This window comes from Citrobacter sp. BIDMC107, assembly GCF_001037575.1.
GTDB lineage: Bacteria > Pseudomonadota > Gammaproteobacteria > Enterobacterales > Enterobacteriaceae > Citrobacter > Citrobacter freundii.
Genome location: NZ_KQ089848.1, coordinates 2,017,621 through 2,132,963, shown reverse-complemented (window position 1 = coordinate 2,132,963; position 115,343 = coordinate 2,017,621). Strand labels below are relative to the sequence as shown.

The 115,343-nt window shown below is 51.5% G+C and carries 98 protein-coding genes and 3 pseudogenes (1 of these 101 running past the window's edge); 45 read left to right on the top strand and 56 right to left on the bottom strand.

Annotated elements, in window-relative coordinates:
• The 5 genes from dnaB to SK39_RS09840 all read left to right on the top strand — a co-directional run.
• Positions 1-254 carry the final stretch of a replicative DNA helicase gene (gene dnaB, locus SK39_RS09860; protein ID WP_003826610.1) on the top strand. It extends 1,162 nt beyond the left edge of the window, so only the last 254 of its 1,416 coding nucleotides appear in the window; its start codon lies beyond the left edge, outside the window; the stop codon is at positions 252-254.
• 16 nt (positions 255-270) lie between these two features.
• Positions 271-1,350, top strand: coding sequence for an alanine racemase (alr, locus tag SK39_RS09855; RefSeq protein WP_048216966.1), 1,080 nt, complete (start codon positions 271-273; stop codon positions 1,348-1,350).
• Positions 1,351-1,478: 128 nt separating this feature from the next.
• On the top strand, positions 1,479-2,672 hold the full coding sequence (tyrB, locus tag SK39_RS09850) for an aromatic amino acid transaminase (RefSeq protein ID WP_016149405.1): 1,194 nt from the start codon (positions 1,479-1,481) through the stop codon (positions 2,670-2,672).
• 247 nt (positions 2,673-2,919) lie between these two features.
• Positions 2,920-3,633: an acid phosphatase AphA gene (gene aphA / locus SK39_RS09845; protein WP_003826615.1), complete on the top strand. Its 714-nt coding sequence runs from the start codon at positions 2,920-2,922 to the stop codon at positions 3,631-3,633.
• A 127-nt stretch (positions 3,634-3,760) separates the two neighbouring features.
• On the top strand, positions 3,761-4,117 hold the full coding sequence (locus SK39_RS09840; protein WP_003031719.1) for an MmcQ/YjbR family DNA-binding protein: 357 nt from the start codon (positions 3,761-3,763) through the stop codon (positions 4,115-4,117).
• Between the two features lie 115 nt (positions 4,118-4,232).
• Here the strand turns inward: SK39_RS09840 and uvrA are convergent, their stop codons facing one another.
• A complete protein-coding gene (gene uvrA / locus SK39_RS09835; protein ID WP_003031720.1) occupies positions 4,233-7,055 on the bottom strand; it encodes an excinuclease ABC subunit UvrA in 2,823 nt (940 codons plus the stop codon).
• Positions 7,056-7,306: 251 nt separating this feature from the next.
• Between uvrA and ssb1 the strand changes: the two genes are divergently transcribed.
• From ssb1 to SK39_RS27385, 5 genes are all read left to right on the top strand, one after another.
• A complete protein-coding gene (gene ssb1 / locus SK39_RS09830) occupies positions 7,307-7,831 on the top strand; it encodes a single-stranded DNA-binding protein SSB1 (RefSeq protein ID WP_046671365.1) in 525 nt (174 codons plus the stop codon).
• Positions 7,832-7,989: 158 nt separating this feature from the next.
• A complete protein-coding gene (locus SK39_RS09825; RefSeq protein ID WP_048216965.1) occupies positions 7,990-9,237 on the top strand; it encodes a tyrosine-type recombinase/integrase in 1,248 nt (415 codons plus the stop codon).
• Positions 9,224-10,786, top strand: a complete 1,563-nt coding sequence (locus tag SK39_RS09820) for a site-specific integrase (protein ID WP_048216964.1) — start codon at positions 9,224-9,226, stop codon at positions 10,784-10,786. Before SK39_RS09825 ends, SK39_RS09820 begins: the two co-directional genes overlap by 14 nt.
• Positions 10,779-12,812, top strand: a complete 2,034-nt coding sequence (locus tag SK39_RS09815) for an integrase (protein ID WP_048216963.1) — start codon at positions 10,779-10,781, stop codon at positions 12,810-12,812. Before SK39_RS09820 ends, SK39_RS09815 begins: the two co-directional genes overlap by 8 nt.
• Positions 12,805-13,224, top strand: coding sequence for a hypothetical protein (locus tag SK39_RS27385; RefSeq protein WP_048216962.1), 420 nt, complete (start codon positions 12,805-12,807; stop codon positions 13,222-13,224). The genes SK39_RS09815 and SK39_RS27385 overlap by 8 nt, the downstream gene beginning before the upstream one ends.
• A 200-nt stretch (positions 13,225-13,424) precedes the next feature.
• Here the strand turns inward: SK39_RS27385 and SK39_RS09805 are convergent, their stop codons facing one another.
• A complete protein-coding gene (locus SK39_RS09805) occupies positions 13,425-15,116 on the bottom strand; it encodes a UvrD-helicase domain-containing protein (RefSeq protein ID WP_048216961.1) in 1,692 nt (563 codons plus the stop codon).
• Between the two features lie 2 nt (positions 15,117-15,118).
• The gene (locus tag SK39_RS27100) at positions 15,119-15,577 is read right to left on the bottom strand and encodes a hypothetical protein (RefSeq protein ID WP_048216960.1); all 459 of its coding nucleotides are present in this window, start codon (positions 15,575-15,577) and stop codon (positions 15,119-15,121) included.
• 53 nt (positions 15,578-15,630) lie between these two features.
• Between SK39_RS27100 and SK39_RS09795 the strand changes: the two genes are divergently transcribed.
• Positions 15,631-16,611: an IS5-like element ISKpn26 family transposase gene (locus tag SK39_RS09795; RefSeq protein ID WP_032637327.1), complete on the top strand. Its 981-nt coding sequence runs from the start codon at positions 15,631-15,633 to the stop codon at positions 16,609-16,611.
• Between the two features lie 100 nt (positions 16,612-16,711).
• On the opposite strand, the gene SK39_RS09790 is transcribed toward SK39_RS09795, so the two are convergent.
• On the bottom strand, positions 16,712-18,445 hold the full coding sequence (locus tag SK39_RS09790; RefSeq protein ID WP_082139105.1) for an ATP-dependent nuclease: 1,734 nt from the start codon (positions 18,443-18,445) through the stop codon (positions 16,712-16,714).
• 3 nt (positions 18,446-18,448) lie between these two features.
• A pseudogene (locus tag SK39_RS09785) lies at positions 18,449-18,914 on the bottom strand (tyrosine-type recombinase/integrase); the annotation flags it as partial.
• A 259-nt stretch (positions 18,915-19,173) separates the two neighbouring features.
• On the opposite strand from SK39_RS09785, the gene SK39_RS09780 reads away from it, so the two are divergent.
• Positions 19,174-19,416 carry an AbrB/MazE/SpoVT family DNA-binding domain-containing protein gene (locus SK39_RS09780; RefSeq protein WP_048216959.1) on the top strand — a complete coding sequence of 81 codons (243 nt, stop codon included), beginning with the start codon at positions 19,174-19,176 and terminating at the stop codon, positions 19,414-19,416.
• Positions 19,417-19,700: 284 nt separating this feature from the next.
• Here the strand turns inward: SK39_RS09780 and SK39_RS09775 are convergent, their stop codons facing one another.
• Entirely contained in the window at positions 19,701-20,306 is a 606-nt protein-coding gene (locus SK39_RS09775; RefSeq protein ID WP_048216958.1) for a hypothetical protein, read from the bottom strand.
• 359 nt (positions 20,307-20,665) lie between these two features.
• Here SK39_RS09775 and SK39_RS09770 point away from each other — a divergent pair, with 359 nt between their 5' ends.
• The 4 genes from SK39_RS09770 to SK39_RS25695 are packed head-to-tail and all read left to right on the top strand — an operon-like array spanning position 20,666 to position 23,490.
• Entirely contained in the window at positions 20,666-20,998 is a 333-nt protein-coding gene (locus SK39_RS09770; protein ID WP_048216957.1) for a hypothetical protein, read from the top strand.
• Positions 20,995-22,236 carry a PfkB family carbohydrate kinase gene (locus tag SK39_RS09765; protein ID WP_081051438.1) on the top strand — a complete coding sequence of 414 codons (1,242 nt, stop codon included), beginning with the start codon at positions 20,995-20,997 and terminating at the stop codon, positions 22,234-22,236. The genes SK39_RS09770 and SK39_RS09765 overlap by 4 nt, the downstream gene beginning before the upstream one ends.
• Positions 22,233-22,838, top strand: coding sequence for a 7-cyano-7-deazaguanine synthase (locus SK39_RS09760; RefSeq protein WP_048216956.1), 606 nt, complete (start codon positions 22,233-22,235; stop codon positions 22,836-22,838). The genes SK39_RS09765 and SK39_RS09760 overlap by 4 nt, the downstream gene beginning before the upstream one ends.
• Complete coding sequence (locus tag SK39_RS25695; RefSeq protein ID WP_223862018.1) at positions 22,816-23,490, top strand: nitroreductase family protein; 675 nt, start codon at positions 22,816-22,818, stop codon at positions 23,488-23,490. Before SK39_RS09760 ends, SK39_RS25695 begins: the two co-directional genes overlap by 23 nt.
• Here SK39_RS25695 and SK39_RS09755 read toward each other — a convergent pair.
• Together SK39_RS09755 and SK39_RS09750 are read right to left on the bottom strand one after the other, a co-directional pair.
• On the bottom strand, positions 23,434-24,279 hold the full coding sequence (locus tag SK39_RS09755) for an 8-oxoguanine DNA glycosylase (protein WP_048216955.1): 846 nt from the start codon (positions 24,277-24,279) through the stop codon (positions 23,434-23,436). The two genes, SK39_RS25695 and SK39_RS09755, sit on opposite strands and share 57 nt — an antisense overlap.
• Entirely contained in the window at positions 24,276-24,842 is a 567-nt protein-coding gene (locus SK39_RS09750; protein WP_081051437.1) for a DNA adenine methylase, read from the bottom strand. The genes SK39_RS09755 and SK39_RS09750 overlap by 4 nt, the downstream gene beginning before the upstream one ends.
• Positions 24,843-25,369: 527 nt before the next feature.
• Here SK39_RS09750 and SK39_RS09745 point away from each other — a divergent pair.
• The 3 genes from SK39_RS09745 to SK39_RS09735 all read left to right on the top strand — a co-directional run bounded on the left by SK39_RS09745 (position 25,370) and on the right by SK39_RS09735 (position 30,627).
• Complete coding sequence (locus SK39_RS09745) at positions 25,370-26,734, top strand: anti-phage deoxyguanosine triphosphatase (RefSeq protein ID WP_048216953.1); 1,365 nt, start codon at positions 25,370-25,372, stop codon at positions 26,732-26,734.
• A gap of 657 nt (positions 26,735-27,391) precedes the next feature.
• A complete protein-coding gene (locus SK39_RS09740) occupies positions 27,392-27,637 on the top strand; it encodes an AbrB/MazE/SpoVT family DNA-binding domain-containing protein (protein WP_048216952.1) in 246 nt (81 codons plus the stop codon).
• A gap of 680 nt (positions 27,638-28,317) precedes the next feature.
• Positions 28,318-30,627: an autotransporter family protein gene (locus SK39_RS09735; protein WP_048216951.1), complete on the top strand. Its 2,310-nt coding sequence runs from the start codon at positions 28,318-28,320 to the stop codon at positions 30,625-30,627.
• Between the two features lie 83 nt (positions 30,628-30,710).
• Here the strand turns inward: SK39_RS09735 and SK39_RS09730 are convergent, their stop codons facing one another.
• Positions 30,711-30,992 (bottom strand): YjcB family protein, encoded by a 282-nt coding sequence (locus SK39_RS09730; protein WP_048216950.1) that lies wholly within the window; start codon positions 30,990-30,992, stop codon positions 30,711-30,713.
• A gap of 553 nt (positions 30,993-31,545) precedes the next feature.
• On the opposite strand from SK39_RS09730, the gene SK39_RS09725 reads away from it, so the two are divergent.
• On the top strand, positions 31,546-33,132 hold the full coding sequence (locus tag SK39_RS09725; protein WP_003841054.1) for an EAL domain-containing protein: 1,587 nt from the start codon (positions 31,546-31,548) through the stop codon (positions 33,130-33,132).
• Positions 33,133-33,134: 2 nt separating this feature from the next.
• Here the strand turns inward: SK39_RS09725 and soxS are convergent, their stop codons facing one another.
• Positions 33,135-33,458 (bottom strand): superoxide response transcriptional regulator SoxS, encoded by a 324-nt coding sequence (gene soxS / locus SK39_RS09720; RefSeq protein WP_003031731.1) that lies wholly within the window; start codon positions 33,456-33,458, stop codon positions 33,135-33,137.
• Positions 33,459-33,544: 86 nt separating this feature from the next.
• Between soxS and soxR the strand changes: the two genes are divergently transcribed.
• From soxR to SK39_RS09700, 4 genes are all read left to right on the top strand, one after another.
• Positions 33,545-34,003, top strand: a complete 459-nt coding sequence (gene soxR, locus SK39_RS09715) for a redox-sensitive transcriptional activator SoxR (RefSeq protein ID WP_003031733.1) — start codon at positions 33,545-33,547, stop codon at positions 34,001-34,003.
• A 724-nt stretch (positions 34,004-34,727) separates the two neighbouring features.
• Positions 34,728-36,077, top strand: a complete 1,350-nt coding sequence (gene ghxP / locus SK39_RS09710) for a guanine/hypoxanthine transporter GhxP (RefSeq protein ID WP_048216949.1) — start codon at positions 34,728-34,730, stop codon at positions 36,075-36,077.
• A 157-nt stretch (positions 36,078-36,234) separates the two neighbouring features.
• Entirely contained in the window at positions 36,235-37,881 is a 1,647-nt protein-coding gene (locus SK39_RS09705; RefSeq protein WP_003031737.1) for a Na+/H+ antiporter, read from the top strand.
• 225 nt (positions 37,882-38,106) lie between these two features.
• Positions 38,107-38,598 (top strand): REP-associated tyrosine transposase, encoded by a 492-nt coding sequence (locus SK39_RS09700; RefSeq protein WP_048216948.1) that lies wholly within the window; start codon positions 38,107-38,109, stop codon positions 38,596-38,598.
• Positions 38,599-38,668: 70 nt separating this feature from the next.
• On the opposite strand, the gene SK39_RS09695 is transcribed toward SK39_RS09700, so the two are convergent.
• Positions 38,669-39,559: a LysR family transcriptional regulator gene (locus SK39_RS09695; RefSeq protein WP_003844732.1), complete on the bottom strand. Its 891-nt coding sequence runs from the start codon at positions 39,557-39,559 to the stop codon at positions 38,669-38,671.
• 101 nt (positions 39,560-39,660) lie between these two features.
• Here SK39_RS09695 and SK39_RS09690 point away from each other — a divergent pair, with 101 nt between their 5' ends.
• Positions 39,661-40,071 carry a CidA/LrgA family protein gene (locus tag SK39_RS09690; protein WP_003031742.1) on the top strand — a complete coding sequence of 137 codons (411 nt, stop codon included), beginning with the start codon at positions 39,661-39,663 and terminating at the stop codon, positions 40,069-40,071.
• Complete coding sequence (locus SK39_RS09685) at positions 40,064-40,753, top strand: LrgB family protein (RefSeq protein ID WP_003031745.1); 690 nt, start codon at positions 40,064-40,066, stop codon at positions 40,751-40,753. The genes SK39_RS09690 and SK39_RS09685 overlap by 8 nt, the downstream gene beginning before the upstream one ends.
• 45 nt (positions 40,754-40,798) lie before the next feature.
• Here the strand turns inward: SK39_RS09685 and actP are convergent, their stop codons facing one another.
• From actP to acs, 3 genes are all read right to left on the bottom strand, one after another.
• Complete coding sequence (actP, locus tag SK39_RS09680; RefSeq protein WP_003031747.1) at positions 40,799-42,448, bottom strand: cation/acetate symporter ActP; 1,650 nt, start codon at positions 42,446-42,448, stop codon at positions 40,799-40,801.
• Positions 42,445-42,759 (bottom strand): DUF485 domain-containing protein, encoded by a 315-nt coding sequence (locus tag SK39_RS09675; RefSeq protein ID WP_003031750.1) that lies wholly within the window; start codon positions 42,757-42,759, stop codon positions 42,445-42,447. Before SK39_RS09675 ends, actP begins: the two co-directional genes overlap by 4 nt.
• 236 nt (positions 42,760-42,995) lie before the next feature.
• Positions 42,996-44,954, bottom strand: coding sequence for an acetate--CoA ligase (acs, locus tag SK39_RS09670; RefSeq protein ID WP_003826645.1), 1,959 nt, complete (start codon positions 44,952-44,954; stop codon positions 42,996-42,998).
• Positions 44,955-45,387: 433 nt separating this feature from the next.
• Between acs and nrfA the strand changes: the two genes are divergently transcribed.
• The 9 genes and pseudogenes from nrfA (at position 45,388) to gltP (ending at position 54,887) form a co-directional block, all read left to right on the top strand.
• Positions 45,388-46,824 (top strand): ammonia-forming nitrite reductase cytochrome c552 subunit, encoded by a 1,437-nt coding sequence (gene nrfA, locus SK39_RS09665; protein WP_003841065.1) that lies wholly within the window; start codon positions 45,388-45,390, stop codon positions 46,822-46,824.
• Between the two features lie 44 nt (positions 46,825-46,868).
• On the top strand, positions 46,869-47,435 hold the full coding sequence (nrfB, locus tag SK39_RS09660; protein ID WP_003031758.1) for a cytochrome c nitrite reductase pentaheme subunit: 567 nt from the start codon (positions 46,869-46,871) through the stop codon (positions 47,433-47,435).
• Entirely contained in the window at positions 47,432-48,103 is a 672-nt protein-coding gene (nrfC, locus tag SK39_RS09655; RefSeq protein ID WP_048216947.1) for a cytochrome c nitrite reductase Fe-S protein, read from the top strand. The genes nrfB and nrfC overlap by 4 nt, the downstream gene beginning before the upstream one ends.
• Positions 48,100-49,056 (top strand): cytochrome c nitrite reductase subunit NrfD, encoded by a 957-nt coding sequence (nrfD, locus tag SK39_RS09650; protein ID WP_003031764.1) that lies wholly within the window; start codon positions 48,100-48,102, stop codon positions 49,054-49,056. Before nrfC ends, nrfD begins: the two co-directional genes overlap by 4 nt.
• A gap of 8 nt (positions 49,057-49,064) precedes the next feature.
• Positions 49,065-50,459: pseudogene (locus tag SK39_RS09645) on the top strand (heme lyase CcmF/NrfE family subunit); the annotation flags it as partial.
• 70 nt (positions 50,460-50,529) lie between these two features.
• Positions 50,530-51,534: an IS110-like element IS5075 family transposase gene (locus SK39_RS09640; RefSeq protein ID WP_000427614.1), complete on the top strand. Its 1,005-nt coding sequence runs from the start codon at positions 50,530-50,532 to the stop codon at positions 51,532-51,534.
• A 249-nt stretch (positions 51,535-51,783) separates the two neighbouring features.
• A pseudogene (nrfF, locus tag SK39_RS27565) lies at positions 51,784-52,618 on the top strand (heme lyase NrfEFG subunit NrfF); the annotation flags it as partial.
• Complete coding sequence (gene nrfG / locus SK39_RS09625) at positions 52,618-53,229, top strand: heme lyase NrfEFG subunit NrfG (RefSeq protein ID WP_016149410.1); 612 nt, start codon at positions 52,618-52,620, stop codon at positions 53,227-53,229. The pseudogene nrfF and the gene nrfG, both read left to right, overlap by 1 nt.
• Positions 53,230-53,573: 344 nt before the next feature.
• Positions 53,574-54,887, top strand: coding sequence for a glutamate/aspartate:proton symporter GltP (gene gltP / locus SK39_RS09620; protein ID WP_003031773.1), 1,314 nt, complete (start codon positions 53,574-53,576; stop codon positions 54,885-54,887).
• A gap of 104 nt (positions 54,888-54,991) precedes the next feature.
• Here gltP and yjcO read toward each other — a convergent pair whose 3' ends face one another.
• The 7 genes from yjcO to SK39_RS09580 form a co-directional block, all read right to left on the bottom strand.
• Positions 54,992-55,681 (bottom strand): Sel1 family TPR-like repeat protein YjcO, encoded by a 690-nt coding sequence (gene yjcO, locus SK39_RS09615; protein ID WP_003031775.1) that lies wholly within the window; start codon positions 55,679-55,681, stop codon positions 54,992-54,994.
• Positions 55,682-55,784: 103 nt separating this feature from the next.
• A complete protein-coding gene (fdhF, locus tag SK39_RS09610) occupies positions 55,785-57,932 on the bottom strand; it encodes a formate dehydrogenase subunit alpha (RefSeq protein WP_080602221.1) in 2,148 nt (715 codons plus the stop codon).
• Between the two features lie 205 nt (positions 57,933-58,137).
• A complete protein-coding gene (locus SK39_RS09600; RefSeq protein WP_048216945.1) occupies positions 58,138-59,598 on the bottom strand; it encodes an MdtP family multidrug efflux transporter outer membrane subunit in 1,461 nt (486 codons plus the stop codon).
• Positions 59,595-61,634: a multidrug efflux transporter permease subunit MdtO gene (mdtO, locus tag SK39_RS09595; RefSeq protein WP_048216944.1), complete on the bottom strand. Its 2,040-nt coding sequence runs from the start codon at positions 61,632-61,634 to the stop codon at positions 59,595-59,597. Before mdtO ends, SK39_RS09600 begins: the two co-directional genes overlap by 4 nt.
• A complete protein-coding gene (gene mdtN, locus SK39_RS09590) occupies positions 61,631-62,665 on the bottom strand; it encodes a multidrug transporter subunit MdtN (RefSeq protein ID WP_044714891.1) in 1,035 nt (344 codons plus the stop codon). The genes mdtO and mdtN overlap by 4 nt, the downstream gene beginning before the upstream one ends.
• Before the next feature lie 19 nt (positions 62,666-62,684).
• Positions 62,685-62,960 carry a YtcA family lipoprotein gene (locus SK39_RS09585; RefSeq protein ID WP_003844749.1) on the bottom strand — a complete coding sequence of 92 codons (276 nt, stop codon included), beginning with the start codon at positions 62,958-62,960 and terminating at the stop codon, positions 62,685-62,687.
• Positions 62,961-63,176: 216 nt separating this feature from the next.
• Complete coding sequence (locus tag SK39_RS09580) at positions 63,177-65,162, bottom strand: alkyl/aryl-sulfatase (protein WP_048216943.1); 1,986 nt, start codon at positions 65,160-65,162, stop codon at positions 63,177-63,179.
• A gap of 292 nt (positions 65,163-65,454) precedes the next feature.
• Here SK39_RS09580 and SK39_RS09575 point away from each other — a divergent pair, with 292 nt between their 5' ends.
• Positions 65,455-66,186, top strand: a complete 732-nt coding sequence (locus SK39_RS09575; RefSeq protein ID WP_003844752.1) for a response regulator — start codon at positions 65,455-65,457, stop codon at positions 66,184-66,186.
• 87 nt (positions 66,187-66,273) lie between these two features.
• On the opposite strand, the gene SK39_RS09570 is transcribed toward SK39_RS09575, so the two are convergent.
• From SK39_RS09570 to SK39_RS09545, 6 genes are all read right to left on the bottom strand, one after another.
• Positions 66,274-67,278, bottom strand: coding sequence for a carbohydrate kinase family protein (locus SK39_RS09570; protein WP_106107971.1), 1,005 nt, complete (start codon positions 67,276-67,278; stop codon positions 66,274-66,276).
• Entirely contained in the window at positions 67,275-68,135 is an 861-nt protein-coding gene (locus SK39_RS09565) for a ketose 1,6-bisphosphate aldolase (RefSeq protein WP_003031787.1), read from the bottom strand. Before SK39_RS09565 ends, SK39_RS09570 begins: the two co-directional genes overlap by 4 nt.
• A 14-nt stretch (positions 68,136-68,149) precedes the next feature.
• Complete coding sequence (locus SK39_RS09560) at positions 68,150-68,833, bottom strand: D-lyxose/D-mannose isomerase (protein ID WP_048216941.1); 684 nt, start codon at positions 68,831-68,833, stop codon at positions 68,150-68,152.
• 120 nt (positions 68,834-68,953) lie between these two features.
• Positions 68,954-69,895, bottom strand: a complete 942-nt coding sequence (locus tag SK39_RS09555; RefSeq protein ID WP_003826688.1) for an ABC transporter substrate-binding protein — start codon at positions 69,893-69,895, stop codon at positions 68,954-68,956.
• A gap of 88 nt (positions 69,896-69,983) precedes the next feature.
• Complete coding sequence (locus SK39_RS09550) at positions 69,984-70,979, bottom strand: ABC transporter permease subunit (protein WP_003031803.1); 996 nt, start codon at positions 70,977-70,979, stop codon at positions 69,984-69,986.
• Positions 70,972-72,495, bottom strand: a complete 1,524-nt coding sequence (locus SK39_RS09545) for a sugar ABC transporter ATP-binding protein (RefSeq protein WP_003844755.1) — start codon at positions 72,493-72,495, stop codon at positions 70,972-70,974. The genes SK39_RS09550 and SK39_RS09545 overlap by 8 nt, the downstream gene beginning before the upstream one ends.
• 114 nt (positions 72,496-72,609) lie before the next feature.
• Between SK39_RS09545 and SK39_RS09540 the strand changes: the two genes are divergently transcribed.
• Positions 72,610-74,874, top strand: a complete 2,265-nt coding sequence (locus tag SK39_RS09540) for a hybrid sensor histidine kinase/response regulator (protein ID WP_048216940.1) — start codon at positions 72,610-72,612, stop codon at positions 74,872-74,874.
• Positions 74,875-74,943: 69 nt separating this feature from the next.
• A complete protein-coding gene (yjdP, locus tag SK39_RS09535; RefSeq protein ID WP_003031807.1) occupies positions 74,944-75,273 on the top strand; it encodes a DDRRRQL repeat protein YjdP in 330 nt (109 codons plus the stop codon).
• 201 nt (positions 75,274-75,474) lie between these two features.
• Here yjdP and phnP read toward each other — a convergent pair whose 3' ends face one another.
• The 16 genes from phnP to SK39_RS09455 form a co-directional block, all read right to left on the bottom strand.
• On the bottom strand, positions 75,475-76,233 hold the full coding sequence (phnP, locus tag SK39_RS09530) for a phosphonate metabolism protein PhnP (RefSeq protein ID WP_048216939.1): 759 nt from the start codon (positions 76,231-76,233) through the stop codon (positions 75,475-75,477).
• 8 nt (positions 76,234-76,241) lie between these two features.
• Positions 76,242-76,676: an aminoalkylphosphonate N-acetyltransferase gene (phnO, locus tag SK39_RS09525; protein WP_032948341.1), complete on the bottom strand. Its 435-nt coding sequence runs from the start codon at positions 76,674-76,676 to the stop codon at positions 76,242-76,244.
• The gene (gene phnN, locus SK39_RS09520; RefSeq protein WP_003844764.1) at positions 76,663-77,217 is read right to left on the bottom strand and encodes a ribose 1,5-bisphosphokinase; all 555 of its coding nucleotides are present in this window, start codon (positions 77,215-77,217) and stop codon (positions 76,663-76,665) included. The genes phnO and phnN overlap by 14 nt, the downstream gene beginning before the upstream one ends.
• 2 nt (positions 77,218-77,219) lie before the next feature.
• The gene (gene phnM, locus SK39_RS09515) at positions 77,220-78,356 is read right to left on the bottom strand and encodes an alpha-D-ribose 1-methylphosphonate 5-triphosphate diphosphatase (RefSeq protein ID WP_003031811.1); all 1,137 of its coding nucleotides are present in this window, start codon (positions 78,354-78,356) and stop codon (positions 77,220-77,222) included.
• Positions 78,353-79,033: a phosphonate C-P lyase system protein PhnL gene (gene phnL / locus SK39_RS09510; protein ID WP_003841104.1), complete on the bottom strand. Its 681-nt coding sequence runs from the start codon at positions 79,031-79,033 to the stop codon at positions 78,353-78,355. Before phnL ends, phnM begins: the two co-directional genes overlap by 4 nt.
• A gap of 89 nt (positions 79,034-79,122) precedes the next feature.
• On the bottom strand, positions 79,123-79,881 hold the full coding sequence (gene phnK, locus SK39_RS09505; protein WP_003844769.1) for a phosphonate C-P lyase system protein PhnK: 759 nt from the start codon (positions 79,879-79,881) through the stop codon (positions 79,123-79,125).
• Complete coding sequence (gene phnJ, locus SK39_RS09500) at positions 79,878-80,669, bottom strand: alpha-D-ribose 1-methylphosphonate 5-phosphate C-P-lyase PhnJ (RefSeq protein WP_230472398.1); 792 nt, start codon at positions 80,667-80,669, stop codon at positions 79,878-79,880. Before phnJ ends, phnK begins: the two co-directional genes overlap by 4 nt.
• Positions 80,670-80,715: 46 nt before the next feature.
• Entirely contained in the window at positions 80,716-81,783 is a 1,068-nt protein-coding gene (locus tag SK39_RS09495; protein ID WP_044702163.1) for a carbon-phosphorus lyase complex subunit, read from the bottom strand.
• The gene (gene phnH / locus SK39_RS09490) at positions 81,783-82,367 is read right to left on the bottom strand and encodes a phosphonate C-P lyase system protein PhnH (protein WP_048216938.1); all 585 of its coding nucleotides are present in this window, start codon (positions 82,365-82,367) and stop codon (positions 81,783-81,785) included. Before phnH ends, SK39_RS09495 begins: the two co-directional genes overlap by 1 nt.
• On the bottom strand, positions 82,364-82,816 hold the full coding sequence (gene phnG, locus SK39_RS09485) for a phosphonate C-P lyase system protein PhnG (RefSeq protein WP_016149423.1): 453 nt from the start codon (positions 82,814-82,816) through the stop codon (positions 82,364-82,366). Before phnG ends, phnH begins: the two co-directional genes overlap by 4 nt.
• Complete coding sequence (gene phnF, locus SK39_RS09480) at positions 82,817-83,542, bottom strand: phosphonate metabolism transcriptional regulator PhnF (RefSeq protein ID WP_003031826.1); 726 nt, start codon at positions 83,540-83,542, stop codon at positions 82,817-82,819. It abuts the gene before it with no gap.
• 20 nt (positions 83,543-83,562) lie between these two features.
• Positions 83,563-84,342, bottom strand: a complete 780-nt coding sequence (gene phnE, locus SK39_RS09475) for a phosphonate ABC transporter, permease protein PhnE (protein ID WP_003841119.1) — start codon at positions 84,340-84,342, stop codon at positions 83,563-83,565.
• Between the two features lie 104 nt (positions 84,343-84,446).
• Positions 84,447-85,463, bottom strand: a complete 1,017-nt coding sequence (gene phnD, locus SK39_RS09470; RefSeq protein WP_003031828.1) for a phosphonate ABC transporter substrate-binding protein — start codon at positions 85,461-85,463, stop codon at positions 84,447-84,449.
• 155 nt (positions 85,464-85,618) lie between these two features.
• The gene (phnC, locus tag SK39_RS09465) at positions 85,619-86,407 is read right to left on the bottom strand and encodes a phosphonate ABC transporter ATP-binding protein (RefSeq protein ID WP_003841124.1); all 789 of its coding nucleotides are present in this window, start codon (positions 86,405-86,407) and stop codon (positions 85,619-85,621) included.
• 132 nt (positions 86,408-86,539) lie between these two features.
• Positions 86,540-86,989 carry a VOC family metalloprotein YjdN gene (gene yjdN, locus SK39_RS09460; protein ID WP_003031832.1) on the bottom strand — a complete coding sequence of 150 codons (450 nt, stop codon included), beginning with the start codon at positions 86,987-86,989 and terminating at the stop codon, positions 86,540-86,542.
• A 139-nt stretch (positions 86,990-87,128) separates the two neighbouring features.
• The gene (locus SK39_RS09455; RefSeq protein WP_003031835.1) at positions 87,129-87,464 is read right to left on the bottom strand and encodes a zinc ribbon domain-containing protein YjdM; all 336 of its coding nucleotides are present in this window, start codon (positions 87,462-87,464) and stop codon (positions 87,129-87,131) included.
• A gap of 539 nt (positions 87,465-88,003) precedes the next feature.
• Between SK39_RS09455 and crfC the strand changes: the two genes are divergently transcribed.
• Together crfC and SK39_RS09445 are read left to right on the top strand one after the other, a co-directional pair.
• Positions 88,004-90,361, top strand: a complete 2,358-nt coding sequence (gene crfC / locus SK39_RS09450) for a clamp-binding protein CrfC (RefSeq protein ID WP_032938139.1) — start codon at positions 88,004-88,006, stop codon at positions 90,359-90,361.
• On the top strand, positions 90,358-91,251 hold the full coding sequence (locus tag SK39_RS09445) for a diguanylate cyclase regulator RdcB family protein (RefSeq protein ID WP_048216937.1): 894 nt from the start codon (positions 90,358-90,360) through the stop codon (positions 91,249-91,251). Before crfC ends, SK39_RS09445 begins: the two co-directional genes overlap by 4 nt.
• Before the next feature lie 30 nt (positions 91,252-91,281).
• Here SK39_RS09445 and kdgT read toward each other — a convergent pair whose 3' ends face one another.
• Positions 91,282-92,280 (bottom strand): 2-keto-3-deoxygluconate transporter, encoded by a 999-nt coding sequence (gene kdgT, locus SK39_RS09440; RefSeq protein WP_003031841.1) that lies wholly within the window; start codon positions 92,278-92,280, stop codon positions 91,282-91,284.
• 699 nt (positions 92,281-92,979) lie between these two features.
• Here kdgT and proP point away from each other — a divergent pair.
• Positions 92,980-94,482 (top strand): glycine betaine/L-proline transporter ProP, encoded by a 1,503-nt coding sequence (gene proP / locus SK39_RS09435; protein WP_044702152.1) that lies wholly within the window; start codon positions 92,980-92,982, stop codon positions 94,480-94,482.
• Positions 94,483-94,639: 157 nt separating this feature from the next.
• Positions 94,640-94,729: an LpxT activity modulator PmrR gene (pmrR, locus tag SK39_RS09430; RefSeq protein ID WP_008321468.1), complete on the top strand. Its 90-nt coding sequence runs from the start codon at positions 94,640-94,642 to the stop codon at positions 94,727-94,729.
• Here the strand turns inward: pmrR and pmrB are convergent.
• The 7 genes from pmrB to melR form a co-directional block, all read right to left on the bottom strand.
• A complete protein-coding gene (pmrB, locus tag SK39_RS09425) occupies positions 94,723-95,805 on the bottom strand; it encodes a two-component system sensor histidine kinase PmrB (protein ID WP_003841135.1) in 1,083 nt (360 codons plus the stop codon). The genes pmrR and pmrB overlap by 7 nt on opposite strands.
• Positions 95,806-96,474: a two-component system response regulator PmrA gene (gene pmrA / locus SK39_RS09420; RefSeq protein ID WP_003031849.1), complete on the bottom strand. Its 669-nt coding sequence runs from the start codon at positions 96,472-96,474 to the stop codon at positions 95,806-95,808.
• 4 nt (positions 96,475-96,478) lie between these two features.
• Positions 96,479-98,116, bottom strand: a complete 1,638-nt coding sequence (gene eptA / locus SK39_RS09415; protein ID WP_048216936.1) for a phosphoethanolamine transferase EptA — start codon at positions 98,114-98,116, stop codon at positions 96,479-96,481.
• Between the two features lie 146 nt (positions 98,117-98,262).
• A complete protein-coding gene (adiC, locus tag SK39_RS09410) occupies positions 98,263-99,600 on the bottom strand; it encodes an arginine/agmatine antiporter (protein WP_003031853.1) in 1,338 nt (445 codons plus the stop codon).
• A gap of 127 nt (positions 99,601-99,727) precedes the next feature.
• Positions 99,728-100,489 (bottom strand): AraC family transcriptional regulator, encoded by a 762-nt coding sequence (locus tag SK39_RS09405; protein ID WP_003031855.1) that lies wholly within the window; start codon positions 100,487-100,489, stop codon positions 99,728-99,730.
• Between the two features lie 310 nt (positions 100,490-100,799).
• Positions 100,800-103,067: an arginine decarboxylase gene (gene adiA, locus SK39_RS09400; protein WP_008321469.1), complete on the bottom strand. Its 2,268-nt coding sequence runs from the start codon at positions 103,065-103,067 to the stop codon at positions 100,800-100,802.
• A gap of 237 nt (positions 103,068-103,304) precedes the next feature.
• Positions 103,305-104,237, bottom strand: coding sequence for a transcriptional regulator MelR (gene melR / locus SK39_RS09395; protein ID WP_003841146.1), 933 nt, complete (start codon positions 104,235-104,237; stop codon positions 103,305-103,307).
• Between the two features lie 269 nt (positions 104,238-104,506).
• On the opposite strand from melR, the gene melA reads away from it, so the two are divergent.
• The 3 genes from melA to SK39_RS09380 all read left to right on the top strand — a co-directional run bounded on the left by melA (position 104,507) and on the right by SK39_RS09380 (position 107,642).
• A complete protein-coding gene (gene melA, locus SK39_RS09390) occupies positions 104,507-105,862 on the top strand; it encodes an alpha-galactosidase (protein ID WP_129622421.1) in 1,356 nt (451 codons plus the stop codon).
• 92 nt (positions 105,863-105,954) lie between these two features.
• Positions 105,955-107,385 carry a melibiose:sodium transporter MelB gene (gene melB / locus SK39_RS09385; protein ID WP_046671383.1) on the top strand — a complete coding sequence of 477 codons (1,431 nt, stop codon included), beginning with the start codon at positions 105,955-105,957 and terminating at the stop codon, positions 107,383-107,385.
• A 2-nt stretch (positions 107,386-107,387) separates the two neighbouring features.
• Positions 107,388-107,642 carry a SemiSWEET transporter gene (locus tag SK39_RS09380; RefSeq protein WP_003031867.1) on the top strand — a complete coding sequence of 85 codons (255 nt, stop codon included), beginning with the start codon at positions 107,388-107,390 and terminating at the stop codon, positions 107,640-107,642.
• 20 nt (positions 107,643-107,662) lie between these two features.
• Here SK39_RS09380 and SK39_RS09375 read toward each other — a convergent pair whose 3' ends face one another.
• The 5 genes from SK39_RS09375 to SK39_RS09355 all read right to left on the bottom strand — a co-directional run bounded on the left by SK39_RS09375 (position 107,663) and on the right by SK39_RS09355 (position 114,581).
• A complete protein-coding gene (locus SK39_RS09375; protein ID WP_048216934.1) occupies positions 107,663-108,286 on the bottom strand; it encodes a DUF2238 domain-containing protein in 624 nt (207 codons plus the stop codon).
• Between the two features lie 147 nt (positions 108,287-108,433).
• A complete protein-coding gene (gene fumA / locus SK39_RS09370; RefSeq protein ID WP_003031871.1) occupies positions 108,434-110,080 on the bottom strand; it encodes a class I fumarate hydratase FumA in 1,647 nt (548 codons plus the stop codon).
• Between the two features lie 96 nt (positions 110,081-110,176).
• Positions 110,177-111,517, bottom strand: coding sequence for an anaerobic C4-dicarboxylate transporter DcuB (gene dcuB, locus SK39_RS09365; protein ID WP_003031873.1), 1,341 nt, complete (start codon positions 111,515-111,517; stop codon positions 110,177-110,179).
• Positions 111,518-112,233: 716 nt separating this feature from the next.
• A complete protein-coding gene (dcuR, locus tag SK39_RS09360; RefSeq protein WP_003031875.1) occupies positions 112,234-112,953 on the bottom strand; it encodes a two-component system response regulator DcuR in 720 nt (239 codons plus the stop codon).
• Entirely contained in the window at positions 112,950-114,581 is a 1,632-nt protein-coding gene (locus SK39_RS09355) for a sensor histidine kinase (protein ID WP_003031877.1), read from the bottom strand. The genes dcuR and SK39_RS09355 overlap by 4 nt, the downstream gene beginning before the upstream one ends.
• Positions 114,582-115,343: the final 762 nt, after the last annotated feature.

The window sequence follows — 115,343 nt, the reverse complement described above, 5'->3', positions numbered from 1 at the left end:
CTCTGGAACAACGCGCCGACAAGCGTCCGGTTAACTCGGATCTGCGTGAATCCGGCTCCATCGAACAGGATGCCGACTTAATCATGTTTATCTATCGTGATGAGGTTTATCACGAAAACAGTGACTTAAAAGGCATCGCCGAAATTATTATTGGTAAGCAGCGTAACGGTCCGATCGGTACGGTGCGCCTGACGTTTAACGGACAGTGGTCCCGCTTCGACAACTATGCCGGTCCTCAATATGATGATGAGTAATTTCTAAGGAATACAAATGCAAGCGGCAACTGTAGTCATTAACCGCCGCGCTCTGCGACACAACCTGCAACGTCTGCGTGAACTGGCCCCTGCCAGTAAACTGGTTGCGGTCGTGAAAGCGAACGCCTACGGCCATGGTCTGTTAGAGACCGCGCGAACGCTCCCCGATGCGGACGCTTTTGGTGTCGCTCGTCTTGAAGAAGCCCTGCGGTTGCGAGCGGGAGGGATCACGCAGCCCATCCTGCTGCTGGAGGGATTTTTTGATGCCTCCGATCTGCCGACTATTTCCGCGCAGCGTCTGCATACAGCCGTCCATAACCAGGAGCAGCTCGAAGCCCTGGAAGCAGCTAATCTGGTTGAACCCGTTACCGTCTGGATGAAGCTCGACACAGGTATGCACCGCCTGGGCGTACGCCCTGAGCAGGCCGAGGCGTTTTATCAGCGCCTAACGCAATGTGAAAATGTGCGCCAGCCGGTCAATATCGTCAGCCATTTTGCGCGCGCAGACGAACCTGAATGCGGCGCGACCGAAAAACAGCTCGATATCTTCAACAGCTTTTGCGAGGGCAAACCTGGGCAGCGTTCGATTGCCGCATCGGGCGGTATTCTGCTGTGGCCACAGTCTCACTTCGACTGGGCGCGTCCGGGACTGATTCTGTATGGTGTGTCGCCACTGGAAAACCACTCTATCGGTGCTGATTTTGGCTGCCAGTCGGTGATGTCGCTGACCTCCAGCCTGATTGCGGTGCGTGAGCACAAAGCGGGCGAGCCGGTTGGTTATGGTGGTACCTGGTTGAGCGAGCGCGACACGCGTCTGGGCGTGGTGGCAATGGGCTATGGTGATGGTTATCCGCGCGCGGCGCCGTCTGGGACGCCGGTACTGGTCAATGGCCGTGAAGTGCCGATCGTCGGTCGCGTTGCGATGGATATGATCTGCGTCGATTTAGGCCCCGAAGCGCAGGATAAAGCCGGCGATTCGGTGATTCTGTGGGGTGAGGGGCTGCCCGTTGAACGCATTGCTGAAATGACGAAAGTAAGTGCTTACGAACTTATTACGCGCCTGACCTCAAGGGTGGCGATGAAGTATATCGATTAGCAGAATGATGTGCTGGACAGGCGGTTACGCCGCCTTCCGGCAATATTACCCTCAACATCCTCTCGATCTTCTCCCGCTTCCGGTTTATTGTGTTCTTAACCCTTGCCTGTAAACCTGGAGAACCACACGTGTTTCAAAAAGTTGACGCCTACGCCGGCGACCCGATTTTATCGCTCATGGAGCGCTTCAAAGAAGATTCACGTAGCGACAAAGTGAACCTCAGCATCGGCCTGTATTACAACGAAGACGGAATTATTCCTCAGCTTAAAGCGGTGGCGGAAGCGGAAGCTCGACTTAATGCCAAACCGCATGGTGCTTCGCTGTATCTGCCGATGGAAGGTCTGAACACGTATCGTCATACTATTGCGCCGCTGCTGTTTGGCGCAGATCATCCGGTTCTCCAGCAGCAGCGCGTCGCAACTATTCAGACGCTGGGCGGCTCCGGTGCGTTAAAGGTTGGCGCAGACTTCCTGAAACGCTATTTCCCTGATTCTGGCGTATGGGTCAGCGATCCGACCTGGGAAAACCATATCGCGATTTTTGAGGGGGCTGGATTCGAAGTAAGCACTTACCCATGGTATGACGACACGACTAACGGCGTGCGTTTCAACGACCTGCTGGCAACGCTGAATACCTTACCGGCGCGCAGCATCGTGCTGCTGCATCCGTGCTGCCATAACCCGACGGGTGCGGATTTAACGCCTGCGCAGTGGGATAGCGTTATTGAGATCCTGAAAGCACGCGATTTGATTCCGTTCCTGGACATTGCTTACCAGGGTTTCGGTGGTGGAATAGAAGACGACGCCTATGCGATTCGCGCCATTGCCAGCGCCGGATTGCCCGCTCTGGTCAGTAACTCATTCTCGAAGATTTTCTCCTTGTACGGCGAGCGTGTCGGCGGACTGTCTGTAGTATGTGAAGATGGTGATACTGCCAGCCGCGTTCTGGGGCAGCTAAAAGCGACGGTGCGTCGTAACTACTCCAGCCCGCCAAACTTTGGTGCGCAGGTAGTTGCCGCGGTACTGGGTGATGACGCGCTGAAAGCCAGCTGGCTGGCAGAAGTCGAAGAGATGCGTACCCGCATTCTGGCGATGCGTCAGGAGCTGGTTAACGTATTGAATGCAGAGATCCCGGGCCGTAACTTTGACTACCTGTTGCAACAGCGCGGTATGTTCAGCTATACCGGGCTTAGCGCAGCCCAGGTTGATCGCCTGCGCGATGAGTTCGGTGTGTACCTGATCGCCAGCGGTCGCATGTGCGTAGCTGGGTTGAATCACGGTAACGTGCAGCGCGTGGCAAAGGCATTTGCCGCCGTCATGTAACCGGCTTTGAATGTTGCCGGATGGCGGCGAAATGCCTTATCCGGCCTACAAAGGTATATAGATTTTCGTTTGGAGGCCTGATAAGCGTCGTGCCATCAGGCACGTTTTCCTGTGTGATCGTGCTCCTTTTCCAGAGCAAAACCAGAGAAAATCCTTCCTTTCCCTCCCCCTAAGGGGTAAGGTCAGATAGTTTTTTGACCAGTTGTTAATAAAAAAATGATAACTAACTGACTACTTAGGGAAAAATATGCGCAAGTTTACGTTGGCACTGAGTGCCGTTTGTTTATTGTTCACGCTAAATCAGCCAGCCCAGGCACTCGTGTCTTCTCCCTCTCAGCTCAATCCAGGCACCAATGTTGCAAAGCTCGCTGAGCAGGCTCCCATTCACTGGGTCTCCGTGGCACAAATTGAAAACAGCCTGACCGGACGTCCGCCGATGGCGGTCGGGTTTGATATCGATGACACTGTCCTCTTTTCCAGCCCAGGCTTCTGGCGCGGTAAAAAAACGTATTCTCCGGACAGTGAGGATTACCTGAAGAATCCGGCCTTCTGGGAAAAAATGAATAACGGCTGGGACGAGTTCAGTATTCCAAAAGAAGTCGCGCGCCAGCTAATTGATATGCATGTGCGTCGTGGTGACAGCATCTTTTTCGTGACCGGGCGTAGCCAGACGAAGACTGAAACGGTGTCGAAAACGTTGTCTGATAACTTTCACATCCCGGCAGGCAATATGAATCCGGTCATTTTTGCCGGCGATAAGCCGGGCCAGAACACCAAAACGCAGTGGTTACAGGATAAAAATATCCGCATGTTTTACGGTGACTCCGATAATGACATCACTGCCGCTCGCGACGTGGGCATTCGTGGTATTCGCATTTTGCGCGCCTCTAACTCCACTTATAAGCCGCTGCCACAGGCCGGTGCGTTTGGTGAAGAGGTGATCGTCAACTCGGAATATTGAGGACACTGGCTGCGGGTTGCTGTTTTTTTAAACAAATTTACATTGCTGGCTTTTACCTTTTGCGGACTTGCTGCACACTGAATAAATGATGTTCTCATTAGGCAATATGCTGGTAAGGGGAATAAAGATGACGAATTCGGAGTTGCTGCAATACTGCATGGCAAAAATGGGCGCGGAGCAGAGCGTTCACAGTGACTGGAAGGCCACGCAAATCAAAGTCGAAGATGTGCTTTTTGCCATGGTAAAAGAGGTGGAAGAACGCCCGGCGGTGTCTCTGAAAACCAGCCCAGAACTGGCAGAGTTGTTGCGCCAGCAGCATAGCGATGTTCGGCCAAGCAGGCATCTCAATAAGGCGCACTGGAGTACGGTGTATCTGGACGGCTCGCTACCGGATTCACAGATTTATTATCTGGTTGACGCCTCTTATCAGCAGGCTGTGAACACGCTGCCTGCTGATAAACGGCGGATACTGACGCAGCCCTGAACGGTCTTGTTAAGCGTAGCGCCATCAGGTACAACCGTTGCCTGATGCGGCGCAAGCGCCTTATCAGGCCTACAAGCTTTACGCCTGTTCTGTGGGCCTGATAAGTGTTGCGTAATTACAACAGTGGTTTGAGGAAACGTGCCGTGTGTGAGGCTTCACACTCAGCGACTGTTTCTGGTGTGCCGGAGACAAGAATTTCGCCGCCGCCGCTGCCACCTTCCGGACCGAGATCGACAATCCAGTCAGCGGTCTTAATCACGTCCAGATTGTGCTCAATCACCACGATGGTGTTGCCCTGATCCCGGAGCTGATGCAGCACGTCCAACAGTTGCTGAATATCCGCAAAATGCAGACCGGTGGTCGGCTCATCGAGAATATACAGCGTTTGCCCGGTACCGCGTTTTGACAGTTCGCGCGCCAGCTTCACGCGCTGCGCCTCGCCGCCCGAGAGTGTGGTAGCGGACTGACCCAGTCGGATGTACGTCAGGCCAACGTCCATTAGTGTTTGCAGCTTACGCGCCAGCGCCGGAACGGCATCGAAGAACTCGCGTGCTTCTTCAATCGTCATATCCAACACTTCGTGGATAGTCTTGCCTTTGTACTTAATTTCCAGCGTTTCGCGGTTATAGCGTTTGCCTTTACATTGATCGCACGGCACGTAGATATCCGGCAGGAAGTGCATTTCGACTTTGATCACGCCGTCGCCCTGACAGGCTTCACAGCGTCCGCCGCGGACGTTAAAGCTGAAACGCCCCGGGGTGTAACCGCGTGCACGTGACTCCGGCACGCCGGCAAACAGTTCGCGCACTGGCGTAAACACGCCGGTGTAAGTTGCCGGGTTAGAACGCGGCGTACGGCCAATCGGGCTTTGGTCAATGTCGATCACTTTGTCGAAATGTTCCAGGCCCTGAACGTCGCGATACGGCGCAGGTTCAGCCAGCGTCGCACCGTTCAGCGCCGTCTGCGCAATCGGGAACAGCGTATCGTTAATCAGCGTCGATTTACCCGAACCGGAAACCCCGGTAATGCAGGTAAATAAACCTACCGGCAGCGTCAGGGTGACATCTTTCAGGTTGTTGCCGCGTGCGCCGGTGAGCTTCAGCACTTTCTCTGGGTCAGCCGCAACGCGCTGTTTAGGCACTTCAATCTTGCGCTTACCGCTCATGTACTGGCCGGTCAGCGACTCAGGCACTGCCATGATGTCGTCGAGCGTCCCTTCGGCGACGACCTGACCACCGTGAACACCCGCGCCGGGGCCGATATCGATAACGTGGTCAGCGGCGCGAATCGCATCTTCATCGTGCTCGACTACAATGACGGTATTACCCAGATTACGCAGGTGGATAAGCGTACCCAGCAGACGCTCGTTATCGCGCTGATGCAAACCGATAGACGGTTCATCCAGCACGTACATTACACCGACCAGACCCGCGCCGATCTGGCTTGCCAGACGAATACGCTGGGCCTCACCGCCGGATAGCGTTTCCGCCGACCGCGATAGCGTCAGGTAGTTGAGGCCGACGTTGACCAGGAACTTCAGACGATCGCCAATCTCTTTAAGAATTTTCTCGGCAATCTTCGCCCGCTGACCCGCAAGCTTCAGATTGTTGAAGAAATCCATTGCATGACCGATGCTCATGTCAGAAATTGCAGGCAGCGGCGTATTTTCAACAAATACGTGGCGGGCCTCGCGACGTAAACGCGTCCCTTCACAACTGGCGCACGGTCGGTTACTGATGAATTTGGCTAATTCTTCGCGTACCGCACTGGATTCCGTCTCTTTATAACGACGCTCCATATTGTGCAGCACACCTTCAAACGGGTGACGACGTACGGACGTATCGCCGCGATCGTTCATGTATTTGAATTCGATATTTTCTTTACCCGAACCGTACAGCACCACTTTATGCACGGTAGGGCTCAGGCTGGCCCATGGGGCTTCAACGTCGAATTTATAGTGTTCAGCCAGAGACTTAAGCATCTGGAAATAATAGAAGTTACGGCGATCCCAACCACGAATAGCACCACCGGCCAGCGACAGTTCCGGGTTTTGAATCACCCGGTCAGGATCGAAATACTGCTGTACGCCGAGACCGTCACAGGTTGGACACGCGCCCGCTGGGTTGTTAAACGAGAACAGCCGAGGTTCCAGTTCGCGCATGCTATAGCCGCAGATAGGGCAGGCGAAGTTAGCGGAGAACAGAAGCTCTTCCGCTTTCGGGTCGTCCATATCGGCGACCACCGCCGTACCACCGGACAGTTCCAGCGCGGTTTCAAAGGATTCAGCCAGTCGTTGGGTGAGATCGTCACGAACTTTAAAGCGGTCAATCACCACTTCAATAGTGTGTTTCTTTTGCAGCTCAAGCTTGGGCGGATCGGAAAGGTCACACACTTCGCCGTCGATACGGGCGCGGATATAGCCCTGGCCCGCCAGGTTTTCCAGCGTTTTGGTGTGCTCGCCTTTACGCTCCTTAATTACCGGTGCCAGCAGCATCAGACGTTTGCCTTCCGGCTGGGACAGGACGTTGTCCACCATCTGGCTAACGGTCTGCGCTGCCAGGGGAACGTCGTGATCCGGACAGCGCGGCTCGCCAACGCGGGCAAACAGCAGACGCAGATAGTCGTGAATTTCGGTAATTGTACCTACCGTGGATCGCGGGTTATGGGACGTCGATTTTTGTTCAATTGAGATGGCAGGAGAGAGCCCCTCAATGTGGTCGACGTCCGGTTTTTCCATCAGCGACAGAAATTGACGCGCGTACGCGGAAAGGGATTCAACGTAACGACGCTGCCCTTCGGCATATAAGGTGTCGAAAGCGAGCGAAGATTTGCCTGAGCCCGAAAGCCCGGTGACGACAATCAGCTTGTCGCGCGGGATGACGAGGTTGATGTTTTTGAGATTATGGGTGCGGGCGCCCCGAACTTCGATCTTATCCATTCATCTTTCCCGGATTAAACGCTTTTTTGCCTGGCTGCATGGTGCTACCGGCGATCACAAACGGTTAATTATGACACAACCTGACCTGAATGGATATACAGTATTGGAATGCAAAACGCATGTTCCTGTGCAACAATGTCTGGCGGGGGTTGTTTACTGGAATCAACTTCGCAACGTAGTAAAAGCGCTATTGGAAATGCTACAATCCCGCGCTTACACTTATTCAGTAACGTTTTTCAGGAGACACGATCATGGCCAGCAGAGGCGTAAACAAGGTGATTCTCGTCGGTAATCTGGGCCAGGACCCGGAAGTACGCTATATGCCGAATGGTGGCGCAGTTGCCAACATTACGCTGGCTACTTCCGAATCCTGGCGTGATAAAGCGACCGGTGAAATGAAAGAGCAGACTGAATGGCACCGCGTTGTGCTGTTTGGCAAACTGGCGGAAGTGGCCAGTGAATATCTGCGTAAAGGTTCCCAGGTCTATATCGAAGGTCAGCTGCGTACCCGCAAATGGACCGATCAGTCCGGCGTAGAAAAGTACACCACTGAAGTTGTTGTTAACGTTGGCGGCACCATGCAAATGCTGGGCGGTCGTCAGGGCGGTGGTGCTCCGGCAGGTGGTGGCCAGCAGCAGGGTGGTTGGGGTCAGCCTCAGCAGCCGCAGGGCGGCAATCAGTTCAGCGGCGGCGGGCAGTCTCGTCCGCAGCAGTCCGCTCCGGCAGCGCCGTCTAACGAACCGCCGATGGATTTCGACGACGATATTCCGTTCTAGAGTTGACCTGAGAGTTATTTGTAAAGAATAAATACACAGCCCCCTGTTAATTCAGGGGTTTTTTATTTATTGAGCTTGGAAAATCGTCAAGCATTAATTGACAATCTTTGGTGCATCGTTCACCTTGCAATTATGTAAAGTTTGTTGGTTGTGTGCGCATGAAGAAACTCTACGGGGTTACAAAATTTGTTATGGATAGTGGTGAGCGCTACTGCATGGTGGTGGATCGTTCTTCTGGCCTTCCCCTGTATTACCCCACTCTGTTTCTAACAACTCAAATCCGCAATAGAGGGGATGCTTTTTCAACGATGTTGGCGGCGGCTAGCAACCTTGTTATGTTGTTAAGCTTTGTAGAGAGTCGAGACATTGACCTTGAGCAGCGGTTTTTGACCAAGGACTTCTTCAGACCACATGAGCTGGACGATCTGCGAGATTTTGCTCAGTGCAAACAAGGAAAGAGGCCATTAATAGCGTCCTCTACCCCTTGGTTGGCAGATGTGATGACCGATACCGTTGATAACGGGACACAGCATTCCCGGCTGACAACGTTTGCCAACTATTTACACTGGTATGCGATGCATATCTTAAAGACGGCAGAACTGGAAGTTGTCGAACAGATCAATGCTATGGCGCAGCAAATAAAGACGCGCCGACCGTCTAAAAAGCACAGAAGCAGTGAGTTGCAAGACAGGTCATTGAGTGATGTTCAATTGGATTCGCTATTTGAAGTCATCCAGCCTGGATCGGAGTCAAATCCTTTCTCAATAGATGTGCAGCGCCGGAATCGGCTGATGATCTTGCTTCTGTTTTATCTTGGTATTCGAGGTGGTGAATTATTGAATATCAGAATACAGGATGTTGATTTTAGTACTAACAGGATCCGTATCGTTAGGCGAGCAGATGAGCGGGTTGACTCTAGAACCAATCAGCCTAATGCTAAAACCAGAGAACGGCTCTTACCGTTGGCTGAATCCTTAGTTCAAGAACTGCATAGTTATATCATTCAAGACCGCCGGAAAGTCCGAAATGCGAAGAAAAATGACTACCTGTTTGTGACTTACAAGCCAGGGCCAACTGTGGGAAATCCTATCTCCAAAGGGGGATACCACAAAATTTTTTCTGTGGTCAGGACTGTATCACCGCAGTTGTATGCAGCGACAGGGCACTCGCTCCGTCACACCTGGAATCGCAAGTTTTCAGAAAGAATGGATGCCATGGATGAGCAAGTCAGCGAGGAACGCCAAGAACAACTCCGTTCGTATTTAATGGGCTGGAGGGATGGCTCAGGAACCGCAGCGACTTACAACAAACGCTTCATTCGGCAAAAAGGTTTTGAGGCCGCTCTGGCATTACAAGAAGGTAGCGGCACCCGCTTGCCAGAGGACATGAAGAATGATGACGAATAACTCCTTATCTGCATTAGCATCCGAGCAAATCCGTGCTAGCGCCAATGGCTACTCTTTTCTGCTGTATGACACATCGTGGACATTGGATAGAAATATCACTATTAACCTTGCTGATATTCACTATTACTTGCCAGATGGGTCGCTAGATGGCTGCCTGCGGACACTGGCGTTTTATGCTTCCAATCGTTCTTCTTCTCATACAAAAAATATTTTTGAACGGTTTCAGCACATGCTGCGAAAGACTGGCGCGAGAGAAATTACTGATATTGTATTGATTAATTATCGGTCGATGCTGTCGCCTGCAACAGAATGGTATCTGGCAACTATCCGTGGCTTTCTTCGATCCTGGCACGAACTGGGCTATCCCGGCATCAGTAAGGAGGTGATCCGATTGCTAGATGGCTGGACGCTAAAGGGTAATCGTAAGGGGGATGCGGTTAAGCGCATGGATCCTCGAGAGGGGCCTCTGACGGATAATGAGCTGACAGCAGTTAATGAGGGGGCTATTCGGGCTTATGAAAAGAGCTTAATTACGATAGCTGAGTTGGCTATGACACTTTGTATCAGTCATACGGGACGTCGTCCCATCCAAATATCGTTACTTCGTGTGGTCGATGTCCTTTGTGGCAAAAATGGTAAAGGAGAACCCTTCTATGTGTTGAATGTGCCGCGAGCTAAACAGCGCAGCAGCACTTTCCGAACAAACTTCAAGCCCTTCGCGATATCACTTGAACTATGGGCTATCCTGAATGCTCAGGCAAGGAATGCAATTGCACTGGTTGAGAAGCGTCTGGGGTTTGAATTGCAGGAAGATGATCGGCAGCAAATTCCTCTGTTTCCGGATCTTAATGTGTTAGCTGCCGTCCAATCTCCTTATGAATTCCGCCAACTGCTTGCTACCGACAAACTCCACATCCCCGCAGCAGAGATAACTTACACACTTCAGTACATCGTAGAAAAGTCCGATATCCGGTCGGAACGAACCGGTGAGCTATTGCATATCAATGCTCGTCGTTTTCGTTATACCACGGGCACACGAGCTGCCCGGGAAGGCTTTGGCGAGTTGGTGATTGCGGAACTGCTTGACCATACGGACACCCAAAACGCAGGCGTTTACATTAAGAATATCCCCGAACATGTGAAAAAGCTTGATGAGGCGGTTGGCTTCCAGTTGGCACCATACGCTCAGGCCTTTGTCGGGGTACTTGTCGATTCAGAGAGGGACGCGCATCGAGGTAACGATCCTACCAGTCGTATTCGGACCGAGATGGGCCAGGGTGTTGGTACTTGTGGAGAACATGGCTTTTGTGGTGCCAATATTCCTATTCCTTGCTACACCTGCATGCATTTCCAGCCTTGGCTGGATGGCCCACATGAGGAGGTCTATGAGGGTCTGCTCAACGAGCGTGAACGGGTGAAAGAGATAACTGGCGACATACAGATTGCTGCCGTACTTGATCGCAGCATTATCGCTGTGGCAGATGTGATCATACGTTGTGTAAAACGTCGCGAAGAGCTTAGTCCACAGGGGGAAATAACCAATGGCTGAGCTTTTCCTGTTCAAGCCAAAGGCTACACTGGCAGCAGCAGAAAACCTTGAAGCATTCATATCCAAGTGCCGAGATCAATTGACTGTATTCGGTTCTGATCTAAATTGGGAAGATGCTGTTTGGCCAAACATAACTGTGTTTTCCAAGTTAGGTATTATTACGCGAAAGCCCATGCAGGGAGAGGTACAAAACCCTGAGTTCATTGATTTCGCCAAAGCCTATTTCCGTTACCAGCAGGGGCATCATCCCACGGGGACAAAGAATGAAAGTAAGGCTCTCCGTTCGGTCGAAGCGGCTTTGCTTCAAGTAAACGGGAACGCAAATATTGATGGCATATCGATTTCTGTCCTGGACGAAGCAGCTGAATTGGCAAGGCAGCACTACTCCGATGGTTCAGCATATCATTGCGGCCGTGAGATTGAGCGGCTGGCTAAGTTTTTAACTGAAAACCAGCTTGTATCAAGTGCTATGCAAAATTGGGTCAATCCAATTAAGCGTGTAGAGGACAAGAACAAAACAGGCCGAGAGGCGAAGAAAAATAGGGAAGAGAAACTTCCGAGTGATATTGCTCTTAATGCGTTGGCGGAAATTTTTGCCAATGACCCAATTCATGAGCGAGACATATTTACAACATCGGTTTTTGCCATGTTGATGTCAGCACCTTCACGCATTACTGAAGTGTTAGCTCTGCCTGTGGATTGCGAGGTGTGTGAAACGGATCGTGAAGGGATAGAACGCTATGGCTGGCGTTTTTTCTCAGGAAAAGGCTACGAGGGCGATATCAAATGGATACCAACGGTGATGGTCTCAGTTGCTAAAACAGCCATCGCCAGAGCGAAAAAGTTGTCAGAGGATGCCCGTCAGCTGGCCAAGTGGATTGAGAAACACCCGAATAAGTTTTACCGACATGCTAGCTGCCCCGATATCGCTGATGATGAGCCATTGACGATGGAGCAGGCTTGTATGGCGCTAGGTTTCGCACATGACTCAAAAAAGACGTGTAGGTCGTCTCTTGGTAATCGACGTTTAGCTAAAGAAGATTATGTACATACGTTAAACAGCCTGTGGCAGCATACTATGGCGCGTTTGCCTGTTGACTTTCCGTGGTTTGATAAAGACAAGGAAATTAAGTACAGCAATGCCTTGTTTGCACTAAATGCTAATCAGCTCCACGGAAACCGAGGATGCCTACCGGTTGAATTACATAAGCCAACCAATAACTTCTGCAACAATGATCTGGTGCCTCGTGAGGCTCTGGATGGAAAACATGCCAGCATCTTTGATCGCCATGGTTATCGTGCTGAAAACGGAGAACGGGTTAAAATGACCTCGCATCAGGCACGGCACCTGCTCAACACCATTGCCCAGCGCGGCGGACTGTCAAACCTGGAAATTGCCAAGTGGTCAGGGCGGGCCGATGTTAAGCAGAATCGAACTTACAACCACATGACCGAATACGAGCTGGTTGGTATGGCTGAACGCCTAGACCCCACAAAAGCGCTATTTGGGCCTGTCGGCGAGGTGGCAAAGCATTTGCCCGTGACTATGCAGGAATTCAATACATTAGAGCATTCCTCAGTCCATGTGACGGAGTATGGCTACTGTGTACATGACTACACCATGAGCCCCTGTGAGAAGTTCCGAGATTGCGTCAATTGTATTGAGCAGGTTTGTATCAAGGGCGATGATACAGAAAAATTAGATCGAATTAAAAGACGGCTGGTGAAGTCGGAACGATTGTTTTCGCTTGCCGAAACGGCTGTGGCAAGCGGCGAGATGGGGGCTGATCGCTGGTATCAGTACCACAAGAAAACCGTCACCAGACTTCGGGAGTTAGTCGCTATTTTAGAAGAGCCAGATATTGAAAATGGTGCGCAGATTAAGCTTCGGGGCAATGATTTCAGTCAGCTTCGGCGTGTTGCAGAAAAGAAGTCCATTGAGTCCATTGAGCAGAAAGGAAAAGCAAGCGAAGAAGCTGTGATGTTAGATGATTTGACAACTTTTCTAGGAGGTGGTTTTGGCTAAACATCTGAATAATAGAGATATTGATTCCATCGTGAACCTAATTCGAGGATGGCAAGAACCAAAATTGTCTTGGTTAGCAATCTGTGAGGCGGCAGAGCCATTGGTAGGAAAGTTACCATCAAGGCAATCCCTTAATGCACATGAGGCAATAGTGACTGCCTATCAAACAAAAAAAGAGGCGCTGAAAGGCAGGGGCCGCAAAAATCCGCGCCCAGCTAGTTTGAATATTGCAGCCGCCAGGATTGTGAATCTTGGAAGTGAAATCGAAGAGCTTAAAGAAGAAAACCGGAGGTACAAACAGCAGTTTGTAATCTGGCAATACAATGCATACAAACATGGAATGACAGAACATCAACTTAATGCATCGTTGACAAAGATTGACCGTGAGCGTACTGACGGAGAAAAAAGATAGTTATTGAGTTTGTAGTGGCCATAATTAGTTGACTACTACAACCGGACGATATTTAAAAGTGAGTCGTTCTATTTACAGTGCTATCTCTGGTACGGTCTGAGGTCGCTATTGCATCTGCATTAAAAGCGGCCCCTTTAGCGGGCAGAGCATTGCGCGCTGTGGTACATATGAAAAACAGAAGAACACTGTTTCTCTTCAAGTCAAGTATCAGCTATAAAATAAGGGCTAACAACTCTCCGGTCATCGATATATATATTCATGTGATTTTTAGCGCGCGAAAATGCAACGAACATTAATCTTTTTGCGATGCTTTCTGAGTATTCAGCACCCTTTTCAACCGCCGAAGAATGGGGAACAACTTGATCATGATATCCAATAGATATTACATAATCGTATTCTTCACCCTTACAACCATGTATTGTTGTCACTTTCACAACGTTAGCCTCTTTATTTATTATTTTTCGTATTGAAATTATGTCAGCCTTTACTGGAAAAGCTGAAAGATTGGACTGACAGATCAAATAATCAGAATTTATTTTTGGAGAATGAGGTAAAGCAGATAAAAGGAACTCATAAAAATCTTTTAACCAAAGAATAAAAACAGTTCGCTTTGTATTGAATTGCTTTACTGCTTTTTTCAAGTCACTACAAGATAAACCATCAAATTCAGGAAGTTTGTCTTTTATAGAAATGCATAACGCATGTCTGGCTCTGTAATTATTAACTGACACATCAAGCAACACAAGACGAACAAGATCATTATAAATGGTATCTTTCAATGTATACAAAGGATTGGTTGAAAAAAAATCAAATACAAACTCATTTGAACGTTCATAAATACTATTGATAAGATCATTTAAGTAATATCTATTCGGACCTATTATAGCCAAACTCTCAACACTACCTTTAGACTTATTATATGCCTCAATAAGATTCATCACCCTACCGGCCAAATCAGTTTGCAATGTGTGTCTAATAATAGGTGACTTACCTAAATCCTCACGGATAGATTCTATATTCGATTTCGAATAAGAATATTTTTTATAGTAATCTACTAATGATTTTGTAGATCTGTAACATCCCGTAAGTTGCCTTACCTCCAACTCATCGAGTTTGAGTATTTTCTTAATACTAACTTCATCTTTTATAGACACACCAAGATCTTGATATATAGCTTGATCATTATCACCCACAACAAGAACTATTGTTTTATTATATCTTGTAATAAATGAAAGAACTTCCAACTGGATATAACTAGTGTCCTGAGACTCATCCAAGTAAATATAACCTATAAGTTTCGATAAATACTCTGCGATCTTCTCGTTTTGAGTCAAAAATTCCAGGCTAAGAGTTAATATGTCGTTAAAATCTATGAGGCTTGCATCTATCTTATTTTTTTCATATTCCTCACACACTATTGCCTCGTTTTTTTGAGCATCAATTATTTTTTCAGGCTCATTTAATAAACAAAATGGCTCAACATGAGGATCACCATATTCATCCCATTTAAATTTTAATCTTGTACTGGGGAATTTTTCCTTCTCAATCTTACGTATTAAGTCACGATGTTCACGCTCAGATATTAACCTTACTCCATCTTTTGTTCTAGCCATTGCCCCCGCATATTTTCTTACCACCCACTCGAGTAAAAATGAATGTATTGTTCCACACCAAACTCTATCATTTAGAATGTTTTGGTTATCTAATCGTAAATTTATTTCATCGGCGGCAGCATTAGTATGTGTAAGAACTATATGCCACTTAAACCCTGAGTCACACCTAATATTATCGCCAAGCATACCCAAAAGAAACTTAGTTTTCCCTGCGCCTGGGCAAGCAGAGACAAAAAGATTTTTTTTGATCTTTAATAATTCTTTTTTTTCATCGTCCATTATTACGCCTCCATTAAAAGATGCACTAAAGGATCATTGCTATAGTGTCCTTTGAAAATATCCAAAACTGGTTCTATATTGTCAACAATATATTCAAGGCTATCATCTGAGAAAGCCACTTCGATTATATTATCACCTAAAGTTTTAGTGTAATAATCACACCTATATTTAATCACTCTTGCGAGAGTTAACTTATTAAAATCGCTGGTAAATCCAAGTGCTTTACACAAAGCCATAGGGATAGGGAAATTGTGGTCAAGTTTCTCAACAACTTTCATTGCAAACCAACCTTTCTTATGTTTATTTGCCAATTTTAAAGCAAAGGAACCAATTTTCGTATCGTCAGAAGATTGGAAAGCATCTAAGTAAGGAGTTAAATAAAAATCTTTTTCGAACGATTCTCGTGCTATTATCTCAAAATATTTTTTTGAACCGCTTAGAGCTAAGGAAGGTGCGAACAAGTTCCTGATATGAGATCATCATATTCATCCGGAGCGCATCCCAGAGGGACATCATGAGCCATCAACTCACCTTCGCCGATAGTGAATTCAGCACTAAGCGCCGTCAGACCCGAAAAGAGATTTTCCTCTCCCGCATGGAGCAGATTCTGCCATGGCAGAATATGACCGCTGTCATCGAGCCGTTTTATCCCAAGGCGGGCAATGGCCGACGGCCCTATCCGCTGGAGACCATGCTGCGTATTCACTGCATGCAGCATTGGTACAACCTGAGCGACGGTGCCATGGAAGATGCCCTGTACGAAATCGCCTCCATGCGCCTGTTTGCCCGATTATCCCTGGATAGCGCCCTGCCGGATCGCACCACCATCATGAATTTCCGCCACCTGCTCGAGCAGCATCAACTGGCCCGTCAATTGTTCAAGACCATCAATCGCTGGCTGGCCGAAGCAGGCGTCATGATGACCCAAGGCACTTTGGTGGATGCCACCATCATTGAGGCACCCAGCTCTACCAGGAACAAAGAGCAGCAACGCGATCCGGAGATGCATCAGACCAAGAAAGGCAATCAGTGGCACTTTGGCATGAAGGCCCACATTGGTGTCGATGCCAAAAGTGGCCTGACCCACAGCCTGGTCACCACCGCGGCCAACGAGCATGACCTCAATCAGCTGGGTAATCTGCTTCATGGAGAGGAGCAATTTGTCTCAGCCGATGCCGGCTACCAAGGAGCGCCACAGCGCGAGGAGCTGGCCGAGGTGGATGTGGACTGGCTGATCGCCGAGCGTCCCGGCAAGGTAAAAACCTTGAAGCAGCATCCGCGCAAGAACAAAACGGCCATCAACATCGAATACATGAAAGCCAGCATCCGTGCCAGGGTGGAGCACCCGTTTCGCATCATCAAGCGGCAGTTCGGCTTCGTGAAAGCCAGATACAAGGGGCTGCTGAAAAACGATAACCAACTGGCGATGTTATTCACCCTGGCCAACCTGTTTCGGGTGGACCAAATGATACGTCAGTGGGAGAGATCTCAGTAAAAACCGGAAATAACGCCAGAAATGGTGGAAAAAATAGCCTAAATAGGCTGATTCGATGTGTTTGCGGGAAAAAAATCGGCCCAGATCCGCGAAATTTTAATCAGCGAGTCAGCTTGGGAAGAAATGACCTGCTTATTCGCACCTTCCCTAAATCAATTTCAAAGGTATGTTTTGTAAAATATGCTTTGAGAAGATTATTATTTGCAGTTAATAACTTTAACGCCTCAACTCTCTCTTTCCCTGATTTTTCTGAGGAAATGGCATCATCATACATTACCTGAGTGATGTACTCCGGTTTATCTTCGTTATAGATATTAATATCATCATCCGTGAGTATTGCGCATTTTTTAGTTATTCTCGATGGATGAAAAAGCGATGAGAGTAATTCAAACCCGGTTCCTCTCACAGAAATAAGAGATACTCCTAACTCATCCAGTGTTACACCGAAAGAGTTTTTTACTAAATGAGGTATTAGAATTTCCTCTGCATCCCCCTCAATTAATATCACATTTTTAGCAAATAAAATATCTGTACGTATCGCATCAAGAAAACGCTCTATCTTATTGATCGTTGGTTCATCGAGGCCTGAGGAAGGAGAACAAGCTTGAGTGTATCCAAGTTTTTTCACCAAAACATTAGTTGATGATATATTAGAGACTGATGAGATGTGTGTTGAATGCGTGGAAATAAAAACTTGAGTTTTTTTGTTTTTTAAATTACTGAAAAGTGTTTTTTGAATATGAGTATGAATATGCGATTCAGGTTCTTCTATGATCAGGAAGTTTGACAATAGATTCTTACTCACCCCTTCTTCATACTCATACAATTTAAGAGCAAGATATATTAAATTAGCTCCACCCAAGCTCATTTCGGATAAATCAGCCGTGTACCCATCACTCAACGAATCTCCTGCTTTGAGCTGTAAAACCTTCACAAGATCTTTGACGTCACTAGGAAGTTCTGATGAAATATTTACTAAGGGGGAATAAGTAGAGCCGACAGCATTAGTAATGGATGTTAGAATACCTGTAGAAAGCTTTCTAACCTCTGATATTGTTGATATCTTATTATTTACGTCTATAATATTACTTGTGAGCTCTTCATCATTTGAAATATCTTTAGAGATGAAATCCAATAGTTTTTGGAATGGATTGAATCTATTATTTTTTAACTCACTAACAACATCCCTCAGCGCCCTTGCGTATGTGCAACTAATATGGTCTAGTAAATTATATCCACGCTGCCTATTTCCTAATAAATCTATATATTCTACAGAAGGATTTGGGAAAATGAAGTTTGAAAAATCACCAGCAATCCTGACATATTCATTTTCATCGGAGAAATCACAGGTTCCTTGATAAACAGTCCAGGCCTCGTAGGTCGTTTTATCAATAATATATTCCTTTAGCAACTTATCATATGCCTCTCTCCTTTTTTGCAAGTCTGCAATAGATGATAAATTAAAAAGTTTCTCTCTAATATGGAATTGAGGTCGATATATGTATGTTACTCGACCTGTACCACCCGCATCAACTGTCGTATTTAATTGACATAAAATTTCAGACTCCTCATCTCCAGAAATGTCACCTAACTCCAAACTGATTAATATCCATTGACCAAAAACCGGCAAACATCCTCTGTGAAAATCTCTTTCAGTAAGGAATCTTTTATAATATGGGAGAGAATCATCTAGTATTAATCTCATAGCCTCAAAAACATTTGTTTTACCTGATGAGTTCTCTCCAACTATCGTATTCACACATTCCTTCTTAAAGTTCAACTTCGTACTTTGAAAATTTCTAAAATTACGTATTGATAAGTTTTTAATATACATTTATTAATTCTTCTGGTTAATTTTATTCGAATGCCATTGCATTATATCTATTCGGCTTTCGATATAATTAGCATGGTTATATATTCTGCGGATACTATTTCTATCAACATGAGCAAACTGTAACTCTATCCAAATACGGTTGAACCCTGCTTCATGCAATACTGTTGAAAAAGTATGTCGAAACCCATGGCCGGTAGGTCGTCCACCATAACCTATTCGCTTGATTAGTTGATTAATGCTCGCTTCACTCATCGATTTGTTCGGATCATTCCGCCTCGGAAAAACATAACGATAGTTCCCTGCCATCATTTTGAGTTCATTGAGTAAATCTAACGCTTGAGTCGATAAAGGCACAAGGTGTAGCCTGCGCATTTTTATCCTTTCAGCAGGAAGCGTTACCTAGATCAAATTCCGACCATAATGCAGCACGTAATTCGATGGTTCTTACACCCGTAATCATCAGTAACCTTGGCTGTTCTGGCAACCATCTTTGACGCTTATTTTATACAAAGCTGACATCAATCAGACTGTAAGTACCCCGCTACAGCACATCAACGTCTGGTATTCAGTTTTAGTTAAAAATATATTTTAATCAATGATATGTGAGCATTATTGTACGGATGTGCTCAAGAGGGATCCTATATGACTTTTAGTCCAGTGATTCAGCTCACTGCTACACTTGCAGGATTATCGAAACTCTGTATGCGGATACCCATGAGGGGGCTATAATGGTTCTTATTATTGAAAAATGGAGGAGCAGCCCGATGGTTAGAGTCCCGGAGTTTGGTATGAAAAAATTTGGCTTAGGTGCAAATGATGTTATTGATATTAAAGACCAATATGGTTGCATCATCATTGGCCATACGGAACTGAAAATGTATTCCTTGGATACTCTCTTGGAAGGAATTTCCGCAGTTAATCTTCACCCAAAAATTGGCTTCGGTTTACCAACAGGTAAAGAGCAGCTCTGATTTTTTTTCACGCTGTTCCGAAAGGTTTTTATGTTCTTCCAACCTGCTGAAAATTTAGAAGGAGGGGCAGAGAATCCAGCGCTGAGTGTTGTCGGTGATTGTCATCATGCATTAATCATTTTATGTACAATAACATTGAACCGCGTTCATTCAGATATTCGTAGCGAAATCTTCGTTAAAGCTCTCAATATACATATTATGTGTTGGCTTACCGGGATGCTTATAATTTAATTAACTACTTTATCTGTAATGGTATTTTTCTCTCAAGACTCGATATTTTCCTTCTAATCTACAGCGGAAGTTTCTTGAAATACCTTGGTGTACGCTGGTTCATTCGAGACCCATTCTCGCTCACCTCGCGTAATGAAATCTGCGATAGCGGATTCAATGACGTCACGGCTCAAAACATCAACATCAACGATAATCTGCAAACCAATACCATTTGCATAGCCGGGTAGGATACGATAACCACTGTGAACTACTGGTGGGTTTTCTCGGGCTATTTCCTGTTCTCGCTTCTCAATATATTCCATCCATGTCAGCCCTGCGAATTCGGAGAGTGCTGGTTTATTGCACAAATCACAGAACCGTTCGCCATCATCCAGCATCGACCATGCTTCATTGAATGCGATTGATTCGACTCTATCACTAAATTCTACACTGGCCGTAATTATCTCCGCATTCCAGAAAACCGCAGAGTCTCTTCCCAAGAAAAGTATGTCGCTCCACTTCCAGTTTCCGCATGCAAATGCCTCATCTATATCGCACTCGTCATAGAATATACCACCACAGCGATGCCGTTCACGGTGGATAAGGTTTTTGATTTCTCGGGTTTTAGCGCGGCGTTTACGGCGCGAAAGGGAGGTGAATACTCTGTTTTTCCGCTTCATGTGTGCTAACTCCGCGTTTTTTCGCTGGAAAAAGCCCAGCCGGGTAGAATACATGTTTAATTAGGGCAACGGAAGTTTTATCCCGAAGAACGATTGCTTTATCTGTAAAAGGCAATTTATTCAATAAATTAATTGAGGCGGTGCTGTAATTATAGGCACTTTCTGTCCTCACGACGAGGTCTGCTCGAAGGGCCTTAGGCTGACACTACCGAGATGACTATCAAGACAAATCATGATTAATGTTAGTTAAAAAATAACACCTGATACCTGCACATAAAGCAAACAATTTTTCTATACACCGACAAATTTTATTGATATACAAATATCAAATATATTAATAATTGTAACGCGAGGTGTCTATGTCAGGCTCTGGTGGGGGTAGCTTTGGCGGCCAGTTCGGTCAGGATGATTTTGAAGTGACCTGTGAAAAACTTACGATTGATACTCAGCTAAGTTCGCCCGATCCGCAGGTCGTAGCGCAGCTGTCAGTCGGCGTGATTATGGGGATTATGCAAATCAATTCAAACGGAACTCTGCTAACGGTTGCTATGCACAACGGTTTGCAGGCTGGGGGTATCGCTTCTCCCTACATCCAGCGCCTCCGTGACTGTATGAGTAATGGTACAACCTACGTTGCCAAAGTAACCGCCATTAATGGTGGTCAGGTCAGGGTCAGTGTGTACGCGATATGAGCAACAGCAAAACGTTCAGTACGGAGATCATCACTATTGCAGGCGGTACATATCATGAAATTAGCCTTCATCCAGGAAATCACCAGGTTTACGGTTCAGCGGGAAGGGCGGCATCAGCACTGGCAACGCTCGGTGTAAACGTTGATTTGTACACCTACGCTGATGAAATAGTCAATTCGGTTCTTCGAGAACGCGCCTGTTTTGAAAACTTCACGCTTCATACGAATGAAGTACGTGAATCCGTCATATTCCATTATGAGCATGGGCTGGCGGAACCTCGAATTTTCAATTACCCGGACACCCCTTACCCGGTCATTACAGTGAAAGCGCCCTGTGTTCTACGCTATGGAATGCTGGAGGGATCCGCTGTAATAGACGCGGAATACGCAGTATATGACCCCCAGAATGTGACCAACCCGGAGCCATTCACAGCAAACGGATCCAGAGCAAAGCACCTCGCTTTGATCCTTAACCGCTATGAGGCGAAGTCCCTCAGTGGCCAGCGCGAATTATCCGACAGAGAGCATGCAGAGTTTCTTTACGAAAGCGGTCATGCCGAAGTCATCATTATCAAGCAGGGCCCAGCTGGTGCACTCATCTGCGATAAAGGTAACATATCCTATATCCCTGCCTATGAGACAAGTCGGGTCAACAAAATTGGCTCTGGTGACGCATTCGTAGCCTATTTTTCCCGTGAGTGGATGCTGAACAAAAAAACAGCCCACGATGCTGCGAATTACGCCTCACTTGCCACCGCATGTTACTGCGAAAGTGGGCTTTTTCCTTCAGCAGAAGGGCTGGCTGCTTTCAGTCCCAGCCCCATCAAGCTTTCTCAGGCGTTTATTGAGGGTGGCAACAGAAAAGTCTATCTGGCTGGCCCCTTCTTTACCTTGGCACAGCTCTGGCTTGTTGAGCAAGCGCGACGGAACCTGAGCGATCTTGGGCTGGACGTTTTTTCCCCCTATCACATGGTTGGACACGGACCCGCAGAAGAAGTAGTCGAAAAGGATCTTGATGCGATACGGCAGGCCGACATCGTTTTTGCAATAGGCGATGCGCTCGACTCCGGCACCATCTATGAAGTCGGTTACGCGCGGGCGCTAGGCACTCCGGTGGTGTTCTATGCCGAGAACGAATCGGAAGAGGATCAGAAAATGATGGAAGGATCAGGATGTATCTTGAGCAAAGATTACGTCACAGCAATTTATAAAACGCTCTGGGTGGCCGCTCAAAAATGAAAACCGCACTCTTACTTTCTGGCGGAATGGACTCCATTGCTATTGCCTGGTGGAAACGCCCGGATATAGCACTGACACTCGACTACGGTCAGCAAGCCGCCAATGCCGAAATTAAAGCTGCCACTGCCACCTGTGAGACCCTTGGAATTGAGCATCACATTATACGCATTGACTGCCGTTCGCTGGGATCAGGAGATATGGCTGGTACCGCTACGGATCCGAATGCACCATCGAGCGATTGGTGGCCGTATCGTAACCAGATGCTCATCTCTCTGGCGGCCATGAAGGCAATAACGCTTGGCGTCACGCACCTGTGGATCGGCACAGTGAAGTCAGATGAAACGCATCTAGATGGTACTATAGGCTTCATCAGCAGAATCAGTGAGCTTATGTCGTTTCAGGAAGGAGGCATGGTTGTCGAAGCTCCGGCAATTACGTTATCAACCTCTGAGCTGATCAGAATTTCAGATGTTACGCCAGGTGGCCTCGCTTGGGCCCATAGCTGCCATAAGGCAAACATCCCATGCGGCAACTGCCGGGGGTGCAATAAGTATTTTCAGGTTCTGGATGATGTCGGATATGACTTGGACCGTTCCCGCTAGTCCTGTTCCCCGTGAACAGCCACTCAGCTATCAACCCGTTAACTGGCCCGCCGGAGATCCGTTTTTTCTGCCGCCTCCTTCGGAGAATGCAGTGCTTCCCGGATTGAATGACGTGATCGAAACCCGTAGAACACAGCGAAACTTCAGCCACGTCAGTCAGGTCCAGCTATCTCACTGGCTATGGCTAACCGGCAGAGTGATGGCTGTGGGACATTCAGGCTATGGCTTTCCACTAACTCAACGCCCCGTGCCCTCCGCCGGGGCCATACATCCTATTCACATTGTTCTTTCCCTCCCTGAACGGGATGGGTGGCAGCTGTATCTGCCTGACATGCATGCGCTGGCACCGCTTCGGATCCCTGAGCAGACCCGATTCGAAATACGCGATGAGCTTTTGCCGGTAATTGATATCCAGAGCGGAATTATTGTCAGACTTATCGCTGAGCCAGGAAAAACGTCAGCAAAATATTCAGATGCTGATAGCCTTGTTTGGCGCGATTCCGGTGTTCTTGTAGGGCAGATGGCGCTTGTTGCCGAAGCGCTGGAATGCAATTTTTGCCCGCTGGGCATTACAGGCCATGACTGGTGCTCCGGATTAAAACTGGAAGGTCGTCTGGCTGGTACCGGACTGGCGGTTTTTGGCTCGCGATGAACGGGGGCGCAATTTCGCAAGAGGCTGGCCGCGCATGTTTTCGATAAGACTGAACACTGTACTGGAAGAGGCCTGCATTTCATACCAGATAAGCGCATCCAGCTCAGATGCTTTTACGCCCATAGCTTCACTGAACTTCAGAAAGATTTGTTCCAGCTTCAGGTAGTCACGTTCAACAGTAAGGTCTCCCGGGAAAAAACCTGCAAGTAGTCCCGCCCTCAGGATGTGAATGTCCAGAATAGCGACATCATCCGCACAGAGCCAGTTACGTGCTATCCATGATGCCGTTTTATGACCAATACCGGGAATGGAGGTCAGCCAGTCTCTGAGAGCACGGCCCGAATCCGTCGGCGGCATCTCTACATCCAGCCTGTTTAGCGCAACCGAGAGATAGCGCGATTTTTGCCGAGCGAAGCGGTAACGTACTGATTTTTTACCAGTTTTAATGGGCTCTGATAGCCATTCGTAAAGAGTGGCTTCAGATGGTGGCTGAGCATCAAACGCACCGCAATCCTTCAGCTTATTGAATGCGGCAAGGCCTATCGCAGCTGGTATGCCGTGTCCACCCAGCAGGCAGGCACCCACTTCCTCTTTGAGCGTTCGCCCAAGCTTGTAATTGACGGCGTTGACTTCCAGACGACGGGCGAGTATTTGATAGGCCCAGTACGCTGGCGATGGGAACGCCTCAATTCTTCCCCACTGAACACCCGGCAGGATATCCTGTTCCGGAGCCGGAAAGTCAAGATTGATAATTGTCGGTCCAATGAAGACCGCTCCGCGCTGTGTCATACAGCCTCCAGACCATAAGTTGCGTTCAGCCAGTTGATCAGTTCGTTGCGCTCTGCGGGTTCCATTCGTTCTATGCGGTCATAAAGCCGAGTGCGTCTGCGGGCCAGAGTCTGTCTTTCCCGATAACTGCTGCCCATGTATCGCGCGTCATGCAACCTGTCAGGAACATCAAAGTTCATCCATACGCATTCTTCACGCACGTTCGTATGAGTCTTGGCGTTAAATCGCTCGCAGCGCCATCCGCTGAGCATTTCGTCATAGATAGTATTTCCGTAACCGGATATCATGACCATGCAGGGCAACTTGGCAAGCACTTGCAGCAGCCGGCGATGATCGTCATCTGAATATTCATGACGATAGATTTTGCTACGTTTACGCGTGCTATGAACATAGGGTGGGTCGGCGTAAACTAGCTCACTACCCTGATACGGAAACGTACTGAGATACGCTATAGCGTCATCCTGAATGAGTTCGCAGGGAATATCCCCGCCGCGCCATACATCAATAACCTGTTGATCAATATCGATTCCAATATTACGGGCTGCGGGCCGTTTGTTGCGCATCACAGCTCCTCCACCAAGGTGGGTTTCAATATATGTCTCATGCACTGGCATCAGGTTGATGAGTCTCTGATAGCACTTGCCTTTACCACCGGGATATCTCATGCACTAATCATCGTCATTTCTGACGATGATGTCAATTTCAATCGATATTGGTGTTCGCGCTCCTTTACTACAAAGTACATAATCAATAACCTGATAGTTCGTTTTTTATAAACTCTATTGCAGAGCTGTTCACACTAACGCATAGCAACGTGATGATTTTAAAAAATAACTTTTCTCGTTACAGGAATAGATGTGATAGATAATTTATTCTGCTCAATGATGTATGCGACGGATGCATTTTCACTTCCAGAGTGCAGCACGGACGATCGCTCGCCCGGAACTCTTTAACGATGATAAAACCTGGGTAGTTTGCTGGCACAGAGGATTCATTCCGAATAACAGGGACGAAACTCAGCCCCGGGTTTACATTTCTCACGTCTGCACTTAAGCAGGCTGATTGCTATATCCTGCCCACAGGAGCCTGTATGACACACAGCAAAGAACAGATCTGGTCTGAACGCCAAGGGAGCAATACCCGTAGGCCAGATGAAATAAGGTCGGAATACGAACGCGATCTTTCCCGACTAATCCACTCTTCCGCGTTCAGGCGATTACAGTCGAAGACGCAGGTGCTGGGTCTGGGCGAGAGCGACTTCTACCGCACACGGCTGACTCACTCTATGGAGGTAGCGCAGATTGGCAGCGGCATCCTGTCGCAGCTGAATATACGCTATCCCGTTGGGATAGCGACTGAGGCGGAATTCCTGCCTCACCCAAGCCTTATGCAGGCTATCTGTCTTGCCCACGATATCGGCCATCCCCCCTTCGGTCATGGCGGTGAAGTTGCGCTTAACTACTGCATGAGAGCCTATGGAGGCTTTGAGGGTAACGGACAGACGCTGCGTATACTCACCCAACTGGATAAGTACACCGAGTCCAACGGGCTGGATCCCACGCGCAGGCTTATTCTAGGCGTGCTGAAATACCCGGCAAGCTACTCTGAGGTAGTCAACGAGAGCGCTTACGGCCAGCCACAGGCAGGAAGCCGTGAATGGCTGTTTAAATCCTCCGGCTTTAAGCCCCCGAAATGCTATCTGGACTCCGAAGCGGATACTGTCAGCTTCGCACTCCGACCTTTTGATGATGATGATGCGCTGTTATTCAGATCCGGAAGAAAGACCACCAAGCCGGTTGAGCACAGAAAAACGAAATATAAAGCGCTGGACACAACGATTATGGACTTAGCTGATGAGATTTCCTATTCACTCCATGATCTTGAGGACGCGATTTCGCTGAGAATGATCGACAAAAGCATGTGGATGGACTACTTCAGTGACAAGTCACACCTGTTTGAAGCATGCCAACGCAGCTCGTTTTACCTGACCGCTGAAGACGTAGCCGATAAGCTGTTCGGCAGAAGCTACCTTCGCAAGGAATGCATCGGAACGCTGGTCCACCTGATGATCACAAGCGTCACGCTTCAGGTGCAGCATCCTGATTTCAAGTGCGGAATGCTTCGCTATAAAGTGGCACTACCTGCCGAAGTCGAAGCCCTACGTGAGGCCATTTTCAGTCTGGTTGAGGACAAGGTGATCCGGCACGAAAACGTTCAGCTACTGGAGTTCAAAGGTCAGAAGCTGATTGTAGAACTGTTCAATGTGCTGGCAAGCGACCCCACACGTTTTCTCCCGGCTGAGACGTGCAAGAAGTATAGAGAAGCTGAAAAAGCTGACGATAAAAAAATGCGGGTCATCAGCGACTATGTTTCAGGTATGACGGACGAGTACGCGACTCGGCTGTATGAGAAAATCTTTGTTCCGCGCAAAGGATCAATCTTTGACAGACTCTGATGTTCCCTCTGCACATGGCAAACCGTGAGCACGATGAAATAGAAGTTGACCCTGGCCCTGTTTTCAGGGGGGCTCAATCCTTATCAGTATTGTCGGGTTTTATGGTTTTTTTGGATAGCATAAGCTCTATTGCTAACTCAGCATCCTGCGCGTCACTGGGCCGAAAGTCACGGTTACTGAATAAGTACCAGATACAAAAAAAGCGGGGGTAGCACCCCGCTTTGGTATTTTTGGTAAGTAGCAACCCGGAGGCGGGAAGCTTTGATTATCCTAACCTCAACTGCGCTATGTATACAAATTTTTGAGCCTGTCTGTAAGTTTGTGTAGATGTTCATTTGTTAAATGGTGATCGATCAGGAGGTTTCGGCACCGCAAGCCACTCCATTAAAAATCATTTTCCCACTACAGCACATCTGACTTTTTTCATCTGTTTTAACTTAAAATCATTTCTAATCAATTAGATACTATTTGGTTCGGACGATGTGCTGTAGCGGGATGTATCAATTATCTATTAATAAAAGATAGTTGAATTATTTTTACTAATACTGATTAGTGGAATGATGCGTACTAAATGGTTTGAAATCATGTGATATAAGTTGTTGATATATAAGTATAGTTATAGAAATGATGTGTGATGGTACTAGCGGGGGAGCTCCAATGATCCAGACAATTATTGAGAAATGCGGAGATAGCCCGGTATTCAAAATACCAGAAGCAATTATGGAAAAAGCTGGCTTCAGTATCGGCGATGCTATTGATATTGAAGTCAAAAATGGCTGTATCATTATTGGCCCAGCGGAACTGGTTAAATATTCCCTTGAAAATCTTATTGAGGGAATTTATGAGGTTAATCTTCACAACAGAGTTGACTTCAGGCTGCTAATAGGCAAAGAGTTGCTCTGATTCTCTTTTAGACTAATTCCAGAAAATTGGAATGATTGCGGTGAGCAACAGCCAAGAGAGGAAAGTAAAGTTTTTAGTCGTAATAAAGGCTATTTTTTACTAAAAACTTCACATAGTTAATAACTTATTATATAACAATATGAAATTATTATATTTTTTGTTTTATTTTCCACTATCAGGTAATTAGAACCTTTTTAAGATAGCTGAACGCATTAACGTTCTAATGTAAAAAAACCCCGTTGCGACGGGGTTTTTTTACATCTCTTATTCAGAATTAATTATTCGGTATTTTCTGGTTTATCATCGCAGCTTTATTATTCATTTAATACGAAATGATTTACGCTAATATTCGATAATATTTATTGATTGTTACAGGGAATGAAAATCAATGTAGGTATTACCGAATGATAACATTAAAAATGACGATAATAACTAATGGATTTATATTGCACTTTTGATTTTTTCAGTTTGAGATAGTTTTTGGAGAGCAATATTAAATTAATTTAAAGAAAAAAAATGTAATTTGCTGCGTGGTAAATATTGACAAATTAATGCATGGCTTTAAATAATGCTTTTAGCTTATCAATTCTTCATTGATGAAAATATATTTATTATTGGCTGCTTTTTATTGGTGGGGTGTTAATAAGTGCGTTGGTAAACTATTTGTTATGGAGCTTACTATGTATCACAGGAAGATAAACCCGAAAGCAATAATACCTTTTGCACTATCATTTACCGCAGCGCAGTTGGTTTGCGCCGGATTTGCGAGTGCAAAAAACTATGAACTAAATTATATAGATGTTAATGGTGGTCAGGAAGGGATCATCATTCAGGATACGATTGCAGATGATAAAAGCTATGATATCACGGTAAATATTGATAACCCTGTGCGAGGTGAAGGTAATGGCCTTGAGGTGAAGATTGGCAGTATCACCAAAGCCCAGGCGGGAGATTATCAAATTGGCAATTACAACGTGAATATTAGCGGAACTACGCAACAGGAACACCGCGCCGGTCTGGCCTTTTTTGGCTTATCCGCCGAAGGTCAGGACACCAACGTCACCGTCGATAACTTTAGCCTGAAAAACACTTTCTTAATTGGCTCTAAGTATACACATAACAATACTGCGTTGTATACGGGAAGCGGTGCGGATATCACTGTAAACGGTAATGTGTACATTCGTTCAGAGGTTGAACACAGCAACGAGGGGAAAGACGCCACGCTGGCAAATAATGGAGTCTATGCGCGCGGTGCAGGTTCAACTATTACAGCTAACGGTGGCGATGTTTACATTAATACATACGCCAGTAATTTCAAAGAACTGCTGGAGAACAATAGTGGTTATCCTGATGGCTCATCAAAAAGTGATGCAGTTAGTGCTAAAGATGGTGGTGTCGTAAATATTAATCAGTCAGGTGAGCACAAGGTTAATTTGTTAGGAAATATCGACTTCGGCGATAAAATATATGCTAATACCAGCCAGATGAATATTACTCTCAATGGTGCAGAGTCATTCTGGCATGGGCATGAAGCGAACTTCCTGGAAACTGCCAGCGGTAAATGGGCGGGAGATTTGAATCTGACGCTGATGAATAATGCTTACTGGATCCCGGATGGCAAAGACGCTCAGGTCAGCGCCATTACCTTGCAAGACGGCGGGACGATAAACCTGCATGGTTTTAACCTGCATACCAATCAGAGTATCAACGAAACCGTGAAGATTCACGATCTGAAAGGCAACAACGGTATTTTCCTGATTGATGTAAATACAAATAAAACCGATGAGCAGCGGCGTAATGGGAGCGACTTTATCGAGGTCGTTAAGAGTAGCACGGGGGGAACTCATGCCATTGAGGCGTTAAATATTAATAAGCTCAGCAATCTGCAAGAAGATATCTGGGTTGCCGATGCCGCCAGCAATGTGACGTTCGCAGCGTACGATAAAATCGATATCACTAACGAGTATGTATACGACTATAAACCGCTACTGCGTTCTGATATTCGGGAAGGCGATCCGGTAAGCCAGTATGGCACAAACTGGTATATCACGGGGGTTTCAACGAAAGCCAGTGCGGGTAGCAACACCGCAATTGCCAATACTGGGTTAAACTACGCGGCGGCCACCGCCCGTCTTGAAATCGACAGCCTGAATAAGCGTTTAGGGGAATTACGCCAGAACCAACAGCAAAATGGTCTGTGGATACGCTATAAAGGCGGCGAAATGGAAAGCGATAATGGCAGCTACTTCAAAAACCTGTACAGCTTCTGGCAACTTGGTTATGACAATAAAGAAGAAGGTGAACAATCAGTCTGGACGCGAGGCATTGCGGCGCATTACATGAGAGGTAACGCTGACTTTACTTATGGCACGGGTGATAACAAGAGCTACGGTGGTTCACTTTATGCTGCATGGAACCGTCCGGAGAAACAGGACTACCTGGATCTGGTGCTGAAATATAGCCGCCATGAGAGTGATTTTAACTACCGAAATGTGTACGGCAATATGGGGGTGGCGGATAGCAGTACGTGGTCAATTAGCGCCAGCGCAGAATACGGTCGTGAGTTTAGTCTGGGAGAATCCTCTTTCATCGAACCGCAAGCGCAGCTCGTGTATACCCGGTTGTATGAGGCTCGTTATACCACCAGCAGCGGACTACGGGTTCGTCAGAATGATATCGATAGCGTGATCGGTCGTGTCGGATTGCGAGGAGGTTATCGATTTGAAGAACGCCCGGACAGCGACATTTATGTGAAGCTGGATCTGCTGCATGAGTTTGCCGGCGATCGTGATGTCACTGTGTGGGGTAAAGACGCGTCCATGACGGTTCGCGAGGGAGGAAGTGACTCGTGGATTAACTACGGTATTGGTACCAATATCCACCTCACTCAGAACAATAACTCCCGACTGTATGTTGACCTGGAAAGATCGGCTGGAGGCGACATTGATATGAACTGGCAGGTGAACGCAGGGTTCCGTATGGAGTGGTAAACGGTTACCGGAACGTCAGTAGAATCGTTATTGCTTAAAACCGTGTCCGACCGGGTATATTCTGGTCGGACACACTGTTGTTATCAGTTCAACACCATCGGCCAGTCTGGCGGTGTGTGGCTCATCACATCAACCATCACGGTTTCAATGTTCTTCCAGATAGTAGACATATCCACCAGGGTTATGCCGAGCAATCCAGTCGCAAACCAGCAGGCAAAAACCAGCCCCAAACCGCTGCTAATGACGGCCAGGCCAATATAATCTGATTTACGAAAACGGATATTGAGCGTACTGGCTAAAAACATCAGCACTGAACTGAGTAATTGCCACCGCAGAAGAACCACGCCAGTTGTTATCGTTGCCATGAAAAACGTCCTCAGAAAGTCTGGATGCCCAGGACAGCGCGGGGGTGTTCACCGAGGGTGTAGTACTCTGGCTATCGACGGGCAATAACATGAATGAAACATTGTTTCTGTTACATGATTTTTGTGAACTATATCACAAGTGCTCGTTTGTTCACCAGTACTGGACGTTATTTTTACAGGATCATAACCACTCTTAATGTGTGGTTATATTCAAAAAGGCTTTTGACACTAAATAATCAATCTTAAAGGTGCATTTAGACCACCGGTTTAATTTATCCTAAATTTTGTGTTAAAAAAATTTAATGAATTTCTTAAATGCAACCAGGATAGTGCTCATAAAAAATTTACGTTTTAGGGATAATAACGTTGTGAAATAAGCGTAACTTTAAGTTTGCCTTACGGAAAAATAATATCATCATCAACTATTATCAGACTTTTACATAGAGACGTCTGTTGCTAATACTGATAGATTCATGCAAGTTAACTAGCTGGTGTTTATAGCATCCTGCCGTGACAGGTACTGGCATAGACAAAACAGGGACATAAGGCTGACATGAATCACAGTGCGCGACGCAAGCTGCTGAAGTTGCTGGGAACATTCATGGTGGTATTGCTCCCCGTGGTGCTGGCATTATGGTTTGCTCAAATTCGGGCTATGTCCGAAACCCGTAATCAACTTCGCTCATTTGCTCAACTGGTGTTAAATAAAACAGAATTGGTAATCCTGCAAGCCGATTTGGCGCGTGATATGGCCCAGTTGTATCAGGGTAAGATGTGTACCCCGGCACATCAGAAAAGTATGCTGAATATTATTCGCGGTCGTTTATATATCAGCGAGCTAATTTATGCGCAGGGCGATCATTTTTTGTGCTCTACGTCGATGGTGCCACCCGTTACCTATATTATGCCGACCGCAGACTATAAACGTACGCCGGATATCGCCATCTATTACTACCGCGATACCCCTTTTTTCGCTGGCTACAGAATGACGTACATGCAACGTGGGAACTACGTCGCAGTCATAAATCCATTATCCTACAGCGAAGTCATGTCAGATGATCCGGATCTGTCCTGGGGCGTATATGACACAGTAACAGATACGTTTTTCTCCGCCAGCGAAGCGGCAAATATTGCGCAATTCGCGCCTCTCGTACGCGGTGAAGCCTCGACCTTTCAACAAGACGATCGCTTTTACACCATCGTGCATTCAGAAAAACGCCCAATTGCGATCATTGTGTCGACCTCAGACAACCGCGTAAGTCAGATTTTTTATCACGAGGCGGCGTTAACCATTCCCTTCGGGATTATCTGCAGCATCCTGATACTGCTAATGTGGTGGCGCACGCGCCAGGAATACTTATCTCCCCGGCGCTTACTAAAACGCGCGATCAAAAAACGTCAGCTTTGCCTGCATTACCAGCCGATCATTGATATTAAGAATGGACAATGTGTTGGTGCTGAAGCTCTGCTGCGCTGGCCGGGTTGTAAAGGTGAGGTGATGAGCCCGACGGAGTTTATTCCGTTGGCTGAAAAAGAGGGAATGATTGAGCGGATCACGGATTATGTCGTTGAAGAGGTGTTCAACGATTTGGGGTATTTTCTTTCGGCGCATCCTCAGCTTTATATCTCGATTAACCTTTCCGCTTCTGACTTTCATTCATCCCGATTGATTGCTCTGATTAACGACAAAAATCGTGAGTACTCCGTGGCGGCCCAGCAAATTAAAGTCGAAGTGACGGAGCGGGGGTTCATAGATGTACATAAAATGACCCCAGTAATCCAGGCGTTCCGCAAGGCGGGTTATGAAGTGGCGTTTGATGATTTTGGCACGGGATATTCCAATCTGCATAATTTATCAGCGCTGAATGTCGATATCCTGAAGATCGACAAATCGTTTATTAGCACGTTGTCCACTAACAGCACCAGTCACTTGATTGCCGAACATATTATTGAGATGGCGCAAAGCTTACACCTGAAGACGATTGCGGAAGGGGTGGAAACGAAGGAACAAATCGAATGGCTGCTTGAACGCGGCGTACAGTATTGTCAGGGCTGGTATTTTGCGAAGGCGCTGCCGTCGCAGGAGTTCATGCACTGGATACAACGGTCGCCCGCCATACTGACGCAGAGCGGGCAATAAGCTTACAGGCGGTGGCGGTAATCGCTGGGGGTACGATCAAACTCGCGGCGAAACACGCGCGAAAAGGTTTGTTGCGATACATAACCAAGATCCATCGCGATATCGAAAATAGGTCGTTCAGTCGTCCTCAGTTCAACCGCCGCCAGCAGAAGTCGTCGCTGGCGGATGTAGTCACCCAGCGTCTGGCGCGTCACCGTGCGGAACATTCTCTGTAAATACCACTTCGAGTAACCTGATTTTTTCGCAACCGCCTCAATGTTCAGCGGCTGATCGATATGTTCATCAATCCATTCAATAAGGGTCTGAATAATCTGCTGATGGGACATAGGGCTGCCTCTTTCTCAGTATTCGATTCGTCGTTTTGTCTGTGGGCGAGTATAATTCCTCAAGTTAACTTGAGGTAAAGCGATTTATGGAAAAGAAATTACCCCGAATAAAAGCGCTGCTCACGCCAGGTGAAGTTGCAAAGCGTAGCGGCGTGGCAGTTTCGACCCTGCATTTCTATGAAAGCAAAGGGTTAATCAGCAGCATGCGCAACAGCGGTAATCAGCGTCGCTACAAACGTGATGTGTTGCGTTACGTGGCGATTATCAAGATTGCTCAACGTATTGGGATCCCGCTGGCAACGATTGGCGACGCGCTGGGCGTATTACCTGAAGGACATTCACTTAGCGCTAAAGAGTGGAAACAGCTCTCTTCGCAATGGCGTGAAGAGCTGGACCGACGCATTCATACTTTGGTGTCGCTACGCGATGAGCTGGATGGATGTATTGGTTGCGGCTGCTTGTCGCGCAGCGATTGCCCGTTGCGTAACCCAGGCGATCAGTTGGGCGAGCAAGGAACCGGGGCGCGTCTGCTGGAAGATGATTGATTGGTTTAAATATATGACGGATATATACCCTAAATAATTCGCGTTGTGGGAAGGCGGCAAGAGCACGAATCCCGATGAGCTTAGTAAACTAAGTGATTCGGGTGAGTAAACGCAGCCAACACACCTGCAACGTGAAGTATGACGGGTATAAAACTAAAGCGCCACAGAGGGCGCTTTAGTTTGGTTCCGGTCTTTGTCTTTCACTCTATCCCGCTGGTTCACGGGAGGGTTTCCCCCGACATCAACACCCCTCAGTCGAGCACATTAGGGGAGGTTCCGGCCTGTGTTGATAATGTAAGTGTAAGCTACCTCCCTCCATTTGCCAGTGAAACGATGATTTTTTAGCCAAAAAATTTACCGCATCTTCACCGGTTTTCTTGCGCGAGTTTGCGCGAAAAATAAGAACGATTGTTGCGACAATCTGGCGAAATTTGTTACCAGATTGCGCATTGACGATAACGTTTGCGCATCGACTGGTTGTTTATTGTGCGTTATAAGAAGAAATGAGTAAAAAGCGGCAAAGTTCAGTTGAAAACCGGCGTATGATCGCTGGATAATCGTTTGCTTTTTTTTACCACCCGTTTTTTATGCGCGGAGCTAAACGTTTGCTTTTTTGCGACACCCCTAATGACGCAAACCTGGCACATGGAGAAAACGTTTAGCAGGCAGTGGATTGTCCAGCACGCATAATGACGAAAAAATAAACTCTCAGGGGATGTTTTCTATGTCTACGCCTTCAGCGCGTACCGGCGGTTCACTCGACGCCTGGTTTAAAATTTCGCTTCGCGGCAGTACCGTTCGTCAGGAAGTCGTTGCCGGATTAACGACGTTCCTCGCCATGGTTTACTCCGTTATTGTGGTTCCAGGGATGCTGGGTAAAGCCGGATTCCCGCCTGCCGCTGTATTTGTGGCAACCTGTCTGGTCGCGGGCATCGGTTCTATTGTGATGGGCCTGTGGGCAAATCTGCCTCTGGCGATTGGTTGCGCCATTTCTCTGACGGCGTTTACCGCATTCAGCCTGGTATTGGGGCAACATATCAGCGTGCCCGTTGCGCTGGGCGCGGTGTTCCTGATGGGCGTCCTGTTTACCATCATTTCCGCGACGGGTATTCGTAGCTGGATCCTGCGCAATCTGCCGCAGGGCGTTGCGCACGGTACGGGAATCGGTATCGGCCTGTTCCTGCTGCTGATTGCGGCAAACGGCGTTGGTCTGGTGATTAAGAATCCGCTGGACGGTCTGCCGGTTGCGCTGGGTGACTTCGATACCTTCCCGGTGATTATGTCGCTGGTTGGTCTGGCGGTGATTATTGGCCTCGAAAAACTGAAAGTACCGGGCGGCATCCTGCTGACTATTATCGGTATTTCCATTGTTGGCCTGATTTCCGACCCGGCCGTGCATTTCTCCGGTATTTTTGCCATGCCGTCTCTGAGCGACGAAAACGGCAACTCGCTGATCGGCAGCCTGGATATTATGGGCGCACTGAATCCTATCGTTCTGCCGAGCGTGCTGGCGCTTGTTATGACCGCCGTCTTCGATGCGACCGGCACCATTCGTGCCGTAGCCGGACAGGCGAATTTGCTGGATAAAGACGGACAGATTATCGACGGCGGCAAAGCGCTGACCACCGACTCCCTGAGCAGCGTGTTCTCTGGTCTGGTGGGCGCTGCTCCTGCGGCGGTATACATTGAATCCGCAGCGGGTACGGCGGCAGGCGGTAAAACTGGCCTGACGGCGATCACCGTTGGCGTCCTGTTCCTGCTGATCCTGTTCCTCTCTCCGCTCTCGTATCTTGTACCGGTATACGCAACGGCGCCTGCACTGATGTATGTGGGCCTGTTGATGCTGAGCAACGTTGCGAAAATCGACTTTGCTGACTTTGTTGACGCAATGGCTGGTCTGGTAACGGCCGTATTTATCGTGCTGACCTGTAACATCGTTACCGGCATTATGATTGGCTTTGCTACCCTGGTGATTGGCCGTCTTGTCTCTGGTGAATGGCGCAAGCTGAACATCGGCACGGTGGTTATCGCTATCGCGCTGGTGGCCTTCTACGCGGGCGGCTGGGCTATCTGATTTTTATTCGATAAAGATCCTCAAAACGGGTGGCTTTGGCCGCCCGTTTTTATTTTCAGAACACACTCGTTGTCTTTTGCGTTACTCTCAATTAGATAGAATTGAGGCACGACGCCTCTCATCACTAATCATAAGAAACATCGCAAACAGGGAACGCATGGAAATCTTTTTCACCATACTCATCATGACCCTTGTGGTCTCGCTGTCGGGGGTATTTACTCGCGTATTGCCCTTCCAACTCCCTTTACCCCTAATGCAGATCGCCATCGGCGCCTTGCTGGCGTGGCCGACGTTTGGTTTGCATGTGGAATTCGATCCTGAGCTGTTTTTGGTGCTGTTCATCCCGCCGCTGCTCTTTGCCGATGGCTGGAAGACGCCAACGCGTGAGTTTCTCGAGCATGGGCGAGAGATCTTCGGCCTTGCGCTGGCGCTGGTGCTGGTCACGGTGGTCGGCATTGGATTTATGATTTACTGGCTGGTGCCGGGGATACCGCTTATCCCAGCCTTTGCGCTGGCCGCCGTCCTTTCGCCAACCGATGCTGTTGCCCTTTCCGGCATTGTGGGGGAGGGGCGCATACCGAAGAAAATCATGGGCATCCTGCAGGGCGAAGCGTTGATGAACGACGCCTCCGGTCTGGTATCTCTGAAGTTTGCCGTCGCCGTGGCGATGGGGACGATGGTATTTACCGTTGGTGGCGCAACGCTTGAGTTCTTCAAAGTGGCGATTGGCGGCATCCTGGCTGGTTTTGTCGTCAGTTGGCTGTACGGGCGCTCCCTGCGCTTCCTCAGCCGCTGGGGCGGTGACGAGCCAGCAACGCAAATCGTCCTGCTGTTCCTGCTGCCGTTTGCGTCTTACCTGATTGCGGAACACATCGGCGTTTCCGGTATCCTCGCGGCGGTCGCTGCCGGGATGACGATCACCCGTTCCGGGGTGATGCGCCGCGCACCGCTGGCGATGCGTTTACGTGCTAACAGTACCTGGGCAATGCTGGAGTTTGTGTTTAACGGCATGGTCTTCTTGCTGTTAGGGCTACAGTTACCGGGGATTCTGGAGTCTTCCTTAGCGGCGGCAGAGGTCGATCCGAACGTTGAAATCTGGATGCTGTTTACCGATATCGTGCTGATTTACGTGGCGCTGATGTTGGTACGTTTTGGCTGGCTGTGGACGATGAAAAAATTCAGTCTGCGCTTCCTGAAGAAAAAACCAATGGAATTCGGCTCCTGGACAACGCGTGAAATCCTGATTGCCTCTTTTGCGGGCGTGCGCGGGGCAATTACCCTCGCCGGTGTGCTCTCCATTCCACTGTTGTTACCGGACGGTAGCGGATTCCCGGCGCGATATGAGCTGATCTTCCTTGCCGCAGGCGTGATTCTGTTCTCGCTGTTTGTTGGCGTGGTGATGTTGCCGATTCTGCTACAACATCTGGAAGTGGCAGACCACTCGCAGCAGCAGAAAGAGGAACGTATTGCTCGCGCTGCTACGGCAGAAGTGGCGATTGTCGCGATCCAGAAAATGGAGGAGCGACTGGCCGCGGACACCGAAGAGAACATCGATAACCAGTTACTCACCGAGGTGAGTTCCCGCGTGATTGGTAACCTGCGTCGTCGCGCCGACGGACGCAACGATGTGGAAAGCTCGATGCAGGAAGAAAACCTCGAGCGACGTTTCCGCCTGGCAGCGTTGCGTTCAGAACGCGCGGAGCTTTATCATCTGCGCGCGACGCGGGAAATCAGCAATGAAACGCTGCAAAAGCTGCTGCACGATCTGGACTTGCTGGAAGCGCTGTTGATCGAGAACCAATAAACGAGAGGGTCTGATGGCGCTGCGCTTATCAGGCCTACGGGGTAGCACGTTGTAGGCCGGATAAGGTGTTTGCGCCGCATCCGGCGAAAGATCTGCCTGATGGCGCTACGCTTATCAGGCCTACATAAAATATTCATCGTGTAATTTGCGAGCCGCTTTCCTGAACTGATCTGTTTGTCTTGTCTGTTCCCTCTTTTCTCCATACGGTTGAGGAAAGGGGGAAACATGTCCAACTATCGACGAAATTACATCAACGGAGGAACCTGGTTTTTTACGGTAAATCTGCAGGACCGTCGAAGCCAGCTTCTGATATCAAAAATTGATCGGTTACGTTGTGCTATTTCTGCGGTACAAAAAATGAAACCTTTTTATATCAATGCGTGGGTCGTATTACCTGAGCATATGCATTGCATCTGGACGTTGCCTGACAATGACGCTGATTTTTCATCCCGTTGGCGGGAAATTAAGAAGCATTTCACGCGATCGTTGTCTGCCCGACATATCTGGCAACCTCGCTTTTGGGAACATACCATCCGCGATGAGCACGATTATCGACAGCATGTTGATTATATTTACATTAACCCAGTGAAGCACGGGTGGGTAAAACAGGTACAGACATGGCCTTTTTCAACATTTCATCGCGACGTGAGGCGTGGTTTGTTCCCACAAAATTGGGCAGGTGAAATAATGGATTTTAATATGGGTGAACGTGCCTGATGGCGCTACGCTTATCAGGCCTACAAAACCGATGTAGGCCGGATAAGGCGTTTGCGCCGCATCCGGCATTTTACGACGCTTGCGGTAGCCAAAACCCTTCACAGCATTTGAGCCACGCCTGGGCGCTGTGCGACAGATACACGCCTTCGCGCCAAATCATGCCCAACTGCCAGCGTAAATCACTCTCCAGAGGGATCCAGCGCAATGTTTGCTTATCCAGGCGCTGGCAAATCGGCTCCGGCAAAATGGCAATCCCGACTCCGGCTTGTACCATCGCAGCCAGAAAATCCCACTGCCCGCTGCGTACCGCGATGCGGGGCTTGACGTTGTGTTGGCTAAACAGCTCAAGCAATTGGCGGCTCAACGCGAAATCTTCGTTGTAGATCAGTAGCGGATGTTCCGCCAGTGCCTCGGGGGAAATGGATTCGCATGTTGTCCACTGACCGGAGCGGGGGACCAGCACACAGAGCGGATGACTGAAAAGCGGTAAGGTCGCCAGACCACTCTCTTCTTCAACCGGCAGCGCGGTCATCGCGACATCCAGATCGCCGTTCATCACAGCCTGCTGGACGGTTAAGCCGCCAAATTCAGAGACCTTCAGCTCAACGCCGGGATAGCGCTGGCGAAACAGGCTGATAGGCCCGGCCATCAACATACCGACCATTGGCGGGATACCGAGGCGCAGCACACCCCTGTTGAGGTGATTAATGTCGCTAAGTTCGGCTTCAAGCTGGCGAAACTCAGCGAGGATCGCCAGGCCGCGTTCGAAAACGACCTGCCCGGTGTCGGTTAACAACAACCGCCGCCCGTCGCGGATGAGCAACGTGCAATTAAGCTCGTCTTCAAGGTTCTTCAACATCTTGCTGATGGTGGGCTGGGTGACAAAAAGCTTCTCCGCTGCGCGAGTAAAGCTCTGCTGACGAACCACCTCAACAAAATATCGCAGCGTTCTGATATCCATGATTATTCCTTAAGACTATGCCTGCAATGAGTTTAATTCATTTCAGTACTGGACGGGGGCTCTCTATACTGGCGCTCTCTATTTTTTAAGGACATACCCTCATGGCTGTGGCGATAAGCCGCGTGACGCCTGCTGTTATTCATCGACTCCAGATCCCCGTTCAGGTTCTGTTGTACGCAGGTCTCTTTGTATTTGCTCAATATCTTGTCTCCTGGCTGCATCTGCCGCTTCCTGCCAACCTGGTAGGGATGGTGCTGATGCTGGCGTTAATTGTCTGCCGGGTTATCCCGCTGAACTGGATTCGCGCAGGTGCTCGCTGGTTACTGGCTGAAATGCTGCTGTTTTTTGTCCCGGCGGTGGTCGCCGTTGTGAACTACACGCAGCTGTTGCTGGTTGATGGCTGGCGTATATTTGCCGTCATTGCGATCAGTACGCTGATGGTGCTCGGCGCCACGGCGTGGGTGGTGGATAAAGTGTATCGCTATGAAATGAGCAGGCTAAACCGTGAGTAATTTTCAGCTAAGCGTGCTGTGTCTGGTGATTACGCTGGGTATCTACTTTGCTAATAAGCGTTTGTATCGCCGTTTTCGTAAATTACCGCTGATGCCATTAGTTCTCACCCCAGCCCTGCTGGTGCTGATGCTAGTCTTCGGCCATATCTCCTGGCAAAACTATATTGGTGAATCGCACTGGTTGCTGTGGCTGTTAGGACCGGCGACCATCGCCTTTGCCGTTCCGGTGTATGACAACCTTGCGGTGATTAAGCGTCACTGGATGTCGCTGACGGCGGGCGTGGTAACGGCAACGCTGGTGGCCGTCACCAGTTCCGTGTGGCTGGCGCGTCTGTTTATGTTGCCTGATGAGATCCAACGCAGTCTGGCGGTGCGTTCCGTCACCACGCCATTTGCGCTGGCAGCGGCAGAGCCATTGGGCGGGCAGCCGGACCTGGTGGCCTTGTTCGTGGTGGTGACCGGCGTATTCGGCATGGCGGTCGGCGATGTGCTGTTTTTACGCCTTTCCATTCGTGAAGGAATGGCGAAAGGCGCAGGATTTGGCGCCGCATCGCACGGGGCAGGCACGGCGCGCTCTTATGAGCTTGGTCAGCAGGAGGGCGTGGTGGCCAGCCTGGTAATGATGCTTTCCGGTGTGGTGATGGTATTGGTGGCGCCGCTGGTCGCGAGGCTGATGTTCTAAGAAAGGATGTAATCCTCCGGCCTGAAAGCCGGAGGAGAGGGGAGGTTAGTGCGCGCGACCTTGTTCTACGCCGTACCCGGTCTGGGAGCGGATGAATTGAGCACGGAACTGCTCGCGTTCGCGGTTGCCTTCTTCTGAGTTGTCGGTAGCAGAGAAGAACCAGATCCCGAGGAACGCTATGCTGATGGAGAACAGCGCTGGATATTCATACGGGAAAATGGCTTTTTCGTGACCGAGGATCTGGACCCAAATGGTTGGGCCGAGAATCATCAATACTACCGCTGTTAACAGACCTAACCAGCCACCCAGCATTGCGCCACGGGTGGTCAGACGCGACCAGTACATGGAAAGCAGGATGATCGGGAAGTTGCAGCTGGCCGCGATGGCGAACGCCAGACCCACCATGAAGGCGATGTTCTGGTTCTCAAACAGCACGCCGAGCAGGATGGCTATCACACCCAGTACCAGTACGGTGATTTTTGACACCTTCAGCTCTTCACGTTCGGTTGCGCCTTTGCGGAATACGTTGGCGTACAGGTCGTGAGAAACTGCCGAAGCGCCAGCCAGCGTCAGCCCGGCAACCACCGCCAGGATGGTGGCAAACGCCACTGCAGAGATGAAGCCGAGGAACAGGTTACCGCCCACCGCATTCGCCAGGTGAACCGCCGCCATGTTGTTACCACCGATCAGTGCGCCTGCAGCATCTTTGTACTCTGGATTAGCACCTACCAGCATGATCGCGCCAAAGCCGATGATAAAGGTCAGGATGTAGAAATAACCCATAAAACCGGTGGCATAGAATACGCTCTTACGCGCTTCGCGGGCATCGCTGACCGTGAAGAAACGCATCAGAATATGCGGCAAACCTGCTGTACCGAACATCAATCCAAGACCTAACGACAGAGCGGATATCGGATCTTTTACCAGACCGCCCGGGCTCATAATCGCGGAGCCTTTCGGGTGTACTGCCATCGCTTCGGTGAACAGGTTGTTGAAGCTGAAGCCGACGTGCTTCATTACCATGAAGGCCATAAAGCTGGCGCCGAACAGCAGCAGAACAGCTTTAATGATCTGTACCCAGGTGGTTGCCAGCATGCCGCCAAACAGAACGTACATCATCATCAGTACGCCAACCAGCACGACGGCGATGTGATAGTTCAGACCAAACAGCAGCTCAATCAGTTTACCTGCGCCGACCATCTGGGCGATCAGATACAGCGCGACCACCACCAGGGAACCACAGGCCGACAGAATACGGATTGGACCCTGCTTCAGACGATAAGAAGCAACGTCAGCAAAGGTGTAACGACCGAGGTTACGCAAACGCTCAGCAATCAGGAACAGGATAATTGGCCAGCCGACCAGGAAGCCGAGTGAGTAAATCAGCCCGTCATAACCGGAGGTAAATACCAGCGCGGAAATTCCAAGGAACGATGCCGCCGACATATAGTCGCCCGCAATCGCCAGCCCGTTCTGGAAACCGGTGATGTTACCGCCGGCGGTGTAGTAGTCATTACGCGAACGTACGCGCTTAGACGCCCAGTAGGTAATGCCGAGCGTAAAGATGACGAAAATCAGGAACATGACAATCGCCTGCCAGTTGGTTGGCTGGCGTTGGACTGCACCGCTAATAGCATCCGCCGCGTTTGCGGCGAAGGGCAGCGTGGCGGCAAGCGCCGTCAGAACTCTCTTCATGATGCTTTAACCTCGTGCAGAACCGCATTGTTCAGGCGATCGAATTCACCGTTTGCCCGCCAGATGTAGATCCCGGTCAGGATGAAGGAGATGAGGATCACTCCGACCCCAATCGGAATACCGCGGGTGACGCTGGTTCCTGCGTGTAGCGGAGTACCCAGCCAGCCTGGCGCAAAGGCAATCAATAAAATAAAGCTGATATAAACTGCCAGCATGATGATGGACAGAATGGTGGCAAACCGTTGCCGTTTTTCTACTAACTCCCTGAAACGCGCACTGTCTTCTATCCGCTGATAAATTTGGTCATTCATCACAGAGTTCTCCAGAGGCCCCCTTCGTCTTTCACGCCGCAGGTGCGTTGGCCGCACTCGCCCACCCCAGTCACATAGTGAACTATGCTCCTGGGGATGTGCTCGCTTGCCGCCTTCCTGCAACGCGAAATCCTTTGGGGGAGGGTTTTTATATTTCCCTCCCGGTCAGGGGAGGGGTAGGGATAGGATTTGTAGGCGCGATAAGCTGCGCGCCATCGGGCATTTCACAGTTATGGTTATGATGGCATCGCGATGGCCTGCTTCTCTTCGAGCAGTTTCTCCACGACGCCAGGATCGGCGAGGGTCGAGGTATCGCCCAGATTGCTGGTATCGCCCGCCGCGATTTTACGCAGAATACGGCGCATAATTTTGCCGGAGCGGGTTTTCGGCAGTGAGTCGGTCCAGTGCAGCACGTCTGGCGTTGCCAGCGGGCCAATTTCTTTACGCACCCAGTTGCGAACCTCGGCGTACAACTCAGGTGACGGCTCTTCACCGTGATTCAGCGTGACGTAAGCGTAGATCGCCTGGCCTTTAATATTATGCGGAATCCCCACCACCGCGGCTTCGGCAATCTTCGGATGCGACACCAGCGCCGATTCGATTTCAGCCGTTCCCAGACGGTGGCCGGAGACGTTCAGCACATCGTCCACACGTCCGGTGATCCAGTAATAGCCATCTTCGTCACGGCGCGCGCCGTCGCCGCTGAAGTACATATTCTTGAAGGTAGAGAAGTAGGTTTGCTCAAAGCGTTCGTGATCGCCAAACAGCGTTCTCGCCTGGCCCGGCCACGAGTCGGTAATCACCAGATTGCCTTCGGTCGCGCCTTCCAGCGGATTACCTTCGTTATCGACAATCGCAGGCTGTACGCCAAAGAATGGACGGGTTGCAGAACCGGCTTTCAGTTCGGTGGCGCCCGGCAGCGGGGTGATCATGAATCCACCGGTTTCAGTCTGCCACCAGGTATCGACGACCGGGCATTTTTCGTTGCCGATCTTCTTCCAGTACCACTCCCATGCTTCCGGGTTGATCGGCTCGCCAACTGAACCCAGGATACGCAGCGACGAACGGTCAGTGCCTTCAATCGCTTTATCGCCTTCCGCCATCAGGGCGCGAATGGCGGTCGGTGCGGTATACAGAATATTGACCTGATGCTTGTCCACAACCTGCGACATACGCGCCGGGGTAGGCCAGTTTGGCACGCCTTCGAACATCAGCGTAGTTGCGCCACAGGCCAACGGACCGTACAGCAGGTAGCTGTGCCCGGTTACCCAGCCTACGTCAGCGGTACACCAATAGATATCGCCCTGATGGTAATCAAACACATACTTAAAGGTGGTTGCAGCGTAGACCAGATACCCGCCGGTAGTGTGCAGCACGCCTTTCGGCTTGCCGGTTGAGCCGGAGGTATACAGGATAAACAGCGGATCTTCCGCGTTCATCTCTTCCGGCTGGTGTTCTGAGCTGGCCTTCTCGATAAGATCGGACCACCACAGGTCGCGACCTTCCTGCCATTCCGTTTTTCCACCGGTACGTTTGAGAACGACCACATGTTCAACGGTTTTCACATTTGGATTTTTCAGCGCATCATCCACGTTCTTTTTCAGTGGGATAGCGCGCCCGGCGCGTACGCCTTCGTCGGCGGTGATCACCAGGCGTGAATTGGAGTCGATAATACGTCCGGCGACGGCTTCCGGTGAGAAACCACCGAAGATGACCGAATGCACCGCGCCAATACGGGCGCAGGCCAGCATGGCGACCGCAGCTTCCGGCACCATCGGCATATAAATGGCCACCACGTCACCTTTTTTAATGCCTAAATCCAGTAGCGTATTGGCGAAACGGCAGACATCGCGATGCAACTCGCGATAGGTAATGTTTTTGCTTTGGGTTGCGTCATCGCCTTCCCAGATGATGGCGGTACGATCGCCGTTTGCCTGCAGGTGGCGGTCAAGACAGTTTGCGGCCAGATTCAGGGTGCCGTCTTCGTACCATTTAATCGACACGTTGCCTGGTGCGAAGGAAGTGTTCTTCACCTGGCTGTACGGCTTGATCCAATCAAGAATTTTTCCCTGTTCGCCCCAAAATGTGTCGGGTTCGTTAACGGATTGCTGGTATTTCTCTGCGTACTGCTCCGGATTTATCAGGCAACGATCCGCAATGTTTGCGGGAATAGCGTGTTTATGTATTTGGCTCATGGCTTTTGTTCTCCTTGTAGGATGTTAATAATATGTCTCATAAACGTTAAATGTAGGGGCTTTGAGAGTTTTGTTTAGTATTTGCGCGGCAGATCACGCAATAAACGAATTGTGCAAATTAGCGACAAACTGAATTTTGAAGGGAGCTAGCAAAATTGACTAAATCTCGCGATAACATGTAGTTATCTAAAGGATTGTTGAAAAGGTGATCTGTATCTGAATTAGACAAAAGAGGGAGCAATCAAAGGGTGTTACTAACTCTAAAGTGGTATTTTACATACACTTACAATTGATTAAAGACAACATTTTCAGTGTGGTTTCTTGTTACAAATAGGGTGGGGCAATGTCATGACAGTATTCGTGTGGTTGCTGTTATGGAAAACAATAAAAGAACCGCCATTGCAGATAATGGCGTCATCTGGATGAGACCCCTATGGCAAGGATAAAATCACGCGTACGCCGTTTCTTCAGCCTGTTAGTACCTTTATTATTTATCACTGCAGTTCACGCTGAACAAACCCCCGTACCCGCAAAAACCGTCACCGTTGAAGCGAAGAATGAAGTCTTCGCCCCTCAGCATCCCGATCAATATCTCTCCTGGAAAGCCACGTCTGAGCAATCAGCCCGTGAAGATGCGCTGGCAGAAGATCCTCGTCTGGTGATCCTGTGGGCGGGATATCCCTTCTCGCGCGATTACAACAAACCGCGCGGGCACGCGTATGCAGTGACCGATGTTCGTGAAACCTTACGTACTGGCGCACCCAAAACGGCAGAAGATGGTCCATTGCCGATGGCCTGCTGGAGCTGTAAAAGCCCGGATGTGGCGCGTCTGATCCAGAAAGACGGTGAAGATGGCTACTTCCACGGTAAATGGGCGCGCGGCGGTCCTGAAATTGTTAATAATCTTGGCTGCGGCGATTGCCATAACACCGCGTCACCAGACTTTGCCAAAGGCAAGCCAGAACTGACGCTGTCGCGTCCTTATGCTGAACGCGCGATGGAAACCATCGGCAAACCGTTTGAGAAAGCCGGTCGCTTTGACCAGCAATCCATGGTCTGCGGCCAGTGCCACGTGGAATATTACTTCGACGGTAAAAACAAAGCCGTTAAGTTCCCGTGGGACGACGGCATGAAAGTCGAGAACATGGAGAAGTACTACGACACCATCGCCTTCTCTGACTGGACCAACTCCCTGTCTAAAACCCCGATGCTGAAAGCGCAGCACCCGGAGTATGAAACCTGGAGCGCAGGCATTCATGGCAAGAACAACGTGACCTGTATCGACTGCCACATGCCGAAAGTGCAGAACGCGGAAGGCAAGATTTACACCGACCATAAGATTGGTAATCCGTTCGATAACTTCGCTCAGACCTGTGCGAACTGCCACACCCAGGACAAAGCGTCCCTGCAAAAAGTGGTCGCCGAGCGTAAACAGGCCATTCATGACCTGAAAATCAAAGTTGAAGACCAGCTTGTTCGTGCGCACTTCGAAGCGAAAGCCGCATGGGATGCGGGTGCGACCGAAGCGGAAATGAAGCCGATTCTGGAAGATATCCGTCACGCGCAATGGCGTTGGGACCTGTCTATCGCCTCACACGGTATTCACATGCACGCCCCGGAAGAAGGTCTGCGGATGCTGGGTAGCGCAATGGATAAAGCCGCTGACGCACGTACCAAACTGGTCCGTCTGCTGGCGACCAAAGGCATCACGCATGAAATCCCGTTACCGGATATCTCTACCAAAGAGAAAGCCCAGGCGGCGATTGGTCTGAACATGCAGCAAATCAATGCTGAGAAGCAGGACTTCATCAAAACGGTGATTCCGCAGTGGGAAGATCAGGCGCGTAAAAACGGTCTGTTAAGCCAATAACCCCATTTCGCCCCGCAAGGGGCGGATAACTCAACGGAGTGAATATGAGCGTATTACGTTCGTTATTAACTGCTGGGGTGCTGGCGTCAGGCTTGTTATGGAGCCTGAGTGGAATCACTGCCACGCCAACGCCGCAGGAGTCGGATCAACGCTGGACGGTTACCCAACAGCGTAATCCGGATGCCGCCTGTCTGGACTGTCACAAGCCGGATACCGAAGGTATGCATGGTAAGCATGCGGAAGCCATCAACCCGAATAACAAACTGCCTGTCACCTGCACCAATTGTCACGGCCAGCCGTCACCGAACCACCGCGAAGGGGTGAAAGATGTGATGCGCTTTAATGAGCCGATGTACAACGTGGAGCAGCAGAACAGCGTCTGTATGTCCTGTCACCTGCCTGAGCAGTTGCAAAAAGCGTTCTGGCCGCACGATGTCCACGTAACCAAAGTGGCGTGTGCCAGCTGTCACTCACTGCATCCGAAGCAAGACACGATGCAGACGCTGAGCGATAAAGGACGGATCAAGATTTGCGTCGATTGCCACAGCGATCAGCGTAACAATCCGAACTTTAATCCGGCGTCGGTTCCGTTGCTTAAGGAGCATCCATGAGTTGCTCTCGTCGCCAGTTTATCACCGGCGTCGGCGCGCTGGTGGCAGTGAGCGGGACGGCGGGGCTCGTTGTGGCGAAGACGCTGAACATCAATGGCGTGCGTTACGGTATGGTTCATGATGAGTCTTTATGCATTGGCTGTACGGCCTGCATGGATGCTTGTCGGGAAGTTAACAACGTGCCGGAAGGCGTATCGCGTCTGACGATTATTCGCAGCGAGCCGCAAGGGACATTTCCTGATGTGAAGTATCGCTTCTTCCGTCACTCGTGCCAGCATTGCGACCACGCTCCCTGCGTTGACGTCTGCCCGACGGGGGCATCGTATCGCGATGCCGCCAGCGGCATTGTGGATGTGAACCCGGACCTTTGCGTTGGCTGCCAGTACTGTATCGCCGCGTGTCCTTATCGCGTGCGCTTTATCCATCCGGTGAGCAAAACGGCGGATAAATGCGATTTCTGCCGGAAAACCAACCTGAAAGCGGGCAAACAGCCTGCCTGCGTTGAGTCATGCCCGACGAAGGCGCTGACGTTTGGTAATCTGGACGATCCCAACAGCGATATATCCCGTTTGTTGCAGCAGAAAACTACCTACCGTTACAAACTGGCGTTGGGTACAAAACCGAAGGTCTACCGCGTTCCCTTTAAATTTGGGGAGGTGAGCCAATGACATCCGCTTCTGCATTTCATTTTGAATCACTGGTGTGGGACTGGCCCATTGCCATCTATCTGTTCCTGATAGGTATCTCTGCCGGACTGGTCACGTTGGCGATTCTGCTGCGTCGCTTCCATCCGGAGGCGGGCGGTTCAGACAGCACGCTGCTGCGCACCACGCTGGTGTTAGGGCCGGGGGCAATTATCCTCGGTTTGCTGATTCTGGTGTTCCACCTGACGCGTCCATGGACTTTCTGGAAACTGATGTTCCACTACAGCTTCACCTCGGTGATGTCGATGGGGGTCATGCTGTTCCAGTTGTACATGGTGGTGTTAGTGCTGTGGCTGGCAAAAATCTTTGAAAAAGAGGTGATTGCCCTGCAACAGCGGTTCGTGCCGCGACTGACGATTGTGTCAAAACTACTGACGCTAATCACGCCGTTCCATCGCGCGCTTGAGACGCTGATGCTGGTGCTGGCGGTTCTGCTCGGGGCGTATACCGGGTTCCTGCTGTCGGCGCTGAAATCCTACCCGTTCCTGAATAACCCGATCCTGCCGGTGCTGTTTCTGTTCTCCGGGATCTCCTCCGGTGCGGCGGTGGCACTGATCGCCATGGCGTTACGTCATCGTAGCAACCCGCACAGTACGGAAGCGCACTTTGTGCATCGCATGGAAGTCCCGGTGGTATGGCTGGAGATCTTCCTGCTGGCGGCGTTCTTCGTCGGCCTGGCGCTGGGCGATGACGGCAAAATGCGTGCGCTGGCGGCGGCACTGGGCGGCGGATTCTGGACCTGGTGGTTCTGGCTTGGCGTGGCCGGGCTTGGGTTGATACTGCCGATGCTGCTAAAACCCTGGGCCAACCGCAGTTCGACGTTTCATGGCGTGCTGGCAGTGTGCGGCGCCAGCCTGACCGGCGTACTGCTGCTGCGCTTTTTTATCCTCTATGCGGGTCAGCTAACCGTTGCGTAAGGTGATATCTGGACGTTCTCCTTCCTGAAGCCGGTTTTCTGGCGCTGTTATTAAGCCTCGGGGTCAACGTGTTGACCCCGCTTGCCGTGTTGGTAGGTGTCCGGCAGCGCTGGCAAGGGGTGATGCGCCTGGCAAGCGTGGGCGTGTGGACGCAATTTGCCCTGCTGCTGCTGGCCTTTGCCATTCTGGTATTCTGCTTTTTGACCAGCGATTTTTCGGTGGTCTACGTTGCCCAGCACAGCTACAGCCTGCTGCCGTGGGGATTAAAACTGGCGGCGGTGTGGGGCGGTCATGAAGGATCGCTGCTGCTGTGGGTGCTGTTTCTTTCCGCCTGGAGCGCGCTGTTTGCTCTTCGCTATCGGCGTGATACCAACGCGCTGTTTCCGCTGACGCTCAGCGTCCTTTCAATGATAACGGCCCTGCTGCTGCTGTTTGTGGTGGTATGGTCCGATCCGTTCGTGCGTATCTTTCCGCCAGCCATTGAAGGGCGCGACCTTAACCCGATGCTGCAACATCTTGGGTTAATCCTCCATCCACCGCTGCTGTACCTGGGTTACGGGGGGTTAATGGTGGCGGCTGGCGTGGCGCTGGCCTCGCTGCTGCGCGGTGACTTTAACGCACAAAGCGCCTGGGTGTGCTGGCGCTGGGCGCTGCCCGGCTGGTGCGCGCTGACGCTGGGGATTATCCTCGGCTCCTGGTGGGCCTACTGCGAGCTGGGCTGGGGAGGCTGGTGGTTCTGGGACCCGGTAGAAAACGCTTCCTTATTACCCTGGCTTTCCGCCAGCGCGCTGCTGCATAGCTTGTACATCACGCGCCAGCGCGGGATCTTCAGCCACTGGTCGCTGTTGCTGGCGATCGTCACGCTGATTTTATCGCTGCTGGGGACGCTGATTGTGCGTTCCGGCATTCTCGTTTCGGTGCATGCTTTCGCGCTGGATAACGTTCGTGCCGCGCCGCTGTTTGCGCTGTTTACCGTGTTGAGTCTGGCGTCGCTCGGGCTGTACGCCTGGCGGGGCCAGCAAGTCCGGCAGAATGCTCGTTTTGGCGGTTGGTCACGCGAGATGCTGATTCTGGTTGCGCTGCTGCTCTTTAGTGCAGTGCTGCTGATTGTGCTGATTGGCACGCTCTACCCGATGATTTACGGGCTGTTCGGCTGGGGGCGGCTTTCCGTGGGCGCACCGTACTTTAACCGCGCTACGCTGCCCTTTGGCCTACTGATGCTGCTGGTTATTGTGCTGGCAATGGTCAGAAGCCGCAAAGTGTCTTTCCGCATCCAACTTCCGGCACTGCTGGCGCATGCCGGAGTGCTGGTGTTTGCGGCGGGGATCGTCTTTTCCAGCGGGAGTCGTCAGGAGATAAGCCTGAACCTGAGCCCTGGGCAGCAGGTTGAACTGGCGGGTTACATTTAATGAGATGGTCACTCCCTCCTTCCCAGTACTATGCTGAGGACAGGCTTTCATTCGGAGAACCATCATGGAAAACATTGCGCTTATTGGTATCGATCTGGGTAAGAACTCTTTCCATATTCATTGTCAGGATCATCGTGGGAAGGCCGTTTACCGTAAAAAATTCACCCGACCAAAGCTAATCGAATTTCTGGCGACATGCCCGGCAACAACCATCGCGATGGAAGCCTGTGGCGGTTCTCACTTTATGGCACGCAAGCTGGCAGAGTTAGGGCATTTTCCAAAGCTGATATCACCGCAATTTGTCCGCCCATTCGTTAAAAGCAACAAAAATGACTTCGTTGATGCTGAAGCTATCTGTGAAGCAGCATCACGTCCATCTATGCGTTTCGTGCAGCCCAGAACCGAATCTCAGCAGGCAATGCGAGCTCTGCATCGTGTCCGTGAATCCCTGGTTCAGGATAAGGTGAAAACAACTAATCAGATGCATGCTTTTCTGCTGGAATTTGGTATCAGCGTTCCGCGAGGTGCTGCCGTTATTAGTCGACTGAGTACCCTTCTTGAGGACAGTAGTTTGCCTCTTTATCTCAGCCAGTTACTGCTGAAATTACAACAGCATTATCACTATCTTGTTGAGCAGATTAAAGATCTGGAATCTCAGTTGAAACGAAAGTTGGACGAAGATGAGGTTGGACAGCGCTTGCTGAGTATTCCCTGCGTTGGAACGCTGACTGCCAGTACTATTTCAACTGAGATTGGCGACGGGAAGCAGTACGCCAGCAGCCGTGACTTTGCGGCGGCAACAGGGCTGGTACCCCGACAGTACAGCACGGGAGGTCGGACGACATTGTTAGGGATTAGCAAGCGGGGCAACAAAAAGATCCGAACTTTGTTGGTTCAGTGTGCCAGGGTATTCATACAAAAACTGGAACACCAGTCTGGCAAGTTGGCCGACTGGGTCAGGGAGTTGTTGTGTCGGAAAAGCAACTTTGTCGTCACCTGTGCTCTGGCAAACAAGCTGGCCAGAATAGCCTGGGCACTGACGGCGCGACAGCAAACTTACGAAGCATAAAGGCAGAAATACACCAGTTTAAACAATCATTCATCTGGTTTTGCGAATACTGATATTGATGATACTAACGGCCCACCGGCCTGTTGAGGAACCTGTAAAACGGAAAGGCTCATTGAAGCCGTATATTTTCTGGAGGTTCATCAGGCGCGGAACTCATCGAGGCGCGGGAATAAAATCCCATTCAGACGCCGGATAGATTCAAGCAAGCCAACTTGTCGTCAAAATCGGTGTTGCAAAAACGGGAGTGACCATAGATTCCGTTTTGAGCGTCTCGACCTGGAAGCCAAAGGTAACTACACCAGTGAAAAAGCGCAGATCACGCTGTGGCACAATGAGAAACGCATTGGCAGCCTGCAACCTGAAAGGCGCTTCTATGCCGCGCGTCGTCAACAGATGATGGAGCCGGGGATCCGCTGGAACCTGATGCATGACTGGTATGCGGTAATGGGTGAAAGAACCGGACCAGACCGTTATGCCATGCGCTTGTACGTGCAGACCGGCGTGCGCTGGATTTGGGGTGGGGGACTATTAATGGTCTTTGGCGCGCTGCTGAGCGGATGGCGAGGAAGGAAGCGTGATGCGTAAATTAATCACAGCGTTGCCGGATGGCGGCGTAAACGCCTTATCCGGCCTACAAGGTGCGCAAACCGTAGGCCGGATAAGCGCAGCACCATCCGGCAGAAAGTTATTACTCCTAACGCTCGTCCTGTTTTTCATTACTTTCGCTACGCATGCCCAGGTTGTGGATACCTGGCGCTTTGAAAATCCGCAACAGCAGGAACAAGCGCTGTCTATTGCCAGCCAACTGCGTTGTCCACAGTGCCAAAACCAAAATTTGCTGGAATCCAATGCGCCGGTAGCGGTCAGTATGCGCCATCAGGTTTACAGCATGGTGGCGGAAGGGAAAAGTGAAGCCGAGATAACCACCTGGATGACCGAGCGTTACGGTGATTTCGTTCGTTATAATCCGCCGCTGAATGAGCAAACGCTGCTGCTGTGGGCGTTGCCGTGCCTGTTGTTGTTGCTGGTAGGTGTCGTGGTCTGGCGAGTGAGAAAACGTCAGCATACGGAGGAAGGTGAATAATGAGCCAGTGCGAGCCGCTGTTACGCCCAATGCCCGTGAAGCGGCTGACCGCTGCGGTGGTACTGATGGTTGTGGCCTGCATTGGAGGCTACCTGTTGACGCCAAAATGGCAGGCGGTTCGTCAGGAGCAGACGCGACTGGCGGACCCTTTACATGCTTTCTCTGATGAAAATATTCAGGAAAAACAGTTGCTTTTTCTGCAATCGCAGATTCGAGCCAATCCACGGGACGGCGTGAAATGGGCGCAACTCGGGGAGTACTATCTTTGGCAAAACGCGTATCATAATGCGCTGCTGGCCTACGAGCAGGCGCTGCGTGTCGGCGGTGAAAATGCTGAGATCTATTCAGCGATGGCAACGGTATTGTATTACCAGGCCGGACAACATATGGCGCCGCCCACTCGCGAGATGATTGATAAGGCCTTGGCGCTGGACCCGGCAGAGGTCACCGCGCTGATGTTGTTAGCCTCAGATGCGTTTATGCAGGCAGACTACGCCCAGGCTATTTCAGTTTGGCAAAAAGTTATGGATTTAAACTCGCCGAGGGTGAACCGGGCACAGCTCGTTGACTCTATTAATATGGCGAAGTTGTTGCAGAATCGGCAAAAATAAATTTGTTTTATTTGTGATTTGTATCATTTTGCCTGTTTAAAAAACAGGCAAACGAACAGGTGAGCGAAAAAAACTCACGCTATGACTTCTTCATTTTTGAACATATTAAAATTCTTTTATAACAAAAAGTTATTCATCAATACCGCGATAAAATTGCATTTTTATGCATAAATTCAGCCAAAAGCCCTGTTCTTAGAGGGTTGCGCGGAATGCCATGCAGATGATAATGATAATAAGCGTTAAAAAACTCCATAAACGAACGCAACACAATTCATACCCTTTCAGTATGTACTATTCCCACACACCGCATGTGGAATAGCGCTCCATCGAGGAAGTCCGTTGTTATGAAAAATTTGAAAGTCAGCCTGGCATGGCAGATTCTAATCGCCATGGTGCTGGGCATTCTGCTAGGGAGTTACCTGCATTACCATAGCGACAGCCGCGAATGGCTGGTGGTCAACCTGCTGTCTCCGGCGGGCGATATCTTTATCCATCTGATCAAAATGATCGTCGTGCCGATTGTTATCTCCACGCTGGTGGTTGGTATTGCCGGGGTGGGTGATGCAAAACAGCTGGGCCGTATTGGCGCCAAAACCATTCTCTATTTCGAAGTGATCACCACCGTAGCGATTATTCTTGGCATCACGCTGGCGAATGTTTTCCAGCCGGGTTCCGGGATTGATATGTCGCAACTGGCGACCGTGGATATTTCGAAATATCAAAATACGACCGCAGAAGTGCAGAGCCACGCGCATGGCCTGATGGGCACGATTGTGTCGCTGGTGCCGACTAATATCGTCGCGTCGATGGCGAAAGGCGATATGTTGCCGATTATCTTCTTCTCGGTGCTGTTTGGTTTAGGCTTGTCTTCCCTACCAGCAACCCACCGCGAGCCGCTGGTGACCGTGTTCCGCTCGATTTCAGAAACCATGTTTAAAGTGACCCACATGGTGATGCGTTATGCGCCAGTCGGTGTTTTTGCGCTGATTGCTGTGACCGTCGCGAACTTCGGTTTTGCCTCCCTGTGGCCGCTGGCGAAACTGGTGCTGTTGGTACATTTTGCCATCCTGTTCTTCGCGCTGGTGGTGCTGGGGATTGTGGCGCGTATCTGCGGTCTGAGCATCTGGATCCTGATCCGCATTTTGAAAGATGAGCTGATTCTGGCTTACTCTACCGCCAGTTCCGAGAGCGTACTGCCGCGTATTATCGAGAAGATGGAAGCCTATGGCGCACCGGCTTCAATCACCAGCTTTGTGGTGCCGACCGGCTACTCATTCAACCTTGATGGTTCAACGCTGTACCAGAGTATTGCCGCGATCTTTATTGCGCAGCTGTATGGTATCGACCTGTCGCTGTGGCAGGAAATCGTGCTGGTGTTGACGTTGATGGTGACCTCGAAAGGGATTGCGGGCGTGCCGGGCGTCTCCTTCGTGGTACTGCTGGCTACGCTTGGCAGCGTGGGGATCCCGCTGGAAGGCCTGGCGTTTATTGCCGGTGTTGACCGTATCCTCGACATGGCGCGTACCGCGCTGAATGTGGTGGGGAATGCGCTGGCGGTGCTGGTTATCGCCAAGTGGGAGCACAAATTTGACCGCAAGAAGGCGCTGGCTTACGAGCGCGAGATGCTGGGTAAATTTGATAAGACCGCTAATCATTAATTAATGAAAGATTGCCGGATGGCGCTGCGCTTATCCGGCCTACGGAAGACGGTGAACTGTAGGCCGGATAAGGCGTTTATGCCGCCATCCGGCAATGCAAACCATTACCCGTTTGTTAACTTTTCAAACTCTTCGCAGCCGGTATCGAACCCTTCCATACAGCTCAGATTCAGCCAGTGTAGCGCCTTCTGTTTATTCTTCACGATAAAACCCTGCTCGCCGTTTAAGAACATCATTCCGGCCCAGTACTCGGAATAACCGGTGCGGGAGATGGCGGAGCTGCGTTTGAAATACCATGTCGCTTTTTCATCGTCTGCGGGGATCCCCACGCCGTTGGCGTAAATCAGCCCGAGCAGCATTTGCGCGTCGACGGCGGAGTCATTTTCCAGATCTTCAGAGGCGTTTTGCAGCAAGGTAATGGCTTTGGGGTAATCTGTGTGTCCTGCCTGGGTGTTGACCAGAATCCGCGCCAGGGTGAGTTCTCCTGCTTTACTGCCCGCTTTGGCTGCCTTTTCCGCCAGCGTTTTGGCCTGGGGGTAATCCAGACTGACCGGATTCGTAATTTTGATTTGCGCCAGGAGCGCGCAGGCGTCGGCATCGCCATTGTCGGCGGCTTTTTGCGCCCAATACTCGGCTTTGCTCAAATCGCCCGAACTGAACCAGGTATCGGCAAGAAAGTACTGTGCGCGACGGTCCCCTGCCTCAGCGGCCTGTAAGTACTGGCTTCCTGGCTCAGTATCACTGGCATGGGCAAAGAATGTCATAAAGAACATCAATGCAATGAGTTGTTTCATTTTGAGTTTTATTTAGGGTACGGAATGAACAGTATAAAGAGATCGTATGGATAAAAAAACAGCCTCCGGGCGGAGGCTGTTGCAGAACAGGTACGTAAACGGACTAACCCATCGCGCTTTCGCGCAGACTGGCTTTCAGCTTGTTGTACTCATCAATAACATACTGCTCGGCAGCGCGCTGATCGGCAATGCGTTCAACGTTAACGGCACAGTACTTATACTCTGGCGTTTTGGTAATCGGGCTTAAGTTCTCGGTTACCAGCTCATTACATGCGCCAATCCACCACTGGTAGGTCATGTAAATCGCGCCTTTGTTTGGACGATCGCTGACTGCCGCACGGGTAATGACCCGACCTTTACGCGAGTTAACCCACACCAGTTCTTCGTCCTGGATGCCCAGGCGTTCTGCGTCGGCGGTGTTGATTTGGGCATAGCCCGGTTCATCCGCCAGCGCGGCCAGCGCCGCACAGTTACCGGTCATCGAACGGCAAGAGTAGTGGCCGACTTCACGCACCGTAGACAGTACCATTGGGTACTCTGGGGTGAGTTTGTCGATTGGCGCTACCCAGTCGCAGGTGAAGAACTGCGCCAGGCCGTTCGGGGTGTCGAACTTCTCTTTAAAGAGATAAGACGTCCCCTGATCGGCTTCTGAGGTGTCGCGGCAAGGCCACTGGATATAACCCAGTTCGCCCATTTTCTCGTAAGTGGCACCGTAGAAATCCGGGCACAGATGACGCAACTCGTCCCAGATTTCCTGGGTGTTGTTGTAGTGCATCGGATAGCCCATACGGGTGGCGATTTCACTGATAATCTGCCAGTCCGTTTTCAGATCCCACTTCGGCTCAACGGCTTTAAAGAAGCGCTGGAAGCCACGGTCAGCCGCGGAGAATACGCCTTCATGCTCACCCCATGACGTAGACGGTAAAATAACGTCTGCGGCAGCGGCGGTTTTGGTCATGAAGATATCCTGCACGATGACCAGTTCCAGATCCTCAAAGCCTTTGCGCACTGCGGAGAGTTCAGCATCGGTCTGTAATGGATCTTCACCCATGATGTACGCCGCGCGGACTTCGCCATGCGCAGCACGGTGCGGCAGTTCGCTGATGCGATAACCGGTATGTGCAGGAAGACTTTCCACGCCCCAGGCTTTAGCGAATTTCTCGCGGTTTTCCGGGAACTTAACGTACTGATAACCCGGATAGGTATCCGGCAGCGCGCCCATGTCGCATGCACCCTGAACGTTGTTCTGGCCACGAACCGGGTTAACGCCCACGCTTGGCTTACCGAGGTTGCCGGTCAGCATTGCGAGGCTGGTCAGTGAACGCACGGTTTCCACGCCCTGATAGAACTGGGTAACACCCATACCCCACAGGATAGCCGCGCTTTTTGCCGTGGCATACATACGTGCAGCCTGACGAATATCCTGCGCGCTAACGCCAGTGATATCTTCGACGGACTCCGGCGTGTAACCTTCGACAATCTTGCTGTACTCTTCGAATCCTTCCGTACGGGAGGCGACGAACGCCTGGTCGTACAGTTTTTCTTCGATGATGACATGACCCATGGCGTTGAGCAGCGCGATGTTCGAGCCGTTTTTCAACGCGATGTGCATGTCGGCAATACGCGCGGTTTCAATTTTGCGCGGATCGCAGACGATGATTTTCGCCCCGTTACGTTTAGCGTTAATCACGTGATTCGCCACGATCGGGTGGGAATCCGCCGGGTTGTACCCGAAGATGAACACTAAATCTGTGTTATCAATTTCATTGATAGCATTACTCATTGCGCCGTTACCGACCGATTGGTGCAGACCTGCAACCGATGGGCCGTGTCAGACGCGAGCGCAGCAGTCAACGTTATTGGTACCAATAACGGCGCGCGCGAATTTTTGCATTACATAGTTGGTTTCGTTACCCGTACCGCGAGATGAACCGGTCGTCTGAATAGCGTCCGGGCCATACTTCGCTTTGATGGCGCTCAGACGAGTGGCGACGTAATCAAGCGCTTCATCCCAGGAAACAGATTCCAGTTTGCCGCCACGCTGGCGACGGATCATTGGGGTTTTCAGACGAGGGGTCAGGATCTGGGTATCGTTGATAAAATCCCAGCCATAGTAGCCCTTCAGACACAGAGTACCCTGGTTGGTTTTCCCCTGCGCCGCTTCAGCCCGGACGATTTTGCCGTTATCGACCACCAGGTTGATTTTGCAACCTGATGCGCAATATGGGCAAACCGTGACGACTTTTTTCATCGGTCTCGCTCCAGTTAATCAAATCGCGCATACGCGCTTGTCGTTTTTGTTATGCATCTTTTATGCCATGTTTTTATCAGGGGCATTCATCGATATTACGGGCGAATTTTGCGCAAAACCCTGACGAAAAACAGGCTGTCGTCATATTTGACGTGACGAAAGAAAATGCCGCGTGACGGATATCACGCGGCGAGGTCGGAGAACGCTACTTCTTGTTAGCAGGGGCCTGATAACCTCCGCCAAGCGCTTTGATGAGTTGAATATTCTGCATGAGTCGTTGGGTATCTATGACCAGGAGCGACATATCTTCTGCGATCACGGGTAATTTGGCCTCTGTTGCCAGCAGGCGACTGCTCAGGCCTCGCTGGTAAGCTGCGTCTGCTGCTGCTTGCGTGTAATGCGTGGCATCTACGCGTTCCATCTGCATTACCCGTTGTTCATTGAGCGTTTGCAGACGTGTTCCGTTAATCGCGACATCGCGCACTGCATTGAGCACCGACTGGTTGTAGCGCTCTATCATCATATTGCTGGTTGCGCGGGCGCCTTCCAGATTGGCATTCAGACGACCCCCGTCAAACAGCGGTAAACGCAGGCCGGGGATGAAGTTGATCTGCCTGCTGGTGCTTTTGAACAGTTGATCGATATGGATAGCGTCTAAACCGAAGAAGACTTTGATATCAAAGCTCGGATAAAACAGGGCGCGAGCGGCCTCGACCTGGCTCAGCGAAGCCTGCACATACCAGCGCATAGCCTGCAAGTCCGGACGTCTGGCAAGCAGGTCGTAGGAGAGCGTTGCGGGTATTCCTGTATCGACTGTTGGCAGTGCGACCGGTTTGATTTCAGGCAGATCTTTTGCGCCGGCACCGATCAGCGCCCGGAGTGATTCCCGAGTTTCTTTGATTTGTCCTTCAACCGCGACGATTTGCTTGTCCACTGCCAGCAATTGCGCACGTGCGCCATGGTACGGTACTTTTGCTTCCAGCCCGTGAGCGACCTTACTCTGGTGGGCCTTCACGGCATAATCAATCACATCGTGGGTCTGCTGCAACAAATCAAGCATCTGGTAGCTGGCTTGCATACTGTAATACAGCTGCGCGACGCCGGTCGTCAGGGAGAGTTCCACTGCTGCGGTTTCGGCAATCACGGCATTTTGTGCGCCAATAGCTGCCGCGACAGCGGAACGATGCTCGCCCCACAGGTCGAGATCCAGTCCGGCGACCAGACCAATCGTCGCTTCAGTGTAGTAGGGGCCGTCCATCCCTAATCGTGGCGCATCCAGCGCGTAGGGGCCGAGGAAGCCGTTGGCAGACGCTCGCTGGCGGTTAATCATGCCCAGCGCTGCCATCTGGAGCTGAGAACGCCCTTCCAGCAGTTCAGTCTGCGACTGCGCTTTCTCTTCACGCAGCTTCACTTCGGCGAGGTTATGGGAGCCAGACAGCGTTGCTTCAATAAGCGAGTTTAGCTGTGGGTCGTTAAACTGCCGCCACCACTGTGCCTGTGGCCATCCTGAGCTTGCCAGATGAATGTCTTTAGCCAGTGAGATCTGCTCAGGCTGTAATTGCGGATGTGGTGCAGAATCTTTGCGGATCAGTGCACAGCCGGAAAGGACCGTTGCGCCGCTGAGTATGCCGCAGAAGAGTAATCGAGGGAGATATCGGTTCATTATTGGGAGGTTCCTTGCTCCTGCTCGCTTGCTGGTATTAGCGTCGGGTGAGTCCAGTCGGGTAAACAGGTTATCTGCTGTATGATGCAGCGCTCCTGTTTGGGTAACGTTGGTAAAATGTCTTGAGATGGGGACAGGTTTTCAATCGACGGCGGAAGGCTGGATGCTGTCGCCAGGTCGGCTGCGTATTTTTCCAGCGCATCGGCCAGGTGTGTTGCGCTCTCCAGCAATACCGCGTTATCCAGCGTCGGGGCGTCATTTCGGGTGGTATCCCAGGCATAGAGAATGTCACGGCCCAGGTGAATAACGCGCTGACTACGTTGAATAAGCGCCATGCGTTCATCGCCGGGGAGTTGGCGTTCCAGCGCGACCCTCTCGCACATTTCATCACAGGCGTTAAACGTCGCATGGAGACCAATACGCATCTGAAGATAAGTGCGCATGAGAACAGCATCCTGCTGACGTGGGATCCGCAGTAATTTGCTGAGCAGTCCCAGCGAGCTTGCCAGTTTTTGTGGCAGCGCTTTGGCTTCGCTTTCCGGCCAGACAAAGGTGTAGATCACCGCAGAAACAAGAGTGCCGATCAAAATGCCGAAGGCGCGATCGCGGATTTCCACCAGGTCGTAGGTTGGGCCAAAGACGTTTTCAAGCGTTGCCAGCGCGAAGGTGACGACCATTTGGGTTCCGATATAAGAGGAACGTTCTGAGCCGGTGGCAATCCAGGCACCCATCAGGAAAAGTGGCGCCAGCACCAGGAGAAGTTCGACGATATTGTCCAGCCAGGGCATGACAAAAATCGTCATCAGCAGGGCCAGAATTGCGCCGAAAAATGCGCCGCCGAAGCGCAGTGCCATCTTCTGGTATGACGAGCCGATACTGGGGTTCGCGACAATAATGCAGGTCAGCATGCAGGTGTGGATGCCTTCCCAGTCGGTACCGGAATAAAAGACATAGCAAATCAGACATGCCAGCAGTGTTTTTAATGCGTAGCGAATATAGCCTGGGTTGGTGAACGCGTCAGATACCATTGAGGGCGGTTTAGCGACAGGAGCTGGCGGCGTATTAGGGTCCATGTGACCAAGCTGTAGCAGGGTTTGGCACAGGGGCTCCAGGCCGCATTCGCGGGCCGTTGCGGCTTCTGCCTGACTGAGTTCCCATTCACTTTGCCAGGGCATACCTCGAGCAACCGCATCTTGCAGTGCGGTTATTTCACGGCACAGTTTCTGCTGGAGATCGCGGGTTGCCGGGTTATGTGCCGTGAAATCGTAGCGATTGAGAGTAGTGTACAGATAGGTGGTTGTGGCAACGCAAGCCTGCCACCAGGCACTTTTTTCTCGCCAGTCTGCGTCATCTGCCAGACAAAAGATGTTCAGCTTTTGCAGCGCCAGCACTTCTCGTTCGATGTATTTTTCCGCAAGCGGTGTTATCGGTGCCGTCAGGTAATTGAGGGCATCACCCAGCCTGGCACGCAGGGCTTCGCGCATTTGGTTGACAGCGCGGCTGGGAAACCACAAAACGGCGATCAGCGTCATCAGTAGCGTGGGGTACAGACCAACGACGATGCACCATAACGTCAGGCGAACGACGACCTCGGGGTAGTCGAGCATGCCGGGGAAAGATTGCCCGTATATTGCAACAATCGACACGGCAAAGAAAACCAGCCCCAGGCGATGGGTTCGCATCAGGAACATGCAGGCCAGAACGATCAGGCTGGCAATGATCAGACGGACCAGAGGGTAGCTATAAGACCATTTGTAGATCAGAAATAAACTACCTATCTCTAATGCTGTGGCGACGACGAAGAGAATCGCCACGAATTTGGTATAGAAAGCATTGGACTGGATACCATAAAAGAGTACGGCAAGCGAAAGCGCCAGGAAGGGGATCTCATAGGTCATCGAGATCAGTACCACCAGCAGGCAACCCGCCCAGAGCTGCATGATTTGTGGGAGTCTTCCGGGACGTTGTTCGCTTAATTCTTCGTGAAAAAACGCCAATAGCCTGACCAGTGGCAGAGGCAAACAGTTAAGTGCTTTCATTTCTGTGGCTCAAGGGTAGCAACCGCCGATGCGCCGATGCGAAACATCTCTTCATCCGGTTTATCTACCACGATTTTTACCGGGAAGCGTTGGGCAACGCGAACCCAGTTGATAGAGCGGGAAACACGCGGCAAACCGCCCAGCACCATACCGCCATCATCAGGTAATACACCGTAGCCGATTGAATCCACTTTACCGACAAACACTTTGCCGCTGTCGCTCATCAGGCGAACATTGGCTGGTGTGCCTGCATGGATATTTTTCAGCTCTGTTTCGCGAAAATTGGCGATTACGTACCAGTGACGGGTGTCAATCAGGGTAAAAATGGGTCGCATGGCGGAAGCAAACTGCCCGACGGAGGTTTTTAATGCCACCACGCGGCCATCGAAGGGTGCGCGTACTGTTGCCATTTCAAGATGCAGTTTGGTCAGGGCGATATCGGCTTCTACGGCGATGCGCTGAGCTACCAGGGCATCAACGCCACTCACCGCGCTGGCAGCCTGCTGCGCCTGTAATAACACCGCATTAAGATCTGCCGCTGAGGCGCGTTGTGCCGTTCTGGCGCGATCAACATCTTCCGCGGAGACAAAACCTTCCGTCAGTAGTGGTTCGGTACGGCGCAGAGTATCGCTGGCTTGCTTAGCGGCTGCTCGCGCTTTTTCTACCGTAGCCCGTACGGAGTCAGCACCATATTGTTGTGCATCTACGCTGCGCTGGGTCAGCATGATCTGTTTATCCAGAGCGGCGAGCGACGCTTGTGCTTTTGCCAGATTCGCTTCATAGATACGGGGATCGATACGAAACAGCACATCACCTTGCTTGACCTGCTGGTTATCGGAAACAGCCAGTTCGACAATGCGACCACTGACTTCTGGCACGACATCGATGGTGTCGGCTGAGGCGTAGGCGTCATTGGTCGCGGGTGAGCTATCCAGTTTCCAGATGACGAAGACCAAAATAACCAGCGCAAGTACCAACAGCATCAGCGCGGGAAGTTTGTTACGCGGAGCTTTTTTCGACGAGCTTTCCATAGGGGCGTCTCAAAATAAGTTAGAAAAATACCAGCCAGAACAGCATGGAGTAGAGGGCAAAAAGGGCGGTATAAATAATCCCGATAAAGGCCAATCCGCTATATTTATGCAGAATGAATTTTCGGGTTATGAGTGTCAGGATGACACCGCCAATAAGGCAGAACAGCCAGTCGGGATAGTAAGCACCGATGACCGGAATGGCGGGAGAGAAGTTGCATCCTGTTAATAATGGCAGCGAGAGAAACCAGCCTATTATTCTCAGCGGTATCACAATGCTGGAGTTAACCGTTTGCATAACAAAATACATCCTGTTTATCGCGAACAATATCATGAGTGAATATAAAAATATAAAGCGTCAGCAGTATGGCAATTTTTTAACGAGATAAAATATCTTTGCATGCCCACCGAGTTCATAATTCATTTATTTATTCTATTGTTTTTGCGATTGCACATTGTTGTGTGAATAAATATGCTTCCAGAGATTGAAAATATCTCTGGAAGCGGCTTGTTATTAATTGGGTGTAACGACATTAACCCACAAATCAAATTGATCCAGCATCGCTATCACTTCATCCAACTTCGCGGCTTTGCCAATCACTTTGACTTTCTTCGCGTGTACCAGATCGCTCATTTTCACCTGGCCTGTCAGCACGTCGTGCAGATCTGTACGGCTGATATAGAATGAGGTGTCGGCATCTGGTTGCAGGGTCTGACGATGATTGAGCACGCTGTTGTTGAGCGTCAGATTCAGGTTCTCGCCTTTGTCCAGGTTGAAGTTCAGGCTGATGTGTTTACCTGATGCTTTCTCACTGTCCAGACGAACGGCCATGTAATCGAGCAGCATTTCTACGCTCATTCCGTTGATGGTGTCCGGGGAATTGGTGGTGCCGTGTGTAAATTTACGCACGCCTTCACGCAGTTCTTTCGCGCCGGTGAGGTAGAAACCGCGCCAGGTGGCGGACTCGGCCTGATAGCCCAGCTGTTCAAACGCATTCGCTTGCAGATTCTTAGCCGCCTGGTTGTCTGGTTCAGCGGAAATCACGTGCTTGAGCAGTTCTGACGTCCAGCGATAATCACCCTTGTCATAGGCTTCCTGAGCCAGCTCAATGGTCTGTTTTGCACCACCCAACGCTTTGACGTAGCGTTTACCCATATCTGTCTGTCCGTAAGGATCCAGATTTGCCGGGTTGCCGTCGAAGTAGCCGAGGTAAAAGTTGTAGACCGCACGCGCGTCATGGCTGACCGAACCGTAGTAGCCACGACTGGCCCAGTTATTGGCGAGCGTTGGTGGTAGTTGAATCATGTTGCCAATCTCATTCATCGTATAGCCCTGGTTAGCCATATTCAGAGTTTGATCGTGGATATACTTGATGGTGTCGCGATATTTACCGATATAGTCGTTAATATGCTGATTACCCCAGACGGGCCAGGTATGCGGCATAAACAACACTTCTGCCTGGCTGCCCCACATATCAAGTGTTTCGTTCAGATACTCGGTCCATTTGCTGGTATCGCGTGTTTTTGCACCGCGTAGCGTATAGAAGTTATGCAGCGTGTGCGTCGTATTTTCTGCCGTACAGAGCGCTTTGAGCGCCGGAATATATAAGTGCATTTCGGAAGGCGCCTCGCTGCCTGGCGCCATCAGGAAATCGAACTCCAGGCCGTCGATGACTTTTTTCTCACCGGTTTTGATGATTGATTGGGTTGGGGCAATGATAGTCGGCAGACCTGTTGTCAGCGTGACGCCCAGACCGTTGCCGATATTTCCTTGTGGGTTACGAGGCAGAAGCAGACCGTAGGAGAACAGAGCACGGCGACTCATAATATTGCCCAGCAATACGTTTTCACTGATGGCTTCTTCCATAAAGCCTGCCGGGGCGATAATCTGCACTTTGCCAGATATCACGTCATTTTCAGAGACAATGCCTTTCACACCGCCATAGTGATCGGTATGGCTATGGGTATAAATAACGGCAACAATCGGTTTTTGCGGACGATGTTGATAGTAGAGGTCCAGGCTGGCTTTTGCTGCCCCAGCGGTAACCAATGGGTCGATAACGATAATACCTGTATCACCTTCGATAAAAGTGATATTGGAAATATCCTGGCCGCGTACCTGATACATCCGTTCAGTGACTTTAAACAAGCCCGAAATACCGTTGATCTGCGACTGTCGCCATAAGCTGGGGTTTACTGTTTCTGGTGCTGGGGCATTGATATCAAACTTATAATCTTCTGCGCGATAAAAGGGTTTTCCGTCGGCATTTTTAAGAATACCTTGGTTAGGCAGTGGTGCGATAAAACCACGCTGCGCATCGTCAAAATCCTGGCGATCGGCAAAAGGTAATGATGTTAAATAATGTTGATTCTGTTGCTTTGTATATTGTGACGCTGGTTGGGATGATTCACTGGCAAATACAGGACTAACTAATATTCCGGTAGTCGCGACCAATGCAATAAAAATCCTGCTCAGGCGGAACGGCTGAGATTTATTCATATGAATCTCCATTTATCATATGTACTGTGAATTTATTAAAATAGTAAATATCGCTGCTTTAATTTTGTCATTATCATAAGTTCGAATGGTTTATTTTAAAGAAAGGAAGTGTGATCTGCGTAGTTATTCTTATTAGGTATTTGTGCCCAAAGTGCTGAGCAGAGGAAAACCTATTATGTTTACTGAATAGTGTGACAAGGATTATATTTTTATCAGATAGATCATGTGTGCTCTTTCACTTCGCCTGATATTACTCACAATAAGATGATAACGAAGTGGACGGAGTCGAATGATGAAACCCGTTGTTCTGGTTGTGGATGATGACGTGGCAGTCTGCTCGCTTTTACAGGATGTGCTGAACGAACACGTCTTTGCGGTGACCGCTTGTCACACCGGGCAGGAGGCGTTGCGCTGCATTGAGACTCAGCCGGAGATCGCGCTGGTATTGCTGGATATGATGTTGCCCGACATCAACGGTCTGATGGTGCTGCAGCAGGTGCAAAAGATGAGGCCTGGATTACCGGTGGTGATGCTGACCGGGCTTGGTAGCGAGTCGGATGTGGTGGTCGGGCTGGAAATGGGCGCTGACGACTATATCGGTAAACCGTTCAATGCGCGGGTGCTGGTGGCTCGGGTAAAGGCGGTGCTCAGACGCGTTGGCGTGTTAACGGCAGAAAGCGGCGGCCCGCAGACCACGGGGCTTTCTTTCAATGGCTGGCATCTCGATACCGCCGGTTGCCAGCTTCGTAATCCTCAGCAATTGAAGGTGGACCTGACGCAGGGGGAATACAGCCTGCTGTTGGCGCTGGCCCAAAATGCCCGCCGGGTGCTGAGCCGGGAACAACTGCTGGAGCTGACGCGCAGCGACAGCGTTGAGGTGTTTGACCGCACTATTGACGTGTTAATCATGCGCTTGCGGCGAAAAATAGAGATTAACCCGCATCAACCGATGTTGATCAAAACCCTGCGCGGGTTGGGTTATGTGTTTGCCGCCGACGTGCAGCATCACGATAAGGCGGCGTGATCGTGTGCAGTTGCCGGATGCGGCGTAAACGTCTTATCCGGCCGACAAAAGCGACAACGATCCCGTAGGCCTGATAAGCGCAGCGCATCAGGCGTCAACCATTTCTGCTTTTAACTCTGCCAGCGTCTTCGCGCCGTCTATCGCATTGGCGCACAGCAAGCTTGCCCGCGCACAGGCGTGTGCCAACCTGACGCTGTCCGTCAGCGACCAGCGCTCATGACAGCCATACAAAAATCCGGCGCAAAACGCATCACCCGCCCCGACGCTGCCAACGATCTCCTCCTGCGCCAGGTACTGCGACGGGATCCAGGTGCCCGGCAGATCCGGCGCTTCACCCCAGGCACCTTCCGGACAGTGAATAACCACCCGCTGGCGTACGCCTGCATCCAATAATTCGCGCGCGGCGGTAGCGATATGCGGGATATGTAGCTCGCCGTTGGACTGGCGGATCTCCAGCCCGCTAAATTCTCCGGCTTCCAGCTCGTTAATTACCAGATAGTCGAGATGGCGCAAGGCTGGCATCACCAGTGGCTGGTAGCGCGGGTCGCCCTTGCGTGAGACCAGATCCAGCGATGTTTCAAAGCCGTTGTCGCGCATTTGCGCCAGCAGCCTTGCGCTACGCGTCCCGTACTCCTTATCCGGCATGTCCAGACTGTCGAGCAGCAGCAGATATCCCAGATGGAAGATTTTCATCGAGGTATCCAGTTGCTCAAAAGCGGGCAAATCCAGCAGTCTGTTGGCGCCCGGCGAGTGGAAAAAGGTGCGCTGACCGCTGGGATCGGTCATCACCTGCGACATTGACGTGGGCGCGAATGTCGTGCGCTGCACGTGTTGGCGATTAACGTGATACTGCTCCAGCATCGCCATGATGTAGTCGCCATCGCTATCCTGACCGATTAACCCCACCGCCTGCAACGGCAGCCCAGTGTGCATTTTTGCCAGCGTCAGCAGCACATTAAGCGGCGCACCGCCCGTGGCGCGTTCGCTACGGGTGATTTCCGCCAACCAGCCGCGTTCCGGCCACTGCACAATTTGATGCACATGATCGACCAGCATGTTGCCTGCGGCGATAACGCCTTTGCGTTCCATCAGACCCGCCCCGCGCTGCCAAAAATGCGCATCTGTTCTGAAACGGTATCGGTAATGGCTTCCTCAATGCCGAGCAGCAGTTCGGCGAATTCGTCATATAAGGGCTGACGATTCGCCATCCGCGTCTCCACTGCCGACAGCGCCGCCTGCGACATGCCGGTATAGAAGTTGATTTTGTGAATGCCGAGTTCAATTGCGCGCTTGAAATCGTCGTCGCTGATGCCGGAGCCACCGTGCAGTACCAGCGGGATTGCCGCCTGCTGGCGAATGGCGTCCAGACGCGGGAAGTCGAGCAGCGGTTCGCCTTTATATTTGCCGTGGGCATTGCCAATGGCGACCGCCAGCGCGTCAATCCCGGTTCTGTCAACGAAATCACGCGCCAGCATTGGGTCGGTAAACAGTGATTCGTCGGCATGACCGTACAGCGCACCGCCTTCATCGCCACCGACTGCGCCCAACTCAGCTTCCACCGACACGCCGACGGCGTGGCACATCTTCACCACTTCGCGGGTCTGACGGATATTTTCTTCGTACTCCAGCGTGGAGCCATCGAACATCACTGAGCTGAAACCTAAGCGTAACGCTCGCACCACCGACTCAAAGTGCAGGCCGTGGTCAAGATTCAGCACTACGGGAATGTCATGTCTGGCGGCTTCGAACTTGACCGCTTCGACCAGAGAATCCAGCGAGATATATTTAAAATGCACCTCGGCAATGTTGATAATAAACGGCGAACGTTCTTGCTTTGCCGCGGCAAACAACGCACGCAGGAAATGTGAATCCAGAACGTTAAACGCCCCTAAGGCATAGCGGTGCTCGCGGGCATGGGCAAGGCCATCAGCGAGTGAGATCAACGGCATAATGTGCTCCTTGGTTAGCGGAACAGGCGATATTCGTTACACAGTACCAGCAGCGCCGGTTCGTCTTCTTCAATGTCGTTGTAGCGGGAAATCGGTTGCAGAAAATGGTTGTCGTGGTCGTCGTCATTAACAGAAGAGACCTCGCCAACCAGCACGTCGCCAAAACCTTCTTCCGCCCAGAAGCTGTGATACAGGCCCGGCGGCAGGCAGATGCTTTCACCCGGCGTCAGGCGCAGTTGACTGCCTGCGGCATGGGTTTGCCGACAGCCGTCAATTACCACGCTAACGTCGCTGTCTTCCGTTTGCTCGCGGATACCGGCATTCCACAGTTCTACAATGAGATTGCCGCCGCCGCGATTGATAATGTCTTCGCGTTTGCGCCAGTGAAAATGCATCGGCGTGACCTGTGCATCGCGAACATGCATGATTTTCTCGGCGTAGCATTTCTCGTAAGGCATGCCTTTCGGCGAACCATTACGCAGGGTGAACAGCGTTAATCCTTGCGCGGCGAAATTGTTGCCGCCAAACGCGGTGACATCCCAGCCGAGCTTAAGGTCGAACACTTCGCTCCAGGCACTGGCATCAAGCTTGCGCCATTGGGTCGGGGGGAAGCTGGCAAAAGGGGGGAGATGCACGTCGTGCTGAGAGAAAAACTGGCGCGTGTGCCCAAGGATCTCGTTTATTGCGGAGCGTTTCATCGGCAGAATCCTCCTTAATATAATGCCGGATGGCGCCGCGCTTATCCGGCCTACAAATTCATAGCGATCTTGTAGACCGGATAAGGCATCTTTGCCGCCAACCGGCGTTGTTGTGGCGGGCTATTTAACCGTCCAACCCTTATAACTGCCGACGTTGTTTTTATCGATCATCGTCACTGGGATCAGCACGGGTTCTTTCGGGGCTGGTTTCCCCTGCAATATGTCATAGCCGATTTCAACCGCTTTGGCAGCCATCACCTGCGGATCTTGTGCCGGAGTCGCCACAAATAGTGAGTTTTCGCGCTTCAGCGCTTCTTCACCGTCTGGGGATCCATCTACGCCGACAATAAAGAATTCGCTACGCTGCGCCTGTTTTGCCGCCAGATCGGCGCCGATCGCCGTGGGATCGTTAATGGCGAATACGCCGTCGATCTTCGGATTCGCCGCCAGCAACGCGGTCATGATCTCCAGCCCGCCTTCGCGACTGCCTTTGGCGTTTTGGTTATGCGACAGCACCTTGATGTCCGGGTGGCGTTTAAACTCCGTCTGGCAGCCTTCCACGCGGTTCTGGACGGCGGAAACCGGCGGCCCGTTGATGATGACGACGTTGCCTTTCCCTTTCAGACGGTCGGTAATGTATTTACAGGCCATTTCGCCTGCCTGAGTGTTATCGGAAGTTATGGTCGCGTCTGCGCCTTCCGCCGCTACGTCAACGGCAACCACCACGATCCCGGCGTCTTTCGCGCGTTTAACCGCCGGGCCAATGCCTTTGGAGTCGGCGGCGTTAAGGATAATCATGTCGACTTTGGCGGCAATAAAGTTGTCGATTTGCGACACCTGTTGCCCCAGATCGTAGCCGCTGGAAACCAGCGTGACTTTAACGCTATCACCTGCCAGTTTGCGTGCTTCCAGCTCCGCGCCTTTGGTGATCTGCACGAAGAACGGGTTGGCCAGATCGCCCACCGTAACGCCGATGGATTTCAGTTCTTTTGCCTGCACAAATGGAGCTGCAGCAAGCAGGGCGCCAGCACAGAGCGCGGTCACTAATGGCTTCAAACGCATACTCGTTTCCTCACGTAGGGTATTGTTGTTATACGCCTGATGGCGCTGCGCTTATCAGGCCTACGAATGAGTAGGCCAGTAAGCTTGTCTATGCACTTTGATGGTGTCGGGTACGGTATTTGTCGATCAGCACCGCTATGATGATCACCGCCCCTTTGATCACCAATTGCCAGAAATAGGAGACGCCCATCAGCGTCATGCCGTTATTGAGCGTGGCAATGATCAACGCCCCCACCAGCGTGCCGGTGATGGTGCCGATCCCGCCAACAAAGCTGGTGCCGCCGAGGATCACCGCCGCGATGGCGTCCAGCTCGTAACCCATGCCTAAGTTGCCGTTGGCGCTGTACAGCCGCGAGGCGCTCATCACCCCGCCAAGACCTGAGAGCAAACCGCTCATGCCGTAGACGAACAGCAGCACCAGCCACACTTTGATACCGGTTAAGCGCGCGGCCTGCATATTGCCGCCAACCGCATAGATATGAACGCCGAGTGTGGTGCGCCTAAGAATGAACCAGCACACCACCACCACCGCCAGCGCAATGACCACCAGCCACGGAACCGGACCGAGATAGTTGTTACCGATCCACTCAAAGCTGATGTTGGAGTTAATCACCGTCGTGCCGTCGGCCAGCAGGTAAGCTGCGCCGCGCAGCGCCGTATAGGTTCCAAGCGTGACGATAAACGGCGGCAGGCCGGCAAAAGCGACCAGCGCGCCGTTAAACAACCCCAGCACCATGCCGAGCAACAGTGCAGCAGGGACTGACAGCATGGCAAACTCAGGAATGAGAGAAACCACCATGGCTGCGACGGCGGTGGTGCCGAGAATCGAACCAACCGAAAGATCGATGCCGCCGGTTAAAATAATGAAGGTCATGCCAGCGGCCAGCACGATGTTGATCGACGCCTGACGGGTAATATTCAGCAGGTTACTCTCGGTAAAAAAGTTAGGCGCGATAAAGCCAAACACCGCCACTATCAGGATGAGAATCGGTAAGATACCGACCGTTTGCATCAGATCGCTCATCAGCATTTTTTTTGCGGAGGCGGATTTCGCCACCTGCTGGGGAGTGGTTGGATTATTCATGGGGTACCGCCTGATGATGGGAGTCGTTCACGCCGGTTGCCAGCGTCATAATATTTTCCTGGGTAATACTTTGTCCGTTCAGCTCGCCGGCAATACTGCCTTCGCGCATGACGTACACGCGGTCGCTCATCCCGACCACTTCCGGCAGTTCGCTGGAGATCATTAGGATCGCCACGCCTTTGCGCGCCATATCGTTCATGATCCGGTAGATCTCGCTTTTGGCGCCGACGTCCACACCGCGCGTGGGTTCATCGAGGATCAAAATGCGTGGCCCGATCGCCACCCAGCGCGAAATCAGCAGCTTTTGCTGGTTGCCGCCGGACAAGCCGCCTGCGCGGACCTGGGCATGCGGGACGCGAATATTGAGCAATTTGATGGCGTCATCAGAAATCGCCTGCGCCTTTTTGCGATCGAGCATGCCCCAGTTCGCGTCACGTTCCAGCGTTGCCATGGTGATGTTTTCTGCCGCTGCCAGCTCTAAAAATAATCCCTGCTCTTTGCGGTTTTCCGTCAGAAAGCCAATGCCGTGGTCAATTGCTTCGCGCGGGGAGTGGATCACCACCGGTTCACCGTCCACTTCAATCATGCCGCCGATGGCTTTGCGCACGCCAAAAATCAGCTGCGCCAGTTCAGAACGCCCTGCGCCGACTAACCCGGCCAGGCCGACGATCTCCCCGGAGCGCACCAGCAAGCTGCACGGCTGGACTTTATGGCCGTCGGTAAGGTGATGGACGTTGAGGCGTGCTTTACCTAAGGGAATATCGCGCTCTTTGTTGAACAGATCGCTCAACGGACGGCCCACCATCATGCGCACCAGCTCCGAGGCGTTGAGCTTGTCGCGGGTCAGGCTGCCAACATATTGCCCGTCGCGCAGGACGCTGACGCGATCGGAGAGTTCGTACACTTCCGCCATGCGGTGGCTGATGTAGATAATCGCCATCCCCTCATCGCGCAGGCGCATGATCAGTTCAAACAGGCGGTGGGTTTCACGTGAGGAGAGGGCGGCGGTGGGTTCATCCATCACCAGAATGCGGCTGTTACGGTGCAGGGCACGGGCAATTTCAACCTGCTGCTGTTCGGCGATGGTCAACGTCATCACACGGTCGCTGGCCTTAAACTGGGCGCCGAGTCGATCGATGACTTTCTGTGACTGCATGACCATCTCTTTACGCTGGACCAGACCGCCGCGCGACAGCTCGCTGCCAAGAAAGATATTTTCTGCCACCGTCAGGTTCGGCGCGAGCTGCATCTCCTGATAAATCAGCGTGATGCCTGCGCTGAGTGCATCTTTGGGACCGCGAATGTGAAACGGCTGACCGTCAATCAGGATTTCACCGCTGGTGGCGGTATAGGCGCCCGCGAGGATCTTCATCAGGGTGCTTTTCCCCGCACCGTTCTCGCCCATCAGGGCATGAATCTCGCCCGGCCAGACCGTTAAATCGACCCCTTTCAGCGCGTAAAATTTGCCAAACGCTTTAGCAATGTTGCGCATCTCCAGAACCGGTGTCCTGCTCATGGCGGATCTCCTGTGGGGTGGCCGATATCAGCAGTCCATCACAGGAATGTAAATGCAAAATGTCAGAAGCCGTTCATATTTGTCATATTGCGATTTTTCTTCACGGAGCGTGATATGCCGCAACCGGGACGTCACTTTTTCGCCAGTGCGCGTGGACGATTGCTGTTCTTCAATCTGCTGGTGGTGGCGGTCACGCTGATGGTGAGCGGCGTGGCGGTGCTGGGGTTTCAGCACGCAAGCCAGATCCAGGAGCAGGTGCAGCAGCAAACCGTTGACGACATGACCGGCAGCATGAACCTGGCACGGGATACGGCGAACGTCGCGACAGCGGCGGTGCGGCTGTCGCAGGTAGTCGGGGCGCTGGAATACAAAGGGGAAGCGGAGCGGCTGCAGGAGACGCAAAGGGCGCTGAAGCAGTCGCTGGAACAACTGGCTACCGCGCCGCTGGCACAGCAGGAGCCGGTGCTGGTCGAGCGAATTATCCAGCGCAGCCAGGAGTTACAAAGCAGCGTAGAAGGTATGTTGCAGCGCGGTCAGCGGCGGCACCTGGAACGTAACGCGCTGCTCAGTTCGCTGTATCAGAATCAAAGCTATTTACGTCATCTGCAAAAGCTCACCGGCGCGCAGGACGATGTGCTGCTGGGGCAGATGGACCGCTTAATTGTTGCCGCCATCGACACGCCCACGCCGCGTTCGGTGGTGAAACAACTGGATGCAGTGATGCCCGCTCTTCCCTTGCTGCATGCCAATCCGCTGATTAGCGGTATCCTCAACGACTTCAACCAGGAGCTGCATAAGCTGGAGCCGCTCTCCTCCGCGCTGGAGCAAAGTGATTTGGCCATCAATTGGTATATGTTCCACATCAAAGCGTTGGTGGCGATCCTCAACAGCGATATCAACCAGTATGCCTCGCAGGTGGCGCTGATCTCAGAGCAGCGGGTGGCGCAAAACCATCAGGAACTGCAATCCGGCGCGTTGTTTATTTTAGTGTTTGCGCTGCTGGCGGTGGTGATCACCGGTTTTGCCGGGTGGTATATCTACCGTAATCTCGGCTCCAACCTAACGGCCATTTCGCGGGCGATGACCCGACTGGCGCACGGTGAATCAGACGTCAGTGTCCCGGCCCTGCAGCGGCGCGATGAGCTGGGCGAGCTGGCCCGCGCCTTTAGCGTCTTTGCCCGCAATACGGCATCGCTGGAGCACACCACTCGACTGCTAAAAGAAAAAACCAGCCAGATGGAAATCGATCGCACCGAGCGTCAGGGGCTGGAAGAAGCGCTGTTGCACAGCCAAAAGCTGAAGGCGGTTGGGCAACTGACGGGTGGATTAGCGCATGATTTCAATAACCTGCTGGCGGTGATTATTGGCAGTCTGGATTTGGTGAATCCGGAGTCGCCCGATGCGCCACGGGTCAATCGGGCGCTAAAAGCCGCCGAGCGCGGGGCGCTGCTTACCCAACGGCTGCTGGCCTTTTCGCGCAAACAGTCATTGCACCCTCATGCGGTGGAGCTGAAAACGCTGCTGGAAAACCTGGGCGAACTGATGCGCCACTCTCTTCCGGCCACGTTGACGCTGGAGATTGAAGCCCAGTCGCCTGCCTGGCCCGCGTGGATTGACGTCAGCCAACTGGAAAACGCCATTATCAATCTGGTGATGAACGCCCGTGACGCCATGGACGGGCAGGCGGGCACGATAAAAATCCGTACCTGGAATCAACGGGTTACGCGCAGCGATGGGCGTAAGCAGGACATGGTGATGCTGGAGGTAGCCGACCAGGGAAGTGGGATGTCGCAGGAAGTGAAAGCGCAGGTCTTCGAGCCATTTTTCACCACCAAACAGACCGGCAGCGGCAGTGGGCTTGGGCTGTCGATGGTTTACGGTTTTGTGCGCCAGTCCGGTGGCCGGGTGGAGATTGAAAGCGCCCCCGGGCAGGGAACGACTGTCCGGCTGCAACTGCCTCGCGCCGTTGTTCCGGTGCAGGCTCAAGTGGAAGCGGTAGCGCAACACACAACGACCAACGATGAAAAACTGGTGTTGGTGCTCGAGGATGAGGACGATGTACGCCAGACGTTGTGCGAGCAATTACACCTGCTGGGCTACCTGACGTTAGAGGCCGCCAACGGCGAACAGGCGATGCATATGCTGGCGGCTTCATCCGAGATTGATATTTTTATCAGCGACTTAATGCTGCCTGGTGGTTTAAGCGGCGTGGATGTGGTTAACCATGCCCAGGCACATTATCCGCAGGTGTCCATCTTGCTGATGAGCGGTCAGGATTTACGCCCGGCGCATAACCCGGCGCTGCCTGATGTGGCACTATTGCGTAAGCCTTTTACCCGGGGAGAGCTGGCGCAGGCGCTGCGGCATTCGCGTAATTGAGATTCCTCCGCTACCCGCGCAAATACGCTTTGGTTACCGTGGGGCGAGTTTCTTGATGAGGCTGGTTTTATGCAACGCTCCGCGACATTCCTTCTTTTTAGTTTGCTGATGCTGACCACCGTATCGGCGCAGGCGGATATTATCGATGACGCCATTGGTAATATTCAGCAGGCGATAAACGACGCATACAAACCGGACAACGGGCGGGATTATGATGATTCCCGTGATGAAAGCTGGCAGCGCCAGATGAGTGACGACCGGCGCAGGCAATATGACAATCGCCGCCGCCAGTTTGAAGATCGACGTCGCCAACTGGATGACCGTCAGCGCCAGCTTGATCAAGAACGGCGTCAGTTAGAAGACGAAGAACGCAGAATGGAAGAAGATTACGATCGTTAACTGTAACTATCTAAATGTAAGAATATTTTATCCCCTGTAAGGGATTTCGCTGTCAGCTCAACATCTCGCCATTTTATGTCAATGCATGCACTTGAGCACAGTGCATGTATGCATTGCAATCTCTCTATGCTTATGGAAAAGTCGCCTGGCTGTCGTCTTGTCGGCCGGATAAGATGTTTTCATCGCATCCGGCAAATTTCCTTACTCCAGCATAATCTCCATTCCGTCATATCCTGCCTCAAACCCTGCGGGAAGCTGGTTTTCCATTATCCACAGGTCGAACTGATGGCTGATATGCGTCAGGATCACCCGTGGACAGCGGATAATGTCGTTCAACGCGATAACGGTATTTAAATCACAGTGATTGCGCGGTGGCTCGGTGCGCGGGGCATGGCTGCAGTCGATGATAATCACCTGGGGTTGGTTATTGTGGAGAAACTTCAGCGTCTTGTCGGGAAGTCCGGCGGTATCGGAGAGCCACGCCACGCGGCTATGTGCGGTCTCCAGCAGATAACCAAACGTCAGCTTTGAATGGTTGAGCGGTAGCGGCGTGACCTGCAATCCTTGCAGGTCAAACACTACGAATGGCGCGACGGTATGGCTAAAATCGAGGATGCCGGGATGCTTAAACAGATCGTCGCAACCCTGTTCATCCGGCGGTCCGTACACCGGGATAGTCGCCCCTACGCCCCAGCGCAGCGGAAACAGCCCCTGCACGTGATCCATATGATAGTGGGTCAACAGAAACTGCTGGAAGCTGCCCGCTGGCCAGTCGTTCATCAGATGCGGGATCCCCGCGTCCAGCAGCGTCACCGCATTGTTGAATTTGACCACCCCGCTACAAGGGCGTCGACGATATTGCGCCTGTAAGCGTGCTCGTTGGCAGGCCGCACAGTCGCAGCCAAATGTCGGCACCAGCTGTGCGCCGCCCGTTCCCGTTAGCGTAATGGTCAGACTCATGGCTCCCCCTACAGCGGTTTGGTGAAGCGAAAATGGCTCATGGTATAGCCTTCGCGCTGGTAAAAACGGTGTGCGTCAAGGCGTTGGGTGCTGGTGGAAAGCTCGGTGACTTCTGCGCCCGCTTCGCGTGCGGCGGCTTCGGCCCAGGCCAGTAGCTGGCTGCCAACCCTTAACCCTCGCGCCTGCGGCATCACCACCAGTTCCTGGATTTCGCCAATCCAGTTGGCGTGGTGCAGATGAAACTGCAGGTGTAGACCGATCAAGCCGACGACCTGTCCGTCGATCAGTGCCAGCTGGTAGTGCATATTGGCATCTTGCAGATTAGCGGCGTAACCAGTGCTAAAAGCCTGCAGGTCAAATTGACCCTGCTTCAACTCGCAGATGAGCGCGTAAACCGCATCGGTATCGTAGAGCGTGGCGCGGCGTAATTCACAGACAGACATGTTTCTTCTCCTTGCGTCCCATCAGTGCGAGCAGTGTATCGACAGACTGTAGCAAACTACCATCGTTATTCAGGACGTGGCAGTCATACGGGGCGTAGCGGGCTGCGCGTTCAAGACGGGCGGCGATTTCCGTTTCGCTCTCCCGCCCACGAGCCTGCAGGCGCTGGCGGAGAATTGCCGGAGAAACCTGTAAGCAAATGGGAAGCAAAGAAGCGCCATAACGGGCCTGCGCCTGGGGCAGATGCGCACGCGAGCCGTTGACCACCACATCAAAACCAGCGTGCAGCCAGAGGTCTATCTCCACGCCGATGCCGTAGTAGAAGCCGTTGGCGTGCCAGCTCAGCGCCAGCAGATTCTGCCCGGCGCGGGTAAAAAACTCTGGTTCACTTAGCGCAATATGATTTTCATTCCCGGCGTTGGCGGCACGGGTGATGTAGCGATGCGCCACCAGCAGTTGCGCCGGTTCCTGCTGGCGCAATTCTGCCAGCAGACTGTCCTTACCGGAGCCGGACGGCCCCATCAGCCAGATCAGTTTACCCATAGTCAGAATACCCTTTTGCCCTGACGCCAGACGTGGTCGATATGGATGTTGCCGCCTTTGCGATGCGCCAGCACCAGATCCGCGCGTTTACCTTCGGCAATAACGCCGCGATCGTCGAGATTTAAGGCCCGCGCCGGATTGCGGGTCACCAGACGAATAGCCTGCGACAGCGTAAAGCGGTTAGCGTCGTCATCCGCTACGCGAAATGCCGCATCGAGCAGGCTGGCGGGGTAGTAGTCGGAGGAGAGAATATCCAGCAGCCCCAGCTCAGCCAGCCTATGTGCCGCCACGTTGCCGGAGTGAGAACCGCCGCGCACGATGTTAGGTGCGCCCATCAGCACGTTCATGCCATGCTGGCGTGAGGCATCGGCGGCTTCGAAAGTTGTGGGAAATTCGGCGATCACGCTGCCAAGTTGATGCGATTCCAGCACATGATCGCAGGTGGCATCGTCATGGCTTGCCAGCGCAATCTGGCGCTCACGGCACATCTGGGCAATCGCCGTGCGGTTGGGCTGTGACCAACGCGCAGCCAGCGCTAACTGTTCTTCTTCATAACGGGCCATCTGCTCGTCGGTGAGCGAATACTTGCCCTGATAATACTCGCGGTACTTCTCACGATTGGCGAACTGACGCTGGCCGGGGGAATGATCCATCAGCGACACCAGCGTCACCGGCTCACGACCGACCAGTTTTTCAAACAGCGGCAGGGTAGTGTGATGCGGCAGCTCGCAGCGCAGGTGCAAGCGGTGCTCGGCGCGATTGACCCCACGCTTTTGCGTCTCTTCCACCGCGTTGATCATCTTCTCCAGATTTTCCAGACGGTCACCACCGTCGCGCACATCGCCAATCGCCACTGCGTCCAGCACGGTGGTAATGCCGCTGGCGACCATTAGCGCGTCGTGGCTGCTCATCGCCGAGTGGGCAGGCCAGTCTACCTTCGGGCGCGGGGTAAAAAATTTGTCGAGATTATCGGTATGCAGCTCGATAAGCCCTGGCAGCAGCCAGCCGCCTTCGCCGTCCAGCGCCTCAGGTAGGCTGCTCGGACTTTCAGCAAAGGCGCGAATGACCCCGCCCTCGATTTCCAGCGATCCTTGCACCACGTCATCTTCCAGTACCAGCTTTACATTATTGATAATCATGCTGTTGTTCCCATCAGATGCAGACGATCCGCTACGCGGTCGCGCACGGTTTGATCGTGAAAAATACCGACAATTGCTGCGCCGCGGGCTTTTGCTTCTTCAATCAATGCGACGACGGCGGCGCTATTTTTGGCGTCCAGCGAGGCGGTGGGTTCATCGAGCAGCAGAATCGGGTAATCGACGATAAACCCGCGGGCGATGTTGACGCGCTGCTGTTCGCCACCGGAGAAGGTCGACGGTGCCAGGTGCCACAGCCGCTCCGGCACGTTCAGGCGGGTAAGCAGGTTAGCCGCTTTGGCTGCACACTCCTCACGGGAGACACCCAGATCCAGCAGCGGTTGCATCACCACATCCAGCGCGGAAATCCTGGGGATTACGCGCAGGAACTGGCTCACCCAGCCGATGGTTGAACGGCGAACTTCCAACACTTTGCGCGCTGGGGCCTGCACCAGATCGACCCACTCATCGCTGTGGCGAATGTGGATGTGTCCTTCATCCGGCAGATAGTTGGCGTACAGCGATCGCAGCAGCGTGGATTTGCCGCTACCCGAGTGACCGTGCAGCACCACGCATTCGCCGTTTTTCACTTCCAGCGTGGCGTTTTGCAGCACCGGCAGACGCACGCCGTTTTGCTGATGCAGGACAAAGGTTTTACTGACATTTTCAACGCGGATCATTTGAGCCTCATGGTTCTTATTGCCGGATGTTGCTGTGCTTATCCGGCCTACAAAAAGCGCCCCGTAAGCTGCCATCCGGCATCCGATGTTTAATTTTGCAAAACGGACGACACCAACAACTGGGTGTACGGATGGTGCGGGTCGTCGAGCACGCGGTCGGTTAATCCACTTTCCACCACCTGACCCTGCTTCATCACCAGCAAACGGTCTGCCAGCAGACGCGCCACACCCAAATCGTGGGTGACAATGACCACTGCAAGATCCAGTTCCACCACCAGGCCGCGCAGCAGGTCCAGCAGTTTGGCCTGTACCGAAACGTCCAGCCCACCGGTGGGTTCGTCCATAAACACCAGTTTGGGATGGGTGACGAGGTTGCGGGCGATCTGCAGGCGCTGTTGCATACCGCCGGAAAAGGTGGTTGGCAGGTCGTCGATACGCGAGGCAGGGATCTCCACCTCCTCCAGCCAGCGCTGCGCGGTGGCGCGGATATCGCCGTAGTGACGCGCGCCAGTGGCCATCAGGCGTTCGCCGATATTGCCGCCTGCGGAGACCTGACGGCGCAGGCCATCCAGCGGATGCTGATGCACCACGCCCCATTCGGTGCGCAGCAGACGGCGACGGTCGGCCTCGTTCATGCCGTACAGCGAACGGTTCTGATACAAAATCTCACCGCTCTGCGGCGTCAGCCGTGAAGAGATCGATTTCAGCAGCGTGGTTTTGCCAGAACCGGACTCGCCGACGATACCCAGCACTTCGCCTGGCCACAGGTCAAAAGAGACATCGCTGAAGCCCTTGCCCGGCGCGTAGAGATGGGTCAGGTTGTTGACTGAAAGCAGCGGTTGCGTCATTTGCTGAGGGCCTCGCTCTGTTGGCGGCAGTAATCGGTGTCGGAGCAGACAAACATGCGTTTGCCGCTGTCATCGAGCACCACTTCATCGAGATAGCTGTGGGTTGAGCCGCAGATGGCACAAGGTTCATCCCAGCTCTGCACGGTAAACGGGTGATCGTCGAAATCGAGACTTTCCACGCGGGTGTAAGGTGGAACGGCATAGATGCGTTTTTCGCGGCCTGCGCCAAACAGTTGCAGGGCTGGCATCATGTCCATCTTCGGATTGTCGAATTTCGGGATGGGCGACGGGTCCATGACGTAGCGGCCGTTGACCTTCACCGGATAGGCGTAAGTGGTGGCGATATGACCGAAGCGGGCGATATCTTCATACAGTTTCACCTGCATGATGCCGTACTCTTCCAGCGCGTGCATGGTGCGAGTTTCCGTTTCACGCGGTTCGATAAAGCGTAGCGGCTCGGGGATCGGTACCTGGAAGATGATTATTTGATCTTCCACCAGCGGCGTCTCCGGGATGCGGTGGCGGGTCTGGATCAGCGTCGCATCTTCCGTACGCTCAGTGGTATTCACTCCGGTCACACGCTTGAAGAAATTACGAATCGATACGGCGTTAGTGGTGTCGTCCGCACCCTGGTCAATCACTTTCAGCACGTCCGGCTCGCCAATCACGCTGGCGGTAAGTTGAATGCCGCCGGTTCCCCATCCGTATGGCATCGGCATTTCACGGCCGCCAAACGGTACCTGGTAACCGGGAATCGCTACCGCTTTCAGAATTGCGCGGCGGATCATGCGTTTGGTCTGCTCATCAAGATAGGCAAAGTTGTAGCCGGAGAGGTTAGTGGTCACAGGTGGCCTCCTGTTGCAGGCGTTTGAGCAGTTCCAGTTCGGCCTGGAAATCGACGTAATGGGGAAGTTTGAGGTGCGAAACAAAACCCGCCGCCTCGACGTTATCCGCATGCGCCAGCACGAACTCTTCGTCCTGCGCCGGTCCTGTGACCGTTTCATCGTATTCGGCTGCCTGTAGGGCGCGGTCCACCAGCGCCATCGCCATTGCTTTACGTTCGCTCATACCGAACACCAGCCCGTAGCCGCGGGTAAAATGGGGGGATTCATTTTCTGGCGCGACAAAACCGTTGACCATTTCACATTCAGTCATCAGCAGTTCGCCGACGTTCACCGCAAATCCCAGCTCTTCCGGTACGGTTTCCAGTGCCACATAGCCGCTACGGATTTCGGCGGCAAACGGGTGGTTGCGCCCGTAGCCGCGCTGGGTGGAGTAGGCCAGCGCCAGCAAATATCCCTCGTCACCGCGCATCAACTGTTGCAGACGTGAAGCGCGTGAGCAGGGGTAAACCGGCGGCGTGCGGGTGATGTCGTCGGGTGTCGCGCCATCATCCTCTTCACGTTTTGCCAGGCCCTGGTTCGCCAGCAGGGAAAAGACGTGCGGGGAGGCATCCTGCGCGCCGTCTGCGCTGCGCAGAGGCGGGGTTTCGCCATTGGCCAGTAAGGTAAAATCCAGCAGGCGATGGGTATAGTCATAGGTTGGACCCAACAGCTGCCCGCCGGGAATATCCTTGTAGACCGCGGAGATTCTGCGCTCAAGACGCATTTCTGCGCTGTTAACCGGTTCGCTGACAGCTACCTTTGCCAGTGTAGTGCGGTAGGCGCGGAGCAAAAAGATGGCCTCGACGTTATCGCCGCTGGCCTGTTTGAGCGCCAGTGCAGCCAGTTCGCGGTCAGCGATGCCACCTTCGGTCATCACCCGATCAACAGCCAGGTTCATCTGCTGTTCGATTTGCGCCACGCTCAGTTCAGCAATGGTCTCATCGCCCCGGCGTCGGTTTTCCTGCAGGGCGTGGGCGTTGGCTATCGCCTTTTCGCCCCCTTTGACGGCGACGTACATCAGCACACCTCCACATGGGTGGTTCGCGGAATAGCCAGCAGGCGTTCGCCACAGGTGAGGATCAGATCGACCCCCAGTGGGAACGGATGCGGGCGTTCGGTGAGTTCGTGAATCAGGCATTCCGGCAGCTGTGGCGCGATCATGCGCTCTTCGGCGATGCCCGCGCCGGTCAGACGCAGCATGCGTCCTCCGCTTAAGCCTGAGACTTGCACAATCAGCGTGGCGCTGGTTTCTGGTGCGACGGCTGAACCGGCGGAGAGGGCGTTAAGCTGTTCGCTGCTGATACGTTCGTCGGCGACGGCAAAGGCCGCCAACTGTGGTTGATCCACCAGCGGCGCGTTGGTGTGAAAACGCAGGTTCTGCCGGGCGATATCGTTATCCACCGACGGCGCCAGCCAGACCGGCGTGTCGCCATCGACCAGGGTCAGCAGCACGCTGGTGGTCGCCAGACCCAGCGGCTGCCAGCCGTGTTTCAGTTGATGCAGGGCGACGATTACGCCCGGTTCGCTCATGGCTTTCAGCAGGCGACGAAAGCTCTGCTGAGCATCCTGAACGGGTAAATTAAATGTGGTCTGTAAGGTCATGCGTTATCTCCGCGTACCAGCGTGAAGAAGTCGACCCGGCTGGCGTTAACTTCGGCACAGCGTGCGTTAATCAGCGCATCGCGTTCCGCTTCCAGCGGGGCAATTAAGGTTTCCATTAGGTTCTGGAAATGCGTTTGTTCCTGCAGTAGCGCGTCAATCACCGCGCACTGCTCGGCATGTTGTTTGTTGCGTCCCAGCAGGTAGCTGTAACCCAGCGTGCCGCTCTTCAGGCGTACCACTGCGCGGGTAAGCGTGGTGTCACCGGCAAAGAAGCGGTTACCGGTACCGCCCATACGGGCCTGGATCTGCATCAGTCCGCTTTCCGGTGCGCGGATAAGTTCATAGTCCGGCGTCAGTTTGAGCGCGTTGATACGGGCTTTCAGGGCATCGGCATTGCTGTAAGCCAGGGCGCGCATCCAGCGCTGGCGGGTGGCGGTATCGAAATGCATTCAGTGCTCCATAGTGAATTCGATCATGTCGGCGCGGGTCAGGCTGACGGAGTATTCCGCCGCGTGTTCTTCGCCTTCACGGTGGTTCAGGGTGCGCACGCACAGCAGCGGCGCCATATTGGGGATTTCCAGCACCTTGCTCTCTTTGGCCTGCGCGCGGCGGGCGCTGATGCGCGTTTGCGTGCGCAGCAGCGTCAGACCGGATTGTTGGCGCAGATAGTCGTGCAGTGAGCCGCTGTTGAAGCCTTGCAGCAGCGGCCACAGCGTGAGGTCGGAAAAATAGTGGTCGATCTGGCACAGTGCGATCCCGTTAACCCGGCGCAGGGTGCGCAGGTGAATCACGTTATCGCCCTCGTTTATGCTGAGCGCATCGGCAATGTGGCTGGAGGCCGGACGCAGCACCGCCAGCAGTTTTTCGCTGGTGGGGTGGCTGCCCTGGTCCAGCAGGTTCTGACTAAAGCGTGCCTGGGCATTAAGCGGGTAATCGAACGGGCGCATCAGCACCAGCACGCCGACTCCCTGGCGACGCTGAACCCAACCGCGTTCAACCAACTGGTCAATGGCGCGGCGCAGGGTGTGGCGGTTTACCTCGAAGCGCGCGGCAAGCTGATGCTCGGCGGGCAGATAGTCACCGCAGCGATAATGTTGACGTAGCTCCTGCTCAAGTCTCGCGGCAATTTCCTGATAACGCGTTGGATAACTGGTCGGATGTGTAGACAAGTGCATAGCAATCAATGCCTCGCTAATCAGATAAAGTGCTTACGCAAACGCTGGGAAAGGAAATCCAGCAGGCTGACGGTGACGATGATTAACACCATCAGGGCGCAGGTTTGCTGGAACTGGAAGCCGCGAATCGCTTCCCATAAGGTCACGCCAATACCACCTGCGCCCACCATGCCGACTACCGTGGCTGAGCGAACATTGGATTCAAAGCGATACAGCGAGTAGGAGATAAGCAGCGGCATGACCTGTGGCAGAACGCCGTACAGAATCTCTTCAATTTTGTTGGCTCCGGTGGCGCGAATACCTTCTACCGGACCCGGCTCAATGGCTTCTACCGCCTCGGAAAGCAGCTTGGAGAGTACCCCGGTAGTGTGGATAAACAGCGCCATCACCCCGGCGAATGGCCCTAACCCGACGGCGACCACGAACAGCATCGCGAAGACCATTTCATTGATGGCGCGGCAGGCGTCCATCAGGCGGCGCATCGGCTGGTAAATCCACCACGGCACCAGGTTATCGGCGCACATCAGGCCGAAGGGAATCGATAGCACCACGGCGAGGGCAGTCCCCCAGACGGCAATTTGCAGGGTGACGGCCATTTCACCGAGATAGTCCTGCCACTGACTGAAGTCCGGTGGGAAGAAGTCGGCGGCGAAGGTTGCCATATTGCCGGAATCTTCGATCAGCGTGAGCGGAGCCATTTCGGCACCTTTCCACGAGACCACCAGTACGGCGAGCAGAATGGCCCAGCTCAGCAGCGAGAACCAGCTACGTTTGGGCGGGGCGACGGTGATGGTTTGCATGTTTAGCTCCGTGCATAGGTTATTGCCGGATGGCGGCGCAGGCGTCTTATCCGGCCTACAAAACACCGTAGGCCCGGTAAGCGAAGCGCCACCGGGCACCAGGGTTACTGCACCGCTTTGGTGACGCTGGTCATAGCGCCCAGTGCGGCGGTCAGACGGTCAAGGTCATCGAGCTGCGCTTTCAACGCCGAGGTTTTGCTGGTTTTCTCTTCCTCGTTCAGCCCTTTGTTGTCCTTCACACCCTGCATCTCTTTAAACAGTGCCAGCTGGCGAATCGGCACCAGTTGCAGATCGCTGGAGGCGCGGAACGGTGCCCATCCAAGGCGTTCCAGTACGGTTTTCTGTTCCGGCGTTTTGCCGTAATTCATAAAGAAGTCGTACACCTTGTCCTTGGTGGTTTCGGAGAGGTTTTTACGCCAGACGATCGGATCACCCGGGATCAGCGGTGACTTCCAGATCACCTTCAGCTCTTTCAGCTTTTCCGGCGCGGAAGTTTTCAGCTTGTCGAGGTTTTCGGTGTTGTTGGTGGCGACATCAACCTGCTTGTTGGCGACGGCCAGGGCGTTGGTTTCGTGTCCGGCGTTAACGGTGCGTTTGAAATCGCTCGCGGAGATGTTGTTTTTGGCAAAGACGTAGTAGCCGGGAACAAGGAAGCCTGACGTTGAGTTGGGATCGCCGTTGCCGAAGGTCAGATCCTTACGTTTGGCGATCAGATCGTTCAGGTTATTGATCGGACTGTCTTTGTTAACGATCAACACGCTCCAGTAACCTGGGGATCCGTCGGCGGCAACGGTTTGGGCAAACACTTGTCCGTTCGCGCGATCCACCGCTTCCATTGCCGAGAGGTTGCCGTACCAGGCGATATCCACTTTGTTAAAGCGCATGCCCTGGATGATCCCGGCGTAGTCCGGGGCGAAGAAGGCGTTCACTTTCACGCCCAGTGATTTTTCCATGTCCTTCAGGAACGGTTCCCACTGCGGCTTCAGGTTTTGCTGTGACTCGGTCGAAATAATGCCAAAGTTCAGCGCTTTTTCTTGCTCTTCGGCATGCGCCGGGCTTAACAAGGTACTGACGCTAAACATGCTGGTGAAGGCCAGCGCGGCAACTGTCTTATAGCTCATGTCGTTTCCTTAATTAGTCATTGTTCCAGGCTATTTCACTTGCCAGCCTGAATCCGGGCAGTGCTCAAAATCCTCACGTACTGCGTGTACGCTCCGGTTTTTCCGCGCTGGCCGTCTCCAGCCTGGCTGCGCCAATAACGCCTGGTTTTTTAGAACTATGCAGCCTGCGCGTTCTGTTCGACGCGGTTCATGCTGCGGTAAAGATGGTCAAAACGATCGTTATCAAAATGCTGGCTGCTGCCATCAAAGAAGACGTTGCCCTGGCGCAGCGCGACGATGCGTTCGCAGTAGCGCAGGGCGTAATCCACCTGATGCAGCGTGACGACCACGGTGATGCCGTCGGTCTGGTTGATGTCGCGTAGGGTGTCCATCACGATGCGTGCGGATTCCGGGTCCAGTGAAGCAATCGGCTCATCGGCAAGGATCACTTTGGCCTGCTGCATCAGCGCGCGGGCGATTGCGACGCGCTGCTGTTGTCCGCCCGAAAGCGTGGAAACACGCTGGTATGCAAAGTGCGCCATGCCAACGCGGGTTAACGCTTGTAATGCACGCTGTTTCTGCTCAGCGGTAAACCAGCTAAAACAGGTGCGCCAGAACGGCGTGCTGCCGAGCGCGCCAATCAGGACGTTCTCCAGCACTGTCAGGCGGTTCACCAGATTGAACTGCTGGAAGATGTAGCCGGTGTGGGCGCGGCTTTTGCGGATATCGCGCGCCAGGCGGCCTTCATGTTGAACGGTGCGGCCCAGCAGCTCGACGCGGCTACCGGGTGATTTATCACCGACGATCAAACCGCTTAAATGACGTAAAAGGGTGGATTTGCCGGAGCCGGACGGCCCAAGCAGAGCCACCATCTCACCGGAACAGATGTTCAGATCAACCGCATTGAGCGCCTGATGTTGATTGAAGGACTTGGAGAGTTTTTCGACGCGAATAATCGTTTGCATGCTGCGGCCTCCCTAAAAAAGTGGCCCCATCGTGGCGGATCAATGTGACGTTTTCGTTAAGGGATAGTTACTCGATGATGAAGAGTTGAGCGCTATTTGATGACAGTACGGGAGGGCTGGCCTCCCGTTGGATTACTCTGTAGGGGGTTGCTGTTGTTTGACGACGTTGATCATCCACGGCACGCCATACTGGTCGCTCACTTTACCGAAACCGTGGGCCCAGAAGGTTTCCTGCCAGTCCATTTCGATTTTTCCGTTTGCTGCCAGGTTATCAAACCAGCGTTTGCCTTCATCGACGTTTTGCGTGTCGAGCACCAGCGTAAAGCCAGAGTAGTGAGCATTTCCGTCCGGGGCGCTATCGCTCATCATGATGTCGCTGCCCGCAACGCGCAGGTTGGCGTGGGCGATGGCGGTGTCGGGGAATTTCATGCCTGAAGGGCAACCATCTTCACTATCCTGCGCCGATTTGGGCATTTCACCGAAGTTGATTTTGTAGAGCAGTTCAGCGCCTAACGTTTTTTGATAGTAGGCGATAGCGTCAGCGCAGTTGCCTGCAAAGGAGATATAGGGACTTAACGGCATAATCTTTACCTCAGGTAAAAGAAACCAGTTAAGTGTAGTTATCGTCTGCATAAATAAACCAGGCGGGAAGTATGAGCTTCCCGCCTGGCAGATGAGCTGGTGTAGACCTGATGAGCGTAGTGCCATCAGGCAATTTGCATCAGTTCTTTTTCACAAACTCAGATTTCAGCTTCATTGGGCCAAAGCCATCGATTTTGCAATCGATGTTGTGGTCACCTTCAACCAGCCGAATGTTTTTCACTTTGGTACCGATCTTCAGCATGGAAGAGCTACCTTTTACCTTCAGGTCTTTCACGACGGTAACGCTGTCGCCGTCGGCCAGCAGGTTGCCGTTGGCATCTTTAACGATCAGTTCGTCGCTGTCCTGTGCCGGTTCAGCATCGTTCCATTCGTGCGCGCATTCCGGGCAGATGAACATGCCGTTATCTTCGTAAGTGTATTCGGAGTTGCATTGTGGGCAGTGTGGTAATGACATGTGGATTTCCTCAAAAGTCAGCAGGGGCAAATGCGCCCAAAAAATGGCAGATTGCCGAAAAAGGCCGCAATTATACATAAAATCCCTGCTTTTGTCGGGACTACTGCGTGATTACGCAAATGATCTGCTGTAAAGACCCTTTGCTTTTACCTCAATGAAAGTATGGGGTAATATTTTTTAAGGGAAATTGCTACGTCAGGTTATTTAAGATAAGGTGAGGCGAAATATCTGATATTCATAGGTAACATCGCCTGCGGATGTCTAAGTCATTGTGATTGAATATCTCAATCCCCCTTAATTTTAGTAGGGGGATTAAGCTGGCATTTTTTAAAACTGAACTACGCTGTTTATCTTTCTTACTTATTAGATAAGTGAGAGGTTTCAGGCCAGCGGTTGTACGCCAAACTTATTTTAATAATATCAATTGGTTGTTTTGATTTTAATTATTTCCACACGTAATTATAAAAGCCAAAAAATCTATAAATAAAACGATTGGGCTAAATAAAAGCAATGCTATTTGCGTTAAGGAAAGATTTTCCATGCACACACAGACAATATATGAATTAAGTCAGGAAGCGGAACGCTTGCTGATGCTCTCGCTTGAACATCTCAGGCAATTGCAAAAATTGCCCATGACGTCGTTGGATGATGTCGCGCTAAAACAAGGAGAGCATAGCAGTCAGGTTGTTCAGCCCCTGCACTTCAGCGCGCGTGGCATGGATGTCCAGCAAGCAACGCTCAATAATGAGTTGCGCAAGATTACGCGTCTGGAAATGGTGCTGGCGATTGTTGGCACGATGAAAGCGGGAAAATCGACGACGATTAACGCGATTGTAGGGACAGAAGTTTTACCTAATCGTAATCGCCCCATGACGGCGTTACCAACGCTAATTCGTCATACGCCGGGGCAGAAAGAGCCAGTCCTGCATTTTTCACATGTCGCGCCGATTGATGCCTTAATGAAGGTTTTACAGCAGCGTGTGCGCGAGTGCGATCGCCAGCGTCTTACGCAGACCCTGGAAATTGACAAGGATATGAATGTCCTGCTGCAGCATATTGAAACCGGCGTGGCATTTGAACGGTATTATCTTGGCGCACAGCCTATTTTCCATTGCCTTAAAAGCCTGAACGACCTGGTGCGCCTGTCAAAAGCATTGGATGTTGATTTTCCTTTTGCTGCCTATGCCGCGATTGAGCATATTCCGGTTATTGAGGTTGAGTTTGTCCATTTGGCCGGACAAGCAAGCTACCCAGGGCAATTAACGTTGCTGGATACGCCGGGGCCGAACGAGGCGGGACAACCGCACTTACAAAAAATGCTTAATGAACAGCTGGTACGGGCCTCTGCGGTGCTGGCAGTGTTGGATTACACCCAATTGAAATCGATTTCTGATGAGGAAGTGCGTCAGGCGATTATGGCGGTTGGCAAGTCAGTACCGCTGTATGCGCTGGTGAACAAGTTCGATCAGAAAGACCGCAACAGTGACGATGAAGAGCAGGTGCGGGCGTTGATTTCTGGCACGTTGATGCAAGGTGGTATTGCCCCTGAGAGAATCTATCCGGTTTCCTCTATGTGGGGCTATCTGGCAAACAGGGCGCGTCATGAGCTGACGGCCCGTGGGCGACTGCCGGATCATCAGGTGCAACGTTGGGTGCAGGATTTTGCCGAAGCGGCGCTTGGCAGACGCTGGCGCACCACCGATCTTGAAGATACGGAGCATATCCGTCATGCCGCCGACCTGTTGTGGGAAGACTCGCTGTTTGAACAGCCTATCCAGAAAGTGATTCACGCCGCTTACGCCAATGCATCGCTGTATGCGCTACGCTCAGCGTCACATAAGTTATTGAACTATGCGCAAAGCGTGCACGAATATCTGGAGTTTCGTGCCCACGGGTTAACGGTCGCCTATGACGAACTACGGCTGAACATCACGCATATTGAAGAGGATATGCAGCAGTTAGAAGTGAGCCAGGGGCGGGTGAGCGATGAAGTCAGCCATGAAGTAGAACTGGCGCTGGAAGCTGCTGCAGCCTATCTCAGAGAGCAACAAACCGAGATTCTTTGCGGTATCAACACGTTCTTTGTCAAAGAAAACGTCCTGATGATGTCACAACATAGTCTGGGAACTGGCGTCTCCTCGGCAGAAATGGCCGGAGAAATGCTGGTGCTGCACGATGAAGGCCAGGCGAAAATTGTGTTAGATAAAATTCGCTCGTCCTGTGAGGGGGTATTGCTGGCGGCGCAGGAAAGCATCAGCCGTGACTTAGCCCTGCGTTTTGAACAGCTTGAGTCGACACTCTCCCGGGCGCTAAATGACGCGATGCGGCCAATTGAGCAAAGGGTGAAAGAGGAGCTAAACCACGCCGGTTTTCGTGCGCGGATCCGTTTTCCAGCGTTCCATACAGCGATGTTTAATTTCAATACCCGCCAATTGTTTAACGAGGCCATTGAGCAGGATATTCCGGCAGAAAATGCGCCGTCTACTGGTGGTGCGGTACGTGACACTTTCTCTCGTTGGCTAAATCAACCCAACTGGGGATGGAATGATTACGTCGAAACAAAAACGCGTTATCTCATTGATATGGGCGCTTTGCATAAGAACCTTGTGCAGTATGTCTCCCAGTTTTGCCAACAAATTCGTAAAGCTTTAGTTGCTCAGGTCGATATTTCCGTTACGGCAGGCATGGCCACGTTTTTTGCAGATTTTTCACTGTGTCTGGCGCAATTGCAGGCGAGCCTGAGTGAGAGTCTGACGCTACGCCAACAAAATGAATCCGCGGTGAATGCAATGAATGAGCAATTGCAGCAGCGCATTACGATTGCGGCATGGCTTTATGAAGATTCCCGTTTGCTGCGTGACGATATCAATACCCTTTTTGCAACCGAGCACACATGACTAACGTTTTACTGGAAGGCCCCGGGAGGACGCTGGAGTGTGTCTACCCGAAGTTTATGGTCGATCTGGTTCAGGGAGATGAAACCAAACGTTCCGGCGGTTTTCTGCAACAGCAGCAGCGGCTGCGCGCGCGTCTGACGCAGGAGGTGTTATCCCAGACACAACTACGGGCGTGGGTGATGGCGGGAGTATCCAGCGAGCATCTGGTGATGCGTCTTAAGCTGGTAGAGAAGTTGGCGGGCATGATCGACCCAGGCCATCTGGCGCTGGTGCGTATTGCCGAAGGGCTGAAGTTTTTACAACAAACCGAACACCCGCGTGGGCTTTCAACCCCCGGTCTTTTACAACAAATAAATTCACTGACTGACTGGTTTACCCAACGCGCTGCGTATAAAGAGAAGGCGCTGACCCAGCGTGGCCTGACGGTTCAGGCGGGCGAACACAGCGAACAAATTTTTACCCGCTGGCGGGCTGGCGCATATGACGGTTGGTCGTTACCTGGACGCTGTTTTGTTGCGCTGGAGGAGTTGCGCTGGGGAGCCTTCGGTGACGCCTGCCGGTTAGCGAATGCCGATGTGGTGTTAATGCTAAAAGACAACCTGCGAACCATGGCCGCTCAGGCGTTGGCGGACAGCGTGAATGCGGCGCCTGCTACGCGTCATTACTATCATCATTGGCTCAGCACGCCAGTTGTCGGCGGATCGGGCGAGTATAACGATATGCTGAGCTGGTTAGGCGACTGGTGCGATGCGCAGCGTCATCCGGTGAGCTGGTCGGTGACGCAGCGTTGGCAAAATGTGGCGTTAGGAATGCCGCGATTGTGTTCGGCGAAACGACTGGCTGATGCGATGGTTGAGGAGATTTTTGTACCGTCCCCACTCATCAATTGAGCAGGGACGGTCAGTGGGGCTAAGACAGAGTTAGTGGTGCAGAGAGTCTGCCGGGGTGGACACCGTCTCGTTGGCGACCAGGTTTTTATTAAAACGTTTGGCGTACAGCGCGGTGATAATCGGCACCAGAATGGCGGTGACAATTACGCTGGCGGCAACCAGCGCCGTAGCGGATGCGGCAACCGGTTCGAACGCCGGGTTAATCTGGGCGATAATCACCGGGTTTGCCACCGCAGCGCCTGCTGCTGAAGAGGCTGCCACGCCTGCCGTACCGTTCCCGCCACCAATAACACGGTCTGCAATAATCAGCGGGATACCGGTGATGACGATAACCGCGACACCCAGCAAGATACCCAGCAGACCGGTATCAACGATTACGCTCAGGTTAATGGTGTTACCCAATGCGAAGCCGAAGAACGGGATCAGCACCGGTGTGGCTTTGCTGAAGAAAGAACGCAGGTCATGATCCAGGTTGCCTAATGTAAAGCCAATCAGGAACGGTAATACCGCGCCGATAAAATGGTGTGGCTCGAAGGAGGCCAGACCCGCGGAGCCGAGGATGACCATGGTCATCAACGGGCCGGATTCCAGAGACATCAACACAAATGCGCCGGACTCTTCTTTGGTGCCGTACTGGTTCATCAGGCTGGCGTACAAACCACCGTTGGTCATGTCCATTGCGGAGACAATTGCCAAAACTGAGAGGCCTGCAAAGAACCCGGTTTGAATACCGGTATCAGGAATAAATGAAGCCGCAATCATTGCCACTACCCACGCCACGGCTATTTTGGTTATTACCAGCGTACCGGACTTGCGTAATACCGTGCCGGTTGCCCGTAAATCAATAGATGCGCCGATACAAAAAAACCACACTGCCAGAATCGGTACCGTTCCGCTGATCATTCCTTTGGTAAACGAACCGAAATACGCACCGGTATCCGGAGCTAACGTATTTAACACTGCGCCTAATAACAGAGGAATCAACATCATTCCGCCGGGGATGCGTTCAATCGTGGCTTTAATTTTCATAAACGTCCTCATGTCTTGTCGCCGCTAACACTAGCGCAAGAGGGTAAAAATTAATAAATTCAAATGGTTACTGGTTTCTCTTAACAAAGAAAATCGCTATCTCTTTGTTTTATAAAATCTAACGCGGCATACGTTGAGCGTGTTGCTGCTCCCAGGGATATTGCGTCTGGAATTAGTTTGCATTCATGGGAACGTTGATTCAATCAAAATAAAACGATGTTTTAGTTATCTTCATCACATATTCCGAGCAAAAGTTCCCGGTCGCTCTGATTATTAAAAAAGCTGTGATCTTTTTGTGAAGGGATTAGGTGTTTTTTTTGCTAGCAGAATAATAATGACCGCTGTGATTGTTGGTGCAATAAAGCGATTTATTCTTGTATTTAATTGTCAGTAAATCACAAGCGTTACATGTAAAAAAGATGACTAAGAATGACCTAATTTACGCATGTTGACGAAATGAAAAACTATATGTGAAGTTGATCACAAATTTAAACGCTGTTAGGGTAAAGAGGTCATTAACCGCCCAATCAGGCGTCAACAGGTTCGGTTGTACTGTGCGTTTCTCGTCAGTGTAAGTAAACCTGCTACGCTTGTTACAGGGAATGCGCCTGTGCGTTCCCCGCTCGGTGATGACCTTGACGCATGGGCGTTGGGGGACTCGAACTGGAGCGTGACAGGGCTAAGTCTATGAGGACGAGTATGCTAAAAAGGAAAAAAATAAAACCGATAACGCTGCGCGACGTTACCATCATTGATGACGGTAAATTGCGAAAAGCCATTACCGCAGCGTCGTTAGGTAATGCGATGGAATGGTTCGATTTTGGTGTTTATGGATTTGTTGCTTACGCATTAGGTAAAGTGTTCTTCCCGGGGGCTGACCCCAGCGTGCAGATGGTTGCTGCACTCGCTACCTTCTCTGTTCCCTTTCTGATTCGACCGCTTGGCGGATTGTTCTTCGGTATGCTCGGCGATAAATACGGTCGTCAGAAGATACTGGCTATCACCATTGTGATTATGTCGATAAGTACCTTCTGTATCGGTCTTATTCCCTCGTATGCCTCAATTGGTATCTGGGCGCCGATTCTGCTGCTGCTGTGTAAGATGGCACAGGGATTCTCGGTCGGAGGAGAGTACACCGGGGCGTCGATTTTTGTCGCGGAATATTCGCCGGACCGTAAGCGTGGATTTATGGGCAGTTGGCTGGACTTCGGCTCGATTGCCGGGTTTGTGCTGGGTGCGGGCGTGGTGGTTCTGATTTCAACCGTCGTCGGCGAGGAAAATTTCCTTGACTGGGGCTGGCGTATTCCGTTCTTCCTGGCGCTACCGTTAGGGCTGATTGGTCTGTACCTGCGTCATGCGCTGGAAGAGACGCCGGCGTTCCAGCAGCACGTGGATAAACTGGAGCAGGGCGATCGTCAGGGTCTACAGGAAGGTCCGAAGGTTTCGTTTAAAGAGATTGCGACTAAGCACTGGCGCAGCTTGTTGGCATGTGTTGGTCTGGTGATTGCTACCAACGTCACCTACTACATGCTGCTCACCTATATGCCGAGCTACCTGTCGCATAACCTGCATTACTCCGAAGACCACGGTGTGTTGATTATTATCGCCATCATGATTGGTATGCTGTTTGTGCAGCCGATTATGGGGTTGCTCAGCGACCGCTTCGGGCGCCGTCCGTTTGTGATCATGGGCAGTATTGCGCTGTTTGTGCTGGCGATTCCGGCATTTATCCTGATTAACAGTAATGTTATCGGTCTGATTTTCGCCGGGTTGCTGATGTTGGCGGTGATCCTCAACTGCTTTACCGGGGTGATGGCGTCAACGTTACCGGCGATGTTCCCGACGCATATTCGCTACAGTGCACTGGCCGCCGCGTTTAATATCTCGGTATTGATTGCTGGTTTGACTCCGACATTGGCCGCATGGCTGGTGGAAAGCTCGCAGAATCTGATGATGCCTGCTTATTATCTGATGGTGATTGCGGTGGTTGGTTTAATTACCGGCGTGACCATGAAAGAGACCGCCAATCAGCCGCTGAAAGGGGCCACGCCTGCCGCTTCGGATATTCAGGAAGCGAAAGAGATCCTCGGCGAACACTACGATAACATTGAACAGAAAATCGAAGATATCGATCAGGAAATTGCTGAACTACAGGTTAAGCGCACGCGTCTGGTGCAGCAGCATCCGCGTATTGATGAGTAATCGTGTCATTGCCTGATGGCACGCAGCTTTTAGGCCTACGGGTAGCATTGTACTTTGTAGGCCGGATAAGGCGTCAGCCGCCATCCGGCGCGTGGCCTTAAGGTTGGCTTAATATCCTTCAGGCAAACTCTCCTCCATAGTTTCGGAGGAGAGTGTCATGAAAACCCGTATTTATGAAAGTTTGACCACCGTGTGCAGTTTGCTGATCGTCAGCAGCTTTTTGTATGTATGGGTGAGCTCTTACTGAATTTTCGCCAATTCCACCCATGCGCGAGTGCCGTTGGCTCCCTGGCGATTTTGCAAATAGAAATGCCCTTGATGTAACTGGGTGATGCGACTGACAATGCTCAGCCCCAGTCCAATTCCGCCAAAGCGGCTGTCCATACGCACAAACGCTTTACTCAACTCCCCGCATTTACTTTCATCAATGCCCGGCCCTTCATCTTCAACGGCAAGGACGGCATCATGCTCTGTGTTCAGGCTAATCGTAATATGGGTGCCTTCCGGGCTGTAACGATGCGCGTTTTCCACCAGATTTCGTAGTAGCATCCGCAACAGCGTAACATCACCAGGCACGACAACGTCCGCCGCGCTTTGTGGCAGGAGCAGCGTCTGTTTACGTTGGTCCAGCATGGTGCTGAGTTCATCGTAGGAGGGCAGAATAACATCCTCCAGCAGCTTGACATGCTGGTAGCTCCCGGCCGAAAACGACTGTCCGACGCGGGCGAGTTGCAGCAGTTGCGATACGCTATCCATCATTTGATCTAGCCGGGCAATTAGCGGCGAAACGTCGACCTTATGGGTTTTGGATAATAATTCCAGATGCAGGCGCACGCCTGACAGCGGTGTGCGCAGTTCGTGAGCGACATCGGCGGTAAATAAGCGTTCGTTTTCAATCGTGCTGGTTAGCCGCGTTACCAGGTCGTTGAGCGCGGAGACAACCGCCTGGATCTCAATGGTTGAGCTGTGAATTTCAATCGGGGTCAGGTTATCGGCTGCCCGCGCCTCCAGCTCTTTTTGCAGATCTGCCAGCGGGCGAGTAATACGTCGCACTGCCTGGTAGCAAATCAGCAGTGCCAGGCTGACCATAAAGATGCCGGGGACGATCAGACTGGCGATGGCCTCGCGGATCTCATGCATGATGTGGCGATCGTTGTTGCGATTTTCGCGCAATGCCTGTTCGAATAACTGTATTTGCTCGGTACTTTCATGCCACAACCAGAAGGTGCTAATCAGCTGAAAGACCAGCAGAATAAGACCAATCGTCAGCATCAGGCGATGACGAAGCGGGAGCGGTTGTTTTAGATATTGCAGCAGCTTCACTTAGCTTTCCTCAGTGGCAACCAGCATATAGCCAAATCCCCTGACCGTGCGGATGCGAGATTTTCCGACTTTGTCGCGCAGGTTGTGAATGTGCACTTCCAGCGTATTGGTCGACGGTTCGTTATCCCAGCTGTAGATGTCGTTATACAAAATTTCCCGGTGTACCGGGCTGCCCGCTTTGAGCATCAGGCGCGACAGGAGTGCGTATTCTTTCGGCGTTAAGATAACCTCTTGCCCGTCCATCCACACCTGGCGCCGACCGATATTCAGCGTCAGATTGCTGACAATGAGTTCACTTTCACCCTGATTGTTATGCCGACGCAGCAGCGCCCGGATGCGGGCATGCAGTTCTTCCAGTGCGAACGGTTTGACCAGATAGTCATCAGCACCCACGTCCAGTCCGCTGACACGGTCTTTCACCGTGTCGCGGGCGGTGAGGATAAGTACCGGCACGGTGTATTTTTTCTGTCTGATTCTGTTCAGAAAGTGCAGGCCGTCTTCATCCGGTAAGCCCAGGTCGAGGACCACCAGACTGTAATGTCCGCTCTCCAGACACTGCTCCGCTGCGCGGGCCGTTGATACGCCGTCGCAGGCATAGCCTTCTGTTTGCGCGGCGAGTATCAGTCCCTGTAATAACAACGTATCGTCTTCAACAATCAGGATTTTCATTCGTTTAGCCTCCCCGGCAGGGTTGCAGAATATCATCCGCCGCCTGATATTTCTGTGTTTGTACGTTCGTTAATCCCAGCAGGGTTGAGAAGAGATTATCCTGTGAGAAATCTTCTGAGCTTGCCCGTTTTTGCAAACATGTCTGAGAGACCTGATAGCGTTGCTGATAATCCTCGGAGAGCCACAGCAGCATCGGCACATGTTTTTGCGTATCAGGTGCAATCGAATACGGCAGGCCGTGCAAATAGACGCCATTTTCTCCTAAGGATTCGCCGTGATCGGAAAGATAGACCAGGCTGGTGGTAAAATTATCCTGGTGCTCTTTCAGTATATTGATTGCTTTATCAACAATATAGTCAACGTAAAGAATAGTGTTGTCGTAAGTATTGACCAACTGTTGCTGTGAACAGGTCTGGATTTCATTGGTATCGCAGGTTGGCGTAAATTTCTTAAACTGCGCAGGATAGCGGTTGTAATAGGTCGGACCGTGGCTGCCGATGGTATGCAACACAATCACGCCGTCGCCTTTCAGGTTATTAATGTACTCTTCCAGCCCGTGGAACAGGACTTCATCGTAGCATTCACCGTCAATACACTGCCCCGGCAGGTTCAGCATAGTCATATTCTGGTGTGGAACCCGGTCGCAAGCCCCTTTGCAGCCGCCGTCGTTATCGTTCCACAGAACGTTAATTCCCGCCCGTTGAATAATGTCGAGCACGCCTTCCTGATGCTGCGCCAGTTCTTCGTCGTAGTGCGCGCGTGGCATATCCGAGAACATGCAGGGTACTGATACTGCCGTTGCCGTTCCGCAGGACGTTGTGCGGGGGAAATAGACCACATTATCTTTTTCCAGCAGTGGGTTGGTCTGGCGCGAATAGCCTGACAGCGAGAAGTTATCGCCACGTGAAGTCTCGCCGAGAACCACAATCGTCAGGTTCTTACGCTTTTCTTTCACCATCAACGGATTGCGGTGTGCATCTTCGCCAATGCGTACCAGCGGCAGGTGGGCCAGCCTCTGGTGTGAATACCAGGATGACGTCGCCACAATGCTGTTGGATGGACTGAGGGATTTCACCAGTTCTTTGTTGTTGCGAAACAGTGAAGCGTAATCTTTATATAAGAACGCAGCGACCAGCACGATCAGCAGTGCGGAAATCAGAATGTTCGCGCCACGAAACAGTATGCTGCGCATGACAGACGTGATCGGTTTGATTTTTACCCAGCAGGCAATAAGTGCGGCCAGAATGCCGCTCACTCCGAGCGTGATGAGCAGTTGTGGCGTCAGCAAAGCAAAGGTTTCGGCGGGGGTGGTGTCCATCATATTGGCGATCATTGAGCGGTCGATGATGATGCCGTAGGTCATGATGAAATATTGGGCCGATGCGCCAACCAAAATGAAAATGCACGCCACCAGGCGATTAAGCCACAGGAATGAGGCCAGTGTCAGCACAATGTTCATGACGCTGAACGCGACCACCGGCATTGATAAAAACACCAGCACGTTACGCACAGAGTTCAGAGGCAGGTCTTGCAGCACTTGTTTATAGAACGCAATGTTCAGGAAGGTCGCAAGATAAAATGAGATCAGCAGAAGCCAGCTGATTAGCCCGAGAGTGGGCCTTTTAAACAAGAGCTTTAACATTAAGGGGGTTCCATCGACTATGTGGCGCAAATCCTCTCAAAGTAAAATTAAGCCAACCTTAAGTTCTTAATGTTGATTTTTCGAAGAGCGGTGGGAGAACGTTGGCCCGATGAACTTACGCCATCGGGCCACGACGATTGTTGGTGTTAGTTATTGTTTACCGGGGCATCCAGTGGATACGGGTTTTTATGGATCCGGTTGTAGTTCAGTGCGTACAGCGCGGTGATGATCATCAACGTGACGAACGACCACATCACTTCTTTGGCTCCGGAACCGACAACCGCCCAGATGCAGTAGACAAAGGCGATAAAGGTCACCAGTAAGTACATCGGGCGTGCTTTACCAAAGTGACCATGGCCGAGCAGCAGCAGCGCGGCGCAGGTGTACAGATACGGCACCAGGGTGAAGATAACGGAGACCGAAGAGACCAGACCAAACTCTTTCGCTGCGTTTGGCGACATGCTGCTGAACTGGAAGATGGTCATCAGAATGCCGACGATAATTAACCCGGCCACTGGCGTACCGGCTTTGTTCACGCGGGCAAAAATCGGTGGGAACAGGCCGTCATCGGCTGCGGCTTTGGCGGTTTGCCCGGCAAGCAGCGTCCAGCCGCCCAGAGAACCAAGACACCCGGCCGCAGCACAGAAGGAGACAATTGCCCCTGCGGTGTCACCCAGCGCCATGCGTGCGGCATCACCGAACGGAGAGGCTGAAACACGTAGCGCCGCGTTAGGGATCATACCCATGATCGCGGTGGTGGAGAGCACGTAGCAAACCGCGGCAATCAGCACGCCGCCCATGGTGGCGATAGGTACGTTACGTTTGGGGTTTTTAACCACGCCAGCCGCGACGGAGGCGCTTTCTACCCCGATAAATGACCATAAGGTAACATTCAGAGTGCTTTGAATCGCGCCGAAGGTGTTCATGCCGCTGACGTTCCAGGCCGCCATATAGGTTTCACCGCGGAACCAGAACCAGCCGAAGACGGCAATCCCGACAATTGGTACCAGCGCCAGTACCGTTGCGACGGCCTGCACGCGGGTGATCATTTTCGGTCCGACAATGTTCAGTAATACGAAGATCCACAGCACGACGACACAGGTCAGCGTCAGGACCAGCGGATCTTTTAAGATGGGGAAGAAGTAGCTCAGGTAACCGACGCCAATGACCACCATGGCGATGTTACCAATCCAGCAGGCCAGCCAGTACAGCACGTTGGTCTGGTAGCCCAAAAAAGGACCGAAGCAGCGGCGGGCGTAAGCATAAGAACCACCGGGACTGGAGTCTAAGGACGACATTTTGGCGTACACCATCGACAGTGCCAGAGCACCGATAATCGTGACCAACCATCCGTAGATTGCAATCCCGCCAGTTGACGCAAGGTTTGCGGGTAGCAGGAATACACCGGAACCCATAATATTCCCCGACACCATAAGGGTGACGGGGATTAAGCCCACTTTGTGAGCATCAGCATCCGTCGACATATTTTCTAACTCCTGATAAGGATAAATGACGCCTTATCATACCTCGTCAAAAGTCTGTTTAATGATGACGGAGCTGGGGTATCGCTAATGCTGATATTATTATGGCTTATCGCTAACTGATTAAAAATCAGGCGGCGGATGGCTCCCTATGTTGACTAACATAATGCAGAGGTGTCATCCCATAGAACTCTTTGAATACGGAGATAAAGTATGAGGTACTGTTATATCCACACAGTTGAGAGACCTGGGAAATGTTTTTGCCGTCCATCAGTAATTGATTGACGGCATATCGCATGCGACAGGTGGTAATTATTTGGCTGTAACTTGTATTTTCACTTTTGAGCTTTTTCTTTAACAAACTGGGGCTCAGGCATAAGCAACTGGCAACCATGCTTAAATTCCAGTCTTTATGTATATCGCTCTCAATAATGTGATAAACGCTGTCGCTGATACAGTTGCGCAGCATATACATGAGCAAAGAGATAAACTTTTTGCTGTCGAGAAAGCGTGATAACACCGTGAACAGTAGCGAGCGCGTACGCTCTCTTTCAGCTTCGTTCACTGTGTCCATTACGCTATGTTGGGCAGCCACCCTGAAGACATCCGGCGTCAGACACGCTGAGGTCATTACTGGGCTGGCACTGCGTTGCCAGAGTGGGATCTGTGAAAGGTCTTTATTTAAAAAGCGCAGATAGTCTTTAATGATATCGCGGCTAATATGTACGACCAATGCGTTATTAAGTGATGAAAAATCGATAATATTATTATCGCATGCCACCAGTGCCATATGATTAGCTTTTAAACTGATGGCTTCTTTACCGTTAATCCTTAACCAAACATCCTTCTCCGTTAATACAACAACACAAGCTTCTTTGCTGCAAAGCTTCATACCCAACTCCAGGAATATGAAAAAACACCGTAGCTCAACATCAGATGAGCCAAATCGGCTAAATTGAAATTGTATGATGAAACCAGGACCGCAATAAAATAACGTGTCTGAAATTAATTACAATGTTTGGTGGGATTTTTCTTATGTACACATTTTTTTACGCAAGTGGAAAGATGCTATTTGCGTATAAAAAAGCGCGGGGTGGTCCCGCGCAAAAAGGTATGACAGTGTTATTGTTTTGCAGCAATACTCAGGAATTACTCAAGAATGACATGTCTACCTTAAACATCGGACTATCTAAAAAGAGACCTTATGCTTTCACGCACATAACGTGATAAACACCGTCAATAATTTCCGTTCCTTCGGTTTCATGTTCAAATCCAGGGAAGTGGTGGTCCCAGGACTGCAACGAACGCAGGTACCCAATTTGCGGGCTGTTGGCATCGCCAAAGTTTTCACCGGACAGCAGCATCGGAATTCCCGGTGGGTAAGGGATCACGGAGTTTGCCGCAATACGTCCCGCCAGATTTTCAATCGCCACCATCTCAACGTTGTCACTGACTATCGCGTTGTAAGCGTCACGCGGAGTAATATCCGCATCCGGCAGACCGGAGTAGGCTGCATTGAGACGGCTGCCTGGGTTGTTTTCTTTCAGCCAGGCGAACATGGTGTCGCCCAGATCGTGAATACCCATGTTGGCATAAGTGTCAGGATGTTCCTCAACCAGTTCTGGCATCACCTGTGCCAGCGGGGTATTGGCATCGTAATGGTGTTTGAAAGAGCACAGCGTGTTGATCAGTGTGCCCCATTTCCCGCGGGTAATCCCCATTGAGAACAGGAACATAATCTGGAAATCGGTGGTTCGGGTCGGCACGATGCCGTGGCGGCCAAGCCAGGCGGTAACCAGTGCAGCCGGTACGCCGTTCTCTTCCAGTTCGCCATCGTCGCCCATCCCCGGTGCCAGAATGCTGACTTTGATCGGGTCCAGCATGCTCCAGTTATCCGGCAGGTCTTTAAAGCCGTGCCAGGATTCGCCCGGACGCATCACCCAGCAGTTCTGATCGGTTGCCAGCAATGTGGCTGGCGCGTCGGCAAAGTCATAGGTTTTACCGGTCTGCGGATCGGTTACCACTTCTTTGTTCCACGGTTTGAAGAACCAGTCGCCTTCGGCGGTGAACTCTTTGTACAACCGTGCCATGGCCTGACGGAAATCGACTGCTTCGTCGATCACTTCCTGAGTGAGCGACAGGCCGCTGTTACCGTCCATCATGGAGACCGCCACGTCGTTTGAGGCGCAGATAGCATACAGCGGAGAGGTGGTGGCGTGCATCATGTACGCCTGGTTAAAGCGGGAGAAGTTCACGGCCCCACGCCCTTCACGAACGTGAATGTAAGATGCCTGAGAGAGCGCATTCAGCAGTTTGTGGGTCGAGTGGGTGGCAAAAACGGTAGGACCGTTATGATCGCCCGGCGCGCCACGCATGGCGTAGTGATCGGCATAAATTGGGTTGAAGCGAGCATAGCCGTACCAGGCTTCATCGAAGTGGATGCGATCGCTGGTTTGTGCGAGCAGATCCTGCGCCTCTTTGGCGTTGTAGCAAACACCGTCGTAGGTACAGTTGGTCACAACGCTGTAAGACGGTTTTTGCCCAGCTTTGCCTTTGGTCAGCGGGCTTTCGCTGATTTTTTTCTGTAAAGTTTCAGGCTGCATTTCTTGCGGGTAGATAGGCCCGATAATGCCGTACCGGTTGCGGCTTGGCACCATGTACACCGGTTTTGCCCCGGTGAGGATCAGCCCCTGTTCGATGGATTTATGGCAGTTACGATCCAGCACCACGACGTCGTTGTCGGTCATACAGGCCTGCATGATGGTGCGGTTAGAGCCGGAAGTGCCGACCACTACGGACCAGGAACGGTCGGCACCGAACACGCGGGCAGCATTTTTTTCACTTTCCCCAAATGCGCCTGTATGGTCGAGTAAAGAACCGAGATTGGTACGTTCAATCCCCATGTCGGTACGGAAGAGATTCTCACCGTAGTAGTCATGGTACAGTCGACCGGCAGGTGTTTTGGTGAAACCGACACCGCCCTGGTGACCCGGTGCAGCCCAGGAATACTCATGGACATTGCTGTATTTCATCAGGGCGTTGAACAGCGGTGGTAACAACTGCTGACGATAGCGAGTCATCGCTGCGATGGCACGGCCAGCGATAAAGTCAGCGCTGTCCTCCAGAATCCAGGCGAATTCATCGACAAGCTCCAGCAGGTCGCGATCCAGCGATGCGGTGGCTTTTTCGCGATCGCCCAGCAGGAATACGGGAACGTTTTGCTGGCGCTCGTGGAGCTTGCCGATCAATTGCCTGACGTTCAGGTGTTCATCTTGTTGTTCCATTTGATAGCTGAACATCAGGCAATCAATGGCTTCATTGGCGGCGAGGATTGCGTAGCCATCGTCGAATGAGGTGGACTTAATGACGGTAACATTTTGGCGGCTTAATGCGTCAGCCAGACGTTCGACAGCGCTACCGACCCAGGTGTCCTGATGCAGAAACTCACTTTCAACAATTAATACTTTCATCATCTTTTACCCGGTTGTGGAAAGGTTGCAATCTATGAATTGCAGACACACCGTATGAATGTGACGCAGGCAAGTATTATCCTGTCAAAACGGGCTGTAAAGCGGGTGAAAAATAGTCTGATTTATGTTTAATTTGTTTTTAAACATATAGTTACGTTTGCTTGTTGGCGGTTTTTCACCACCGTTTATCGACAGGGAGAATATTTTTTTGGCTGATACTGATATGGCCGAATGATATCAACCAGCCATTGTTTGCCGATGCTGCTGGCTTAGTTTGCGGTACTGCTGCGGCGACATGCCGACAAACTTGCTGAAGGTGTCATAAAAACGGCTGCTGGAACGGAATCCGGCGGTCAACGCAACGTCGAGAATGGTTTTATCGGTATCGCTAAGCAATGCGCGGACGTGATTGATCCGCATTGCCGTGATGTACTGCTTCAGGGTGAGTTGCATCACGCGTTGGAAAATCCCCATCGCGTAGTTGGCGTTGAGCTTCACGTGTTCCGCGACGTCGTTGATGGTGAGCGCCTGATCGTAGTTATCGGCAATAAAGCTCAGCATTTGGCTGACGTAAAACTGGGCGTGCCGAGACACGCTGTTTTTGTGGGTCCGCGAGGTTTTATTGACGAGTATAGGCTGCCAGCCGGAAAGGCTAAACCGCTTGAGCATCAGACCAATTTCATCAATGGCGAGCTGGCGAATTTGTTCGTTCGGGTTGTTCAGTTCCTGTTGCCAGCGCTGAACTTCAAAGGTGCTCAACTGCTGCGACGCCAGCGATTTGATGACCATTCCATGGGTAACATGGTTGATCAACTCGCGATCCAGCGGCCAGGAGAGGAAAAGGTGCATCGGTAAATTGAAGATAGCCATACTTTGGCAACTGCCCGGACGCGTGAGTTGATGCGGTGTGCAGGCCCAGAATAGCGTGATGTGTCCCTGTTTTATCTGTACGACTTCGTTGTTGATCAGATACTCGACGTCACCATCAAACGGCACATTGATCTCCACCTGCCCATGCCAATGGCTGGCTGGCATAGCATGCGGTGAGCGCAACTCGATATCCATCCGTTGATATTCTGAGTACAGCGATAGCGGGCTGCGGGTTTGTTCTTCATCGCTACTGCACATGTGCGGATCGGGAGGAAGAGGCGATGTCGGTAATGTGCTCATGGTTGCTCCATTTCCTGAATTATCAGAATCATGTCATTTAACACGTATTAAGGCTGAGAATCAGGACACAAATTGGACCGTTACCATTGAGCATAGCGACATTTTGCGGCCACATACTCTGCTTTTTGGGTAATTTTGTCCCATAAACTCAGATCCAATAGGGTGCAGAGTGATGATCTGAGTTTATGGGAATGCTCAGCAGAGAAGTCGGAAGTTTTCAGCTATACGCTGTGCCACCATGACTGTGTTCACTAATGTTCTGGAGAGTCATGATGTCTGCACCCAAAATTACCTTTATCGGCGCCGGTTCCACGATTTTCGTCAAAAATATTCTTGGGGACGTCTTTCACCGCGATGCGCTTAAATCTGCGCATATCGCCTTGATGGATCTCGATCCTACGCGTCTGGAAGAGTCACACGTTGTTGTGCGCAAGTTGATGGATTCTGCGGGCGCGTCTGGACGAATCACCTGCTATACCGATCAAAAAGCAGCATTACAGGATGCTGATTTTGTGGTGGTCGCTTTCCAGATCGGCGGCTATGAACCCTGTACCGTCACCGATTTTACGGTGTGTAAACGCCATGGTCTGGAGCAGACGATTGCCGACACGCTGGGGCCGGGCGGCATTATGCGCGCGCTGCGCACCATTCCGCATTTATGGCAGATTTGTGAGGATATGACCGAAGTCTGTCCGCAGGCCACAATGCTTAACTACGTTAACCCGATGGCGATGAACACCTGGGCAATGTATGCGCGCTATCCGCATATTAAGCAGGTTGGGCTGTGTCATTCGGTGCAGGGGACGGCGGAGGAGTTGGCCCGCGATCTGAACATTGACCCTGCCTCTTTGCGCTATCGCAGTGCCGGGATCAACCATATGGCGTTTTATCTGGAGCTGGAGCGCAAAACGGCGGACGGCGCCTATGTGAATCTCTACCCGGAGCTGCTGGCGGCCTATCAATCCGGTCAGGCGCCGAAACCGAATATTCACGGAAATACCCGTTGCCAGAACATTGTGCGCTATGAAATGTTCAAAAAACTGGGGTACTTCGTCACCGAATCGTCGGAGCACTTCGCCGAATATACGCCGTGGTTTATCAAACCGGGGCGTGAAGATCTGATTGAACGCTATAAGGTGCCATTGGATGAATATCCGAAACGTTGTGTGGAACAGTTGGCGAACTGGAAAAAAGAGCTGGAAGAGTACAAAACGGCTGAGCGGATCGACATTAAACCGTCGCGCGAATATGCCAGCACTATCATGAACGCTATCTGGACCGGTGAACCAAGCGTCGTCTATGGCAATGTTCGCAATGACAGTCTGATCGATAACCTGCCGCAAGGTTGCTGTGTTGAAGTCGCTTGTCTGGTTGATGCGAATGGTATTCAGCCAACGAAAGTCGGTGCTCTCCCGTCACATTTGGCGGCGATGATGCAAACCAATATCAATGTTCAGACTCTGCTAACGGAAGCCATCCTGACGGAGAACCGCGATCGTGTTTATCACGCGACGATGATGGATCCGCATACCGCCGCGGTACTGGGGATTGAAGAGATTTATGCGCTGGTGGACGACCTGATCGCGTCTCACGGCGACTGGCTGCCGGCCTGGCTGCACCGTTAATACACAATCACGCCGGGCAGAGCATCCGGCGTTTAACCTCTGACGTTTCCTCTTACAGAAGGCGGGCGCTGGTAACAGCGACCCGATACCCTATGAGCATCTCTCTGACAACAAAACTCAGTTACGGATTTGGAGCGTTCGGTAAGGATTTCGCTATCGGTATTGTGTACATGTATCTGATGTATTACTACACCGACGTGGTGGGATTATCGGTGGGCGTCGTCGGAACCTTGTTCCTGGTGGCAAAAATATGGAACGCGTTTAACGATCCGGTGATGGGGTGGATAGTGAATGCCACCCGATCGCGCTGGGGAAAATTTAAACCCTGGATTTTACTCGGTACGCTGGCGAACTCATTGGTGCTGTTTTTGCTTTTTAGCGCACATCTTTTTGAGGGTACTGCGCAGGTCGTATTTGTTTGCGTGACGTATATTTTATGGGGAATGACCTACACCATTATGGATATTCCATTCTGGTCACTGGTGCCAACCATTACGCTGGATAAACGCGAGCGTGAACAACTGGTGCCGTATCCCCGTTTCTTCGCCAGCCTTGCCGGGTTTGTCACCGCGGGCGTGACGCTACCCTTTGTAAACTATGTTGGCGGCGCGGATCGCGGGTTCGGTTTTCAGATGTTTACGCTGGTGCTGATCGCATTTTTTATTGTTTCTACCCTCGTAACCTTGCGCAATGTGCATGAAGTGTATTCCTCTGACAGCGAAGCTACCGCAGACAGCACCCGGCTGACGCTGAAATCAATCCTTGCGCTTATCTACAAAAACGATCAGCTTTCCTGCCTGCTGGGGATGGCGCTGGCTTACAACGTGGCGTCCAATATCATTACAGGTTTTGCGATTTACTACTTCACCTACGTGGTGGGTGATGCTGACCTTTTCCCATACTACCTCTCCTATGCCGGAGCAGCTAACTTGCTGACATTGATTCTCTTTCCCCGTCTGTCAAAGGCGCTTTCTCGCCGGGTACTGTGGGCTGGCGCTTCGGTTATGCCAGTTCTCAGCGCAGGCGTATTGCTGATTATGGCTCTGGGGGCATTCCACAATACTTTCCTGATTGTTACCGCAGGGATCCTTCTGAACATTGGTACGGCGCTGTTCTGGGTACTGCAGGTGATTATGGTGGCGGACACCGTAGATTACGGTGAATACAAGTTTAACGTCCGCTGCGAGAGTATTGCCTATGCCGTGCAGACAATGGTGGTCAAAGGTGGCTCGGCGTTTTCCGCTTTCTTTATTGCGGTGGTGCTGGGATTGATTGGTTATGTTCCGAATGCGACGCAATCTGCTGAGACCATCCTCGGCATGCAGTTCATCATGATCGCGCTGCCCACGCTTTTTTTCGTTGTGACACTGGTGCTCTATTTCCGTTACTACCGGTTGAATGGCGATATGCTGCGTAAGATTCAGATCCACCTGCTGGATAAGTACCGAAAAGTGCCGTCGCCCGTCAAACAGTCGAATACTCCGGAGATTCCGGTGGTAGTGGCCAGCGATGTGAAGGCCTAGCTATGGAGTGGCATTCCTGGATTGGCTATCTGGCGGCAACGCTGACGACGCTCTCTTTTTTGCCGCAGGCGATTAAGGTTATTACCACCCGCAACACCCAGGGTATCTCCGGTTTAATGTATGTGATGTTTGTGTGCGGGCTGGTGTTGTGGCTGGCTTATGGGTTATTGATTGAAGATACCGCTGTCAGCATGGCGAACTTTCTGACACTGTTGTTCGCCTTGCCGATTCTGGTTATCAAGTATCGCAGTAGGTAGCGCAGATTGCCGGAGAAGCGTTAGCGCTCTCCGGCCGTTTTCAACTGCCGATTGTGCCAGCCCGCCAACGCGAGGATCGTTGTTAACGCGCCGAGCAGGGCGCAGAACATGTCCGACTGGGTATCCCACGGGTCACCCTGCGTGCCAAGGAAGTCTTCCGCACCTTGTCCCATTGCCAGCGCTGCCCACCACTCGATCAGTTCATACATTGCGCTAATCGCCAGTGCTATGCAGCAGACCAAAAATGCCAGCATCTTACGACCACGGACAATATTGCCGCGCACTAAAATCTCTCTTGCCGTCAGGGCTGGTACCAGCCCCTGGAAGAAGTGACCCAACTTGTCATAGGGGTTACGACTGAGATCCAGCCATTCCTGAACCTGAAAACCGACGGGAACTTTGGCGTAGGTATACATCCCGCCTACCATCAGAATGATGGCGTGCAAGAAAATCAACGTATAAAGCAGCGGCGTCAATGGGTACCGCTTCATGGTAGCCAGCAACAGCGGGACGACAATAATGACCGGCGTGACTTCCATCAGCCAGGTGATTTTCTCCGAGGCAGAGATACCGGTGTAGATAAGGATCAGCGCCAGGAACACTGCGCCAGTGTGCAAGATTGTGGGGTTCAGAGTGCGGAGCATTGTGAATTCACACGTAATGGAAAAGGTCACTATTCCCTGTGAACGGCAAAAATTCAATACCAGTAAATGGGGGGATAAAGTTGGCCCGGGGGGATCGCTGGACTGACGCCAAAAATTTAGTGCCAGTCCAGTGCCGGGCCGAATGGGTTACTTCGCGCAGTTAGCGCATTGTTTGCTGACGATTTGCTGGAAGAAATCGTTGCCTTTGTCATCGACCAGGATGAAAGCAGGGAAATCTTCTACTTCGATTTTCCAGATAGCTTCCATTCCCAGCTCCGGGTATTCCACGCATTCCAGATGCTTAATGCTCTGCTGCGCCAGTACCGCTGCCGGACCACCGATGCTGCCTAAGTAGAAGCCGCCGTGTTTGTGGCAGGCGTCAGTCACTTGCTGACTGCGGTTACCTTTCGCCAACATGATCATGCTGCCGCCGTGAGACTGCAACAGGTCAACGTAGGAGTCCATACGACCCGCGGTGGTTGGGCCTAAAGAACCGGACGGATAGCCAGCAGGCGTTTTGGCCGGACCCGCGTAGTAGATCGGATGATCTTTCACGTACTGCGGTAAACCTTCGCCGGACTCAATACGTTCTTTTAACTTCGCGTGGGCAATGTCACGACCGACAATGATAGTACCGCTCAGTGACAGACGAGTAGAAACCGGGTACTGAGAGAGCTGAGCGAGGATCTCTTTCATCGGGCGGTTAAGGTCAACTTTAACCACTTCACCTTCACCCGCCTGGCGCAGAGATTCCGGAATGTACTGACCTGGGTTATGTTCCAGTTTTTCAATCCAGATCCCTTCGCGGTTAATCTTGGCTTTAATATTACGGTCTGCGGAGCAAGAAACGCCCATACCAACTGGGCAGGATGCGCCGTGGCGAGGCAGGCGGATCACGCGGATATCATGTGCGAAGTATTTCCCGCCAAACTGAGCGCCAAGGCCGAGTTTCTGTGCCTCGATCAGCAGTTCCTGTTCCAGTTGGAGATCGCGGAACGCCTGGCCGTGAGCATTACCTTCAGTCGGCAGCGCGTCATAGTAGTGTGTGCTGGCCAATTTCACCGTTTTAAGGGTACTTTCCGCTGACGTCCCGCCAATGACGAATGCGATGTGGTACGGCGGGCAAGCTGCAGTACCCAGCGTGCGCATTTTCTCAACCAGGAAGTTTTTCAGTTTGCCGGGAGTCAGCAGCGCTTTGGTTTCCTGATACAGATAGGTTTTGTTGGCTGAGCCGCCGCCTTTGGCCACGCACAGGAATTTGTATTCGTCACCGTCCACGCTGTACAGATCGATTTGTGCGGGCAGGTTGGTGCCGGTATTCACTTCTTTGTACATATCCAGCGCCGCGTTTTGCGAGTAGCGCAGGTTATCTTCAATATAGGTATTAAATACGCCTTTGGAGAGGGCCGCTTCATCGCCGCCGCCGGTCCAAACGCGCTGACCTTTTTTACCCATGATAATTGCCGTACCGGTGTCCTGGCAGGTTGGCAACACGCCTTTGGCGGCGATTTCGGAGTTTCTCAGGAACTGCAGCGCCACGTACTTATCGTTTTCGCTGGCTTCGGGATCATGGAGAATTGAGGCGACTTGCTGTTGGTGTTCTGGGCGGAGCATGAAGGAGGCATCGTGGAAGGCTTGTTGGGCCAGTAGCGTAAGTGCTTCAGGAGCTACTTTCAGGATTGTTTCGCCTTCAAACTCGCCGACACTGACGTGATCGGATGTCAGCAGGTAGTACTCAGTTTTGTCTTCCCCCAGTGGGAAAGCCGCCTGGTAAGTGAATTCAACTTTTGACATTTGCTTCCAGCCTTTTCATTTTTCTCAGGAATTTTAAAATTCTCTGTGTCTTAATGGTGGCGTGCCGTACCAACGCGGACGGCACGCGAACTGTGATTACAGGAAACCGTACATTGCGGCGAAGATCCAACCAAAGACACAGGATACGCTTACGCCGATCAAACCAGGCAGAATGAAGCTGTGGTTGATAACGAAGCGGCCGATGTGGGTGGTGCCAGAGCGGTCAAACTGAATAGCCGCCAGGTCGCTCGGGTAGGTCGGCAGAATGTAGTAACCGTAACATGCCGGAGCGGAAGCCACGATGTACGCTGGATCAACCCCGATTGCCAGTGCGACCGGAACAATCGCTGCCAGCGCTGCTGCCTGGGAGTTTACAAATTTGGATACCAGCAGCAGAACAATTGCATAGGCCCACGGATACTCTTTCACCATATTGCCCAGCACACCTTCGATTTCTGTCATGTGCGCGCCGAACATTGTTTCGGCCATCCAGGCAATACCGTACACCGCCACAATCGCGATCATACCGGAACGGAAGACTTCGTTTTTAGATATTGAAGCGGGATTGGTCTTCGTCAGGATAATAATCAGCGCACCCGTCAGCAGCATGAACATCTGGATAACCAGTACCATTGACAGTGGTTTGCCGCTAAAGGTAGGGCGCAGCTCAGAGAACGCGCCGAGTACGGCAACAACGGCGATAGCGGCAAGGAAGATCCACATGGCCAGCCAGTTGCTTTTCGGCAGCTTTTTGTCTAACAGCGTGGCGGTATCGCCATACACATAGTTGTGGTTTTCAGGTACAGAAATGAACTTCTGGAACTCTTCATCTTTATCCAGATCTTTACCACGGAACCAACTGAAGATACCGATCGCCAGGATACCCAACAGGGTAGACGGGATGGTGATGCTGAGCAGGTCGAGGAATTCGAGATGCTTGCCTTCAAACGTTACGTTACCCAGCATTGCCACCAGTGACACAACGGCTACAGAAACCGGGCTGGCGATAATACCCATCTGCGCACCGATGGAACTCGCCGCCATCGGACGTTCCGGGCGAATATTGTTCTTAATGGCAACGTCATAAATGATTGGCAGGATGGTGTATACCACGTGCCCTGTACCGCAGAGAATCGTCAGGGTGCAGGTAACGAAAGGTGCGACGATGGAAACATATTTTGGGTTACGGCGCAGCAGCTTTTCAGCGATTTGCAGCATAACGTCAAGACCGCCGGAGGCTTGTAAGGTTGCCGATGCGGCCACCACGGCAATAATAACCAGCATGACATCTACAGGTGGTTTACCCGGCTGGAGATGGAAAACGAAAACCAGAATGACCAGGCCGATACCGCCTAATAAACCCAGCGCGATACCGCCCTTTCTGGCACCATAAAACAAACATATTAATATTATGAGAAGTTGTATACTAAATAACATTTTATTTACCCTCGCGAAAAACCCAGTCAATTTTTTGAAAAATGGATCTGTGCCACATTCTTTTTTGCCAGAATAAGCATCAAAAAATGGTCAGTATTCGATATGTCCGTATTTGCGATTAATGTTCAAATGTCTTGCTAGAATTTTTTTTTAAATTTATGGCGATATTTGGTTTTTTCTGTGGCTTTGATCAGAGGAGAGAATCCTCAGGCGATGGGAAGCAGAGCTGAACATGGAGAGCCGCGGTTGACGCTGTAATTTATCTATTTTGCGTTTTCCGCTATTACATGAACCACCGACAGAATGAGTGAGTGGGTTATTTATGTGATCACGGTCACGCCATTTCATGATGTGATGAAGTCGGCGTGCGGATACTTTTATTTGCTCACAAAAATGTACGGTGTCCATGGTACGTAGCATGGTCTCCATTGCTACCAGTCTAGATTTTGTATGTCTGGTTAATTCAGACTAATCCTTTATGGGTAAAAATACACACTCTGCGAGTTAGATAATACTTAATTAACTTTTGTTAGCGATTTTGAAATTAAAAACAGTGTGATGTTTGTCAATATTAAAATAATACATTTAACATGCCGGATACAAATATATTTGATCTAACGCAAATTTATAATTTTGCAGTGTCAGCTGGTGAAATAGGGGATTTTTCATTATTTTAATAATTGTTACTTTCAAATAACAAATAATCCCAAGTGTATTTATTGGCAATATTGTTTAAGCAATGAGTAGTGTTCAGCCTGCACGCGATAACGATAAACAGGTCTGCCGGTCACGCCATAATGGATGCTGGTAAATAAGATGTGACAATTGACGAGCCAGATAAGGTATTTACGGCAAGAGACGCGCGAGATATTGACCTCGTTAGCCAGCTCATCCGTGGAGAACTCCTGATCCTGGTGCTCATCAATCCACTGGCACAACGTGCGCAACGTTTGTGGCGTTAATCCTTTGGGTAAGCGCCGCGTTTCTTGTTCATTGGAGGAGCTGCCGTGAATCAACTGGTCAAGCTCAGACTGTTCATAGTACTGATGCTTTTCCATCTCAGTTTTTTTCTGTAGCCAGCCGGTGAGCGCCTCTTCAAACCGGGACGCCTGGAAAGGTTTGATCAAGTAGTCAACGACGCCGTAGTGAAGTGAATCTTTAATGGTGGTGGCATCGGCTGCAGAAGAGATGACGATGACATCGCACTTGCAACCTTCACTGTGCAGAACCGGTAGCAGGTCCAGACCGTTTTCTTTTTGCATATAAATATCTAGCAAAATCAGATCGATATGATGACCGCTATGAAAGATTATCTCTTTTGCTTTCTCCAGCGTGGAGGCTGTGCCGCAGCAGTGAAAACCGGAGAGTTGCGCGACATAACGGCGGTTTAATTCCGCTACCATTGCATCGTCATCGACAATTAAGACATTGATCATCTGCTGGCCCTCTCACCATTCCACGGTAACTGTACAAAAAATTGGGTGAAGATCCCAGGTTCAGACTCGACGGATATATTGCCGCCAACGTTTTCAACCTGTTGTTTAACAAGCGCTAAACCTACGCCCCGTTCGGTTCCTTTTGACGAAACGCCCTTCTCAAAGATGTGCTCAATGTTTTCGGGGGCGATCCCCGGACCATCGTCATTCACTTCGCAATGCAACCAGCCGTGTCGATAATGCAAGGATACGCTGATCTCACCACCAGGTTCTTGACCTAGCGCCTCCAGGGCGTTTTCAATCAGATTCCCCAGAACGGTAATCAGCACCGCCACCTGATCTTCGTTGTTATTTTCCGGTAGCTGGCTTTCATTGCTGATGACCAGGCTATGGCCTAAATCAGATGTGCGATTAATCTTACTGAGTAAAAATCCTGCGATCACCGGAGATTTTATTTTTCCTAACAGTGAGCCAATTTCTTCCTGATAATTGTTCGCGGTCTTTAGGATATAATTTTCAAGCTGCTTATAACTTTTCAGATGCAATAATCCCAGAATCACGTGCAATTTATTCATAAATTCGTGGGATCGTTCACGAAGTGCATCGGCATAGTTGACCATACCGTCCAGGCGTTGCATTAACTTTCGGACTTCAGTCTTATCTCTGAAGGTTGAAATGGCGCCGATGATTTTACCGTTGCTGAGTACAGGGACCGTGTTAATTAAGAGTAGCCGATCCTTCACCATGATCTCTTCATCGCGGCGCGGCGTTCCGTCATGTAGTACCTGTGAAAAATCGACCACTTGTGACCACGCATGGCTGAGCGTGGAGAGCTGGGCATCATCTTGTGATTTGTGATAATCCAGCAGCTCCTGCGCAGCTTGGTTAATCAACGTCACTTCACCGCACTCGTCAACGGCAATGACTCCTTCCTTTATAGAGTGCAGCATTGCCTGGCGTTGTTCGAACAGATTGGAGATTTCATAAGGTTCCAGACCAAACAGAATGCGTTTGAGGACCTTAACGAATATCCATGTGCCGAGCAGCCCAACCAGCACGCCAAATAAGATTGACCAGATGATGCTGCCGCGGCTGTTATTGATCTGTTCAGCAACTCTGCTTAGCTCAAGACCGATCGCTACCACGCCAATTTGCTGGTGATGTTCGTCATATATAGGGGTGAATACCCGCAGGGCTTTAGCCAGAAACCCGCGATTAATGGCGACATTCTCTTTACCTTGCAGGGCCAGCAAAATGTCATCGCCTTTAAATGGCTGGCCGATTCGCTGTGCTTCGGGATGGGAGTAACGAATGCTTTGCATATCGGTGACGACGATGAACAAAAAATCGTTGCTCTTATTCACCGCCTGGGCAATCGCCTGAATACCGCTTTCCTCGGGCTTTTTCATTAGTCCCTGGCGGATCTCCGGAGAGTTGGCCAACGTTCGCGCGACGGCAAGCGCTTTACTCGCTAACGCATCGCGCGTCATGTTGCTAATTTGCGAGAAATAAATCAGATGAACGACAAGCAGCACGGAGAAGAGAACTGCACTAACCATGAGGATCACGGTGGTGCCAAGCTTCATCGGGCGTTTGCGTATAGCAGTACGTTGCAGTGAGTGTCTCATCACGGTCCTGGAATCACGGTTTGTGCGGGTATTATCGCCTGATGGGGGGCGTAATTCAAAGGTGGTAGGGATTATGGAGCTTAAGTTGTCAGCCCTTCTTCTTTATATAGCGTAGAGTGAATTTCTTTCTATATAGAAGTTTTCATACCGGTTCTCTCCCTTTTCAGGGACGCTGACAGATAATTTGCTTACGATTGTGGATAACTCTGTGTGTAAATGGGTATAAGGCGGGGTTTTGCTGTGGAATGCAGCAGTCAGTCATTTTTCTGCAATTTAAGGGTTGCGGGCCACAGGAAACTCCCTATAATGCGCCTCCATCGACACGGCGGATGTGAATCACTTCACACAAACAGCCGGTTCGGTTGAAGAGAAAAACCTGAAAATGAGGGTTGACTCTGAAAGAGGAAAGCGTAATATACGCCACCTCGCGACAGAGCGCTAAAGCGCGTCGCAACTGCTCTTTAACAATTTATCAGACAATCTGTGTGGGCACTCGAAGATACGGATTCTTAACGTCGCAAGACGAAAAATGAATGCCAAGTCTCTGAGTGAACATACGTAATTCATTACGAAGTTTAATTCACGAGCATCAAACTTAAATTGAAGAGTTTGATCATGGCTCAGATTGAACGCTGGCGGCAGGCCTAACACATGCAAGTCGAACGGTAGCACAGAGGAGCTTGCTCCTTGGGTGACGAGTGGCGGACGGGTGAGTAATGTCTGGGAAACTGCCCGATGGAGGGGGATAACTACTGGAAACGG

Coding starts and splice junctions, on each gene's coding strand:
- alr (WP_048216966.1), top strand. CDS start 271: ATGCAAGCGGCAACTGTAGTCATTAACCGCCGCGCTCTGCGACACAAC.
- aphA (WP_003826615.1), top strand. CDS start 2,920: ATGCGCAAGTTTACGTTGGCACTGAGTGCCGTTTGTTTATTGTTCACG.
- SK39_RS09840 (WP_003031719.1), top strand. CDS start 3,761: ATGACGAATTCGGAGTTGCTGCAATACTGCATGGCAAAAATGGGCGCG.
- uvrA (WP_003031720.1), bottom strand. CDS start 7,055: ATGGATAAGATCGAAGTTCGGGGCGCCCGCACCCATAATCTCAAAAAC.
- ssb1 (WP_046671365.1), top strand. CDS start 7,307: ATGGCCAGCAGAGGCGTAAACAAGGTGATTCTCGTCGGTAATCTGGGC.
- SK39_RS09825 (WP_048216965.1), top strand. CDS start 7,990: ATGAAGAAACTCTACGGGGTTACAAAATTTGTTATGGATAGTGGTGAG.
- SK39_RS09820 (WP_048216964.1), top strand. CDS start 9,224: ATGATGACGAATAACTCCTTATCTGCATTAGCATCCGAGCAAATCCGT.
- SK39_RS09815 (WP_048216963.1), top strand. CDS start 10,779: ATGGCTGAGCTTTTCCTGTTCAAGCCAAAGGCTACACTGGCAGCAGCA.
- SK39_RS09805 (WP_048216961.1), bottom strand. CDS start 15,116: ATGGACGATGAAAAAAAAGAATTATTAAAGATCAAAAAAAATCTTTTT.
- SK39_RS09795 (WP_032637327.1), top strand. CDS start 15,631: ATGAGCCATCAACTCACCTTCGCCGATAGTGAATTCAGCACTAAGCGC.
- SK39_RS09790 (WP_082139105.1), bottom strand. CDS start 18,445: ATGTATATTAAAAACTTATCAATACGTAATTTTAGAAATTTTCAAAGT.
- SK39_RS09780 (WP_048216959.1), top strand. CDS start 19,174: ATGGTTCTTATTATTGAAAAATGGAGGAGCAGCCCGATGGTTAGAGTC.
- SK39_RS09775 (WP_048216958.1), bottom strand. CDS start 20,306: ATGAAGCGGAAAAACAGAGTATTCACCTCCCTTTCGCGCCGTAAACGC.
- SK39_RS09770 (WP_048216957.1), top strand. CDS start 20,666: ATGTCAGGCTCTGGTGGGGGTAGCTTTGGCGGCCAGTTCGGTCAGGAT.
- SK39_RS09765 (WP_081051438.1), top strand. CDS start 20,995: ATGAGCAACAGCAAAACGTTCAGTACGGAGATCATCACTATTGCAGGC.
- SK39_RS09760 (WP_048216956.1), top strand. CDS start 22,233: ATGAAAACCGCACTCTTACTTTCTGGCGGAATGGACTCCATTGCTATT.
- SK39_RS25695 (WP_223862018.1), top strand. CDS start 22,816: ATGACTTGGACCGTTCCCGCTAGTCCTGTTCCCCGTGAACAGCCACTC.
- SK39_RS09755 (WP_048216955.1), bottom strand. CDS start 24,279: ATGACACAGCGCGGAGCGGTCTTCATTGGACCGACAATTATCAATCTT.
- SK39_RS09750 (WP_081051437.1), bottom strand. CDS start 24,842: ATGCGCAACAAACGGCCCGCAGCCCGTAATATTGGAATCGATATTGAT.
- SK39_RS09745 (WP_048216953.1), top strand. CDS start 25,370: ATGACACACAGCAAAGAACAGATCTGGTCTGAACGCCAAGGGAGCAAT.
- SK39_RS09740 (WP_048216952.1), top strand. CDS start 27,392: ATGATCCAGACAATTATTGAGAAATGCGGAGATAGCCCGGTATTCAAA.
- SK39_RS09735 (WP_048216951.1), top strand. CDS start 28,318: ATGTATCACAGGAAGATAAACCCGAAAGCAATAATACCTTTTGCACTA.
- SK39_RS09730 (WP_048216950.1), bottom strand. CDS start 30,992: ATGGCAACGATAACAACTGGCGTGGTTCTTCTGCGGTGGCAATTACTC.
- SK39_RS09725 (WP_003841054.1), top strand. CDS start 31,546: ATGAATCACAGTGCGCGACGCAAGCTGCTGAAGTTGCTGGGAACATTC.
- soxS (WP_003031731.1), bottom strand. CDS start 33,458: ATGTCCCATCAGCAGATTATTCAGACCCTTATTGAATGGATTGATGAA.
- soxR (WP_003031733.1), top strand. CDS start 33,545: ATGGAAAAGAAATTACCCCGAATAAAAGCGCTGCTCACGCCAGGTGAA.
- ghxP (WP_048216949.1), top strand. CDS start 34,728: ATGTCTACGCCTTCAGCGCGTACCGGCGGTTCACTCGACGCCTGGTTT.
- SK39_RS09705 (WP_003031737.1), top strand. CDS start 36,235: ATGGAAATCTTTTTCACCATACTCATCATGACCCTTGTGGTCTCGCTG.
- SK39_RS09700 (WP_048216948.1), top strand. CDS start 38,107: ATGTCCAACTATCGACGAAATTACATCAACGGAGGAACCTGGTTTTTT.
- SK39_RS09695 (WP_003844732.1), bottom strand. CDS start 39,559: ATGGATATCAGAACGCTGCGATATTTTGTTGAGGTGGTTCGTCAGCAG.
- SK39_RS09690 (WP_003031742.1), top strand. CDS start 39,661: ATGGCTGTGGCGATAAGCCGCGTGACGCCTGCTGTTATTCATCGACTC.
- actP (WP_003031747.1), bottom strand. CDS start 42,448: ATGAAGAGAGTTCTGACGGCGCTTGCCGCCACGCTGCCCTTCGCCGCA.
- SK39_RS09675 (WP_003031750.1), bottom strand. CDS start 42,759: ATGAATGACCAAATTTATCAGCGGATAGAAGACAGTGCGCGTTTCAGG.
- acs (WP_003826645.1), bottom strand. CDS start 44,954: ATGAGCCAAATACATAAACACGCTATTCCCGCAAACATTGCGGATCGT.
- nrfA (WP_003841065.1), top strand. CDS start 45,388: ATGGCAAGGATAAAATCACGCGTACGCCGTTTCTTCAGCCTGTTAGTA.
- nrfB (WP_003031758.1), top strand. CDS start 46,869: ATGAGCGTATTACGTTCGTTATTAACTGCTGGGGTGCTGGCGTCAGGC.
- nrfC (WP_048216947.1), top strand. CDS start 47,432: ATGAGTTGCTCTCGTCGCCAGTTTATCACCGGCGTCGGCGCGCTGGTG.
- nrfD (WP_003031764.1), top strand. CDS start 48,100: ATGACATCCGCTTCTGCATTTCATTTTGAATCACTGGTGTGGGACTGG.
- SK39_RS09640 (WP_000427614.1), top strand. CDS start 50,530: ATGGAAAACATTGCGCTTATTGGTATCGATCTGGGTAAGAACTCTTTC.
- nrfG (WP_016149410.1), top strand. CDS start 52,618: ATGAGCCAGTGCGAGCCGCTGTTACGCCCAATGCCCGTGAAGCGGCTG.
- gltP (WP_003031773.1), top strand. CDS start 53,574: ATGAAAAATTTGAAAGTCAGCCTGGCATGGCAGATTCTAATCGCCATG.
- yjcO (WP_003031775.1), bottom strand. CDS start 55,681: ATGAAACAACTCATTGCATTGATGTTCTTTATGACATTCTTTGCCCAT.
- mdtO (WP_048216944.1), bottom strand. CDS start 61,634: ATGAAAGCACTTAACTGTTTGCCTCTGCCACTGGTCAGGCTATTGGCG.
- mdtN (WP_044714891.1), bottom strand. CDS start 62,665: ATGGAAAGCTCGTCGAAAAAAGCTCCGCGTAACAAACTTCCCGCGCTG.
- SK39_RS09585 (WP_003844749.1), bottom strand. CDS start 62,960: ATGCAAACGGTTAACTCCAGCATTGTGATACCGCTGAGAATAATAGGC.
- SK39_RS09580 (WP_048216943.1), bottom strand. CDS start 65,162: ATGAATAAATCTCAGCCGTTCCGCCTGAGCAGGATTTTTATTGCATTG.
- SK39_RS09575 (WP_003844752.1), top strand. CDS start 65,455: ATGAAACCCGTTGTTCTGGTTGTGGATGATGACGTGGCAGTCTGCTCG.
- SK39_RS09565 (WP_003031787.1), bottom strand. CDS start 68,135: ATGCCGTTGATCTCACTCGCTGATGGCCTTGCCCATGCCCGCGAGCAC.
- SK39_RS09560 (WP_048216941.1), bottom strand. CDS start 68,833: ATGAAACGCTCCGCAATAAACGAGATCCTTGGGCACACGCGCCAGTTT.
- SK39_RS09555 (WP_003826688.1), bottom strand. CDS start 69,895: ATGCGTTTGAAGCCATTAGTGACCGCGCTCTGTGCTGGCGCCCTGCTT.
- SK39_RS09550 (WP_003031803.1), bottom strand. CDS start 70,979: ATGAATAATCCAACCACTCCCCAGCAGGTGGCGAAATCCGCCTCCGCA.
- SK39_RS09545 (WP_003844755.1), bottom strand. CDS start 72,495: ATGAGCAGGACACCGGTTCTGGAGATGCGCAACATTGCTAAAGCGTTT.
- SK39_RS09540 (WP_048216940.1), top strand. CDS start 72,610: ATGCCGCAACCGGGACGTCACTTTTTCGCCAGTGCGCGTGGACGATTG.
- yjdP (WP_003031807.1), top strand. CDS start 74,944: ATGCAACGCTCCGCGACATTCCTTCTTTTTAGTTTGCTGATGCTGACC.
- phnP (WP_048216939.1), bottom strand. CDS start 76,233: ATGAGTCTGACCATTACGCTAACGGGAACGGGCGGCGCACAGCTGGTG.
- phnO (WP_032948341.1), bottom strand. CDS start 76,676: ATGTCTGTCTGTGAATTACGCCGCGCCACGCTCTACGATACCGATGCG.
- phnN (WP_003844764.1), bottom strand. CDS start 77,217: ATGGGTAAACTGATCTGGCTGATGGGGCCGTCCGGCTCCGGTAAGGAC.
- phnM (WP_003031811.1), bottom strand. CDS start 78,356: ATGATTATCAATAATGTAAAGCTGGTACTGGAAGATGACGTGGTGCAA.
- phnL (WP_003841104.1), bottom strand. CDS start 79,033: ATGATCCGCGTTGAAAATGTCAGTAAAACCTTTGTCCTGCATCAGCAA.
- phnK (WP_003844769.1), bottom strand. CDS start 79,881: ATGACGCAACCGCTGCTTTCAGTCAACAACCTGACCCATCTCTACGCG.
- phnJ (WP_230472398.1), bottom strand. CDS start 80,669: ATGATCCGCCGCGCAATTCTGAAAGCGGTAGCGATTCCCGGTTACCAG.
- SK39_RS09495 (WP_044702163.1), bottom strand. CDS start 81,783: ATGTACGTCGCCGTCAAAGGGGGCGAAAAGGCGATAGCCAACGCCCAC.
- phnH (WP_048216938.1), bottom strand. CDS start 82,367: ATGACCTTACAGACCACATTTAATTTACCCGTTCAGGATGCTCAGCAG.
- phnG (WP_016149423.1), bottom strand. CDS start 82,816: ATGCATTTCGATACCGCCACCCGCCAGCGCTGGATGCGCGCCCTGGCT.
- phnF (WP_003031826.1), bottom strand. CDS start 83,542: ATGCACTTGTCTACACATCCGACCAGTTATCCAACGCGTTATCAGGAA.
- phnE (WP_003841119.1), bottom strand. CDS start 84,342: ATGCAAACCATCACCGTCGCCCCGCCCAAACGTAGCTGGTTCTCGCTG.
- phnD (WP_003031828.1), bottom strand. CDS start 85,463: ATGAGCTATAAGACAGTTGCCGCGCTGGCCTTCACCAGCATGTTTAGC.
- phnC (WP_003841124.1), bottom strand. CDS start 86,407: ATGCAAACGATTATTCGCGTCGAAAAACTCTCCAAGTCCTTCAATCAA.
- yjdN (WP_003031832.1), bottom strand. CDS start 86,989: ATGCCGTTAAGTCCCTATATCTCCTTTGCAGGCAACTGCGCTGACGCT.
- SK39_RS09455 (WP_003031835.1), bottom strand. CDS start 87,464: ATGTCATTACCACACTGCCCACAATGCAACTCCGAATACACTTACGAA.
- crfC (WP_032938139.1), top strand. CDS start 88,004: ATGCACACACAGACAATATATGAATTAAGTCAGGAAGCGGAACGCTTG.
- SK39_RS09445 (WP_048216937.1), top strand. CDS start 90,358: ATGACTAACGTTTTACTGGAAGGCCCCGGGAGGACGCTGGAGTGTGTC.
- kdgT (WP_003031841.1), bottom strand. CDS start 92,280: ATGAAAATTAAAGCCACGATTGAACGCATCCCCGGCGGAATGATGTTG.
- proP (WP_044702152.1), top strand. CDS start 92,980: ATGCTAAAAAGGAAAAAAATAAAACCGATAACGCTGCGCGACGTTACC.
- pmrR (WP_008321468.1), top strand. CDS start 94,640: ATGAAAACCCGTATTTATGAAAGTTTGACCACCGTGTGCAGTTTGCTG.
- pmrA (WP_003031849.1), bottom strand. CDS start 96,474: ATGAAAATCCTGATTGTTGAAGACGATACGTTGTTATTACAGGGACTG.
- eptA (WP_048216936.1), bottom strand. CDS start 98,116: ATGTTAAAGCTCTTGTTTAAAAGGCCCACTCTCGGGCTAATCAGCTGG.
- adiC (WP_003031853.1), bottom strand. CDS start 99,600: ATGTCGACGGATGCTGATGCTCACAAAGTGGGCTTAATCCCCGTCACC.
- SK39_RS09405 (WP_003031855.1), bottom strand. CDS start 100,489: ATGAAGCTTTGCAGCAAAGAAGCTTGTGTTGTTGTATTAACGGAGAAG.
- adiA (WP_008321469.1), bottom strand. CDS start 103,067: ATGAAAGTATTAATTGTTGAAAGTGAGTTTCTGCATCAGGACACCTGG.
- melR (WP_003841146.1), bottom strand. CDS start 104,237: ATGAGCACATTACCGACATCGCCTCTTCCTCCCGATCCGCACATGTGC.
- melA (WP_129622421.1), top strand. CDS start 104,507: ATGATGTCTGCACCCAAAATTACCTTTATCGGCGCCGGTTCCACGATT.
- melB (WP_046671383.1), top strand. CDS start 105,955: ATGAGCATCTCTCTGACAACAAAACTCAGTTACGGATTTGGAGCGTTC.
- SK39_RS09380 (WP_003031867.1), top strand. CDS start 107,388: ATGGAGTGGCATTCCTGGATTGGCTATCTGGCGGCAACGCTGACGACG.
- SK39_RS09375 (WP_048216934.1), bottom strand. CDS start 108,286: ATGCTCCGCACTCTGAACCCCACAATCTTGCACACTGGCGCAGTGTTC.
- fumA (WP_003031871.1), bottom strand. CDS start 110,080: ATGTCAAAAGTTGAATTCACTTACCAGGCGGCTTTCCCACTGGGGGAA.
- dcuB (WP_003031873.1), bottom strand. CDS start 111,517: ATGTTATTTAGTATACAACTTCTCATAATATTAATATGTTTGTTTTAT.
- dcuR (WP_003031875.1), bottom strand. CDS start 112,953: ATGATCAATGTCTTAATTGTCGATGACGATGCAATGGTAGCGGAATTA.
- SK39_RS09355 (WP_003031877.1), bottom strand. CDS start 114,581: ATGAGACACTCACTGCAACGTACTGCTATACGCAAACGCCCGATGAAG.